106 protein-coding genes, 5 tRNA genes and 1 pseudogene (1 of these 112 running past the window's edge) are annotated in these 115,343 nt (G+C 52.4%); 62 read left to right on the top strand and 50 right to left on the bottom strand.

What is annotated here, in order from left to right; genetic code table 11:
* Positions 1-688, top strand: a pseudogene (locus ACJHX7_RS12610) (adhesion domain-containing protein); it begins 7,388 nt to the left of the window's first position.
* A 53-nt stretch (positions 689-741) separates the two neighbouring features.
* Here the strand turns inward: ACJHX7_RS12610 and xseA are convergent.
* Positions 742-2,109, bottom strand: a complete 1,368-nt coding sequence (xseA, locus tag ACJHX7_RS12605; protein ID WP_032171774.1) for an exodeoxyribonuclease VII large subunit — start codon at positions 2,107-2,109, stop codon at positions 742-744.
* A 161-nt stretch (positions 2,110-2,270) separates the two neighbouring features.
* On the opposite strand from xseA, the gene guaB reads away from it, so the two are divergent.
* The gene (gene guaB, locus ACJHX7_RS12600; RefSeq protein ID WP_001299507.1) at positions 2,271-3,737 is read left to right on the top strand and encodes an IMP dehydrogenase; all 1,467 of its coding nucleotides are present in this window, start codon (positions 2,271-2,273) and stop codon (positions 3,735-3,737) included.
* 68 nt (positions 3,738-3,805) lie between these two features.
* Complete coding sequence (gene guaA / locus ACJHX7_RS12595) at positions 3,806-5,383, top strand: glutamine-hydrolyzing GMP synthase (RefSeq protein ID WP_000138270.1); 1,578 nt, start codon at positions 3,806-3,808, stop codon at positions 5,381-5,383.
* A 92-nt stretch (positions 5,384-5,475) separates the two neighbouring features.
* Here the strand turns inward: guaA and ACJHX7_RS12590 are convergent, their stop codons facing one another.
* The 3 genes from ACJHX7_RS12590 to ACJHX7_RS12580 all read right to left on the bottom strand — a co-directional run bounded on the left by ACJHX7_RS12590 (position 5,476) and on the right by ACJHX7_RS12580 (position 7,051).
* Complete coding sequence (locus ACJHX7_RS12590; protein WP_000755173.1) at positions 5,476-6,015, bottom strand: DUF5384 family protein; 540 nt, start codon at positions 6,013-6,015, stop codon at positions 5,476-5,478.
* A gap of 15 nt (positions 6,016-6,030) precedes the next feature.
* Positions 6,031-6,549, bottom strand: a complete 519-nt coding sequence (locus tag ACJHX7_RS12585) for a glycine zipper 2TM domain-containing protein (protein ID WP_001295476.1) — start codon at positions 6,547-6,549, stop codon at positions 6,031-6,033.
* A 310-nt stretch (positions 6,550-6,859) separates the two neighbouring features.
* The gene (locus ACJHX7_RS12580; RefSeq protein WP_000076001.1) at positions 6,860-7,051 is read right to left on the bottom strand and encodes a YfgG family protein; all 192 of its coding nucleotides are present in this window, start codon (positions 7,049-7,051) and stop codon (positions 6,860-6,862) included.
* Positions 7,052-7,068: 17 nt separating this feature from the next.
* Between ACJHX7_RS12580 and ACJHX7_RS12575 the strand changes: the two genes are divergently transcribed.
* Positions 7,069-7,221 carry a hypothetical protein gene (locus ACJHX7_RS12575; RefSeq protein WP_000017552.1) on the top strand — a complete coding sequence of 51 codons (153 nt, stop codon included), beginning with the start codon at positions 7,069-7,071 and terminating at the stop codon, positions 7,219-7,221.
* Between the two features lie 181 nt (positions 7,222-7,402).
* Positions 7,403-9,646, top strand: a complete 2,244-nt coding sequence (pdeF, locus tag ACJHX7_RS12570) for a cyclic-guanylate-specific phosphodiesterase PdeF (RefSeq protein ID WP_094029969.1) — start codon at positions 7,403-7,405, stop codon at positions 9,644-9,646.
* 38 nt (positions 9,647-9,684) lie between these two features.
* Here pdeF and ppx read toward each other — a convergent pair whose 3' ends face one another.
* From ppx to purM, 4 genes are all read right to left on the bottom strand, one after another.
* Positions 9,685-11,226: an exopolyphosphatase gene (ppx, locus tag ACJHX7_RS12565; RefSeq protein ID WP_001121363.1), complete on the bottom strand. Its 1,542-nt coding sequence runs from the start codon at positions 11,224-11,226 to the stop codon at positions 9,685-9,687.
* A gap of 4 nt (positions 11,227-11,230) precedes the next feature.
* Positions 11,231-13,297: a polyphosphate kinase 1 gene (gene ppk1 / locus ACJHX7_RS12560; protein WP_000529576.1), complete on the bottom strand. Its 2,067-nt coding sequence runs from the start codon at positions 13,295-13,297 to the stop codon at positions 11,231-11,233.
* 171 nt (positions 13,298-13,468) lie between these two features.
* Positions 13,469-14,107, bottom strand: a complete 639-nt coding sequence (purN, locus tag ACJHX7_RS12555; RefSeq protein ID WP_075862041.1) for a phosphoribosylglycinamide formyltransferase — start codon at positions 14,105-14,107, stop codon at positions 13,469-13,471.
* On the bottom strand, positions 14,107-15,144 hold the full coding sequence (gene purM, locus ACJHX7_RS12550) for a phosphoribosylformylglycinamidine cyclo-ligase (RefSeq protein ID WP_001295474.1): 1,038 nt from the start codon (positions 15,142-15,144) through the stop codon (positions 14,107-14,109). Before purM ends, purN begins: the two co-directional genes overlap by 1 nt.
* 324 nt (positions 15,145-15,468) lie before the next feature.
* Between purM and upp the strand changes: the two genes are divergently transcribed.
* From upp to ACJHX7_RS12535, 3 genes are all read left to right on the top strand, one after another.
* The gene (gene upp, locus ACJHX7_RS12545; protein ID WP_001295473.1) at positions 15,469-16,095 is read left to right on the top strand and encodes a uracil phosphoribosyltransferase; all 627 of its coding nucleotides are present in this window, start codon (positions 15,469-15,471) and stop codon (positions 16,093-16,095) included.
* An 85-nt stretch (positions 16,096-16,180) separates the two neighbouring features.
* The gene (gene uraA / locus ACJHX7_RS12540) at positions 16,181-17,470 is read left to right on the top strand and encodes a uracil permease (RefSeq protein WP_000198327.1); all 1,290 of its coding nucleotides are present in this window, start codon (positions 16,181-16,183) and stop codon (positions 17,468-17,470) included.
* 94 nt (positions 17,471-17,564) lie between these two features.
* Positions 17,565-18,266: a DnaA inactivator Hda gene (locus ACJHX7_RS12535; protein WP_001307333.1), complete on the top strand. Its 702-nt coding sequence runs from the start codon at positions 17,565-17,567 to the stop codon at positions 18,264-18,266.
* 105 nt (positions 18,267-18,371) lie between these two features.
* Here the strand turns inward: ACJHX7_RS12535 and arsC are convergent, their stop codons facing one another.
* Both arsC and bepA read right to left on the bottom strand, forming a co-directional pair.
* On the bottom strand, positions 18,372-18,731 hold the full coding sequence (gene arsC, locus ACJHX7_RS12530; RefSeq protein ID WP_094029970.1) for an arsenate reductase (glutaredoxin): 360 nt from the start codon (positions 18,729-18,731) through the stop codon (positions 18,372-18,374).
* 20 nt (positions 18,732-18,751) lie between these two features.
* The gene (bepA, locus tag ACJHX7_RS12525) at positions 18,752-20,215 is read right to left on the bottom strand and encodes a beta-barrel assembly-enhancing protease (protein ID WP_094029971.1); all 1,464 of its coding nucleotides are present in this window, start codon (positions 20,213-20,215) and stop codon (positions 18,752-18,754) included.
* Positions 20,216-20,427: 212 nt separating this feature from the next.
* On the opposite strand from bepA, the gene ACJHX7_RS12520 reads away from it, so the two are divergent.
* Positions 20,428-21,489 carry an AI-2E family transporter gene (locus ACJHX7_RS12520; RefSeq protein WP_000892044.1) on the top strand — a complete coding sequence of 354 codons (1,062 nt, stop codon included), beginning with the start codon at positions 20,428-20,430 and terminating at the stop codon, positions 21,487-21,489.
* Between the two features lie 36 nt (positions 21,490-21,525).
* Here the strand turns inward: ACJHX7_RS12520 and focB are convergent, their stop codons facing one another.
* The 14 genes from focB to ACJHX7_RS12450 form a co-directional block, all read right to left on the bottom strand.
* Complete coding sequence (gene focB, locus ACJHX7_RS12515) at positions 21,526-22,374, bottom strand: formate transporter FocB (RefSeq protein ID WP_001244756.1); 849 nt, start codon at positions 22,372-22,374, stop codon at positions 21,526-21,528.
* Between the two features lie 21 nt (positions 22,375-22,395).
* Complete coding sequence (gene hyfR, locus ACJHX7_RS12510; protein ID WP_094029972.1) at positions 22,396-24,408, bottom strand: DNA-binding transcriptional regulator HyfR; 2,013 nt, start codon at positions 24,406-24,408, stop codon at positions 22,396-22,398.
* 29 nt (positions 24,409-24,437) lie between these two features.
* Positions 24,438-24,851 (bottom strand): hydrogenase 4 assembly chaperone HyfJ, encoded by a 414-nt coding sequence (gene hyfJ, locus ACJHX7_RS12505; RefSeq protein ID WP_094029973.1) that lies wholly within the window; start codon positions 24,849-24,851, stop codon positions 24,438-24,440.
* Positions 24,844-25,602 (bottom strand): hydrogenase 4 catalytic subunit HyfI, encoded by a 759-nt coding sequence (gene hyfI, locus ACJHX7_RS12500; RefSeq protein WP_000075547.1) that lies wholly within the window; start codon positions 25,600-25,602, stop codon positions 24,844-24,846. The genes hyfJ and hyfI overlap by 8 nt, the downstream gene beginning before the upstream one ends.
* 2 nt (positions 25,603-25,604) lie before the next feature.
* A complete protein-coding gene (hyfH, locus tag ACJHX7_RS12495; protein WP_094029974.1) occupies positions 25,605-26,144 on the bottom strand; it encodes a hydrogenase 4 subunit H in 540 nt (179 codons plus the stop codon).
* Between the two features lie 9 nt (positions 26,145-26,153).
* Positions 26,154-27,869, bottom strand: a complete 1,716-nt coding sequence (gene hyfG, locus ACJHX7_RS12490) for a hydrogenase 4 catalytic subunit HyfG (protein ID WP_001102312.1) — start codon at positions 27,867-27,869, stop codon at positions 26,154-26,156.
* Entirely contained in the window at positions 27,859-29,439 is a 1,581-nt protein-coding gene (hyfF, locus tag ACJHX7_RS12485) for a hydrogenase 4 subunit F (RefSeq protein WP_077516465.1), read from the bottom strand. Before hyfF ends, hyfG begins: the two co-directional genes overlap by 11 nt.
* A gap of 4 nt (positions 29,440-29,443) precedes the next feature.
* On the bottom strand, positions 29,444-30,094 hold the full coding sequence (hyfE, locus tag ACJHX7_RS12480; RefSeq protein ID WP_000148001.1) for a hydrogenase 4 membrane subunit: 651 nt from the start codon (positions 30,092-30,094) through the stop codon (positions 29,444-29,446).
* Between the two features lie 11 nt (positions 30,095-30,105).
* Positions 30,106-31,545 (bottom strand): hydrogenase 4 subunit HyfD, encoded by a 1,440-nt coding sequence (gene hyfD / locus ACJHX7_RS12475; RefSeq protein WP_410231624.1) that lies wholly within the window; start codon positions 31,543-31,545, stop codon positions 30,106-30,108.
* 16 nt (positions 31,546-31,561) lie between these two features.
* Positions 31,562-32,509, bottom strand: coding sequence for a hydrogenase 4 subunit HyfC (hyfC, locus tag ACJHX7_RS12470; protein ID WP_001361594.1), 948 nt, complete (start codon positions 32,507-32,509; stop codon positions 31,562-31,564).
* A gap of 10 nt (positions 32,510-32,519) precedes the next feature.
* The gene (hyfB, locus tag ACJHX7_RS12465; protein WP_094029975.1) at positions 32,520-34,538 is read right to left on the bottom strand and encodes a hydrogenase 4 subunit B; all 2,019 of its coding nucleotides are present in this window, start codon (positions 34,536-34,538) and stop codon (positions 32,520-32,522) included.
* Positions 34,538-35,155 (bottom strand): hydrogenase 4 subunit HyfA, encoded by a 618-nt coding sequence (gene hyfA / locus ACJHX7_RS12460; protein WP_094029976.1) that lies wholly within the window; start codon positions 35,153-35,155, stop codon positions 34,538-34,540. The genes hyfB and hyfA overlap by 1 nt, the downstream gene beginning before the upstream one ends.
* A 252-nt stretch (positions 35,156-35,407) precedes the next feature.
* A complete protein-coding gene (bcp, locus tag ACJHX7_RS12455) occupies positions 35,408-35,878 on the bottom strand; it encodes a thioredoxin-dependent thiol peroxidase (RefSeq protein WP_001068682.1) in 471 nt (156 codons plus the stop codon).
* A complete protein-coding gene (locus ACJHX7_RS12450; RefSeq protein WP_000176187.1) occupies positions 35,878-36,450 on the bottom strand; it encodes a glycine cleavage system transcriptional repressor in 573 nt (190 codons plus the stop codon). The genes bcp and ACJHX7_RS12450 overlap by 1 nt, the downstream gene beginning before the upstream one ends.
* 145 nt (positions 36,451-36,595) lie before the next feature.
* Between ACJHX7_RS12450 and dapA the strand changes: the two genes are divergently transcribed.
* The 6 genes from dapA to ypfH all read left to right on the top strand — a co-directional run bounded on the left by dapA (position 36,596) and on the right by ypfH (position 43,284).
* A complete protein-coding gene (dapA, locus tag ACJHX7_RS12445) occupies positions 36,596-37,474 on the top strand; it encodes a 4-hydroxy-tetrahydrodipicolinate synthase (RefSeq protein ID WP_001295469.1) in 879 nt (292 codons plus the stop codon).
* Between the two features lie 16 nt (positions 37,475-37,490).
* Positions 37,491-38,525, top strand: coding sequence for an outer membrane protein assembly factor BamC (gene bamC, locus ACJHX7_RS12440; RefSeq protein WP_075862032.1), 1,035 nt, complete (start codon positions 37,491-37,493; stop codon positions 38,523-38,525).
* A 212-nt stretch (positions 38,526-38,737) separates the two neighbouring features.
* A complete protein-coding gene (purC, locus tag ACJHX7_RS12435; protein ID WP_001295467.1) occupies positions 38,738-39,451 on the top strand; it encodes a phosphoribosylaminoimidazolesuccinocarboxamide synthase in 714 nt (237 codons plus the stop codon).
* 167 nt (positions 39,452-39,618) lie between these two features.
* A complete protein-coding gene (locus ACJHX7_RS12430) occupies positions 39,619-40,482 on the top strand; it encodes a neutral zinc metallopeptidase (protein WP_001267498.1) in 864 nt (287 codons plus the stop codon).
* A gap of 14 nt (positions 40,483-40,496) precedes the next feature.
* Complete coding sequence (gene tmcA / locus ACJHX7_RS12425; protein WP_094029977.1) at positions 40,497-42,512, top strand: tRNA cytosine(34) acetyltransferase TmcA; 2,016 nt, start codon at positions 40,497-40,499, stop codon at positions 42,510-42,512.
* A gap of 73 nt (positions 42,513-42,585) precedes the next feature.
* Complete coding sequence (gene ypfH, locus ACJHX7_RS12420) at positions 42,586-43,284, top strand: esterase (RefSeq protein ID WP_000679827.1); 699 nt, start codon at positions 42,586-42,588, stop codon at positions 43,282-43,284.
* An 80-nt stretch (positions 43,285-43,364) separates the two neighbouring features.
* Here the strand turns inward: ypfH and ACJHX7_RS12415 are convergent, their stop codons facing one another.
* The 3 genes from ACJHX7_RS12415 to ACJHX7_RS12405 are packed head-to-tail and all read right to left on the bottom strand — an operon-like array spanning position 43,365 to position 45,080.
* The gene (locus ACJHX7_RS12415; RefSeq protein ID WP_000383836.1) at positions 43,365-43,565 is read right to left on the bottom strand and encodes a YpfN family protein; all 201 of its coding nucleotides are present in this window, start codon (positions 43,563-43,565) and stop codon (positions 43,365-43,367) included.
* A gap of 27 nt (positions 43,566-43,592) precedes the next feature.
* Positions 43,593-44,720 carry a succinyl-diaminopimelate desuccinylase gene (dapE, locus tag ACJHX7_RS12410; RefSeq protein WP_001277801.1) on the bottom strand — a complete coding sequence of 376 codons (1,128 nt, stop codon included), beginning with the start codon at positions 44,718-44,720 and terminating at the stop codon, positions 43,593-43,595.
* A gap of 3 nt (positions 44,721-44,723) precedes the next feature.
* The gene (locus ACJHX7_RS12405) at positions 44,724-45,080 is read right to left on the bottom strand and encodes an ArsC family reductase (protein WP_000258253.1); all 357 of its coding nucleotides are present in this window, start codon (positions 45,078-45,080) and stop codon (positions 44,724-44,726) included.
* A 380-nt stretch (positions 45,081-45,460) separates the two neighbouring features.
* On the opposite strand from ACJHX7_RS12405, the gene ypfM reads away from it, so the two are divergent.
* On the top strand, positions 45,461-45,520 hold the full coding sequence (ypfM, locus tag ACJHX7_RS12400) for a protein YpfM (protein ID WP_001386977.1): 60 nt from the start codon (positions 45,461-45,463) through the stop codon (positions 45,518-45,520).
* 98 nt (positions 45,521-45,618) lie between these two features.
* On the opposite strand, the gene acrD is transcribed toward ypfM, so the two are convergent.
* Both acrD and narQ read right to left on the bottom strand, forming a co-directional pair.
* Positions 45,619-48,732 carry a multidrug efflux RND transporter permease AcrD gene (gene acrD / locus ACJHX7_RS12395; RefSeq protein ID WP_094029978.1) on the bottom strand — a complete coding sequence of 1,038 codons (3,114 nt, stop codon included), beginning with the start codon at positions 48,730-48,732 and terminating at the stop codon, positions 45,619-45,621.
* 163 nt (positions 48,733-48,895) lie between these two features.
* Positions 48,896-50,596: a nitrate/nitrite two-component system sensor histidine kinase NarQ gene (narQ, locus tag ACJHX7_RS12390; protein WP_094029979.1), complete on the bottom strand. Its 1,701-nt coding sequence runs from the start codon at positions 50,594-50,596 to the stop codon at positions 48,896-48,898.
* 205 nt (positions 50,597-50,801) lie between these two features.
* Here narQ and aegA point away from each other — a divergent pair, with 205 nt between their 5' ends.
* The 3 genes from aegA (at position 50,802) to ACJHX7_RS12375 (ending at position 54,593) form a co-directional block, all read left to right on the top strand.
* Positions 50,802-52,781 (top strand): formate-dependent uric acid utilization protein AegA, encoded by a 1,980-nt coding sequence (gene aegA, locus ACJHX7_RS12385; RefSeq protein ID WP_063815031.1) that lies wholly within the window; start codon positions 50,802-50,804, stop codon positions 52,779-52,781.
* A gap of 67 nt (positions 52,782-52,848) precedes the next feature.
* Positions 52,849-53,424: a GDP-mannose pyrophosphatase NudK gene (nudK, locus tag ACJHX7_RS12380; protein ID WP_001330582.1), complete on the top strand. Its 576-nt coding sequence runs from the start codon at positions 52,849-52,851 to the stop codon at positions 53,422-53,424.
* Positions 53,425-53,549: 125 nt separating this feature from the next.
* Positions 53,550-54,593: a DUF1176 domain-containing protein gene (locus ACJHX7_RS12375; protein WP_094029980.1), complete on the top strand. Its 1,044-nt coding sequence runs from the start codon at positions 53,550-53,552 to the stop codon at positions 54,591-54,593.
* A 102-nt stretch (positions 54,594-54,695) separates the two neighbouring features.
* On the opposite strand, the gene tkt is transcribed toward ACJHX7_RS12375, so the two are convergent.
* Positions 54,696-56,699 carry a transketolase gene (gene tkt / locus ACJHX7_RS12370; RefSeq protein WP_062891354.1) on the bottom strand — a complete coding sequence of 668 codons (2,004 nt, stop codon included), beginning with the start codon at positions 56,697-56,699 and terminating at the stop codon, positions 54,696-54,698.
* A gap of 19 nt (positions 56,700-56,718) precedes the next feature.
* A complete protein-coding gene (gene tal, locus ACJHX7_RS12365; protein WP_001003709.1) occupies positions 56,719-57,669 on the bottom strand; it encodes a transaldolase in 951 nt (316 codons plus the stop codon).
* 288 nt (positions 57,670-57,957) lie between these two features.
* Here tal and maeB point away from each other — a divergent pair, with 288 nt between their 5' ends.
* From maeB to eutR, 18 genes are all read left to right on the top strand, one after another.
* Complete coding sequence (maeB, locus tag ACJHX7_RS12360; protein ID WP_000342643.1) at positions 57,958-60,237, top strand: NADP-dependent oxaloacetate-decarboxylating malate dehydrogenase; 2,280 nt, start codon at positions 57,958-57,960, stop codon at positions 60,235-60,237.
* Positions 60,238-60,529: 292 nt separating this feature from the next.
* Complete coding sequence (eutS, locus tag ACJHX7_RS12355; RefSeq protein ID WP_000356956.1) at positions 60,530-60,865, top strand: ethanolamine utilization microcompartment protein EutS; 336 nt, start codon at positions 60,530-60,532, stop codon at positions 60,863-60,865.
* A gap of 12 nt (positions 60,866-60,877) precedes the next feature.
* Positions 60,878-61,357 (top strand): ethanolamine utilization acetate kinase EutP, encoded by a 480-nt coding sequence (gene eutP, locus ACJHX7_RS12350; protein ID WP_000820789.1) that lies wholly within the window; start codon positions 60,878-60,880, stop codon positions 61,355-61,357.
* Positions 61,332-62,033, top strand: coding sequence for an ethanolamine utilization acetate kinase EutQ (gene eutQ, locus ACJHX7_RS12345; RefSeq protein WP_000733921.1), 702 nt, complete (start codon positions 61,332-61,334; stop codon positions 62,031-62,033). The genes eutP and eutQ overlap by 26 nt, the downstream gene beginning before the upstream one ends.
* Entirely contained in the window at positions 62,030-62,833 is an 804-nt protein-coding gene (gene eutT, locus ACJHX7_RS12340) for an ethanolamine utilization cob(I)yrinic acid a,c-diamide adenosyltransferase EutT (protein WP_022645958.1), read from the top strand. Before eutQ ends, eutT begins: the two co-directional genes overlap by 4 nt.
* On the top strand, positions 62,830-63,846 hold the full coding sequence (pta, locus tag ACJHX7_RS12335; protein WP_000584522.1) for a phosphate acetyltransferase: 1,017 nt from the start codon (positions 62,830-62,832) through the stop codon (positions 63,844-63,846). The genes eutT and pta overlap by 4 nt, the downstream gene beginning before the upstream one ends.
* Before the next feature lie 38 nt (positions 63,847-63,884).
* On the top strand, positions 63,885-64,178 hold the full coding sequence (gene eutM, locus ACJHX7_RS12330; RefSeq protein WP_000387713.1) for an ethanolamine utilization microcompartment protein EutM: 294 nt from the start codon (positions 63,885-63,887) through the stop codon (positions 64,176-64,178).
* Positions 64,179-64,284: 106 nt separating this feature from the next.
* Positions 64,285-64,572 carry an ethanolamine utilization microcompartment protein EutN gene (eutN, locus tag ACJHX7_RS12325; RefSeq protein WP_000762196.1) on the top strand — a complete coding sequence of 96 codons (288 nt, stop codon included), beginning with the start codon at positions 64,285-64,287 and terminating at the stop codon, positions 64,570-64,572.
* A gap of 11 nt (positions 64,573-64,583) precedes the next feature.
* Positions 64,584-65,987 carry an aldehyde dehydrogenase family protein gene (locus tag ACJHX7_RS12320; RefSeq protein WP_094029982.1) on the top strand — a complete coding sequence of 468 codons (1,404 nt, stop codon included), beginning with the start codon at positions 64,584-64,586 and terminating at the stop codon, positions 65,985-65,987.
* Positions 65,988-65,997: 10 nt separating this feature from the next.
* Positions 65,998-66,834, top strand: coding sequence for an ethanolamine utilization protein EutJ (gene eutJ / locus ACJHX7_RS12315; RefSeq protein ID WP_000929729.1), 837 nt, complete (start codon positions 65,998-66,000; stop codon positions 66,832-66,834).
* A complete protein-coding gene (eutG, locus tag ACJHX7_RS12310; protein ID WP_077516455.1) occupies positions 66,824-68,011 on the top strand; it encodes an ethanolamine utilization ethanol dehydrogenase EutG in 1,188 nt (395 codons plus the stop codon). The genes eutJ and eutG overlap by 11 nt, the downstream gene beginning before the upstream one ends.
* Before the next feature lie 169 nt (positions 68,012-68,180).
* The gene (gene eutH / locus ACJHX7_RS12305) at positions 68,181-69,407 is read left to right on the top strand and encodes an ethanolamine utilization protein EutH (protein WP_000512385.1); all 1,227 of its coding nucleotides are present in this window, start codon (positions 68,181-68,183) and stop codon (positions 69,405-69,407) included.
* Complete coding sequence (eutA, locus tag ACJHX7_RS12300; RefSeq protein ID WP_032171741.1) at positions 69,404-70,807, top strand: ethanolamine ammonia-lyase reactivating factor EutA; 1,404 nt, start codon at positions 69,404-69,406, stop codon at positions 70,805-70,807. The genes eutH and eutA overlap by 4 nt, the downstream gene beginning before the upstream one ends.
* Positions 70,808-70,818: 11 nt before the next feature.
* The gene (gene eutB / locus ACJHX7_RS12295; RefSeq protein ID WP_000769961.1) at positions 70,819-72,180 is read left to right on the top strand and encodes an ethanolamine ammonia-lyase subunit alpha; all 1,362 of its coding nucleotides are present in this window, start codon (positions 70,819-70,821) and stop codon (positions 72,178-72,180) included.
* A 20-nt stretch (positions 72,181-72,200) separates the two neighbouring features.
* A complete protein-coding gene (eutC, locus tag ACJHX7_RS12290) occupies positions 72,201-73,088 on the top strand; it encodes an ethanolamine ammonia-lyase subunit beta (protein ID WP_094029983.1) in 888 nt (295 codons plus the stop codon).
* A gap of 9 nt (positions 73,089-73,097) precedes the next feature.
* On the top strand, positions 73,098-73,757 hold the full coding sequence (eutL, locus tag ACJHX7_RS12285; protein ID WP_001111038.1) for an ethanolamine utilization microcompartment protein EutL: 660 nt from the start codon (positions 73,098-73,100) through the stop codon (positions 73,755-73,757).
* A 12-nt stretch (positions 73,758-73,769) separates the two neighbouring features.
* Positions 73,770-74,270 (top strand): ethanolamine utilization microcompartment protein EutK, encoded by a 501-nt coding sequence (eutK, locus tag ACJHX7_RS12280; RefSeq protein ID WP_001295463.1) that lies wholly within the window; start codon positions 73,770-73,772, stop codon positions 74,268-74,270.
* Positions 74,271-74,315: 45 nt separating this feature from the next.
* Complete coding sequence (eutR, locus tag ACJHX7_RS12275) at positions 74,316-75,368, top strand: HTH-type transcriptional regulator EutR (protein WP_000753715.1); 1,053 nt, start codon at positions 74,316-74,318, stop codon at positions 75,366-75,368.
* Between the two features lie 5 nt (positions 75,369-75,373).
* Here the strand turns inward: eutR and hemF are convergent, their stop codons facing one another.
* Positions 75,374-76,273, bottom strand: coding sequence for an oxygen-dependent coproporphyrinogen oxidase (gene hemF, locus ACJHX7_RS12270; protein WP_094029984.1), 900 nt, complete (start codon positions 76,271-76,273; stop codon positions 75,374-75,376).
* Between the two features lie 3 nt (positions 76,274-76,276).
* Positions 76,277-77,146 (bottom strand): N-acetylmuramoyl-L-alanine amidase AmiA, encoded by an 870-nt coding sequence (gene amiA, locus ACJHX7_RS12265; protein ID WP_000102892.1) that lies wholly within the window; start codon positions 77,144-77,146, stop codon positions 76,277-76,279.
* 213 nt (positions 77,147-77,359) lie between these two features.
* On the opposite strand from amiA, the gene ACJHX7_RS12260 reads away from it, so the two are divergent.
* From ACJHX7_RS12260 to yfeX, 4 genes are all read left to right on the top strand, one after another.
* On the top strand, positions 77,360-77,785 hold the full coding sequence (locus tag ACJHX7_RS12260; protein WP_000406000.1) for a GNAT family acetyltransferase: 426 nt from the start codon (positions 77,360-77,362) through the stop codon (positions 77,783-77,785).
* The gene (locus tag ACJHX7_RS12255) at positions 77,772-78,221 is read left to right on the top strand and encodes a DUF2919 domain-containing protein (RefSeq protein WP_001296281.1); all 450 of its coding nucleotides are present in this window, start codon (positions 77,772-77,774) and stop codon (positions 78,219-78,221) included. Before ACJHX7_RS12260 ends, ACJHX7_RS12255 begins: the two co-directional genes overlap by 14 nt.
* A 60-nt stretch (positions 78,222-78,281) precedes the next feature.
* Entirely contained in the window at positions 78,282-78,857 is a 576-nt protein-coding gene (locus tag ACJHX7_RS12250; protein WP_000838948.1) for an RpoE-regulated lipoprotein, read from the top strand.
* A 95-nt stretch (positions 78,858-78,952) separates the two neighbouring features.
* A complete protein-coding gene (yfeX, locus tag ACJHX7_RS12245) occupies positions 78,953-79,852 on the top strand; it encodes a porphyrinogen peroxidase (RefSeq protein WP_000084590.1) in 900 nt (299 codons plus the stop codon).
* 57 nt (positions 79,853-79,909) lie between these two features.
* On the opposite strand, the gene pbp4b is transcribed toward yfeX, so the two are convergent.
* The 3 genes from pbp4b to murQ are packed head-to-tail and all read right to left on the bottom strand — an operon-like array spanning position 79,910 to position 83,543.
* Positions 79,910-81,214 (bottom strand): penicillin binding protein PBP4B, encoded by a 1,305-nt coding sequence (gene pbp4b / locus ACJHX7_RS12240; RefSeq protein ID WP_094029985.1) that lies wholly within the window; start codon positions 81,212-81,214, stop codon positions 79,910-79,912.
* Between the two features lie 4 nt (positions 81,215-81,218).
* Positions 81,219-82,643 carry a PTS N-acetylmuramic acid transporter subunit IIBC gene (gene murP, locus ACJHX7_RS12235; RefSeq protein WP_094029986.1) on the bottom strand — a complete coding sequence of 475 codons (1,425 nt, stop codon included), beginning with the start codon at positions 82,641-82,643 and terminating at the stop codon, positions 81,219-81,221.
* 3 nt (positions 82,644-82,646) lie between these two features.
* Positions 82,647-83,543: an N-acetylmuramic acid 6-phosphate etherase gene (gene murQ / locus ACJHX7_RS12230; protein WP_001175613.1), complete on the bottom strand. Its 897-nt coding sequence runs from the start codon at positions 83,541-83,543 to the stop codon at positions 82,647-82,649.
* Positions 83,544-83,706: 163 nt separating this feature from the next.
* Between murQ and murR the strand changes: the two genes are divergently transcribed.
* From murR to cysM, 7 genes are all read left to right on the top strand, one after another.
* Positions 83,707-84,564: an HTH-type transcriptional regulator MurR gene (gene murR / locus ACJHX7_RS12225; RefSeq protein WP_000966459.1), complete on the top strand. Its 858-nt coding sequence runs from the start codon at positions 83,707-83,709 to the stop codon at positions 84,562-84,564.
* 128 nt (positions 84,565-84,692) lie between these two features.
* Positions 84,693-85,484: an SDR family oxidoreductase UcpA gene (gene ucpA / locus ACJHX7_RS12220; RefSeq protein WP_000517443.1), complete on the top strand. Its 792-nt coding sequence runs from the start codon at positions 84,693-84,695 to the stop codon at positions 85,482-85,484.
* Between the two features lie 157 nt (positions 85,485-85,641).
* Positions 85,642-86,658, top strand: a complete 1,017-nt coding sequence (gene cysP, locus ACJHX7_RS12215; RefSeq protein ID WP_000290223.1) for a thiosulfate/sulfate ABC transporter substrate-binding protein CysP — start codon at positions 85,642-85,644, stop codon at positions 86,656-86,658.
* Complete coding sequence (cysT, locus tag ACJHX7_RS12210; RefSeq protein WP_000458420.1) at positions 86,658-87,491, top strand: sulfate/thiosulfate ABC transporter permease CysT; 834 nt, start codon at positions 86,658-86,660, stop codon at positions 87,489-87,491. Before cysP ends, cysT begins: the two co-directional genes overlap by 1 nt.
* Positions 87,491-88,366 carry a sulfate/thiosulfate ABC transporter permease CysW gene (cysW, locus tag ACJHX7_RS12205; RefSeq protein ID WP_000852686.1) on the top strand — a complete coding sequence of 292 codons (876 nt, stop codon included), beginning with the start codon at positions 87,491-87,493 and terminating at the stop codon, positions 88,364-88,366. The genes cysT and cysW overlap by 1 nt, the downstream gene beginning before the upstream one ends.
* Positions 88,356-89,453 (top strand): sulfate/thiosulfate ABC transporter ATP-binding protein CysA, encoded by a 1,098-nt coding sequence (gene cysA / locus ACJHX7_RS12200; protein ID WP_000021031.1) that lies wholly within the window; start codon positions 88,356-88,358, stop codon positions 89,451-89,453. The genes cysW and cysA overlap by 11 nt, the downstream gene beginning before the upstream one ends.
* A gap of 133 nt (positions 89,454-89,586) precedes the next feature.
* Entirely contained in the window at positions 89,587-90,498 is a 912-nt protein-coding gene (gene cysM, locus ACJHX7_RS12195; protein ID WP_075862024.1) for a cysteine synthase B, read from the top strand.
* 2 nt (positions 90,499-90,500) lie between these two features.
* Here the strand turns inward: cysM and ACJHX7_RS12190 are convergent, their stop codons facing one another.
* A complete protein-coding gene (locus ACJHX7_RS12190; RefSeq protein WP_000719965.1) occupies positions 90,501-90,869 on the bottom strand; it encodes a YfeK family protein in 369 nt (122 codons plus the stop codon).
* Positions 90,870-90,973: 104 nt separating this feature from the next.
* Between ACJHX7_RS12190 and pdxK the strand changes: the two genes are divergently transcribed.
* Positions 90,974-91,825, top strand: a complete 852-nt coding sequence (gene pdxK / locus ACJHX7_RS12185; protein ID WP_094029987.1) for a pyridoxine/pyridoxal/pyridoxamine kinase — start codon at positions 90,974-90,976, stop codon at positions 91,823-91,825.
* 42 nt (positions 91,826-91,867) lie between these two features.
* On the opposite strand, the gene crr is transcribed toward pdxK, so the two are convergent.
* The 5 genes from crr to cysZ form a co-directional block, all read right to left on the bottom strand.
* A complete protein-coding gene (gene crr, locus ACJHX7_RS12180) occupies positions 91,868-92,377 on the bottom strand; it encodes a PTS glucose transporter subunit IIA (RefSeq protein WP_000522247.1) in 510 nt (169 codons plus the stop codon).
* Between the two features lie 40 nt (positions 92,378-92,417).
* Entirely contained in the window at positions 92,418-94,145 is a 1,728-nt protein-coding gene (gene ptsI / locus ACJHX7_RS12175; protein WP_000623136.1) for a phosphoenolpyruvate-protein phosphotransferase PtsI, read from the bottom strand.
* Between the two features lie 44 nt (positions 94,146-94,189).
* Positions 94,190-94,447 carry a phosphocarrier protein Hpr gene (ptsH, locus tag ACJHX7_RS12170; protein ID WP_000487600.1) on the bottom strand — a complete coding sequence of 86 codons (258 nt, stop codon included), beginning with the start codon at positions 94,445-94,447 and terminating at the stop codon, positions 94,190-94,192.
* A 383-nt stretch (positions 94,448-94,830) separates the two neighbouring features.
* Positions 94,831-95,802, bottom strand: a complete 972-nt coding sequence (gene cysK, locus ACJHX7_RS12165; protein WP_000034402.1) for a cysteine synthase A — start codon at positions 95,800-95,802, stop codon at positions 94,831-94,833.
* A gap of 184 nt (positions 95,803-95,986) precedes the next feature.
* On the bottom strand, positions 95,987-96,748 hold the full coding sequence (gene cysZ / locus ACJHX7_RS12160) for a sulfate transporter CysZ (protein WP_000254839.1): 762 nt from the start codon (positions 96,746-96,748) through the stop codon (positions 95,987-95,989).
* A gap of 229 nt (positions 96,749-96,977) precedes the next feature.
* On the opposite strand from cysZ, the gene zipA reads away from it, so the two are divergent.
* The 3 genes from zipA (at position 96,978) to ACJHX7_RS12145 (ending at position 100,282) form a co-directional block, all read left to right on the top strand.
* Positions 96,978-97,976 carry a cell division protein ZipA gene (gene zipA, locus ACJHX7_RS12155; protein WP_001317975.1) on the top strand — a complete coding sequence of 333 codons (999 nt, stop codon included), beginning with the start codon at positions 96,978-96,980 and terminating at the stop codon, positions 97,974-97,976.
* A gap of 70 nt (positions 97,977-98,046) precedes the next feature.
* On the top strand, positions 98,047-100,062 hold the full coding sequence (gene ligA / locus ACJHX7_RS12150) for an NAD-dependent DNA ligase LigA (RefSeq protein WP_410231622.1): 2,016 nt from the start codon (positions 98,047-98,049) through the stop codon (positions 100,060-100,062).
* Between the two features lies 1 nt (position 100,063).
* Positions 100,064-100,282, top strand: a complete 219-nt coding sequence (locus ACJHX7_RS12145) for a DUF3820 family protein (RefSeq protein ID WP_000410202.1) — start codon at positions 100,064-100,066, stop codon at positions 100,280-100,282.
* On the opposite strand, the gene ACJHX7_RS12140 is transcribed toward ACJHX7_RS12145, so the two are convergent.
* Positions 100,279-101,277, bottom strand: coding sequence for a bile acid:sodium symporter family protein (locus ACJHX7_RS12140; RefSeq protein WP_000765604.1), 999 nt, complete (start codon positions 101,275-101,277; stop codon positions 100,279-100,281). The two genes, ACJHX7_RS12145 and ACJHX7_RS12140, sit on opposite strands and share 4 nt — an antisense overlap.
* An 89-nt stretch (positions 101,278-101,366) precedes the next feature.
* Between ACJHX7_RS12140 and ACJHX7_RS12135 the strand changes: the two genes are divergently transcribed.
* Positions 101,367-102,293: a LysR family transcriptional regulator gene (locus tag ACJHX7_RS12135; protein WP_094029988.1), complete on the top strand. Its 927-nt coding sequence runs from the start codon at positions 101,367-101,369 to the stop codon at positions 102,291-102,293.
* 37 nt (positions 102,294-102,330) lie between these two features.
* Here the strand turns inward: ACJHX7_RS12135 and ACJHX7_RS12130 are convergent, their stop codons facing one another.
* Positions 102,331-103,095: an outer membrane protein OmpK gene (locus ACJHX7_RS12130; protein WP_000716372.1), complete on the bottom strand. Its 765-nt coding sequence runs from the start codon at positions 103,093-103,095 to the stop codon at positions 102,331-102,333.
* Between the two features lie 248 nt (positions 103,096-103,343).
* On the opposite strand from ACJHX7_RS12130, the gene xapA reads away from it, so the two are divergent.
* The 4 genes from xapA to xapR are packed head-to-tail and all read left to right on the top strand — an operon-like array spanning position 103,344 to position 106,630.
* On the top strand, positions 103,344-104,177 hold the full coding sequence (gene xapA / locus ACJHX7_RS12125; protein WP_000283878.1) for a xanthosine phosphorylase: 834 nt from the start codon (positions 103,344-103,346) through the stop codon (positions 104,175-104,177).
* Positions 104,178-104,237: 60 nt separating this feature from the next.
* Positions 104,238-105,494: a xanthosine/proton symporter XapB gene (gene xapB / locus ACJHX7_RS12120; protein WP_000020390.1), complete on the top strand. Its 1,257-nt coding sequence runs from the start codon at positions 104,238-104,240 to the stop codon at positions 105,492-105,494.
* A 52-nt stretch (positions 105,495-105,546) separates the two neighbouring features.
* On the top strand, positions 105,547-105,705 hold the full coding sequence (locus tag ACJHX7_RS12115) for a DUF1427 family protein (RefSeq protein WP_000651752.1): 159 nt from the start codon (positions 105,547-105,549) through the stop codon (positions 105,703-105,705).
* Positions 105,706-105,745: 40 nt separating this feature from the next.
* The gene (gene xapR / locus ACJHX7_RS12110; RefSeq protein WP_000442954.1) at positions 105,746-106,630 is read left to right on the top strand and encodes a DNA-binding transcriptional regulator XapR; all 885 of its coding nucleotides are present in this window, start codon (positions 105,746-105,748) and stop codon (positions 106,628-106,630) included.
* 110 nt (positions 106,631-106,740) lie between these two features.
* Here the strand turns inward: xapR and ACJHX7_RS12105 are convergent.
* From ACJHX7_RS12105 to ACJHX7_RS12095, 3 genes are all read right to left on the bottom strand, one after another.
* Positions 106,741-106,816: transfer RNA gene (locus ACJHX7_RS12105), tRNA-Lys, on the bottom strand.
* A 4-nt stretch (positions 106,817-106,820) separates the two neighbouring features.
* A tRNA-Val gene (locus tag ACJHX7_RS12100) sits at positions 106,821-106,896 on the bottom strand.
* A 44-nt stretch (positions 106,897-106,940) separates the two neighbouring features.
* A tRNA-Val gene (locus ACJHX7_RS12095) sits at positions 106,941-107,016 on the bottom strand.
* A gap of 258 nt (positions 107,017-107,274) precedes the next feature.
* On the opposite strand from ACJHX7_RS12095, the gene gltX reads away from it, so the two are divergent.
* Positions 107,275-108,690, top strand: coding sequence for a glutamate--tRNA ligase (gltX, locus tag ACJHX7_RS12090; RefSeq protein ID WP_094030579.1), 1,416 nt, complete (start codon positions 107,275-107,277; stop codon positions 108,688-108,690).
* 52 nt (positions 108,691-108,742) lie between these two features.
* Here the strand turns inward: gltX and ACJHX7_RS12085 are convergent, their stop codons facing one another.
* On the bottom strand, positions 108,743-109,135 hold the full coding sequence (locus tag ACJHX7_RS12085; RefSeq protein WP_094030578.1) for a MerR family transcriptional regulator: 393 nt from the start codon (positions 109,133-109,135) through the stop codon (positions 108,743-108,745).
* A 1-nt stretch (position 109,136) separates the two neighbouring features.
* On the bottom strand, positions 109,137-109,496 hold the full coding sequence (locus tag ACJHX7_RS12080; protein WP_122988723.1) for a YfeC-like transcriptional regulator: 360 nt from the start codon (positions 109,494-109,496) through the stop codon (positions 109,137-109,139).
* Positions 109,497-109,716: 220 nt separating this feature from the next.
* On the opposite strand from ACJHX7_RS12080, the gene ACJHX7_RS12075 reads away from it, so the two are divergent.
* The 3 genes from ACJHX7_RS12075 (at position 109,717) to ACJHX7_RS12065 (ending at position 112,304) form a co-directional block, all read left to right on the top strand.
* Positions 109,717-109,792 (top strand) — tRNA-Ala (locus ACJHX7_RS12075).
* 39 nt (positions 109,793-109,831) lie between these two features.
* Positions 109,832-109,907 (top strand) — tRNA-Ala (locus ACJHX7_RS12070).
* 207 nt (positions 109,908-110,114) lie between these two features.
* Positions 110,115-112,304, top strand: a complete 2,190-nt coding sequence (locus ACJHX7_RS12065; RefSeq protein WP_094030577.1) for a sensor domain-containing phosphodiesterase — start codon at positions 110,115-110,117, stop codon at positions 112,302-112,304.
* Positions 112,305-112,353: 49 nt separating this feature from the next.
* On the opposite strand, the gene nupC is transcribed toward ACJHX7_RS12065, so the two are convergent.
* Entirely contained in the window at positions 112,354-113,556 is a 1,203-nt protein-coding gene (gene nupC / locus ACJHX7_RS12060; protein WP_000376337.1) for a nucleoside permease NupC, read from the bottom strand.
* 335 nt (positions 113,557-113,891) lie between these two features.
* On the opposite strand from nupC, the gene ACJHX7_RS12055 reads away from it, so the two are divergent.
* Positions 113,892-115,130 carry an Nramp family divalent metal transporter gene (locus ACJHX7_RS12055; protein ID WP_000186369.1) on the top strand — a complete coding sequence of 413 codons (1,239 nt, stop codon included), beginning with the start codon at positions 113,892-113,894 and terminating at the stop codon, positions 115,128-115,130.
* The last annotated feature ends 213 nt before the right edge of the window (positions 115,131-115,343 follow it).

Here is a 115,343-nt window from a genome sequence, read left to right as displayed (position 1 = left end):
CCTAAAACGCGGTGAGGCCGTGCCGCGTAACAGCGGGGCGACGCTGTATGGCGATGTGGATGCGATGGACGATTTGACTGTGCAACCTTCATCCGGTGCGGCAGTCACGTTGGCTGACAGTGGAAATACCATCGACGGAGTCACGGGAGCGGACGGTACGGCAAGCTTTACCGTTCGTCAGGATAATACGCCAGGATATAAAACGCCGTTGACGGTGACGCTGACGGATAACGCCACCATAACGGCGACGCTGGACACGATTTTCACCGTGCCGACCAGCCCGAATGTCGCTACGGCGTATTTCTGGGGTCATATGGCGGATACCGCCACGGTAAGCGGCAAGACGTTGCATCGCCCGCTATTAAAATCGGAGTTGCCGTCAGGCGCTACCGCAGCAGCCTCGCCTGATGTGAATAATGAAACCTGGGCGCTGGCGCATGTTATGGATTCCTCTAAATGGGATGTCGCGCAGCAGTGTGGCAGTATGAATAACGTGCCGAGCAGTGCCGAATTACAAACATTACACTCCGGCTTTAGCACATTGGGATGGCCGTCCTCGATAAGCTTCCCGTATTTATCTACTGATAAGGCTGGGTCGTTCTATTGTGGTGTTGATGAAGGCTCTGGCAGTCTCAACTGTGGCATTCAGCCTGCGAAAACGCCGGGGTTTGCAACCTGCTTCCAGTAACTTTGTCCACCTTGTCAATATGAGGTTCTGAAAGCCTGATACGCAACGCGCTATCAGGCTTTTTTACGTGGCTTGCGGCTTTTCGTCACAGCACTCACTTCACTGATCACTACGCCATCGCCCAGTCGAGTGGTCAGTGTCTCACCCACTTTCACCTGCTTAACCTGTTTTAACACCGTGCCATCAGCGGCGCTGGTAACGCTATAACCGCGAGCGAGTGTGGACAGTGGACTCACCGCTTCGAGATGCGTTACTGCATTACCGAAACGTTCACGCGTGGCGCTAAGCTGTGCGCGCAGGGTTTCTGCTAAACGATATTCCAGTTGCTGAATGCGCGTTTGCGCGCGATGAATCTTCGGCTGTGGATTTTGCTGATTCAGCCGCTGTGTTAATCGCTGCTGCTGTTGCCCGGCACGCTTAAGCTGATTTTCCAGCGCAAAGCTCATCCGTTTTTGCAGGCGTTCAAGCATGGTTTGTTGGCGTGCCAGCCGGAGCTGTGGATGCTGCTGCTGCAAGCGATGATGGATCTGCGTAAAACGACGCGTGCGGTTGGCGAGATAATAATCCATCGCCATCTCCAGCCGTTGACGGGCCGATTGCACCTGGCGCAGTAATTCTTGCTGATTGCGGCTCACTACTTCAGCGGCGGCAGACGGCGTTGGCGCACGCAGATCAGCAACAAAGTCGGCAATCGTCACATCCGTCTCATGCCCGACGGCGCTGACCACCGGAATGCGACTGGCAAAGATCGCCCGCGCTACACGTTCGTCGTTAAAACTCCACAAATCTTCCAGCGAACCGCCGCCGCGCCCGACGATCAGCACATCACATTCGTTACGCTGATTCGCCAGTTCAATGGCGCGAACAATTTGCCCTGGCGCGTCATCACCCTGAACGGCGGTGGGGTAGATGATCACCGGCAAAGACGGATCGCGACGTTTTAACACATGCAAAATATCATGTAGCGCAGCACCGGTTTTTGAGGTGATCACACCGACGCAGTGCGCGGGGGAGGGAAGCGGTTTCTTTAACTGCTGATCGAACAAACCTTCAGCCTGCAATTTCGCTTTAAGCTGTTCGTATTTTTGTTGCAGCAACCCTTCACCGGCAGGCTGCATACTCTCGACGATAATCTGATAATCGCCGCGCGGTTCATAGAGTGTAATATTGGCGCGCACTAAAACTTGTTGTCCGTGCTGCGGGCGAAAGGTCACCCGACGGTTGCTGTTGCGGAACATCGCACAGCGCACCTGGGCGGTGTCGTCTTTGAGCGTAAAATACCAGTGACCGGAAGCTGGTTGTGTGAAATTAGAGATTTCGCCGCTGATCCACACCTGTCCCATCTCATGCTCAAGCAGCAGACGAACCGTTTGATTCAGGCGACTAACGGTAAAAATTGCAGGGGATTGAGAAGGTAACATGTGAGCGAGATCAAATTCTAAATCAGCAGGTTATTCAGTCGATAGTAACCCGCCCTCCGGGGATAGCAAGCATTTTTTGCAAAAAGGGGTAGATGCAATCGGTTACGCTCTGTATAATGCCGCGGCAATATTTATTAACCACTCTGGTCGAGATATTGCCCATGCTACGTATCGCTAAAGAAGCTCTGACGTTTGACGACGTTCTCCTCGTTCCTGCTCATTCTACCGTTCTGCCGAATACTGCTGACCTCAGCACCCAGCTGACGAAAACTATTCGTCTGAATATCCCTATGCTTTCCGCAGCAATGGATACCGTAACGGAAGCGCGCCTGGCTATTGCTCTGGCTCAGGAAGGCGGTATCGGCTTTATCCACAAAAACATGTCCATTGAACGCCAGGCAGAAGAAGTTCGCCGTGTGAAAAAACACGAATCTGGCGTGGTAACTGATCCGCAGACCGTGCTGCCGACAACCACCCTGCGTGAAGTGAAAGAACTGACCGAGCGTAACGGCTTTGCGGGCTACCCGGTGGTTACCGAAGAAAACGAACTGGTCGGCATCATCACCGGTCGTGACGTGCGTTTTGTGACCGATCTGAATCAACCGGTTAGCGTTTACATGACGCCGAAAGAGCGTCTGGTAACCGTGCGTGAAGGCGAAGCCCGTGAAGTGGTGCTGGCAAAAATGCACGAAAAACGCGTTGAAAAGGCGCTGGTGGTTGATGACGAATTCCACCTGATCGGCATGATCACCGTGAAAGACTTCCAGAAAGCGGAACGTAAACCGAACGCCTGTAAAGACGAGCAAGGCCGTCTGCGTGTTGGTGCAGCGGTTGGTGCTGGCGCTGGTAACGAAGAGCGTGTCGACGCGCTGGTTGCTGCAGGCGTTGACGTTCTGCTGATCGACTCCTCTCACGGTCACTCTGAAGGCGTTCTGCAGCGTATCCGTGAAACTCGTGCTAAATATCCGGATCTGCAAATCATCGGCGGCAACGTGGCAACAGCTGCGGGGGCACGCGCTCTGGCAGAAGCTGGTTGCAGCGCGGTTAAAGTCGGTATCGGCCCTGGCTCTATCTGTACGACGCGTATCGTGACTGGCGTAGGTGTTCCGCAGATCACCGCCGTTGCTGATGCAGTAGAAGCCCTGGAAGGCACCGGTATTCCGGTTATCGCTGACGGTGGTATTCGTTTCTCTGGCGATATCGCCAAAGCTATCGCTGCTGGTGCAAGCGCGGTGATGGTAGGTTCCATGCTGGCGGGTACTGAAGAATCCCCAGGTGAAATCGAGCTCTACCAGGGCCGTTCTTACAAGTCTTACCGTGGGATGGGCTCTCTGGGCGCGATGTCCAAAGGTTCTTCTGACCGTTACTTCCAGAGCGACAACGCTGCCGACAAACTGGTGCCGGAAGGTATCGAAGGTCGCGTGGCCTATAAAGGTCGCCTGAAAGAGATCATTCACCAGCAGATGGGCGGCCTGCGCTCCTGTATGGGCCTGACCGGCTGTGGTACTATCGACGAACTGCGTACTAAAGCGGAGTTTGTACGTATCAGCGGTGCGGGCATTCAGGAAAGCCACGTTCACGACGTGACCATTACTAAAGAGTCCCCGAACTACCGTCTGGGCTCCTGATTCTCTTCGCCCGACTTCATGTCGGGCGATTTATATTATCTGTTTCACTTGCCTCGGAATAAGCGTCAATGACGGAAAACATTCATAAGCATCGCATCCTCATTCTGGACTTCGGTTCTCAGTACACCCAACTGGTTGCGCGCCGCGTGCGTGAACTGGGTGTTTACTGCGAACTGTGGGCGTGGGATGTGACAGAAGCACAAATTCGTGACTTCAATCCAAGCGGCATTATTCTTTCCGGCGGCCCGGAAAGCACCACCGAAGAAAACAGCCCGCGTGCGCCGCAGTATGTCTTTGAAGCAGGCGTACCGGTATTCGGCGTTTGCTATGGTATGCAGACCATGGCAATGCAGTTGGGTGGTCATGTTGAAGCCTCTAACGAACGTGAATTTGGCTATGCGCAGGTTGAAGTCGTAAACGACAGCGCACTGGTTCGCGGTATCGAAGATGCTCTGACAGCAGACGGTAAACCTCTGCTCGATGTCTGGATGAGCCACGGCGATAAAGTTACCGCTATCCCGTCCGACTTCATCACCGTAGCCAGCACCGAAAGCTGCCCGTTCGCCATCATGGCTAACGAAGAAAAACGCTTCTATGGCGTACAGTTCCACCCGGAAGTGACTCACACTCGCCAGGGTATGCGCATGCTGGAGCGTTTTGTGCGTGATATCTGTCAGTGCGAAGCCCTGTGGACGCCGGCGAAAATTATCGACGATGCTGTAGCCCGTATCCGCGAGCAGGTAGGCGACGATAAAGTCATCCTCGGCCTCTCTGGTGGCGTGGATTCCTCCGTAACCGCAATGCTGTTGCACCGCGCTATCGGTAAAAACCTGACTTGCGTATTCGTCGACAACGGCCTGCTGCGTCTCAACGAAGCAGAGCAGGTTCTGGATATGTTTGGCGATCACTTTGGTCTGAACATTGTTCACGTACCGGCAGAAGATCGCTTCCTGTCAGCGCTGGCTGGCGAAAACGATCCGGAAGCAAAACGTAAAATCATCGGTCGCGTTTTCGTTGAAGTATTCGATGAAGAAGCACTGAAACTGGAAGACGTGAAGTGGCTGGCGCAGGGCACTATCTACCCTGACGTTATCGAATCTGCTGCTTCTGCAACCGGTAAAGCACATGTCATCAAATCTCACCACAACGTGGGCGGCCTGCCGAAAGAGATGAAGATGGGCCTGGTTGAACCGCTGAAAGAGCTGTTCAAAGACGAAGTGCGTAAGATTGGTCTGGAGCTGGGCCTGCCGTACGACATGCTGTACCGTCACCCGTTCCCGGGACCAGGCCTTGGCGTTCGTGTTCTGGGTGAAGTAAAGAAAGAGTACTGTGACCTGCTGCGCCGTGCTGACGCCATCTTTATTGAAGAACTGCGTAAAGCGGACCTGTACGACAAAGTCAGCCAGGCGTTCACCGTCTTCCTGCCAGTACGTTCCGTTGGCGTAATGGGCGATGGTCGTAAGTATGACTGGGTTGTCTCTCTGCGTGCTGTCGAAACCATCGACTTTATGACCGCACACTGGGCGCATCTGCCGTACGATTTCCTCGGTCGCGTTTCCAACCGCATTATCAATGAAGTGAACGGTATTTCCCGCGTGGTGTATGACATCAGCGGCAAGCCGCCAGCTACCATTGAGTGGGAATGATTTGACCCTGCACTATGAATGAACAAAACCCTCTGTTACTACAGAGGGTTTTTTATCTTCAAGAATTATAGGCTTGAAGTTACTTACATCGATTAATTAAACCAGCTGTCCGATTTGTTCTCTTCTGCTTTGCCCACGCTTTTCATCAGATCGCGACCGCCTTCAGTCATATTTCTGTTTGCGTCAGCTTCAGATTGCACCACATCGGTTTGCGCAGCTTTGTGCTTCAGTTCCTGATCGATAAATTCGTTTTCTCGCTTAACGCGGGCTTCTTCTTTCGCCAGCGCCAGTTTTTGTTTCTGAATCTCTAAGCTGCGTAGCTCATCTTCATAACTTTGATCGCGTTTTTTGTCCGCAGAGGCTTCGGCGTCCAGTTTATCCTGACGAGCTTTCTTATTTGCCGCTGCCGTTGCCGCTCTTTTGTTAGCGGCGGCCTGGGCGTTTGCGCGACGTTGCTTCTCTTGCTGGATTTCCCTGTTGCGCTCCGCGACCCATTCGTCATGCTGCCTTTGCTCTTCATTTTTACCTTGCTGTTCCGCTTCTGCGACAGCAGAGAGTTGATCCTGCAATGATGAGGCGATAGCCGGATAGCTTAAGGAGGCTAAGATGGCGCAAAGAAAAACTTTCTTCATGACTCCTCCTGATCATTAGCTCTTTTCAGGACATTTGGTATTTGGCTGAATACGCGTTTCGTTATACGTCGTGGTAATAACAACGGCTAAACCTGTCGTAAACTGGCACTCTTTACCCACCTGGGTGGAGGTATACACTTTGGTGCCTTCCTTATACGTTAGAGAAACACCTTCCACTAAGGTTTTATCATTCACCATAGAACCCGCTGCCGCGCCAACAGCTCCGCCGCCAACTGCACCTGCCGTCGTTCCGGAATTGCTGCCAGACCCCACGTTGTGGCCGATTACACCGCCAGCGACTGCACCAATAAGCGCGCCGAAGGCTTGTGCGTTTCGTTTATTTTGGGAGTTGTCTACGGCAACTTTTGCGGGAAGAATGGAAATAATATTAACGGTTTTAGTTTCTTGTTTGGTATTCAGTTGATCGGTTTGATAAACATCGGCGGCATGATCATCAGCATTTGACTGGCATCCTGCCAGAGTGAATGACGCTAACATTGCCACAGGCAGAAGACATTTTTTAAATTTCATCACTATTCCTTGTTATACACATTACGAAAAATAAGACATTTAAGATCATCAAAAGAGGAAAGTAAATGTATTGCGTATAAAGGAATAGATTAAATTTATTAAAATTCATGTGGAAAATAATTTATAAAAATACATCATTAAAACATATGTATTAATTTTATATTTATTTCGCAGCCAAACAGGATAAACATCAGTCAGGACAAAGACGTAAAATTTAAGATGAAAGAATATCTGCCGCTTTGATAATCCCAAAGAGCAAAAGCATCCGACAGCGAGGTGCCGTTATGTCCTGTGAAAGTGGAGAAGGTAACCGCTAACGTTGTACCGGTGATTCGACGGAGAGTGTGGATTGCTGAGCTTCTTTTTTGCTCTGATGGTGCTGCCATGCACCGACGGACGAGTAGATAAAACGGCCAAAGAAGAAGATAAAGCTGATGAGCAGTACGATACGGGTCATGCGACTGTTAAATCGGTGTCGTTTTCGCATACTGGTTGCCTGACTCACAAAAGGTTCCTTGAAGTATGTCCCACGCTGTGGACGGTACTTACATTAAGGCACAACAGGACAAAATGGTCAATTCTTCGTTATGTAAAAAAGCGTCAGTGGATACATATTTTAATGTTATGGAAGTTAATTTAATTATTTACAATGATGATGTAATAATGATGAATTAACATGATAAACGTAATAATTCATTAATCAGGGTTATTTTGTTTGATATATATCAATTGGAACTTTCATATGACACTTAGAATCAATGCTCTCTATAGTGATGAATAATCATCATTCGAAGTCAGGTGGGATGCCTGTCTGAATACACCTCCTTCAGGATGTGGGGGATTCTGCTGAGCATCTATGAAACTGAATGCAACTTATATAAAAATACGTGATAAATGGTGGGGGCTTCCGCTGTTCCTGCCTTCTTTAATCTTGCCCATTTTCGGCCACATCAATACTTTCGCGCATATTTCTTCCGGTGAGGTTTTTCTCTTTTATCTGCCTCTGGCACTGATGATCAGCATGATGATGTTTTTCAGCTGGGCGGCATTGCCAGGGATCGCCTTAGGGATTTTTGTCCGCAAATATGCAGAGCTGGGTTTCTACGAAACGCTCTCATTAACGGCTAATTTTATTATCATTATCATTCTCTGTTGGGGCGGTTACAGGGTCTTTACTCCCCGGCGTAACAACGTTTCACATGGTGATACCCGTTTAATTTCCCAGCGTATATTCTGGCAGATTGTGTTTCCTGCAACGCTGTTTCTGATACTTTTCCAGTTTGCTGCGTTTGTAGGATTACTGGCGAGCAGAGAAAATCTGGTCGGCGTCATGCCTTTTAACCTCGGGACCTTAATCAATTATCAGGCCTTACTGGTGGGCAATCTGATTGGTGTCCCGCTGTGCTACTTCATCATTCGTGTAGTGCGAAATCCGTTTTATTTACGCAGTTATTATTCGCAATTAAAACAGCAGGTTGATGTCAAAGTCACCAAAAAAGAGTTCGCACTCTGGCTACTGGCATTAGGTGCTTTACTGCTGCTGTTATGCATGCCGTTAAATGAAAAAAGCACAATTTTTAGCACCAACTATACCTTGTCATTATTGCTGCCCCTGATGATGTGGGGAGCGATGCGCTATGGTTATAAGCTGATTTCGCTGCTCTGGGCGGTCGTGTTGATGATCAGCATCCACAGCTATCAAAATTACATTCCCATTTATCCTGGCTATACCACGCAGCTGACCATAACCTCCTCCAGTTATCTGGTATTCTCTTTTATTGTCAATTATATGGCTGTACTGGCAACCCGTCAGAGAGCGGTAGTCAGACGCATTCAGCGGCTTGCGTATGTGGACCCGGTGGTTCATCTGCCAAATGTTCGCGCCCTGAATCGCGCGTTGCGTGATGCCCCCTGGTCTGCGCTTTGTTATTTACGCATCCCTGGCATGGAAATGCTGGTTAAGAACTATGGCATCATGCTACGGATTCAATACAAGCAAAAACTTTCTCACTGGCTGTCACCCTTGCTGGAACCGGGTGAAGATGTTTATCAGCTTTCGGGTAACGATCTCGCGCTGCGACTGAATACAGAATCGCACCAGGAGCGCATTACCGCACTGGATAGCCATCTCAAGCAATTTCGTTTCTTTTGGGATGGAATGCCGATGCAACCGCAGATTGGCGTCAGTTACTGCTATGTGCGCTCGCCAGTGAATCATATCTACCTGCTGCTGGGAGAGCTAAATACGGTCGCCGAACTTTCCATCGTGACCAACGCCCCGGAAAATATGCAGCGTCGCGGAGCAATGTATTTGCAACGCGAATTGAAAGATAAAGTCGCGATGATGAATCGGCTACAGCAGGCGCTGGAACACAACCATTTTTTCCTGATGGCCCAGCCGATTACCGGTATGCGTGGTGATGTCTACCATGAAATTCTTCTGCGCATGAAAGGTGATAATGATGAACTGATCAGCCCCGACAGCTTCTTGCCGGTCGCGCACGAATTTGGTTTATCGTCGAGTATCGACATGTGGGTCATTGAGCATACGCTGCAATTTATGGCTGAAAACAGAGCGAAGATGCCCGCTCACCGTTTTGCGATTAATCTGTCGCCAACCTCGGTATGTCAGGCGCGTTTTCCTGTTGAAGTCAGTCAACTGCTGGCTAAATATCAGATTGAAGCGTGGCAACTTATTTTTGAAGTCACCGAAAGTAATGCTCTGACAAATGTTAAGCAGGCGCAAATCACCTTGCAGCATCTTCAGGAATTAGGCTGCCAGATTGCGATTGATGATTTCGGCACCGGCTATGCCAGCTATGCGCGGCTTAAAAATGTGAATGCCGATTTGCTTAAAATTGACGGCAGTTTTATCCGCAATATTGTGTCAAATAGTCTGGATTATCAGATAGTGGCGTCGATTTGCCACCTGGCGCGAATGAAGAAAATGCGGGTAGTGGCAGAGTACGTTGAAAACGAAGAGATCCGCGAGGCGGTGTTCTCTTTGGGGATCGATTATATGCAGGGTTATCTTATTGGTAAGCCGCAACCGTTAATTGATACGCTGAATGAAATCGAACCCATTCGCGAAAGTGCCTGAATAATGCGGGCCGACATTTCTCGTCGGCCCGCAAAGCATTAAGCGGCGATTTCTGGGGTACTTTCTTCTTCAATTTTCAACCGCCAGCCAGCCACGCCTTCCCAGTATTCTTGCTCCTTTTCCAGATCAAGCAGTACCAGCGCATTCTGACTAAACCAGTCATGCGGGAAACGCAGTGTCCAGTGACTGTCATCGGTAATCAGCGTCAATGTTGGCGGTGTGGTGGTTGCCTGACGTTGATTATTGAGTAATACGCCAAGGCGCAATAGCTGAATCAGTGGCAGAAACTGTTTCTTCTTAAACAAGGTAAAGCGCGGCAGATCGTCGAGCTTAATCGCTTTACGGTGATAGCGCACCAGCGTCGCCATCATCAACTGCTGTTCCTGATTAAAACCCGGCAAGTCGCTGTTTTGCAGAATATAAGCGGAGTGGCGATGCAAACCGCTGTGGTTGATATTCAACCCGACCTCATGCAGCATGGCGGCCCATCGCAGTAGCGCCTCCAGTTGCGGATGCGCCAGCTTCGGTTGCTGTTCCCGCCACTGTTCGTACATTTGCATAGTGGTATCCAGCACCCGTCGGGCCTGTTCGCTGTCGATGTGATACTGGTTGGCGAGGCTGCTGGCGGTGCGACTACGCACATCCTGATGACGGAAACGTCCTTCCATTTCATACAGTACGCCTTCGCGTAACGCCCCGTCAGAAAGGCGCAGTTCACGGATGGCTAAAGCATCAAACACACCGCATAAAATCGCCAGTCCAGGAACGAAGACTGTTTTCCGCTCTTCGGAAAGACCCGGTAAACTCAGCGATGCGAAATTACGGTGACGTAAAACTTCTTTTACCAGTTTTTCCAGACGTTCCGGGGTAATTATCCCGTCTTTCTCGCCCATTTCCATTAACACTTCATGGGCTGCTTTTATGGTACCGGAAGCGCCCATTGCCACGTTCCAGCCCTGAATACGGAATTGCCAGGTTAACGTTTCCAGTTTTTGTGCTGCCGCCATACGAGCGCGCTGGAAATTCTCTTTATTGATGACCCCGCCAGGGAAATAAAGCTGGGCAAAGCTGACACAACCCATCCGGCGGCTTTCAACGAGAATAGGTTCGAAATTTTCACCAATCACCAGTTCCGTAGATCCGCCGCCAATATCAATAACCAGTTTGCGACCTTTCTCCGGTTGGGTATGTTCCACGCCCATAAAAATCAGACGGGCTTCTTCATTACCGGAAATAATTTCAATCGGGTAGGGAATGACCTTTTCCGCGCGTTTCAGAAAGTCAGTGGCGTTCAGCGCCTGACGCAGTGTATGGGTGCCAACTATACAGACGCTGGCAGGAGAAAACCCTTGTAGCCGTTCGGCAAACAGCGACAGACAGTTTAAACCGCGCGTCATTGCTTCTTCACTCAACATATTATCTGGCCCCAGGCCGTCCGCCAGATGCACCCGCTGTTTCAGGCGGCCAATAATCTGCATGGCACCATCTACCACACGGGCTATGACCATGTGAAAACTGTTTGAACCAAGATCGACCGCAGCAAACTCCTGCGGACGAGGGGATTTATCGTGTATTGGCATAGGGTTATTCAGGTTGTTCGAGTGATTTGATGTAGTCGTAAATCGCCAACTGCGCCCGTACTTTGCGGCGATTGCCGCGGGGAACGTAGCGATTACTGAGTTCTTTATCGATATAACGTGCTTTGACTGTATCGCTGAATAATATGTCGATGATGTCCAGCACCCGCTGCTTCAGGCGCGGATCGAGCAGCGGTGTCGCCACTTCAATACGATAATCAATATTGCGCGTCATCCAGTCGGCGGAAGAAAGGTAGACCTTTTTATCGCCGCCATTTTCAAAAATATAAACCCGGTCATGTTCAAGGTAACGGTCAACAATACTGATGGCACGAATGTTGTCGCTAATGCCTTCCAGATTGGGGATCAGCGAACACATGCCGCGAACCAGCAGATTAACCGGTACGCCGGAGCTGGAGGCCGCATACAGACGATCAACCAGGCCTTTATCGACAAGGTTATTTAGCTTCAGGGTGATACCGCTGGGCAGCCCTTGCTGCGCGTTGGCGATTTCGCGGTCCACCATTTCATACAACAGGCGGCGGGAGTTTTGCGGCGACACCATTAAATAATCAAATGTCACCGGACGGTATGGGTTTTCAATAAAGTTGAACACCCGCCGTACTTCGTTGGTGATGCGCGCATCGGCGGTCAGCAACGAATAGTCAGTATAAAGACGCGCGGTTTTTTCGTTAAAATTTCCGGTCCCGATGTGTGCGTAACGCACCACTTCACCATTTTCTTTACGTGAAATCAGGAACAGTTTGGCGTGAATTTTCAGCCCCGGCGCAGAGAAGATAACGTGCACGCCTGCTTCGGTCAGGCGCTTCGCCCAGTGAATGTTGGCTTCTTCGTCGAAACGCGCCTGTAACTCAACCACCACGGTGACTTTCTTACCGTTGTGTGCGGCGTGGATCATCGAGTCGATGATGCGTGAATCTTTCGCCACGCGGTAAATGTTAATTTTAATCGCCAGTACGCTCGGGTCGAACGAAGCCTGACGCAGCAGTTCCAGCACATGCTCAAAGGTATGATAAGGATAATAGAGCAACACATCGCGTTCGCGAATGGCATCAAAACCATTGCGGAACTGGGCTTTATCAAACCAAATGTGGCGTAAACGCGGCAGTGGTTTGTTCACCAGATTGGCTTTGCCGACATTGGGGAAATTAATAAAGTCTTTAAAATTATGATAACGACCGCCGGGGACGATGGAGTCGTAGCGGGAAATAGTCAGTTTTTCGCGTAACACTTCAACTAGCGCATTGGGCATATCGCGCTGATAAACAAAACGCACCGGCTCAGCAGTTAAACGCTGCTTGAGACTGGAAGACATCAACTCCATCAGGCTGGCTTCCATCTCATGCACTAAATCGTATTCGGCATCGCGGGTCATCTTCATTGAATAGGCATTCAGCGCGTCATAATCAAAGAAGCCTTTGAAAATATCATCAAGGCAGTAACGCAGAATGTTATCCAGAAGAATCATCGGCTTGCGTCGACGCGGCGCTTCTGGCGGTAAATTCACAAAGCGCGGCACTTTATCTGATGGGATCTCCAGCAGCGCGTAACGGATGGTATCGCCACGGATAATTTCCACCGCCAGATAGGTGTAATCATCTTTCAGGAACTGCACTAAATCAGTGTCAGGATTGATTAAAATCGGCGTAATGTGCTGACGCAGATACTGCTTAAAATAATGACGCAGCCAGTTTTGTTGATTGACGGAGAGCTGGCGTTCATTAATCAGGAAGATCTGGTTGCGCGCCATCTCCAGCAACAACTCGTTGTAGAGGCCGTCGAATTCCTGATCGGCTTTCAGTACCCGGGACTGAATTTTGCCCAGTAAATGGCGGGAATGAGAGTTGGAGCCTTGTTCTTCGCTAATAATGATGCGTCGCTTCAGTTCAGCGAAGCGGACTTTATAGAACTCATCAAGGTTATTGGAATAGATCCCCAGGAAACGCATCCTTTCAATCAGCGGGTTAGATTTGTCCGCCGCTTCCTGAAGCACGCGTTCATTGAACGATAACCAACTGAGCTCTTTTTCGATGTATAGCTTTTCCTGACCCATTACCACTTTTACTCCGTTTTATTCACGGGACACTGCCTGGATATTATGGCGAGCAATATTGGCAGATGTCCAACTATGCCAGAAAAGGGGGAAAAAAACTGCTGGAGCTTGCGATTTACAGGTGAATTGAAAAACGCCAGCGGCAGAGCTGGCGCTTTAACTACGGGGGCATTACTCGTCGGCAGCGTAACCCTGCGGCGGCAGACGTTGACCATCCAGCCACGCGGCGTTTTCGTGCATTTTCAGACGACCATCGGCAAACCAGCTAATCACCAGTGGATAAATAGCGTGTTCCTGGGTTTGCACGCGGGCGGTGATGTCATCTTCCGTATCACCAGCAAATACCGGGACTTTCGCCTGTAAAATAACCGGGCCACCGTCCAGTTCATCGGTGACGAAATGCACCGATGTACCGTGCTCCTCATCGCCATTTTCCAGCGCCTGACGATGGGTGTGTAATCCGGGATATTTCGGCAGCAGAGAAGGGTGAATGTTCAGCAAACGCCCGGCATAATGGGAGACAAACGCCGGGCTGAGAATGCGCATAAAACCAGCCAGCACGACCACATCGGGTGCGTACATGTCGATTTCATGAATCAACTCCCGGTCATAGGCTTCACGACTGTCAAACGCGCTGGTGATGAGCGTATGTGTTGCAATACCCGCCTGGCGGGCGCGTTCAAGGCCGAACGCGTCGGCCTTATTGCTGAAAACTGCCCGTACGGTGCCTTTAATTTTGTTGGTTTTGCAGGCGTCAATAATTGCCTGCAAATTACTTCCGCTGCCGGAAATAAGCACCACAATATTCATTATTCGATAACCACGCGTTGTTCGGAATCAGAGGCTTTGATGATACCGATTTTCCACGCGTTTTCACCGTTGGCATTGAGCAGGGCGAGGGCTTTGTCCACTTCCGGAGCAGGAAGGGCAATAATCATCCCGACGCCGCAGTTGAAGGTGCGATACATTTCATGGCGCTCAACGTTACCTGCCGTTTGCAGCCAGTTGAACACTTCCGGCCACTGCCAGGAAGATTCATCAATCACTGCCTGGGTATTATCTGGCAATACGCGCGGAATGTTTTCCCAGAAGCCGCCGCCGGTCAGGTGCGCAATGGCATGCACATCGACCTTTTCAATCAACTCCAGCACTGACTTCACGTAAATGCGGGTCGGTGCCAGCAGATGATCGGCTAATGGCTTACCATCAAGTTCGGTGGTTTGCGGATCACAACCGCTGACTTCAAGAATTTTGCGCACCAGCGAATAGCCGTTCGAGTGCGGACCGCTGGAGCCGAGTGCAATCAGCACATCGCCGTCGCTGACTTTAGATCCGTCAATGATTTCTGATTTTTCTACCACGCCAACGCAGAAACCAGCGACATCGTAATCTTCACCGTGATACATCCCCGGCATTTCTGCCGTTTCGCCACCCACCAGTGAACAGCCCGATTGCAGACAACCTTCCGCGATGCCGCTGATCACCGCTGAAGCGGTATCAACATCCAGTTTTCCGGTTGCGTAATAGTCGAGGAAAAACAGCGGTTCCGCACCTTGCACCACCAGGTCATTAACGCACATGGCGACCAGATCAATACCAATGGTGTCGTGACGTTTTAAGTCCATCGCCAGACGCAGCTTGGTACCTACGCCGTCAGTGCCGGAAACCAGCACAGGTTCACGATATTTTTGCGGCAATGCACACAGCGCACCGAAGCCGCCCAGACCGCCCATCACTTCCGGACGACGCGTTTTCTTCACTACGCCTTTGATTCTTCCAACCAGAGCATTACCCGCGTCAATATCAACACCGGCATCTTTGTAGCTAAGAGAGGTTTTATCGGTCACTGCTTGGGTCCCCACGCGTTACTTGCGGTAGAAAAATAAAATTCGGCGCAATTCTAACAGGGAAAGCAAACGTTTGCGAGACTGCTTTACACAACCTTTTTGCACGTCTTTTCCCCAGGCGCGCGGCGAAAGAATACTTGTACCAGGGCAAAGGATCGTTTTCGGATGGAATAATCTTCTTCCATAACCATTTGAATACAAAATAACTTTATCTCAAACCGTTATCATTTTGACTAAAGTCAACGAAAATAATATTGCCGCCTTGAAGAAAGGAGGTATAATCCGTCGATTTTTTTTGTGGCTGCCCCTCAAAGGAGAAAGAGTATGAAGATCGTGGAAGTCAAACACCCACTCGTCAAACACAAGCTGGGACTGATGCGTGAGCAAGATATCAGCACCAAGCGCTTTCGCGAACTCGCTTCCGAAGTGGGTAGCCTGCTGACTTACGAAGCGACCGCCGACCTCGAAACGGAAAAAGTCACTATCGAAGGCTGGAACGGCCCGGTAGAAATCGACCAGATCAAAGGTAAGAAAATTACCGTTGTGCCAATTCTGCGTGCGGGTCTGGGGATGATGGACGGTGTGCTGGAAAACGTTCCGAGCGCGCGCATCAGCGTCGTCGGTATGTACCGTAATGAAGAAACGCTGGAGCCGGTACCGTACTTCCAGAAACTGGTTTCTAACATCGATGAGCGTATGGCGCTGATCGTTGACCCAATGCTGGCAACCGGTGGTTCCGTTATCGCGACCATCGACCTGCTGAAAAAAGCGGGCTGCAGCAGCATCAAAGTTCTGGTGCTGGTAGCTGCGCCAGAAGGTATCGCTGCGCTGGAAAAAGCGCACCCGGACGTCGAACTGTATACTGCATCGATTGACCAGGGACTGAACGAGCACGGATACATTATTCCGGGCCTCGGCGATGCCGGTGACAAAATCTTTGGTACGAAATAAAGAATAAAAATAATTAAAGCCGACTTTAAGAGTCGGCTTTTTTTTGAGTAAAGCGCCTATAACACATAATACAGAGGATAATACTATGACGCGCCGTGCTATCGGGGTGAGTGAAAGACCGCCACTTTTACAGACAATCCCGCTTAGTTTGCAACATTTGTTCGCCATGTTTGGTGCAACCGTCCTGGTGCCCGTCTTATTTCATATTAACCCGGCGACTGTACTGTTATTTAACGGTATAGGAACGCTGCTGTATCTCTTCATCTGTAAAGGGAAAATCCCGGCTTATCTTGGTTCCAGCTTTGCCTTTATTTCACCGGTATTGTTACTGTTGCCGTTAGGGTATGAAGTCGCGCTGGGCGGCTTTATTATGTGCGGCGTGCTGTTCTGCCTGGTTTCTTTTATCGTGAAGAAAGCGGGGACCGGCTGGCTGGACGTGCTGTTTCCACCTGCGGCAATGGGCGCAATCGTTGCCGTCATCGGTCTGGAGCTGGCGGGCGTAGCTGCCGGTATGGCAGGTTTACTCCCGGCTGAAGGGCAAACGCCAGACTCCAAAACCATCATCATCTCCATTACCACCCTGGCGGTCACGGTTTTAGGTTCCGTGCTGTTTCGTGGTTTTCTGGCAATTATCCCGATTTTAATTGGCGTGCTGGTGGGCTACGCGCTCTCTTTCGCAATGGGAATTGTCGATACCACGCCGATTATTAATGCTCACTGGTTTGCGCTGCCAACTCTCTATACGCCGCGCTTCGAGTGGTTTGCCATTCTGACTATTCTGCCAGCGGCGTTAGTGGTTATTGCCGAACACGTAGGGCACCTGGTCGTAACGGCTAATATCGTCAAAAAAGATCTGCTGCGCGATCCAGGTCTGCACCGTTCGATGTTTGCTAACGGCTTGTCGACCGTGATCTCCGGCTTCTTTGGCTCCACGCCAAATACTACCTACGGGGAAAACATTGGCGTGATGGCGATCACCCGTGTTTACAGTACCTGGGTTATCGGCGGGGCGGCGATTTTCGCTATCCTGCTTTCCTGCGTCGGTAAACTGGCTGCTGCTATCCAGATGATCCCATTGCCGGTGATGGGCGGCGTTTCGCTGCTGCTTTATGGTGTCATCGGTGCTTCCGGTATTCGTGTTTTGATCGAATCGAAAGTGGATTACAACAAAGCACAGAACCTGATCCTGACTTCCGTGATTTTGATCATCGGTGTCAGTGGCGCGAAGGTAAACATCGGCGCGGCGGAGCTGAAAGGTATGGCGCTGGCGACCATCGTCGGTATCGGCTTAAGTTTGATCTTCAAACTGATTAGTATGCTGCGCCCTGAAGAAGTGGTGCTGGACGCAGAAGACGCGGATATAACAGACAAATAATGTACCGACCGGGCAGTGTTGCTGCCCGGTTCAAACATCATGGGATTCTGTGGTAAACTTCTCGCGATTTTGTGAAATCCTGGTTGAGGTATCTCTGAACACACCGGCACAGCTCTCTTTGCCACTTTATCTTCCTGACGACGAAACCTTTGCAAGTTTCTGGCCGGGGGATAACTCCTCTTTACTGGCCGCGCTGCAAAACGTGCTGCGTCAGGAACATAGCGGTTACATCTATCTCTGGGCACGCGAAGGCGCGGGGCGCAGCCATCTGCTGCACGCGGCTTGCGCGGAATTGTCGCAGCGTGGCGATGCGGTGGGCTATGTCCCGCTGGATAAACGCACCTGGTTTGTTCCGGAAGTGCTCGACGGTATGGAGCATTTGTCGCTGGTCTGTATCGACAACATTGAGTGTATTGCAGGCGATGAGTTGTGGGAGATGGCGATTTTCGATCTCTACAATCGAATTCTGGAATCGGGCAAAACACGATTGTTGATCACCGGCGATCGTCCGCCGCGGCAGTTGAATCTGGGATTACCGGATCTCGCGTCGCGTCTCGACTGGGGGCAGATCTACAAATTGCAGCCACTTTCTGATGAAGATAAGTTGCAGGCGCTACAGTTACGCGCGCGTTTGCGTGGTTTTGAACTGCCGGAAGATGTGGGGCGTTTCTTGCTGAAGCGGCTCGACAGAGAAATGCGCACGTTATTTATGACGCTGGATCAGTTGGATCGTGCGTCGATTACCGCGCAACGTAAGCTGACCATTCCGTTTGTGAAAGAAATTCTGAAGTTGTAGACAAGACGTTTATTGTCGGAAATGCACCCATAGTATTCGTCGGCCGGATAAGACGCGGCAAGCGTCGCATCCGGCAATGTGCTTCAACTAGCGATGGAGCACTTCTTAACCCACGATTTCCAGTACCTGCTCCGGTGGACGACCAATCCGCGCTTTGCCATTCGCGACCACAATCGGGCGCTCCATTAGCTTTGGATTATCCACCATTACCTGAATCAGCGCCCCTTCGCTAAGCGAACTGTCAGCCAGGTTCAGTTCTTTATAAAGATCCTCTTTCTGGCGCATCAATTCACGAGCGCTATTCATTCCCAGCATTTTCAGCAAATCACGCAGCGTTGCCGCATCGGCGGGTGTCTGAAGGTAGAGCACCACTTCTGGCTCCACGCCGTTTTCTTTCAGCAGGTTCAGCGTTTCCCGGCTCTTTGAACAGCGTGGGTTATGGTAGATTTTTACCTGTTTGGTCATTGTTCTTCCTTTAATGCGAATTACATCTTGGTATAAGGCTTAAAGCGTTCCTGCAGCTGGCGCAACTGGTCGATGCGCGCATCGTAACGCGCTTGTTGCAGGCTGCCTAATTTCACCTGCGAACTGGCGCTACTCAACAAGGAAATGGCCTGATCGAGTCGCCCGGCGAGCGCATAACCTTCTGCTCGCGCAGCCAGTTCCTGATCGCGGTTATTTAGCGCGGCTTCCGCCTGTGCCAGTAAATCCCAGCCGTTGCTGTCATCTTTATTATTAAAAGTGTAGCGATTCAGAATATTGGCCGCTTCTTGTGGTTGACCGCCTTGCAGATAAGCGTTCGCCAGGTTGAGCTGCAACACCGGATTGGTGCGCAAATCACGGGCATTTTTCAGGCGATTGATTGCCTCATTGGCTTTGTTTTGCCCAAGATCGATATCGGTAGCCAGATCGAGATACCATGCGTTACCAGGTTCTGCCGCCAGTAACGGTTGCAGCGTTTTACGCGCCTCATCGTATTTATTGGCTTCCATCGCCTGTAGAGCACGACCATATTGCGCCGCTCGTTGCTGACGAACGTTTCCTTTCGCCCATTCATCCAGCAAATCACTGGTGAGCTGGTTACGTCCGGAATTATACATCCCCAGTGTGCGCACTTTTGCCAGATAGAAATCTTCTGACGATTGCACCACCATCGGGCGCATCTGATTGGCACGGTTACGGGCATCAGCCAGACGGCTTTCCGGTAGTGGGTGAGTGAGCAGAATTTCTGGTGGGCGCGAGGAGTAACGCGCCTGATCGAGTAATTTTTCGAGGAAGGTCGGCATCGCCTGCGGATCGAATCCCGAGCGTTGCAGCACCTGAATACCAATGCGGTCCGCTTCCTGTTCATTTTGCTGGGTGAAACTGATCATCCCCTGGCGCGTTCCCGCCAGTGTACCGGTCAGCGCCGCCATCCCCGCCTGCGGACTGGCCATCGCCAGTAAAATAGAACCTAACGCGCCGACCCAGGTCAGCGGCGCGCTGCGCTGCTGATCTTCCATCGCTCGCGCCAGGTGACGTTGGGTGACGTGGGAGATTTCGTGCGCCATAACTGAAGCCAGTTGACTTTCGTTATCGGAATAACGGAACAGGGCAGAGTGCAGCACCACGTTGCCGCCAAAGAAAGCAAAGGCGTTAATTTCGTCGTTGTTGATCAGAAAGAAATGAAACGGTGTCTTAACCGAATTGGCATGCGAAACCAGACGCATCCCCAGCGAATTAATATATTGCGTTAACAGCGGGTCATTAATTAACGGCGCGCTGCCGCGTAGCTGGCGGACATAATAGTCGCCCATCTGCATTTCCTGGCCAATGGAAAGCGTGCTTCCTGCGGAGGTTCCCATATCCGGCAAGGTGTCTGCGCTGTTGGCAAACGCCGGGGCTACCTGACCAATGGTCATAGCAGCAATGAGGGTTGCAACCAGGTTTTTTTTCAACTGCCTGAACATAACCTCTATCCTGTATTTCTGAAGATAGTCATTTGACCGATACTGTGAAATATCGTTCCCACCGCGCCGCCTTTGAGTGTAACGGCGAAGATTAGCCCACTCAAATGACTTTTCAGTTTCCTGAATCCGTCATAAAAAGCGAAGTCTTTTTTGTGACATTTCGATACAATTGCGGATCGCAATCCCGCTCTTGAGGTTCAGGGAAGGTCTTTATGCTCGAAATGTTGATGCAATGGTATCGCCGCCGTTTTAGCGACCCGGAAGCGATTGCCTTGCTGGTTATTTTAGTTGCCGGATTTGGCATTATCTTTTTCTTTAGTGGCCTGCTTGCTCCGTTGCTGGTGGCTATTGTGCTGGCCTATTTGCTGGAATGGCCAACTGTGCGCCTGCAATCTATTGGCTGCTCCCGCCGCTGGGCGACGTCGATTGTATTGGTGGTTTTCGTCGGTATATTGCTACTGATGGCGTTCGTGGTACTGCCTATCGCCTGGCAACAGGGCATCTACTTAATCCGCGATATGCCGGGGATGCTCAATAAGCTTTCTGACTTTGCCGCCACGTTGCCGCGCCGCTATCCGGCGTTAATGGACGCGGGCATTATTGATGCAATGGCCGAAAATATGCGCAGTCGGATGCTGACCATGGGCGATTCGGTGGTGAAAATTTCCCTCGCCTCGCTGGTCGGTTTGCTGACCATAGCCGTCTATCTGGTGCTGGTACCATTGATGGTCTTCTTCCTGCTGAAAGACAAAGAGCAGATGCTGAACGCCGTTCGTCGGGTGCTGCCGCGTAACCGTGGGCTGGCAGGACAGGTGTGGAAGGAGATGAATCAACAAATCACCAACTATATCCGCGGCAAAGTGCTGGAGATGATCGTGGTGGGGATCGCCACCTGGCTGGGGTTCTTACTCTTCGGGCTGAACTATTCGCTGCTGCTGGCGGTGCTGGTCGGCTTCTCGGTACTTATTCCATACATTGGCGCATTTGTGGTGACCATTCCGGTGGTTGGCGTGGCGCTATTCCAGTTTGGTGCTGGCACGGAATTCTGGAGCTGCTTCGCGGTGTATCTGATCATTCAGGCGCTGGACGGCAACCTGTTAGTACCTGTGTTGTTCTCCGAAGCGGTTAACCTGCATCCGCTGGTCATTATTTTATCAGTAGTGATCTTCGGTGGTTTGTGGGGATTCTGGGGCGTATTCTTCGCCATTCCGTTGGCGACGCTGATCAAAGCCGTGATTCACGCCTGGCCCGATGGGCAAATCGCGCAAGAATAATCTTCAGCCCGACGAACTGTTTCGCCGGGCTGATTTTTAGGGTTCCTGACGTAAATAAATAGCCCGATAACAAATACTCACCAGCACTGCACCGCCGATAATATTACCCAGCATCACCGGGAGCAGATTGGCGGTAATAAAATGGCTGACCGTCAGTGCCGGGAAATGGTCTGCGCTACTGTGCGCCAGTTGCCAGAAGGAGGTCGGGGCGAAATGGCGAATGGCAATGGCGAACGGAATCACAAACAAATTGGCGATACAGTGCTCAAAACCACTGGCGACAAACAGGGTGATGGGCAAAATCATGGCGACGATTTTGTCGCATAATGAACGTCCGCAATAACTCATCCACAGCGCCAGACAAACCATCACATTGCACATAATGCCGAGGCTGACTGATTCAGTAAATGTATGATGCATTTTGCCCTCGGCGCAGTGTAAAACCGCGACTCCCCACATCGCGTTTTCACTCATCACCAGCCCGGAAAACCAAATTAACAAACTGAAACAGGCAATACCTGCCAGATTACCGCAGGCCACCAGAAGTGCATTAATCAGCCATGTTCGCCAGCTAATAACGCCCCGACTTTTTGCCATCACCGTCATTACCGACGAGGTGAACAGGCTGGTGCCGCAAACCGCCAGCAAAATAAAGCCGAGTGTAAAGCAAAGGCCTCCCACCAGATGGGTTAATGCCTGTGAAGACGGGGCATCGGCGATAACGGTAAGGTAAAAAGTAAATCCGATCGCCATAAACACACCTGCGGACATCGCCATTAAAAAGACCGACACTTTGCTGCGGGCAATTTTATGGGCGGCAATCCGTTCAGCGATTGCCGCTTTTCTGGCGCTCAACTGCAAGTCGAAAGAGAGTTTGTTTCTCATGCATACTCCTGCAAAAACAGATTACAACACCTCGCGAACCGAGATCCCCAGCCGCTGCATTCGTGACAGCAGCGTGGTGCGCTTCATCCCTAATCGCGTCGCCGCGCCACGGGGCCCGGCAACAATGCCATTGGTTTCTCGCAATACCTGAACAATGCGCTGACGTTCTTCTTCGTCATTCTCTGGCGTCGTCGGGTGCAGCAACTGCGCCATTGAACTGCGAAGCGCTGAATCTTCATTTAGCGTCGGCAGTAAACGGCTTTGTCGGACATTAAGATGTAAATTCAGACTGTTACCGCGAGTCAGTAGTACCGCTCGCTCAATCACGTTTTCCAGCTCGCGCACGTTGCCCGGCCAGTCCCACGACATCAACTGGCGTAGCGCCTCGGTCGGGATGGCGTCAATTGCGCGATTCATATGGCGCGCCATTTTTTGCGTGAAATGCTTTGCTAAAAGAGGGATATCTTCCGGACGGTCGCGCAGTGGCGGCAGTTCCAGTGGGAAGACATTCAGGCGATAAAAGAGATCGCTGCGAAACTGGCGATCTTCAACCATTTGCCACAAATCACGGTTGGTGGCGGCAATGACTCTGACATTTACCGGGATCGTTCTACTCCCGCCGAGACGCTCAATCTCCCGTTCCTGCAATACGCGCAGCAGTTTAGGCTGAAGTTCTAACGGCAGATCGCCAATTTCATCGAGAAACAACGTGCCGCCATCGGCAATTTCAAAACGACCACGATGGGTATTAATCGCACCAGTAAATGCCCCTTTGTCATGACCGAATAACTCACTTTCCAGAAGACTGGCGGGGATGGCAGCGCAGTTGATTTTGACCAGTGGCTTGTCGCGTCGTGGGCTAAGTTGATGGATCGCTCTGGCGATCACCTCTTTGCCGGTTCCGGTTTCACCACAAATCAACACCGTACTGTCGCTCTTCGCCACAATATCTACCTGCTGGAGCAGGTCTTCCATTGCCTGGCTTTGATAGATAATGTCACCGACGCCCAGATTCGAAAGGAGCTGCTCGCTAAGCTGGTGGTTTTCTTGCTGCAAGCTTTCCTGCAAATCGGTCATGCTGCGCCAGGCATCGGCATTGCCAACGGCAATAGCGATGCGATCGGCAATATGTTGTAGTAGCTGGCAGTTTTCCTCACTAAAGAGAGTGGAAGAGGTATGCGCCAGCAACAATGCACCCGGTGTATGGTTGCCAAAGGTGAGCGGTATAAGGAGCGCAGATTCGCAGCCGTTAGATGCAAGTAAGTGTAATAACGGGTCGCGTTGCCAGAGAAACAGATCGTCTGCACGGTGCGTCAAGGTCGGTTGTCGGGTTTGTAGCGTTTGTGTCAGCAATACACTTTCGCCAGGCATACAGCGTGGCAGACACGCACAATGTGAGGCAGAAAGATCGCTGCACCACAGGCTGAACTTCTCGTTCTTTCGATGATCGCCCAGTACCATACTGACTGAAGCCAGACCGAAAAAATGATGGATCTCACGAGCGACGTCAGCGATCAGATCGTCGAGATCAAGATGTGACAACACTGCATTAGTGATATCCACCAGTACCCGATGATGATCGCGATCTTTCTCCAGCAAACGCAGCGCCACCTGCTGTTCTTCATCATTGAGCCATGATTGCAGAACCGGAGTGATTATGTGTGCCAGCCAGTTAAACAGTGTGCAATCCTGGGGAGTAAAACGACTGCCGTGGGTGCGAATAAAGCGTAGCTCCGCCATTCCACTACTGCCGAGAAGGACGGCGTGGCGCGAATAATCGACCATCTCACTCTGATACTCTGTTGTTGCCGTCACATCGCTGCCATCATCATGGTAGCGGTAATAGAAGTTGCTTTTGAGAACATGCAGTTCAATAAGTTGTACCGGGCTGAACGGCGGCGGCAGCGGGATGAAGGCGCGTAATAAAGACGCCTTGCCGTGTTTCTGCGCTAACCGCTCCGCGAGCATTCCGTTTACCGCTTCAATTGTTATTCCTTGCGGCGGGGCAAACATCGCCTCGTCTGACATAGCCATCAACAGTCCTTATTAATGAGAAATCCTTCTCACGCAATTTTTCTGGCCATCAGATAGATGGCCGGTTCCTGCACAATTTCATCCAACAGATGAATGAATTGAATGCTACGCGCCTGCCACGCCGACGTCGCGTCATCTGCCAGTGGCGCGAATGCCCGGGTCAACAGGGCGGTGTGGCTGGCGTCAATAACAATCTCACCAAAGGTCATCACCCCCAGCATCTTACGTCGGGCTTGCTCCTCTTCGACCTGTGCAAGCCAATCTTCGTATTCCGTCTGTGGGCAGCAGAAGGCGACATTCAGACAATCAATCACGCCAACGTGATGACCGATAGCCAACGAGTAATACATTACCTGGGAGCTGTGTTCCGGCATCTCGTCGCTACTGGCGATAAATTTTTTTCGCAGCGTCCAGAAAACAATTTCCCCGCACTCCTCAGCCATGTAACCCCCGGAGAACGCGAAAGAGTTGCTGAACGATACTATTGAGACGCGGATCGTCGGCTTCGCGCAACCAGGTGTTAACCCGATTTCCTGTAGGATCGTCGCTTAAATGGCGCAGGAGTCGATCGCAAATTTCTCGCCCTTGACGATAGCCCGCCAACCGCCTCGCTTCTCGCTCAATGGCGATACGCTGTGATGGCGGGATCTGCGGCCACAGCGGTTGCATGGTCACCCCGGTGGGATCGCGATAATCCACCGCGTGAATCTTCTGTTGCAGCAAACCGAGCGCCACGGCGAAACCGTGAATGGTGGCGGCCGGTGTTGGCGGGCAGCCGGGGATCCAAACATCAATGGGGACAATGGTGTCGCTACCGCCCCAGACGCTGTAAAGATCGTGGAAAATACCGCCGCCGACACCGCACGCGCCGTAGGAAACACAAATTTTATGATCGGGGGCAGATTCATACGCCCGAAGTGCAGGCATACGCATCGCCCGGGTGACTGCGCCAGTAAATAACAAAATATCGGCGTGACGCGGTGATGAAACAACCTTAATGCCAAAACGTTCTGCGTCGAATACTGGTGTGATGGCGGCAAAAATTTCGATTTCGCAGGCGTTGCAGCCGCCGCAATCGACGCGATAAACGTAGGCCGAGCGACGGATATCCTGTAGCAAATGCTGCTTCATCTTTTGCGTTTGCTCGTCCAGCGTAATGGGCTGGCTGACATGTTGCGTAAGCACTGGACTCATAGCTACTCCTTAGCCACCAGCGGTTCATCTGTGTCGTCGTTGATCAGCGTCGCGCGTTGTTTGCATTCCGGGCAGACGCTCGCTTGCGCCCGTAACATTTCGCGGTTTTGTGGTGCATTTTGTTGCTGTGCCAACAGTTCTGCAGCCAGTGCGACGGTTTTTTGCGGGGCAAACGGGCGTTCGCAACGGCTGCAACGTTGTAGATGGAACGTCGCGCGGGTATAGAGATCGGCTTTATTGGTGACGGTCAGTTCAAAGTTATTGGTAAGCTGAATGGCTCTGGTCGGGCACACTTCTTCACAACGTCCGCAGTAAATACAACGCCCCAGATAGAGCTGCCAGGTGCGCGTATTTTGCTGGTCGTCGGTCTGGATAGTCAGCGCATTTGCCGGACAAGCACAGGCGCAGGCACCGCAGGCAATACATTGGCTGGGCATCAGGTCCGGTTTCCCGCGAAAGCCTGGGCTGACCTCCAGTGGCGCGAAGGGATATTTCACCGTCGCGGTTCCGGCGCGCATAATAGTTTTCAGTAACTTCAGCATTTTCTGTCCTTACTTCAGCGGCGAACGGTTACGATCAATGCCGTAGCGTTCGATCTCTTTATACGGCACGGTTTTTGACTGGCGCTTGCGCACATCAACCAGCGTCACACGGTCGGTACAGGAGTAACAGGGATCAAGGCTACCGATAATCAGCGGTGCGTCAGAAACGGTATTGCCGCGCAGCATGTAACGCAGCACTGGCCAGTTGGCGTAGGTGGCGGCACGACAGCGCCAGCGGAACAATTTTTGGTTATCACCGAGCATGCTCCAGTGCACGTCTTCACCGCGTGGCGCTTCAACAAAGCCCAGCGCGAATGCGTGAGGTTTATAGCTAAAGCCTTCGGTCAGCAGTGGGGTATCCGGCATGTTGTCGAGGGCAAATTCCAGCATTGCCAGCGAATCAAACGTCTCTTTGACACGGACCATCACGCGGGAGAAGACATCGCCGCCGGTAAAGGTAAACAGCGTTTTGGGAATATTGCCGTAGTCGGCGTAGGGGTGATCAAAGCGCAAATCACGGGCAAAGCCACTGCCGCGGATCAGCGGCCCTACGGGGCTATAATCACGGGCGATTTGTCGGTCGAGAATGCCAATGCCCTGAGTGCGTTGTTCCATATTCGGCGTGGCAAGCAGCATCTCTACCAGCTCCGACACGTCGGCGCGCATCTCGCGCACCAGTTTCAGCGTTTGCAGACGTTGCTCTTTGAGAATATCGCGGCGAACACCACCAATCAGATTCAGACCGTAGGTTTTACGCGACCCGGTCAGCAATTCCGCCATCGTCATCGACTTTTCCCGCACGCGGAAAAATTGCATAAAGCCGGTATCAAAACCAACAAAATGGCAGGAGAGGCCAAGGTTGAGCAAATGACTATGCAGCCGTTCGACTTCCAGCAGAATCGAGCGAATAGTATGCGCTCGTTGCGGCACCTCAATCCCCAGTGCATTTTCAACCGAGTTGGTATAGGCCACACTGTGGGCAAAACCGCAAATCCCACACACGCGGTCCGACAAGAAGGTCACTTCGTTGTAGCCCATCCGCGTTTCTGCCAGTTTCTCCATGCCGCGATGGACATAAAACAGGCGGTAATCAGCATCGACAATTTGCTCGCCATCCACAAACAAGCGGAAGTGACCTGGTTCATCGGAGGTGATATGCAGCGGGCCGACAGGGATCACCCGCGCATCGCTGTTGCCCTCGTTGATAAACGGATACGTTTCGGTATCAGTCGTCGGTTCTGGGCGCAGTCGATAATCCATCGCGTCTTTGCGCAGCGGATGCATATCTTCCGGCCAGTCATCGGGCAACACCAGCCGACGCTGATCCGGCAGGCCAACCGGAATCAGCCCGTACATATCGCGAATTTCTCGCTCGCCCCAGACCGCGGCAGGGACGCGCGGTGTGACTGACGGAAACTCCCGACTGTCGGCATCGACCAGTGCCTTCACCACGATCCAGCATTTTTCGGCCCCTTCCATAGAAAGGGCATAATAAACCGCGTAATGACCGTTAAGTGTCCGCTCGTCGTTGCCAAACAGGACTGGAAGCCAGCCATCATGTTGATAATAAAGATAATGCACAACGTCAGGCAGCAGATTGATTTTCACCGTAATGGTGACCTGTTCAGGCGTTTGTCGCTCTTCATCCAGCACCGCGCCGGGGAACTGCGTTTTCAGGGCGGCGAGAATCGCTTCGCCACGATTTGACGATGAATTAACGTTCACTGTGTTTCTCCGAAACAGATGCGGTGCCTGAAGGCAAAAAATCATGCCAGGTGCTACGTTGTGCAGGCAGGTCGTGCGTCCCTGAGAGGACTATAGTGGAAGCGCCTGCCAGGATCCTGATGACAGGTTGTGGAATATGCGTTCCCATCGCCAGCATCATGACCAGCAGAATCACCATTGGCGAGGTGGTCAACCAGCCAAGTTCACCCCGGTTAACGGCCTGCGGCGGTTTCGCCATTAACACCCGCGCAGCCATCCGTACCAGGCCCGCCAGCACCAGCGTTAACAGCAATAACAGCAGGACGATAAGCAGCAGATGATTACGCGCCAGCCCTGCGGTAACGGTCATAAATTCGCTAAGAAAAATGTTGAAGGGCGGCATCCCGGCCAGCGCCAGCGCACCGCCGCCAAACAGCACGGCGGTAAATGGCATGATTTTGAGCATTCCGCAGACGACGTTGAGATCGCGCGTGCCGTACTTGAGCAGTACATTGCCGGAACCGCAGAACAGCAGCGTTTTTGCCAGACTGTGGTTTAAGGTGTGCAGCAGCGCGGCAAAAATTCCCAGCGGCCCGCCAATGCCTAGCGCCACCGCGACCAGTCCCATGTTCTCCACGCTGGAGTACGCCAGCAGACGCTTAATGTCCCGCTGTACCAGAATGAAAAATGCCGCCACGGCAACCGACAACATGCCGAAGATGAGCAACAACCGGTTGGGGAAATCGCTGCCGATGGCCTGGCAAATAATGATGTAATAGCGAATCAGCACCAACAGCGCGCAGTTCAGCAATACGGCGGAGAGCAGGGCGCTGACCGGACTCGGCGCTTCACTGTGAGCATCCGGCAGCCAGGCGTGCATGGGAAATAGCCCGGTTTTGGTGCCAAAGCCAATTAGCACAAACACAAAGGCCAACAGCATTAATGTTGGGTCAAGCAAGGACGATTGCTTAAGAACCTCGCTCCAGAATATCGCCATTTCTGCCTGCGGCATAACGCTGGCGGCGTTGGCGTATACCAGCACGGTACCGAACAGACCAAAAGCGACACCAACAGTACAAATAATGATGTACTTCCATGCAGCTTCCAGCGATGAACGCTGACCGTAAATGCCTACCAGAAACGCCGAGCTTAAGGTGGTGGCTTCGATCGCCGCCCACATCACAATCAGGTTATTGCTGGTAACAACCAGCAGCATGGTGAACAAAAACAGATGGAAGAAACCGTAGTAATCGCACAGCGTAACGGGTGAAAGCTCGCCGTGTGCCACTTCATGACGCATGTAGCCAATCGAGTAAACACCGGTGAGAAAGCCAATCACACCAAGAATGGCGAGGAACAAACCGCCCAGACCATCAATATGAAGCCACAGTCCCGCAGCGAATATTTCTCCCGCATCAGCGGCAGTTTGGACCACCCACAGTGTCAGAATCAGCAGCAGTGTGATCCCTAAGCTATGTAGTACTGTCACCGTGCGAGTCGCAGAGTGTCCCCATTTCCGGCAGGCAAAACAGAGCAGCGAAAAAAGCAGCGGCGTGAGCAGGAGTAAAGCGAACATCACAGAATAACTCATCTCATTATCCCTTCAGCGCGGTCAAGTTGTTCACGTCCAGCGTGCCGTGGGTACGCCATATTTTTCTTGCCAGTAACACCATCACAATGACGGCGAAGATGGCGTCGGTAGCGATACCAATTTCCACCAGTTCCGGTGCACGCCAGGCAAGAAGCGCCAGCACCAGATGGGAGCCGTTTTCCATCAGGCAGTAACCAAAAATTTGCCGCAGGATATTGCGCTGGCTGACAATGCACAGCAGGCCAAGCAGAAAATGACCTAACGCCACCGCCAGCGCCGGTTTCAGCCCGGTAGCCATCGGTAGCTTCACGGGCTGAACGACAAATGCGCAAAGCAGGACAATTAATGCCGCGAGCAATGCCATCATAGCCGGACCGAATAACGCTTTTTCCGGGATGTTCTGGGGAATATTTCGTGCAGCGTAAATCATGATTAACGGTACCAGCAGCACTTTGGTGATAAAGGCGCTGGCGGACCAGATCAGCAGTTGCTCTGCGACGAACAGGCACGAGAGGGTGGCGAAAATAGACACCAGCACCAGCGACTGGCAGGCGTAAAATCCGCATGACAGGCGATAGCTTTTGACGCTAATCACAAACAGCGATGTCAGCATCATCAGTCCCGCCAGATTATTTACGATCATAGAACCGGTCATTCATCATCTCCTTACTGCAACCAGGTCGCGGCGATTACGCTGGAAATCAGCGACATCACAATCAGTACAATCAACACCAGGCGCATTGATCCTGGCAGCGGTGCGGCATCGGCGACGGCCTCGCTCGGTTTGCCAGGCACGACGCGACCAAACCAGCGAATAAACCAGGCGAAACTGGCGACCGATTCAAACATCAGCAGAATCATGGCGGGCAGCAGGATCCAGTACTCCACTGACAACGAAAAACCGGCGGCAAACAGCGGGAATTTACTGAAGAAGCCGTTGAACGGCGGTACGCCAGTAATCGCCAGCGCGGCTACGCAGAAACCCACGCCTGGCAACGGCAGGGTGTGCAATACGCCACGCAGACGCGGCAACAAGCGCGTGCCGCAGCTGTAACTCAGCGCACCTGCTACAAGGAAAAATAGGCTTTTAGCGAACGCGTTGTTGACGATGTAGGCGATGCTGCCCTCCAGCGCCAGCCGCGAGCCGAAGATGGAGAGCGACAAGCCGAAAAACATCCAGCCAAGTTGAGTGATGGTCGACCAGGCCAGCAACCGCTTCATATCCTGCTGTGGCAAATACATCAGGAAGCCGTAAAGAATGGTGACCAGTGCCATGACCATGCCAACGCCGCCAATCACATGCGGGATATTGCCGCCGTCGATAATGGCGCGGGCAAAAATGTAAACGCCCACTTTCACCATCGATGCGGCGTGGAGATAGGCGCTGATCGGTGTTGGCGCTTCCATTGCATCCGGTAGCCACGCTTGCATCGGTAGCTGGGCCGATTTTCCCCACGCGGCAAACAGGATGCCGCCATAAACCAGATAACGTGCGTCGCCGTGTAACTCGCTCATCGCGCTAAGCGCAAACGTTCCGGTCTGCAAAAACAGCGTGGCGGCGGCAAGATACAACCCCAGCGAACCGATATGAGTGATAAGTAACGCTTTTAGTGCTGAACGCTGCGCTTTATCGCTCTGGTAATAACTGATCAACGCCCAGGAGCAGCCGCCCGTAATTTCAAAAAACAACAACTGACCGAGCAGCGTCGAGGAGAGTACCAGTCCCGCCATCGCGCCGATAAACACCAGTAAAAATGCGTAATAACGATTCGTGCCGTTATGCGGGTGTTCGCGATTTTTATCCGTCAGATAACCCGTGGAGTAGATCGTGACCAGCAAACCGAGGAACACCACCACAAACAGAATCAGCGTACTCACGCGATCAATGACCAGGCCAAACAACGCCACATCCCCCACGTTGACCAACGTCAACGTGACGGCAACTTTATCGGCCTGATAAAACGCGGAGATCAGCGACAACATGCACAGCGTGGTCAGCGCGGCGAACAAAATCCCCCATTCGGCGGCCCGACGTTGTGGCGAAAACGAAACGACCAGTGCGCCGATAAAAGGCAGCAATAACGTCGTCAGAGCAAGATTTTCCATATTCCGTCAGTGCTCCTTACAGACCGGTTAACCAGAAGACCCAGGCAAGCGCAGCAAGGCTGAAGCCAAGCCAGGTCACATGGTGAATGAGTAAAAAACGCCCGCGTGCCAGCGTGTTTTCTGCGATAGAGGCCAGAACAAAAATCAGCAAAACCTTGAGCAGCGTAACGACAAGTGAAGTCAGCAGGCAGGTGAGAGAAAGCTCTTGCGCGCGCCCAAAGGGCAGAAACAGGGCCACAAACAGTGATGCCATCACGACCTGTTTCAGCCCCAGCCCCAACTTCGCCAGCGCCAGCCCGGCACCGGAATATTCGGTCAGCGGGCCTTCCTGTAATTCCTGTTCTGCTTCAGCAACATCAAAGGGAATTTTTCCCATCTCAATGAAGCAGGCAAAACCACAGGCCAGTAACGCCAGTACGGTGGTTAGCGGCGAGTTCCAGCCCGTCGCCAGCGTCTTGCTGATCATCTCGATATGCGTGGAATCCGCTATCAGCGCCAATACCAGCAGTGAGAGAATGAGCATGGGTTCGACCAGAATGCCGAGCGTTAACTCGCGACTGGCACCGATTCCCGCAAAGGGGCTTCCGGTATCCAGCCCGGAAAGAGCAAAGAAAAAACGAAATAGGGCAAGAAGATAGATAAGGGTGATCAGATCGCCGCCGCCCGCAAAAGGGGAAACAGTAATAAATAGTGGTAGGGCCATCGCCAGCACCAGCATGCTGCTGATTAATACCCACGGCATCAGGCGGAACATCAGACCTGAAGATGTCGGCGCAACTTCCTGGCGTTTAAACAGTTTGTGGATATCGCGATAATCCTGCCAGATCCCCGGTCCGCGACGGGAGTGCATACGCGCGCGTATCTGCCGGGAAATCCCCGTAAAAAGCGGGGTTAGCGCCAGCAGAATCACGGCCTGTGCTAACGCAAAAATGATCAGATATCCGTCGCAAAGAGTTTGTCTCATGGTGATTTCCTTAGACGGCAATAGCGATTAGCAGCACAACCAGTGCGGCGACCACATACAGGCAATAGAGACGAAAGTCGCCGCTTTGCAGATGCTGTATTTCTTTGGCCAGCCGTTGGGTGGCGCTCACGATGGGGCGGATCACCCGCTCATCCCAGAAGGGTTCTGTGCTCTGAGCCCTGGCGGTGACGTGCGCAAGACCTTTGTTCAGCCTCAGCGTAGGGTCGAGCTGTTGTCGTAGACGAAATAGCGCACAAAAGACCACACGCAGCGGCTGCATCACGCCATTGCCTGACGGGGCCATCGCATTATCCCAGCCGTAGCCGCATGCCCAGGCATCTCCTGTGCGACGAAACGCTGCGCGGCGCGAACGACACCACAGCCAGTAAAGGCCAGGCAGCAAAGGCATCGCCAGTAGTAACAGCAACAGTAATGAGGGAGTGACCCGTGTATGAAACGTGCCGGGTACAAGTGCTATTCCGCTGGCGACAGTGACGGGAGGGGTATTGGTAAACGCATGGGCAATGTGCATTATCTTCGGTGCCAGCCAACTGGCACTAAGCGCAATGAATACGCAGAGTGCCGCGAGCAGTAGCATGGCGACGATCATCGTATTTGGCACGTCCTGTGCCTCTTCAGCGTGTGTACTGCGCGGCGCACCACAGAAAGTAATGCCGTACATTTTGACGAAGCACATTACTGCCAGCCCACCAGTGACTGCCAGCATCACCATAGCAATAGGACCCGCAAGTTGTAGCGCTACGGCTTCCACACGACTTAGTGAGAACAGCGACTGCCAGGTGTACCATTCGCTGATAAAACCATTCAGCGGAGGAATGGCTGATATCGCGAGGCAACCAATCAGGCATGCTGCGGCTGTCCACGGCATCCGTTTCGCCAGTGCCCCCATTTTTTCCATGTCGTGGGTATGCAAACGCGAAATAATTGCGCCCGCGCCGAGAAACAGCAGCCCTTTGAACAGCGCATGGTTGAGCAGATGAAACAGCGCGCCGAGCAGTCCAACAACGGTGAGCAGCGGGTCGTGCAGTGACAGACCGACCATCGCCACACCGACCGCCAGCAAAATAATGCCGACATTTTCGACGGTACTCCAGGCCAGCAGCCGTTTGATATCCTGTTCCGCCAGCGCATACAGCACGCCCAGGAGCGCGGAGATTGCGCCGAACGCCATCACCAGAATGCCCCACCACAGCGGCAAACCCGTTTGCGCCAGCAGATCCATCGCTACTTTCAGGATGCCGAAAATACCGATTTTGACCATTACGCCAGACATCAACGCCGAAGCGTGCGATGGTGCGGCAGGGTGAGCGCGTGGCAACCAGCTGTGCAACGGCATCATCCCGGCTTTCGCGCCAAAACCGAAGAAGGCCAGCAGGAACACCGCCGACGCCAGCCCCGGAGAAAGTGAAAGCGTGCGGAAACTGGCAAAATCGAGGCTGCCGCTTTCGCGCCCCATCAGCAAGAAGGCGATCATAATCAGCACCGATCCGGCGTGGGCGATAAAAAAGTAGAGCATGCCAGCGTTGATCGACGTTTTATCCTGCTTGGCAATGACCAGAAACCAGGAAGACAGCGACATCATTTCAAACAGCACGATGAACCAAAAAGCGTTGTCCATCACCAGCAGGGCAACCATCGATGCGATGAAAATATTCATAAAGAAGCCCATCGCCGCCGCGCCTTTACCCTCGTATTCGCGCATATAAGTCAATGAATAGAGCGAACAAACCACCACCAGCAAGGAGATAACCAGCACCATAAATGCCGAGAGGCTATCCATTCGCAGGGTTAAATCGGCAAATTCAAAAGGTGTGGCAAAACGGGCGACTAAAGTTACGCCTGCATGTAATTGCGTAATTCCGCTGATGATGCCAATCACGCCGCCCACCAGCGATGTGATGCCGGAAAGCTTAATAGCCAGTCTGTCCAGACCGAGTAAAAACAGCGAAGCCAGACTGGCAAACAGATAGGGGATCAGCGACCAGGTTAATAATTGCAGGGCATCCATTAGCGTTGCTCCTGAGTGAGGGAAAGGGGATTCTCCCCGCCATTGGCAAACCAGCTTGCGGCAAGGCGCTGTTTTTCTTTCATCTGACGTTGCAGGCTATCGTCGGTGATCAGCCGTAACGCCTGATTCGGACAAGCGCGAACGCAGGCCGGACCTTCTGGCAAGAAATCACACAGGTCGCATTTCACCGCGACGGTCTGGACACCCGGTTCCCAGCGCAGCAAAGCATGTTGGGTCGACACGTTTTCTTCGCCGTCTTTGAGTGAGCCCTCAGCCTGAAAAACATATTGCGCAGGGGCATTCACCGGACGGCTTCCTGAAGCGCTGATTGCGCCAAATGGGCAGACCACGGCGCAAAGCTTGCAACCAATACAAAGGCTTTCGTTGAGTTGGATCGCATCATCCCTCTGGGAGATGGCATTGACCGGGCAGACCTGCAGGCAAGGGGCTTCCTCACAGTGATGACACACGACAGGGGCAGTGAGTGTTGACGTCTTCGCCAGGGCCAGGCGCGGGTGTTGCTGTAAACCTTGCGTTTTATGCACGTCCGAACAGGCAGCGAGACAGGTATTACATCCTGTACACCACAGTGGTTCGGCCACCACAAAGCGGTTCATGTCGGCTCCTTGAAAATGATATGAAACATTGCATTTCATATTGCATAAAGGATGCCAGTCTGATTAATTTAATATATTCAATGAGTTATGTGTTAACTGGATTCTGAACGGTACAAAAATGATGGTCATTAACGTTCAGCAATAAATAGATTCGACACCCGTGTCGCAGGGGAAAGCGAGAATGTGATCTTGATCACGAGAAGTGAGGTGTGCTGACCGCAAGCGCAGCCAGCACGGAATGGAGCAAAGTAATCAGGCGTGTTCTTTCAGCCAGTTCAGCACAACGTCGTGGTGATTGCTGGTTTTGAAATCGTCAAAAACATGTTCGATTTTGCCATCAGCGTCAATCAGGAAGCTGATGCGATGAATACCATCGTAGGTTTTGCCCATGAAGGACTTTTCACCCCAGACGCCGAATTGTTCGCACACCTGGTGGTCCTCATCAGACAGGAGCGTAAAGTTAAGCAGCTCTTTTTCCGCAAAACGGGAGAGTTTTTCGGGTTTATCGGTGCTGATACCCAGCACATCAACGCCCGCTTTTTTCAACTCATCCATGTTATCGCGTAAGCCGCAGGCCTGTACGGTACAGCCGGGGGTCATGGCTTTCGGGTAGAAATAAACCAGAACACGCTGTCCCTGGAAGTCGGTCAAATTAACTTGTTCTCCGTCTTGATCCGGCAAGCTAAATTTCGGTGCGATATCACCGGCTTTCAGTGGATTCATTACTTAACTCCATCCTGTTCATCATGTTGGGAATAATTGACGACGTTAATACTGCCTTGTGCATTGAGTTCTGTACATAGGGCTTTGAACGCTTGCTCAATATTTGCTGCGTCCGCAGATGCGGGGCTGTGGGCGGTTATCTGAATATGCAACTGCGCAGCCCGTTCATTTTCAGCAGGTTGCGTGCGTGACACCAGCTCCGCAATGTTCATATGATGCGCGTCGAAAAGTGCTGTGAAGCGTTCAATTAAATGCGGGGAGTCTGCCACATCGACCTGAACCCAGACAGATGCTGGCATTGGCGGACGCGGACGCGCCGTCGTGCGCTTCATCACGATTAAAAGATCCAGTTCGGCACCTTTCAACGGTAACGTTGATTCAATCAGAGTAATGGCATTCCATGAACCGGAAAGCAGCATGATAAACGTGAACTCTTCTCCCAGCATCGCCAGGCGACTGTCTTCAATATTACAGCCGCAACTACTGACATGACGGGTGATGGTGTTCACTATTCCAGGGCGATCGGCACCCAACGCAGTGATCACCAGATAATGTTGCGATGACAGTGTCAAACTGGTTATTCCTTCAAGGGGTGAGTTGTTCTTAAGGAAAGCATAAAAAAAACATGCATACAACAATCAGAACGGTTCTGTCTGCTTGCTTTTAATGCCATACCAAACGTACCATTGAGACACTTGTTTGCACAGAGGATGGCCCATGTTCACGGGAAGTATTGTCGCGATTGTTACTCCGATGGATGAAAAAGGTAATGTCTGTCGGGCTAGCTTGAAAAAACTGATTGATTATCATGTCGCCAGCGGTACTTCGGCGATCGTTTCTGTTGGCACCACTGGCGAGTCCGCTACCTTAAATCATGACGAACATGCTGATGTGGTGATGATGACGCTGGAGCTGGCTGACGGGCGCATTCCGGTGATTGCCGGGACCGGTGCTAACGCTACTGCGGAAGCCATTAGCCTGACGCAGCGCTTCAATGACAGCGGTATCGTCGGCTGCCTGACGGTAACCCCTTACTACAATCGTCCGTCGCAAGAAGGTTTGTATCAGCATTTCAAAGCCATCGCTGAACATACTGACCTGCCGCAAATTCTGTATAATGTGCCGTCCCGTACTGGCTGCGATCTGCTCCCGGAAACGGTGGGCCGTCTGGCGAAAGTAAAAAATATTATCGGAATCAAAGAGGCAACAGGGAACTTAACGCGTGTAAACCAGATCAAAGAGCTGGTTTCAGATGATTTTGTTCTGCTGAGCGGCGATGATGCGAGCGCGCTGGACTTCATGCAATTAGGCGGTCATGGGGTTATTTCCGTTACGGCTAACGTCGCAGCGCGTGATATGGCCCAGATGTGCAAACTGGCAGCAGAAGGGCATTTTGCCGAGGCACGCGTTATTAATCAGCGTCTGATGCCATTACACAACAAACTATTTGTCGAACCCAATCCAATCCCGGTGAAATGGGCATGTAAGGAACTGGGTCTTGTGGCGACCGATACGCTGCGCCTGCCAATGACACCTATCACCGACAGTGGTCGTGAGACGGTCAGAGCGGCGCTTAAGCATGCCGGTTTGCTGTAAAGTTTAGGGAGATTTGATGGCTTACTCTGTTCAAAAGTCGCGCCTGGCAAAGGTTGCGGGTGTTTCGCTTGTTTTATTACTCGCTGCCTGTAGTTCTGACTCACGCTATAAGCGTCAGGTCAGTGGTGATGAAGCCTACCTGGAAGCGGCACCGCTTGCGGAGCTTCATGCCCCGGCTGGAATGATTTTGCCGGTGACCTCCGGTGATTATGCAATCCCGGTGACCAACGGTAGTGGTGCTGTCGGTAAGGCGCTGGACATTCGTCCACCAGCCCAGCCGCTGGCACTGGTTTCTGGCGCGCGTACCCAGTTCACGGGCGATACCGCTTCATTGCTGGTGGAAAATGGTCGTGGCAATACTCTGTGGCCGCAGGTGGTTAGCGTGCTGCAGGCGAAAAACTACACCATCACCCAACGTGATGATGCTGGTCAGACACTGACCACCGATTGGGTACAATGGAACCGTCTGGACGAAGACGAGCAGTATCGTGGTCGTTATCAAATCTCTGTTAAGCCGCAGGGTTATCAGCAGGCGGTTACGGTTAAACTGCTGAACCTGGAACAGGCGGGCAAACCGGTTGCAGACGCGGCTTCCATGCAGCGTTACAGCACGGAGATGATGAACGTTATTTCCGCCGGTCTGGATAAATCTGCCACTGACGCCGCGAACGCTGCGCAAAATCGTGCCTCCACCACTATGGACGTACAAAGTGCAGCTGATGACACCGGTTTACCAATGCTGGTCGTACGCGGGCCGTTCAATGTGGTTTGGCAACGTCTGCCAGCTGCGCTGGAAAAAGTGGGCATGAAAGTGACCGACAGCACCCGTTCGCAGGGCAACATGGCCGTAACTTACAAGCCGCTGTCTGACAGCGAATGGCACGAACTGGGCGCGAGCGATCCAGGTCTGGCATCCGGTGACTATAAACTGCAGGTTGGCGATTTAGATAACCGCAGCAGCCTACAGTTCATCGATCCGAAAGGTCATACTCTGACTCAGAGTCAGAATGACGCGCTGGTATCTGTCTTCCAGGCTGCGTTTAGCAAGTAAAAATACAGGGCTGGAGTCATCCGGCCCTTTTTTCTGATATGATACGCAAACGTGTGCGTCGGCAGAAAAACGCGATTTTAGCGGTAATTCGCACGAAATTTGTTTGTCGGACGTAGGTCGGATAAGGCGTTCACGCCGCATCCGACAAAACATCCGGCACACCAGACAGCAATAGATTTTAAAACGTTAATTCACACCCAGGAGTGATAAAGATGCAAAAGCAAGCTGAGTTGTATCGTGGTAAAGCGAAAACCGTATACAGCACGGAAAACCCGGACCTGTTGGTGCTCGAATTCCGCAATGATACGTCAGCAGGGGATGGCGCGCGCATTGAGCAGTTTGATCGCAAAGGTATGGTGAACAACAAGTTCAACTACTTCATTATGAGCAAACTGGCTGAAGCGGGTATCCCGACTCAAATGGAGCGTCTGCTCTCCGATACCGAATGTCTGGTGAAAAAGCTGGATATGGTGCCGGTTGAGTGTGTCGTGCGTAACCGTGCTGCTGGCTCTCTGGTGAAACGTCTTGGAATCGAAGAAGGTATTGAGCTGAACCCGCCACTGTTCGATCTGTTCCTGAAAAACGACGCCATGCACGATCCGATGGTCAACGAATCTTACTGCGAAACCTTTGGCTGGGTGAGCAAAGAGAACCTGGCGCGTATGAAAGAGCTGACCTACAAAGCGAACGACGTGCTGAAAAAACTGTTCGATGATGCTGGTCTCATTCTGGTCGACTTCAAGCTGGAGTTTGGTCTGTACAAAGGTGAAGTGGTACTGGGCGATGAGTTCTCCCCGGACGGCAGCCGCTTGTGGGACAAAGAAACGCTGGAGAAAATGGACAAAGACCGTTTCCGCCAGAGCCTCGGTGGCCTGATCGAGGCCTATGAAGCCGTCGCCCGCCGCCTGGGTGTACAGCTGGACTGATTTTTCTGTTCATCATCTTGCCGTGCAGCTGGCACGGCAAGACAACCGCTCTCATAAGATGAGTATTGAACGCTCATTCCTCCGCCATTTCATCCCGCTTTCCTGTGGTAATCTTCCTCTGAACCACCTACGATCATTTCTATAATGAATATATTGTTGAGGTATCTATGCGTTGGCAAGGGCGACGTGAAAGTGACAATGTTGAAGACAGGCGCAATAGCTCCGGCGGTCCGTCAATGGGCGGTCCAGGTTTTCGCCTGCCAAGCGGTAAAGGCGGGCTGATTTTACTGATAGTCGTGCTGGTTGCAGGCTACTATGGCGTTGATTTAACCGGGTTGATGACCGGACAGCCGGTTTCCCAACAGCAATCAACACGGTCAATTAGTCCTAATGAAGACGAAGCCGCAAAATTCACTTCGGTGATTTTGGCAACCACGGAAGACACCTGGGGACAGCAATTCGAGAAGATGGGTAAAACCTATCAGCAACCGAAGCTGGTCATGTACCGTGGAATGACGCGCACCGGCTGCGGGGCGGGCCAATCCATTATGGGACCGTTCTATTGCCCGGCGGATGGCACGGTTTATATCGATCTCTCCTTCTATGATGACATGAAAGACAAACTTGGCGCGGATGGCGATTTTGCCCAGGGGTACGTTATCGCCCATGAAGTCGGTCATCATGTGCAGAAACTGTTAGGCATCGAGCCGAAAGTTCGTCAACTGCAACAAAACGCGACGCAGGCGGAAGTGAACCGCTTATCTGTGCGTATGGAACTCCAGGCCGACTGTTTTGCCGGTGTCTGGGGGCATAGTATGCAGCAGCAAGGTGTTCTGGAAACCGGCGATCTGGAAGAGGCGCTGAACGCGGCGCAGGCCATCGGCGATGACCGTTTACAACAGCAAAGTCAGGGGCGAGTAGTACCAGACAGTTTCACACATGGCACTTCTCAGCAACGCTACAGCTGGTTTAAACGTGGTTTCGACAGCGGCGATCCGGCACAATGCAATACTTTTGGTAAAAGCATTTAATTTCCGGGGCAGGGATGGCTGAACTGACTGCGCTTTACACATTAACAGCGCAAATGAAACGTGAAGGGATCCGCCGCTTGCTGGTGTTGAGCGGGGAAGAGGGTTGGTGTTTTGATCATGCGCTTAAGTTGCGTGATGCCTTACCTGGCGACTGGCTGTGGATTTCGCCGCAGCCAGATGCTGAAAACCACTGTTCTCCCTCGGCACTACAAACTTTACTTGGGCGCGAGTTCCGGCATGCGGTATTCGACGCCCGCCACGGCTTTGATGCCGCTGCCTTTGCGGCACTTAGCGGAACGTTGAAAGCGGGAAGCTGGCTGGTTTTGTTACTCCCTGTATGGGAAGAGTGGGAAAACCAACCTGATGCCGACTCGCTGCGATGGAGTGATTGCCCTGACCCTATTGCGACGCCGCATTTTGTCCAGCATCTCAAACGCGTACTTACGGCGAATAACGACGCTATCCTCTGGCGGCAGAACCAGCCGTTCACGTTGGCGCATTTTACTCCCCGTACTGACTGGCACCCCGCGACCGGCGCACCACAGCCAGAACAACAGCAACTCTTACAGCAGCTACTGACCATGCCATTGGGCGTGGCGGTGGTAACGGCTGCGCGTGGGCGCGGTAAATCGGCGCTGGCAGGGCAACTCATTTCTCGTATTGCGGGCAGTGCGATTGTCACCGCGCCCGCAAAAGCGGCAACGTATGTACTGGCACAATTTGCGGGCGAGAAGTTTCGCTTTATTGCGCCGGATGCCTTGTTAGCCAGCGATGAGCAAGCCGACTGGCTGGTGGTCGATGAAGCCGCAGCCATACCTGCGCCGTTGTTGCATCAACTGGTATCGCGTTTTCCTCGAACGTTGTTAACCACTACGGTGCAGGGCTACGAAGGCACGGGACGTGGTTTTTTGCTGAAATTTTGCGCTCGCTTTCCGCATTTACACCGTTTTGAACTGCAACAGCCGATCCGCTGGGCACAGGGATGCCCGCTGGAAAAAATGGTTAGTGAGGCACTGGTTTTTGACGATGAAAACTTCACCCACACACCACAAGGCAATATCGTCATTTCCGCATTTGAACAGACGTTATGGCGAAGCGAGCCACAAACGCCGTTAAAGGTTTATCAATTATTGTCTGGTGCGCACTACCGGACTTCGCCGCTGGATTTACGCCGCATGATGGATGCACCAGGGCAACATTTTTTACAGGCGGCTGGCGAAAACGCGATTGCCGGGGCGCTGTGGCTGGTGGATGAGGGCGGATTATCTCAAGAACTCAGTCAGGCGGTATGGGCAGGTTTTCGTCGCCCGCGGGGTAATCTGGTGGCCCAGTCGCTGGCGGCGCACGGCAGCAATCCACTGGCGGCGACATTGCGCGGAAGGCGGGTTAGCCGGATAGCAGTTCATCCGGCTCGTCAGCGGGAAGGCACAGGTCAGCAACTGATTGCTGGTGCTTTGCAATATACGCATGACCTCGACTATCTTTCGGTGAGTTTTGGTTACACCGGGGAATTATGGCGTTTCTGGCAACGCTGCGGTTTTGTGCTGGTGCGAATGGGTAATCATCGTGAAGCCAGCAGCGGTTGCTATACGGCGATGGCGCTGTTACCGATGAGTGATGCGGGTAAACAGCTGGCTGAACGTGAGCATTACCGTTTACGTCGCGATGCGCAAGCTCTCGCAAAGTGGAATGGCGAAACGCTCCCTGTTGATCCACTAAACGATATCGTGCTTTCTGCCGACGACTGGCTTGAACTGGCCGGTTTTGCTTTCGCTCATCGTCCGCTATTAACGTCGTTAGGTTGCTTAATGCGTCTGTTACAAACCAGCGAAATGGCATTACCGGCGCTGCGTGGGCGTTTACAGAAAAACGCCAGCGACGCGCAGTTATGTACCACACTTAAACTTTCAGGCCGTAAGCTGTTACTGGTCCGTCAGCGGGAAGAGGCCGCGCAGGCGCTATACGCACTTGATGATGTTCGCACTGAGCGTTTGCGCGATCGCATAACGCAATGGCAATTTTTTCACTGACTCCTTCAATTTTCTCCCATGGTCATTGTGAGTCAGCGGCGTAAAATTAATGACATCAGTTAAGGAGTTCGCCATGAAACATGACCATTTTGTTGTTCAAAGCCCGGATAAACCTGCGCAACAGTTGTTACTGCTTTTCCACGGTGTCGGGGATAACCCGGTGGCAATGGGGGAAATAGGTAGCTGGTTTGCGCCGCTATTTCCTGATGCGCTGGTGGTGAGTGTCGGAGGCGCGGAGCCGAGCGGTAATCCGGCGGGGCGTCAGTGGTTTTCGGTGCAGGGTATTACGGAAGATAATCGCCAGGCGCGTGTGGATGCCATCATGCCGACGTTTATTGAGACGGTGCGCTACTGGCAGAAACAGAGCGGAGTAGGGGCTACCGCCACGGCGTTAATCGGTTTCTCTCAAGGCGCGATTATGGCGCTGGAGAGCATTAAAGCCGAACCGGGCCTTGCCTCACGCGTCATTGCCTTTAACGGACGCTATGCGAGCCTGCCGGAAACTGCGTCTACAGCCACGACAATTCACCTGATTCATGGCGGTGAAGATCCGGTTATCGATCTGGCGCATGCGGTTGCGGCGCAGGAAGCGTTAATCAGTGCCGGTGGTGACGTGACGCTGGATATCGTGGAGGATTTAGGCCATGCGATCGACAATCGCAGTATGCAATTTGCTCTGGATCACTTGCGTTATACCATTCCGAAACATTATTTCGACGAAGCGCTAAGCGGCGGTAAGCCTGGCGATGATGATGTGATTGAAATGATGTAATAATAGCCGGGTAGGTCTGATAAGACTGTATCAGGCATCATGGCCGGATGCGGCGTTAACGCCTTATCCGGCCACTTAGCTTACTTCTTCGGTTGATCCTTTTTCGGCCAGTCGTCGTCATCGTCCCACTTATCGTTGAAATCACGATGCGGGGGAAGCTCCGGCTTGTTGGCGAGAAATTTCTTATGGTCGACGCGCTTGAGATCTTTAATCACGTTCAGCAGGACGCCTACCAAAAAGACAATCACCAGAATCCACCAATATTTAGCCAGCCAGTCCATGCTTATTTCCTCTTGCAGAACCACTCATCAGGCGACGAGCTGTTCCATGATACGTTGATACATACGGGCAAGTAGCTGCAGGTCGGCAGCGTTCACACATTCATTAATTTTATGAATAGTGGCATTGACCGGCCCGAGTTCCACCACCTGCGCCCCCATGCGGGCAATAAAGCGCCCGTCGGACGTTCCGCCTGTGGTCAGTAGCTGCGGTTTAATTTCATTATAGTGCTCAACCGCGTTAACGACCGCATCCACCAGTTTACCGCGCGCGGTCAAAAATGGCTGCCCGGAAAGCCACCAATCCACCGTATAGCGCAGTTGATGTTTTTCAAGCAGGGCAAGTACCTGCGCTTTGATCATCTCATCCGTCAGTTCGGTGCTGAAGCGGAAGTTAAACTGCACAAACAGTTCACCCGGAATAACGTTGTTACTGCCCGTTCCCGCCTGAATATTGGCAATCTGCATACTGGTCGCCGGGAAGAATTCATTGCCCTGATCCCACTCAATAGCCACTAATTCATTAAGGAAAGGTGCTGCGCGATGTACCGGATTGTCAGCCAGATGTGGGTAGGCAACATGCCCCTGCACGCCATGAATGGTGAGGTTGCAGGTTAACGATCCGCGACGACCATTTTTCACCACATCACCAACCACTTCGATACTCGACGGTTCGCCAACCAGACAGTAATCGAGACGCTCATTACGCGCCATTAACGCTTCGACGACTTTTACCGTACCGTTGTGGGCACTAGCTTCTTCATCAGAGGTGATCAGAAATGCCAGTCGCCCCGTATGGTTGGGATGTTGTGCGACAAAGCGTTCTGCCGCTACCACCATCGCCGCCAGCGAGCCTTTCATATCTGCCGCACCGCGCCCGAATAACATGCCGTCACGAATGGTTGGTTCAAACGGCGGATTGATCCAACGGTCGGCGTCGCCAGGCGGCACCACGTCGGTATGCCCGGCAAAGGCTAACGTTTCACCCTGCCCACGCCATGCCCAAAAATTCTGCGTATCGGCAAAGTCCATGCGTTCAACGGTAAAACCGATCGCCTGCAAACGTTCAATCAACAAAGCCTGGCATCCTGCGTCATCAGGACTCAGGGAAGGGCGGCGAATAAGCTGTTGTGTCAGCTCAATAACCGGGCACGACATAGACTACACCTCATGGAAAAATTGCTGATAACTGGATTCACTGAAACCCAGCAGCATAGGCTTACCAGGCGCGCAGAGCAATGGACGTTTGATAATTGCAGGCATTTCAGTCATTAATGTCGCCGCAGAGGCCGCATCGGTGATTTTATTGCGGGTGGTTTCGTCCAGTTTACGCCAGGTTGTACCACGGGTGTTGAGTAACGCTTCCCAGCCTAATTCGTTGATAAAACCGTTCAATAATTCGCTGTCCAATCCATCGACGCGGTAATCATGAAAGCGATAGTCGATGTTATTGGCTTCCAGCCAACGGCGAGCCTTTTTAATGGTGTCACAATTTTTGATGCCGTAAAGTGTAACCATAATGAATCCTTTTTCGATTTATGAGAATAAATACTCATTTAAGGGTGAAAACATTTTGCCTGCAAATGATCATTAGGAAATATAACATTATCGAAGTATTCAAATTAACAACTATTAAATAACATTAAACATTTTTAACGTAAACATTAAGAATATTCATCTTGTTATCTGTCTGTATTTTAACCAGAATTAAATCAGTATTAGATGCCGTATGAATATCTCGAAATGTTGCTGTGTATCACATACAAATTATCACCGCAGGACCATAGTATTTACATAAGGTTTGTCCCCCGGAGGTAGTCATCGCAGCAATCGAGTAAATTAGCTTCACCACGGTATATTGTTTCCGTAGAATACCCATAATTATAAGAGAGGTTGTTATGATTGAACGTGAACTGGGGAACTGGAAAGACTTTATCGAAGTTATGCTTCGTAAGTAATTCCTGAGACAAAGTACAAACAGCAAGAACCCGCTGAGCAGGTTCTTAATCGGAAAATTGAAAAAGGCGACACATTAGCATGTCGCCTTTTTTATTGCTTATTCCGGGCGCGGCTTCAGCGGGAAGCGGCGGCGCACCAGCACAAAGAACAGCGGCACGAAGTAAATAGCCAGAATAGTGGCCGAAATCATCCCGCCCATTACGCCAGTACCCACCGCATGCTGACCACCGGAACCGGCACCCGTGCTGGTTGCCATTGGCAATACGCCGAAGATAAATGCCAGCGAAGTCATCAGAATCGGGCGTAAACGCTGACGGCAGGCGTGGAGCGTCGCTTCAAACAGGTCGTGGCCTTTTTGGTTCATCTCGTTAGCAAACTCGACGATCAGGATGGCGTTTTTCGCCGATAAACCAATGACCGTTAACAGGCCCACCTGGAAGTAAACGTCGTTTTCCAGCCCGCGCATCCAGGTTGCCAGCAGCGCGCCGATAACCCCCAGCGGCACGACCAGCATTACCGAGAACGGCACCGACCAGCTTTCATACAACGCCGCAAGACACAGGAATACCACCAGCAAGGAAATGGCGTACAGCGCCGGAGCCTGCGCGCCGGAAAGCCGCTCCTGATACGACATCGCCGTCCACTCCAGACCAAAGCCGTTTGGCAACTGCTTCACTAACGATTCCATAATATCCATCGCCGTACCGGTACTGACTCCTGGTGCGGCTTCCCCAACAATCTCAACCGCAGAATATCCGTTATAGCGTTCCAGACGCGGCGAGCCTGTCTCCCAGCGTGAGGTCGCGAAAGCAGAGAAGGGCACCATGCCGCCATCTTTATTTCGGACATACCAGAGATTGATGTCATCTGGCAGCATGCGATACGGCGCAGCTGCCTGCACATAGACTTTCTTCACGCGACCGCGATCCATAAAGTCATTCACATAGCTCGAACCCCAGGCGGTTTGCAGTGTGTCGTTAATATCGTCGATAGCAACGCCCAGCGCCTGAGCTTTACGCTGGTCGATATCAATCTGCAACTGCGGACTGTCGTCGAGGCCGTTATGGCGCACACGGGTTAGCTCCGGGTTTTCCGCCGCCAGCGCCAGCAACTGGTTACGTGCTGCCATCAGCGCATCGTGACCCGCTCCAGCGTGGTCCTGCAACTCCATATCAAAACCCGCAGAACTGCCAAGACCGCTAATTGCTGGCGGGCTGCTGGCGATAACGCGAGCTTCTTTAATCTTGTTAAACGCCTTCGTTGCACGTTCGATAATGGCAAACGAGGTGCCGGTCTTACTGTCGCGTTCGCTCCAGTCTTTCAGGCGGATAAACATTCGCGCCACGTTTTGCCCGTTACCCCCAGGGCCAGAACCCACGGTGGCAAACACCGACATGATGTTGTCTTTTTCATGGGTGAAGTAATATTTCTCGATTTGCTCAACGACTTTCAGGGTCTGTTGCTGGGTTGAACCGCTGGGCAACTGTACCGAGGTAGTAAACATGCCCCGGTCTTCCAGTGGCAAGAACGACGTCGGCAAACGCAGGAACAGGAACACCATGCCGCCAAGCAGCAGGACATAAATCACAATCCAGCGCAGGCTACGGTGGAGAATTTTCGCCACCCCTTTTTCGTAGCGTTCGGCGTTGCGGTTAAACATCTGGTTAAACCAGGCAAAAAAGCCTTTTTGCCCGTGATGCTCACCTTTTTTCAGTGGCTTAAGTAGCGTGGCACACAGAGCCGGAGTGAGGATCATCGCTACCAGTACTGACAGCACCATCGCTGCAACAATGGTAATAGAGAACTGGCGATAGATGGCACCGGTGGTGCCGCCGAAGAAGGCCATTGGTACAAATACCGCCGAAAGCACCATCGCAATCCCGACCAGTGCCCCCTGGATCTGCCCCATCGATTTACGTGTGGCTTCGCGAGGAGTGAGTCCTTCCTCACTCATAATACGTTCGACGTTTTCCACCACCACGATGGCATCATCCACCAGCAGACCGATCGCCAGCACCATCGCGAACATGGTTAAGGTGTTGACACTGTAACCGAAGGCGTAAAGCACGGAGAAGGTTCCCATCAACACCACCGGCACGGCGATAGTGGGTATCAGCGTGGCGCGGAAGTTTTGCAGGAACAGATACATAACGAGGAAAACCAGGGCGATAGCTTCCAGAAGCGTTTTCACCACGTCTTCAATGGAGGCTTTAACAAACGAGGTGGTTTCATACGCCACCTTGTATTCCAGTCCGTGTGGAAAATACTGCGCCAGCTCGTCGAGACGATTGAGCACCAGCTCCGCTGTCGCCATTTCGTTCGCGCCGGAGGCCAGTTTTACCCCCAGCCCGGAGGCTGGCTTACCATTGAAGCGGCTAAGATAATCGTATTTTTCCGCCCCCATTTCGATGGTGGCGACATCGCCCAGCCTTACCTCTGAGCCGTCCTGATTCACCCGCAAGGTGATATCGCGGAACTGTTCTGGTGTTTGCAGCAGTGACTGGGCGTTAATGGTGGCGTTGAGCGCCTGCTTATCGACGGAAGGCGTACCACCAAGTTGCCCAACCGCAATCTGCGCGTTCTGTGACTCAATGGCATCAGTGACATCTTTAGCCGTCATCTGGAAACTGTTGAGTTTCGCCGGGTCCAGCCAGATACGCATGGAATATTGCGAACCATAGGCATCGATATCCCCGACGCCATTCACGCGGCTTAACGGATCCTGAATATTACTGGCAACGTAATCGGCAATATCTTGTTTATCCATCGAACCATCGGTAGAGACGAAGGCAATGGTCAGAATGTTGGTATCGCCGGTTTTACGCACCGTCACGCCCTGATTTTGCACCGCCTGCGGTAACTTTCGCATGGCTGATTGCAGCTGGTTTTGTACTTGCTGCACGGCTTCGTCCGGATCGGTGCCTGCTTTAAAACTTAAAGTGACAGATGCCTGGCCGGTGCCACTGCTCTGAGACGACATATACATGAGATTATCGAGGCCGGTCATATTTTGCTCGATAACCTGGGTCACGGTGTTTTCCAGCGTCTGGGCCGATGCGCCGGGATAGTTAGCGGTCACTCGCACATTCGGTGGCGCGAGATCGGGGTATTGTTCAACGGGCAATGAAAAAATCGCCAGGGTACCTGTCAGACACAACAGGATTGCCAGCACCCAGGCAAAAATGGGGCGATCAATAAAGAAATTCGCCATTAAAAGAGGACCTCGTGTTTCTGCGTATCGTTGTAGGCATGACTTGCTTCACTGTAGCGGCAAGGTACGAGCCAATCGTGGAGAAAAAAAGGAGTTAATGTAAATTATCATGCCCTTTTATACTGAACCTTAAGTGCCACTATTCTTTGGTCAATAAGAGGCATTACATCAGCTGACTTTCCTCACCCTCCGCAGAGCGAAAGCTAATACTCACTAACGTGCCGCCGCCGGAAGGTTGCGAAAAAGTCAGCGTCCCACTCAATCTTTCCGCGCGTTCGCGCATGATATTCAGACCATAATGGCCTTCGGGTTCTTTCGGTTCACCGATACCAATCCCGTTGTCGCGAATATAGACTGTGTGATTGCCATCCGGCGCGGTGACGCAGCTAACGGCGATTTCGCTGGCGTTGGCGTGCTTCATCGCATTCAGCACCGCTTCGCGAATAATTTGCAACAAATGCACCTGCATTTGCGCATCCAGCGCCAGGGTTGGCAGACGGCAGTCGAGGGTCAGTTTGGCGCTGGTTTGATTTTGTAACGTATCCAGCATTTCCCTCAACGCGGAGGGGAGATCCGCCTGCTGTAGCGTCAGGCGGAAAGTAGTCAACAGCTCGCGTAACTGCCGATAAGCATCATTCAACGCCTGGGAAAAATCGGCCATGATACTTTGTGCGGTGGCGTTATCTTCCGGTATCGAACGCTTCAGTAACGTCAACTGGATACGTAAGTAAGAAAGTACCTGAGCCAGCGAGTCGTGCAATTCGCGGGCGATGGTCGCACGTTCTTCCATCAACAATAACTGCTGAAAATGCTTCTGCGCCTGATTAAAGTACAAACCGCGTCCCAGCATCGACGAAACGCTGTTAAGCAGCGGTTCTGATGATGAAACGTGACTATTTTGCCAGTGCAGTTCGCCGTAAACCGTCTCTTGCATTGTCACCGGTAAAATCTGCATCGGCAATTCCGGGTTTGGCTGCCCTTCGCTAATCCGCCAGTTGTCACCGACATTTAACTCCAGATATTCAGCCGCTTCATTGTCGCGAACAATCTGCAAAATATGGCGGAAACAATGCACATCAATCTGGCTGGTGTTTAGCGCCTGCGAACACTGATACAACACCTCCAGACGACGCTTGGCCTCGTGGAGATCGCGGGTCTTTTCTTCTACTGACGCCTCCAGCGAACGGTACAATTTATGCAGCTCGCTCGACATCTGGTTAAAGGTTTTTGCAAGCAGGCCAAGCTCATTCGGCAGGCTGGTATCCAGCGGCGGCGAGTCGAACTGCCCGTGTTCAATACGCTGACTGGCGGTAACCAGCTGATTCAGCGGGGCAACCACCTGATGGCGTATGCGGCGCAAAGTAAAAAAGACCAGCGTGAAAATACCGATGCCGCCAGCCAGGGAAATCGCCACCACCAGCAGCATTTTGCGTTCAGCGTAGTGCTGTAAAGCCAGCACGAACAGGTCTATCTGATTAACATAATTATTAATATTGGCCTGATACCACGGCAAATCGCCCTTGCTGAGCCGATTATTCATCTCCAGCCAGTTGGCATTCAGATGCGCATAGCGGGTTTTTACTGCCTCTGGCACATACCAGACGTTGAGATTGGTTAATACCGGTGAATGCAGTGCCTGCTGAAATAACTGGCGATGTGCATTGAGTTGTGGACTGCCACTTTGCAAATCGTAGCCCAGGCGGTAACTCTGCATACGCAGCGATCCGGCAATATTGATAGCCTCAGCGTCGCGTAAACTGCTCGCCAGCGTTAGCAGAGCGATACCCGTGGAAAGAATCGACAGCAGCACAATGTAAAAAAAGGCCCGGGCCAGACTGGCCGAGACGGGTCGTTTAACAATCACACGCGTCTTCTCCACAAAAAATCATTAATGTTCCAGTTCGCTGAAACGCAATTTAGTCAGTGATGGGATTATTTGATCTGCCACAGTTTATAGCGAAATAGTGACTTATTCTGGGCACATGAACATTGCCGATTCCCCTGTAAGTCGGGTAATAACAACACTCATATAAAGAATAAGGTTTTTACAACCAAAAAAGAAGGTCGTTATGAATCGTTTTATTATGGCCAACAGTCAGCAATGTCTGGGTTGTCATGCTTGTGAAATCGCCTGTGTCATGGCTCACAATGACGAGCAACATGTCCTGAGCCAACGCCATTTTCATCCCCGAATTACGGTTATCAAACATCAGCAGCAACGTAGTGCAGTGACCTGTCACCATTGTGAAGATGCGCCCTGCGCCCGTAGCTGCCCTAATGGCGCAATCAGCCACGTTGATGACAGCATTCAGGTCAATCAGCAAAAGTGTATTGGCTGTAAATCCTGCGTGGTGGCCTGTCCATTTGGTACGATGCAAATCGTCCTGACACCCGTTGCGGCTGGCAAAGTTAAAGCCACGGCGCATAAATGCGACCTTTGTGCAGGGCGCGAAAACGGTCCTGCCTGTGTCGAGAATTGCCCGGCAGACGCGCTGCAACTGGTCACTGATGCCGCACTCTCCGGCATAGCGAAATCCCGCCGCTTGCGCACAGCACGTCAGGAACATCAACCGTGGCATGCCAGTACCGCGGCACAAGAAATGCCGGTAATGAGTAAAGTCGAGCAAATGCAGGCAACGCCCGCGCGTGGCGAGCCGGACAAACTGGCGATTGAAGCGCGCAAAACCGGTTTTGATGAAATTTATCTGCCATTCCGTGCCGATCAGGCACAACGGGAAGCCTCGCGCTGCCTTAAGTGCGGCGAGCACAGCGTTTGTGAATGGACCTGCCCGCTGCATAACCATATACCGCAGTGGATTGAACTGGTGAAAGCCGGAAACATCGACGCCGCCGTCGAGCTTTCTCACCAGACCAACACCCTGCCGGAAATTACCGGACGCGTTTGCCCGCAAGACCGTTTGTGTGAAGGTGCCTGTACTATTCGCGATGAGCACGGCGCAGTAACTATCGGCAACATTGAACGCTACATTTCAGATCAGGCGTTGGCGAAAGGTTGGCGTCCTGACTTAAGTCATGTCACCAAAGTGGACAAGCGGGTGGCGATTATCGGTGCAGGTCCGGCAGGGCTGGCCTGTGCGGATGTTCTGACCCGCAATGGCGTAGAGGTGACGGTGTACGATCGCCATCCAGAAATCGGTGGCTTGCTCACTTTCGGCATTCCTTCTTTCAAACTGGATAAATCCCTGCTGGCACGCCGTCGGGAAATCTTCAGCGCGATGGGGATTCACTTCGAACTCAATTGTGAAGTGGGTAAAGATGTCTCTTTGGATTCGCTTTTGGAACAATACGACGCGGTCTTCGTTGGCGTAGGCACTTACCGTTCCATGAAAGCGGGTTTACCCAATGAAGATGCGCCGGGCGTTTATGACGCCCTGCCGTTCCTCATCGCCAACACTAAACAGGTGATGGGACTCGAAGAGCTACCGGAAGAGCCGTTTATCAATACCGCCGGACTCAACGTCGTGGTACTGGGCGGCGGCGACACCGCGATGGACTGTGTGCGTACCGCACTGCGCCACGGCGCGAGTAACGTCACCTGCGCTTATCGTCGTGATGAAGCTAACATGCCAGGCTCGAAGAAAGAGGTGAAGAACGCCCGCGAAGAGGGGGCCAACTTCGAATTTAACGTCCAGCCGGTGGCGCTTGAGCTGAATGAGCAAGGTCACGTTTGCGGAATTCGTTTCCTGCGTACGAGTCTTGGCGAGCCGGATGCCCAGGGGCGTCGGCGTCCAGTGCCGGTGGAAGGCAGTGAATTTGTCATGCCAGCCGACGCGGTGATTATGGCGTTTGGCTTCAATCCACACGGGATGCCGTGGCTGGAGTCGCACGGTGTAACGGTAGACAAATGGGGCCGCATCATCGCGGATGTGGAAAGCCAGTACCGTTACCAGACCACCAATCCGAAAATCTTCGCCGGTGGTGACGCCGTGCGTGGTGCGGATCTGGTGGTTACCGCAATGGCAGAAGGACGTCATGCGGCACAGGGGATTATTGACTGGCTGGGGGTAAAATCAGTCAAATCTCACTGATAGCCTGCGCAGACAAACCCGACTTCACAGCGTAAGATAATTGTTCATTTCGCGCTGTGGAGTCGGTATGACGCAACAAATCACCCTCATTAAAGACAAAATTCTCTCCGATAACTATTTCACCCTGCACAACATTACTTACGATCTCACGCGCAAAGATGGCGAAGTTATCCGTCATAAACGTGAAGTTTACGATCGCGGTAATGGTGCGACGATCCTCCTGTACAACGCGAAGAAAAAGACCGTGGTTCTGATTCGTCAGTTCCGTGTCGCTACCTGGGTTAATGGCAATGAAAGCGGGCAGCTGATTGAAACCTGCGCCGGGCTGCTGGATAACGACGAACCGGAAGTGTGCATTCGCAAAGAAGCAATTGAAGAGACGGGCTATGAAGTGGGCGAAGTGCGCAAATTATTTGAACTGTATATGTCGCCTGGCGGTGTGACTGAGCTAATCCACTTTTTTATCGCCGAATACAGTGACAGCCAGCGCGCTAACGCCGGTGGTGGTGTCGAAGATGAAGATATTGAAGTGCTTGAGCTGCCGTTCAGCCAGGCGCTGGAGATGATCAAAACCGGCGAGATACGTGACGGTAAGACGGTGTTATTGCTTAACTATTTGCAAACGTCACATTTAATGGACTGAAAAATAACAATAATATTTCGTTGTTTATTATTGGCTCAATCCGACAAATCCGATTGAGCCGCGCTACCTGCGCAACGAAGATACGACTTGTGCTGTTTGTTTGAACTTCTGGGGTCGTACCGTCCATGCGCTATCGCATTTTCCTTCTCTTTTTTTTCGCTTTGTTGCCGACGTCTTTGGTGTGGGCGGCACCAGCGCAACGGGCGTTTTCCGACTGGCAGGTCACCTGTAATAACCAAAACTTCTGCGTGGCACGTAATACGGGCGATCATAATGGACTGGTGATGACCCTGAGCCGCAGCGCCGGGGCGCATACCGATGCCGTTTTACGTATTGAGCGCGGCGGGTTGAAGTCGCCGGATGCGTCTGAAGGGGAGATAGCGCCACGGCTGCTGTTAGATGGTGAGCCGTTGGCGTTAAGTGGTGACAGGTGGCGGATTTCACCATGGTTACTAGTAACCGATGATACGGCAACTATCACCGCGTTTTTGCAGCTGATTCAGGAAGGGAAGGCAATCACCTTACGCGATGGCAATCAGACCATTTCTCTGAATGGCTTAAAAGCGGCGTTGTTGTTTATTGATGCTCAGCAAAAGCGCGTTGGCAGTGAAACCGCGTGGATAAAGAAAGGGGACGAACCGCCGCTCAGCGTACCGCCTGCGCCTGCGCTGAAAGAGGTCGCGGTGGTTAACCCAACGCCGACGCCACTCTCACTCGAAGAACGCAACGATTTGCTGGATTATGGAAACTGGCGGATGAATGGTCTGCGCTGCTCGCTTGATCCGTTACGTCGTGAGGTGAATGTCACTGCGCTGACCGATGATAAAGCACTGATGATGATTAGCTGTGAGGCAGGGGCCTATAACACCATTGATTTGGCATGGATTGTGTCGCGTAAAAAGCCGCTAGCCTCGCGCCCGGTTCGGTTGCGTTTGCCGTTCAACAACGGTCAGGAGACGAATGAACTGGAACTGATGAACGCAACATTTGATGAGAAATCGCGTGAACTGGTGACCTTAGCGAAAGGGCGCGGATTAAGCGATTGTGGCATTCAGGCGCGTTGGCGCTTTGACGGTCAGCGTTTTCGCCTGGTGCGTTACGCCGCAGAACCCACCTGCGATAACTGGCATGGGCCAGACGCCTGGCCCACGTTGTGGATCACCCGTTAAACAAAATCGCAGATGCGGCCCTAAAAAGCGCACAGACTGTCCCCTCGCCCCTCTGGGGAGAGGGTTAGGGTGAGGGGAACATACAGCATCCGGCGATCACCATCAGGCACCTTTCACTCCCAGCACCTTATGCGCTTTTGCCACAATATTCTCGGCGGTAAAGCCAAAGAACGGGAACAGCTTATCCGCCGGAGCAGATTCCCCGTAACCCGTCATCCCGACAATTGCCCCTTTCAGACCAACATACTTGTACCAGTAATCGGCAATACCTGCTTCCACCGCCACGCGAGCCGCAACGTTAGAAGGCAACACCGACTCCCGATATTCCTCATCCTGGGCATCGAAAATATCGGTCGAGGGCAGGGAAACTACGCGTACATTGCGACCTTCTCCCGCTAATTTCTCTGCCGCTTGCAGGGTGATTTCCATCTCTGAACCGGTGGCAATCAAAATAATATCTGGCTTACCGCCGCTGTCTTTCAGTACATAACCGCCACGAGCAATCTCTTTAACCTGATCCGGCGTACGTTCCACCTGGGCCAGATTCTGCCTGGAGAGGATCAGTGCCGTCGGTCCGTTGTGGCGCTCAACCGCCAGCTTCCAGCCCACCGCTGCTTCCACCTGATCGCACGGTCGCCAGGTGCTGAAATTTGGCGTTAAGCGCAGACTGGCCAGTTGCTCAACAGCCTGGTGCGTAGGACCATCTTCGCCCAGGCCAATTGAGTCGTGGGTATAAACCATAATCTGCCGCGCTTTCATCAGTGCCGCCATCCGCGCGGCGTTACGGGTGTATTCAACAAACATCAGGAACGTCGCGGTATACGGCACAAAGCCGCCGTGGTGCGCAATGCCGTTGGCGATAGCGGTCATGCCAAATTCCCGCACCCCGTAGTGAATGTAGTTGCCCGCCGGATCCTCCTTCAGCGACACAGAACCTTTCCAGATGGTCAGGTTGCTGGGAGCCAGATCCGCCGAACCGCCGAGCAGCTCCGGTAGCATAGGCCCGTAAGCGTTAAGCGTATTTTGCGAAGCCTTACGGGTAGCGATTTTCGCCGGATTCGCCTGCAACTCATTGATATATTTCTGAGTCGTTTTCTCCCAGTCCTTCGGTAAACCACCGCTCATCCGACGGGTAAACTCTTCTGCCAGTTGCGGATGAGCCTTTTTATAGGCGGCAAACTTCTCATTCCAGCTCTGCTGCGCTTTTTCGCCTTTTTCGCGGGCATCCCAGGCGTGATAAATCTCTTTAGGGATCTCAAATGGCGGATGGTGCCAGCCCAGTTTTTGCCGTGCCAATGCCACTTCTTCTTCACCCAGCGGTGCGCCGTGCGCCTCTTCCTTACCTGCTTTATTCGGCGAACCAAAGCCAATCACCGTACGGCAGATAATCAGCGACGGCTTATCTTTCACGCTTTGCGCTTCAAGGATCGCTTCCTTCACCGCCTGTGGATCGTGACCGTCGATCTCGTGGATCACATGCCAGTGATAGGCTTCAAAACGTTTTGCTGTATCGTCGGTAAACCAGCCTTCGGTTTCACCGTCGATGGAAATACCGTTGTGATCGTAAAAACCAATCAGCTTGCCCAGTCCCAGCGTGCCCGCCAGCGAACAGACTTCGTGGGAAATACCTTCCATCAGGCAGCCGTCGCCCATAAACACATAGGTGAAGTGATCGACAATTTCATGATCTGGCTGGTTAAACTGCGCCGCCAGCGTACGCTCTGCTATCGCCAGCCCGACGGCGTTCGCCAAACCTTGTCCAAGTGGACCGGTGGTGGTTTCAACACCAGGCGTATAGCCGATTTCCGGGTGGCCTGGGGTTTTCGAATGCAACTGACGAAAGTTCTTCAGCTCTTCCAGCGGCAGGTCGTAACCGGTCAGATGCAGCAAACTGTAGAGCAGCATCGACGCGTGACCGTTGGAAAGAATAAAGCGGTCGCGATCATACCAGGTTGGGTCGGTAGGATTATGTTTAAGAAAATCGTTCCACAGCACTTCGGCAATATCAGCCATGCCCATCGGCGCGCCGGGATGACCAGAATTGGCTTTTTGTACCGCATCCATACTGAGTGCGCGAATCGCATTGGCAAGGTCTTTTCGGGACATATAACACTCCGAGGCTGGTTTATAGTTTGGCGGCAAGAAGATCTTCCAGTTTGCGTTGATCAACGGCGAACAGACGAATGCCTTCAGACAGTTTTTCTACCGCCATCGCATCCTGATTATGCTCCCAACGGAACTCCGCTTCGCTCATGGGAGCTGGGCGTGGGAACGTCTGAGAAGGTGGGATTAATTTACGTACCACTGGCGAAACTTTTTCCTGCAGCTCCTTCAGCAAATTCGGTGCGATAGTCAGTCGATCGCAGCCGGTTAAGGCGAGGATTTGTTCGGTGCGACGGAAGCTCGCGCCCATCACAATGGTTTCATAGTGGTGTTGCTTATAGTAGTCGTAGATATTGCGTACTGATTTAACGCCTGGATCTTCTTCCACCACATACGGGTCCATCGGCTTGCGTGCCTGATACCAGTCATAAATACGCCCGACAAACGGCGAAATCAGAAAAACGCCTGCTTCTGCACAGGCCCGCGCCTGTGCAAAAGAAAACAGCAGCGTCAGGTTGCAGTTAATACCTTCTTTTTCCAGCTCTTCTGCCGCGCGAATTCCTTCCCAGGTTGAAGCCAGCTTGATCAAAATGCGTGATTTCTCAACGCCTTGTTGCTGATACAAGTCCACCAGATGGCGGGCCTTTTCAATACTCTTTTCTTTATCAAAAGAGAGGCGTGCATCAACTTCTGTTGACACGCGACCGGGTACGATTTTGAGAATTTCAGCACCGAAATTGACCGCCAGTTTGTCACACGCTGCGACCACCTGTTGTTCCTGGGTCTTGCCATTTTTTTTACCCCAGGCGATAGCATCGTCTATTAAATGCTCATATTGTGATAATCCGGCAGCCTTGAGTAACAGCGAAGGATTGGTGGTGGCATCCTGGGGATGATAATGGCGAATGGACTCAATATCGCCGCTGTCTGCCACGACAGTGGTGAACTGTTTGATGCCGTCTAACTCGTTCATAGGAAATACTCCTTGAAAAGTAAAGTGTTAGATGAGTGCGTTAATTCACACTTCTGAGAAATTTCGCTAAACGCATCAAAAAAGCATAGCAGACAGGCATGGTATTGCTGGATTAAGCAGGTAACATCAGTGTTATAGGATTATTACCAAAACATTATATTAATGGTGAGAGTTTGGACTTGCTCAAAGTCTGTAGACTCCGGCAGGGTAATAATGTGCGCCACGTTGTGGGCAGGGGCTGTTGCCCACACACTTTATTTGTGAACGTTACGTGAAAGGAACAACCAAATGGATGACCAGTTAAAACAAAGTGCACTTGATTTCCATGAATTTCCAGTTCCAGGGAAAATCCAGGTTTCTCCAACCAAGCCTCTGGCAACGCAGCGCGATCTGGCGCTGGCCTACTCACCAGGCGTTGCCGCACCTTGTCTTGAAATCGAAAAAGACCCGTTAAAAGCCTACAAATATACCGCGCGTGGTAACCTGGTGGCGGTGATCTCTAACGGTACGGCGGTGCTGGGGTTAGGCAACATTGGCGCGCTGGCAGGCAAACCGGTGATGGAAGGCAAGGGCGTTCTGTTTAAGAAATTCGCCGGGATTGATGTATTTGACATTGAAGTTGATGAACTCGACCCGGACAAATTTATTGAAGTCGTCGCCGCGCTTGAACCGACCTTCGGCGGCATCAACCTCGAAGACATTAAAGCGCCAGAATGTTTCTATATTGAACAGAAACTGCGCGAGCGGATGAATATTCCAGTATTCCACGACGATCAGCACGGCACGGCAATTATCAGCACTGCCGCCATCCTCAACGGCTTGCGCGTGGTGGAGAAAAACATCTCCGACGTGCGGATGGTGGTTTCCGGCGCGGGTGCAGCAGCAATTGCCTGTATGAACCTGCTGGTGGCGCTGGGGCTGCAAAAACATAACATCGTGGTTTGTGATTCAAAAGGCGTTATCTATCAGGGCCGTGAGCCAAATATGGCGGAAACCAAAGCCGCATATGCGGTGGTGGATGACGGCAAACGTACCCTCGATGATGTGATTGAAGGTGCGGATATTTTCCTCGGCTGTTCCGGCCCGAAAGTGCTGACCCAGGAAATGGTTAAGAAAATGGCTCGTGCGCCGATGATCCTGGCGCTGGCGAATCCGGAACCAGAAATTCTGCCGCCGCTGGCGAAAGAAGTGCGTCCGGATGCCATCATCTGTACCGGCCGTTCCGACTACCCGAACCAGGTTAATAACGTGCTTTGCTTCCCGTTCATCTTCCGTGGCGCGTTGGACGTTGGTGCAACTGCCATCAACGAGGAAATGAAACTGGCGGCGGTACGCGCGATTGCAGAACTGGCCCATGCGGAACAGAGCGAAGTCGTTGCTTCGGCGTATGGCGATCAAGATCTGAGCTTCGGCCCGGAATACATCATTCCAAAACCGTTTGATCCGCGTTTGATCGTTAAGATCGCTCCTGCGGTCGCTAAAGCCGCGATGGAGTCGGGCGTGGCGACGCGTCCGATTGCTGATTTCGACGTCTACATCGACAAGCTGACGGAGTTCGTTTACAAAACCAACCTGTTTATGAAGCCGATTTTCTCCCAGGCTCGCAAAGCGCCGAAGCGCGTCGTTCTGCCGGAAGGGGAAGAGGCGCGCGTTCTGCATGCCACTCAGGAACTGGTAACGCTGGGGCTGGCGAAACCGATCCTTATCGGTCGTCCGAACGTGATCGAAATGCGCATTCAGAAACTGGGCTTGCAGATCAAGGCGGGCGTTGATTTTGAGATCGTCAATAACGAATCCGATCCGCGCTTTAAAGAGTACTGGACCGAATACTTCCAGATCATGAAGCGTCGCGGTGTCACTCAGGAGCAGGCGCAGCGTGCGCTGATCAGTAACCCGACAGTGATCGGCGCGATCATGGTTCAGCGTGGCGAAGCCGATGCAATGATTTGCGGTACGGTGGGCGATTATCATGAACACTTTAGCGTGGTGAAAAATGTCTTTGGTTATCGCGATGGCGTTCACACCGCAGGTGCAATGAACGCGCTGCTGTTGCCGAGTGGTAACACCTTTATTGCCGATACCTACGTCAATGATGAGCCTGATGCAGAAGAGCTGGCGGAGATCACCTTGATGGCGGCAGAAACTGTTCGTCGTTTTGGTATTGAACCGCGTGTGGCTCTGTTGTCGCACTCCAACTTTGGTTCTTCTGACTGCCCGTCGTCGAGCAAAATGCGTCAGGCGCTGGAACTGGTCAGGGAACGTGCGCCAGAACTGATGATTGATGGTGAAATGCACGGCGATGCAGCGCTGGTGGAAGCGATTCGCAACGACCGTATGCCGGACAGCCCTTTGAAAGGTTCCGCTAATATTCTGGTGATGCCGAACATGGAAGCTGCCCGCATTAGTTACAACTTACTGCGCGTTTCCAGCTCGGAAGGTGTGACTGTCGGTCCGGTGCTGATGGGCGTGGCGAAGCCGGTTCACGTGTTAACGCCGATCGCATCGGTACGTCGTATCGTCAACATGGTGGCGCTGGCCGTGGTTGAAGCGCAAACCCAACCGCTGTAATTCTTTTTTAACTCTCACGCTTACCCTGAATATTCAGGGTAAGCGGTTTAGCTGCAATATATTAGTAAAGTTTATTACTGAGTTTGCGAATAATAAAAAAAGCAGTATATAAAATATCTCGATATTATTTTATTTATATTCATGCGTTGCATATGAAAGTTTATGCACCACAGCAAATATCTCTCCATTCTTAGTGATCTACTTCACCTTTTAAACGCGCTTGCCGAATTTTGTTATTTACTCTGACGAAAAATTGTCACGATACACGAAAGTTTTTCACAGGCGGCGACTCATGGATAAAGAACGCATCATTCAGGAATTTGTGCCCGGTAAACAGGTCACACTGGCGCATCTCATCGCGCATCCCGGCGAGGAACTGGCGAAGAAAATCGGCGTTCCGGATGCGGGCGCAATCGGCATTATGACGCTAACTCCCGGAGAAACGGCGATGATCGCCGGTGATTTAGCGTTGAAAGCCGCCGATGTGCATATCGGTTTTCTCGACCGTTTTAGCGGCGCGCTGGTGATTTATGGCTCGGTGGGCGCAGTAGAAGAAGCGTTATCACAAACCGTCAGTGGTTTAGGACGCTTATTAAATTATACGCTTTGTGAAATGACCAAAAGTTAATACGAGGCATTCATGAAACGAATTGCGTTTGTGGGTACCGTCGGGGCAGGAAAAACAACGTTATTTAATGCGTTGCAGGGGAATTATACCCTCGCAAGAAAAACACAGGCCGTGGAATTTAATGATAATGGCGATATTGATACGCCGGGTGAATATTTTAGCCATCCCCGCTGGTATCACGCCTTAATTACCACGCTACAGGATGTGGACATGCTGATCTATGTCCACGGCGCGAATGACCCGGAAAGTCGGTTGCCTGCCGGGTTGCTGGATATTGGCGTCAGCAAACGGCAAATCGCCGTCATCAGTAAAACGGACATGCCAGATGCTGACGTCGCCGCAACGCGAAAGTTATTGCTTGAGACGGGCTTCGAAGAGCCGATTTTCGAGCTAAACAGCCACGACCCGCAAAGCGTGCAGCAACTGGTGGATTATCTGGCATCTCTCACCAAACAGGAGGAAGCAGGTGAAAAAACTCATCACAGCGAATGATATTCGTGAAGCACACGCGCGCGGCGAACAGGCAATGTCCGTGGTTCTGCGCGCCAGCATTATTACCCCGGAAGCCCGTGAAGTGGCGGATCTGTTGGGTTTTACCATCACCGAATGTGATGAATCGACTGCGGTAACGACGTCCGTTCCCGCCAGCGTGCCAGCCGATAAAACCGAAAGCCAGCGCATCCGCGAAACCATCATCGCCCAGCTACCGGAAGGCCAGTTTACCGAAAGCCTGGTCGCGCAACTGATGGAAAAAGTGATGAAGGAAAAACAGTCACTGGAGCAGGGTGCAATGCAGCCGAGTTTCAAATCGGTGACCGGCAAAGGCGGCATCAAAGTGATTGATGGCAGCAGCGTCAAGTTTGGTCGTTTCGATGGCGCGGAACCGCACTGCGTAGGCTTGACTGATCTCGTGACCGGAGACGACGGCAGCAGTATGGCCGCTGGTTTCATGCAGTGGGAGAACGCCTTCTTTCCGTGGACCCTGAACTACGACGAAATCGACATGGTGCTGGAAGGGGAGCTGCATGTTCGCCACGAAGGCGAAACTATGATCGCCAAAGCGGGCGATGTGATGTTTATCCCGAAAGGCTCCAGTATCGAATTTGGTACGACATCCAGCGTGAAATTCCTGTATGTCGCCTGGCCGGCTAACTGGCAATCCCTATGAAAGATTTCATCACCGAAGCATGGCTAAGAGCGAACCATACGCTCAGCGAAGGCGCAGAGATCCATCTCCCTGCGGACAGTCGCCTGACGCCCTCTGCCCGGGAGTTACTGGAAAGCCGCCATCTGCGCATCAAGTTTATTGACGAGCAGGGCCGCCTGTTTGTTGACGATGAACAGCAGCAGCCGCAGCCCGTTCACGGGCTTACCAGTAGCGATGAACATCCGCAGGCGTGCTGCGAACTGTGCCGCCAGCCGGTGGCAAAAAAGCCGGATACGCTGACTCACCTGTCGGCGGAAAAAATGGTTGCCAAAAGCGATCCGCGCCTGGCTTTTCGCGCGGTTCTCGACAGCACCATTGCGCTGGCAGTGTGGCTGCAAATTGAACTGGCGGAACCGTGGCAGCCGTGGCTGGCGGATATCCGTTCGCGTCTTGGCAACATTATGCGTGCCGATGCGCTGGGGGAACCGCTGGCCTGCCAGGCGATTGTCGGGCTTTCTGACGAAGATCTGCATCGGCTTTCTCACCAGCCGCTGCGTTATCTCGACCACGATCATCTGGTGCCGGAAGCCAGCCACGGGCGCGATGCGGCGTTGCTAAATCTGCTACGCACCAAAGTGCGGGAAACCGAAACCGTAGCGGCGCAGGTCTTTATCACCCGCAGCTTTGAAGTATTACGCCCGGACATTTTGCAGGCGCTGAACCGCCTTTCGAGCACGGTCTACGTGATGATGATCCTGAGCGTAGCGAAACAACCGCTAACGGTGAAGCAGATCCAACAACGACTGGGGGAAACGCAATGATTATTAAACGTTGTCGTGAACTGGCGTTGCGAGCGCCCGCCAGAGTAGTTTTTCCGGATGCGTTAGATCAACGTGTGCTGAAAGCTGCGCAATATTTACATCAACAAGGTCTGGCAACGCCCATTCTGGTCGCCAATCCGTTTGAACTTCGTCAGTTTGCGCTCAGTCATGGCGTGGCGATGGACGGGCTACAGGTGATTGATCCGCATGGCAACCTCGCAATGCGGGAAGAATTTGCTCATCGCTGGCTGGCCCGCGCGGGCGAAAAAACGCCGCCGGATGCGCTGGAAAAACTTACCGATCCGCTGATGTTCGCCGCCGCAATGGTCAGCGCCGGCAAAGCGGATGTCTGTATCGCGGGCAACCTCTCTTCCACGGCGAATGTGCTGCGTGCCGGATTACGCATTATCGGCTTGCAGCCAGGCTGTAAAACGCTCTCATCCATTTTCCTGATGCTGCCACAGTACAGCGGTCCGGCGCTGGGTTTTGCCGATTGCAGCGTGGTGCCACAGCCGACGGCGGCGCAGTTGGCGGATATCGCGCTTGCCAGCGCCGAAACCTGGCGCGCCATCACCGGAGAAGAGCCGCGCGTGGCGATGTTGTCGTTTTCCAGTAACGGCAGCGCCCGTCACCCCTGCGTTGCCAACGTCCAGCAGGCGACAGAAATCGTCCGTGAGCGCGCACCAAAGCTGGTAGTCGATGGCGAGTTGCAGTTTGACGCCGCCTTCGTGCCGGAAGTGGCGGCGCAAAAAGCGCCTGCCAGCCCGCTACAAGGTAAGGCCAATGTGATGGTTTTTCCGTCGCTGGAGGCAGGAAATATTGGCTACAAAATCGCACAACGACTTGGCGGATATCGTGCCGTCGGGCCATTGATACAAGGACTTGCCGCGCCGATGCACGATCTCTCTCGTGGTTGTAGCGTGCAGGAAATTATCGAACTGGCGCTGGTGGCAGCTGTGCCGCGTCAGACAGAAGTGAACCGCGAAAGCAGTTTACAAACACTGGTTGAATGAACGGTCCCGTTCTGGACCCTGATAAAGAGGAAAGCACAATGGAAGCATTAGGAATGATCGAAACCCGGGGCCTGGTTGCACTGATTGAGGCTTCTGACGCGATGGTTAAAGCTGCGCGCGTCAAGCTGGTTGGTGTTAAGCAGATTGGCGGCGGCCTGTGTACTGCCATGGTTCGTGGTGATGTTGCAGCCTGTAAAGCCGCGACCGACGCAGGTGCTGCAGCGGCACAGCGTATCGGCGAGCTGGTATCTGTACACGTTATCCCGCGTCCGCACGGCGACCTGGAAGAAGTCTTCCCGATCGGCCTGAAAGGCGATAGCAGCAACCTGTAATCACCCTGTGTGACGTCGATTCGGGCGTCACGCTCTCTCCTTTTTCATTTTACCTTCTGCGGAGGGTAGGGGGAGCTTTTACCTGAAATACGCCACGGAGGCGGGTATGAAACTGGCAGTCGTCACTGGACAAATTGTTTGTACCGTACGCCATCACGGACTGGCGCATGACAAATTGCTGATGGTGGAAATGATTGATCCACAAGGTAATCCTGACGGGCAATGCGCCGTCGCCATCGACAATATTGGCGCGGGAACCGGGGAGTGGGTGTTGCTGGTGAGTGGCAGTTCCGCCCGCCAGGCGCATAAAAGCGAAACGTCACCGGTCGATCTGTGCGTGATTGGCATCGTCGATGAGGTGGTGTCTGGCGGTCAGGTCATTTTCCACAAATAAGGCAGAACATCATGAATCAACAGGATATTGAACAGGTGGTGAAAGCGGTACTGCTGAAAATGCAAAGCAGTGACACGCCGCCCGCCGCCGTTCATGAGATGGGCGTTTTCGCGTCCCTGGATGACGCCGTTGCGGCAGCCAAAGTCGCCCTGCAAGGGTTAAAAAGCGTGGCAATGCGCCAGTTAGCCATTGCTGCCATTCGTGAAGCAGGCGAAAAACACGCCAGAGATTTAGCGGAACTTGCCGTCAGTGAAACCGGCATGGGGCGCGTTGAAGATAAATTTGCCAAAAACGTCGCTCAGGCGCGCGGCACACCAGGCGTTGAGTGCCTCTCTCCGCAAGTGCTGACTGGCGACAACGGCCTGACTTTAATTGAAAACGCACCCTGGGGCGTAGTGGCTTCGGTGACGCCTTCCACTAACCCGGCGGCAACCGTCATTAATAACGCCATCAGCCTGATTGCCGCGGGCAACAGCGTCATTTTTGCCCCGCATCCGGCGGCGAAAAAAGTCTCCCAGCGGGCGATCACGCTGCTCAACCAGGCGATTGTTGCCGCAGGCGGGCCGGAAAACTTACTGGTTACTGTGGCCAATCCGGATATCGAAACCGCTCAACGTTTGTTCAAGTTTCCGGGCATCGGCCTGCTGGTGGTGACCGGCGGCGAAGCGGTAGTAGAAGCGGCGCGTAAACACACCAATAAACGTCTGATTGCCGCAGGCGCTGGCAACCCGCCGGTAGTGGTGGATGAAACCGCCGACCTCGCCCGTGCTGCTCAGTCCATCGTCAAAGGCGCGTCTTTCGATAACAACATCATTTGTGCCGACGAAAAGGTACTGATTGTTGTGGATAGCGTAGCCGATGAACTGATGCGTCTGATGGAAGGCCAGCACGCGGTGAAACTGACCGCAGAGCAGGCGCAGCAGCTGCAATCGGTGTTGCTGAAAAATATCGACGAGTGCGGAAAAGGCACCGTCAGCCGTGACTGGGTTGGTCGCGATGCGGCGAAAATCGCGGCGGCAATCGGCCTTAAAGTTCCGGAACAAACGCGACTGCTGTTTGTAGAAACCACCGCAGAACATCCGTTTGCTGTGACTGAACTGATGATGCCGGTGCTGCCCGTCGTGCGCGTCGCCAACGTGGCGGATGCCATTGCGCTGGCGGTGAAACTGGAAGGCGGTTGCCACCACACGGCGGCAATGCACTCGCGCAACATCGAAAACATGAACCAGATGGCGAACGCCATTGATACCAGCATTTTCGTTAAGAACGGACCGTGCATTGCCGGGCTGGGGCTGGGCGGGGAAGGCTGGACCACGATGACCATCACCACGCCAACCGGTGAAGGGGTAACCAGCGCGCGGACGTTTGTCCGTCTGCGTCGCTGTGTATTAGTCGATGCGTTTCGCATTGTTTAAGGAGTAACAGATGGCGCACGACGAACAATGGCTCACCCCACGTCTGCAAACGGCGGCAACGCTGTGTAACCAGACGCCCGCCGCGACGGAATCTCCGCTGTGGCTGGGGGTGGATCTGGGCACCTGCGATGTGGTGTCGATGGTTGTCGACCGCGACGGTCAGCCGGTGGCGGTATGCCTCGACTGGGCTGATGTGGTCCGCGACGGCATCGTCTGGGATTTCTTCGGTGCGGTCACCATTGTTCGTCGCCATCTCGACACCCTCGAGCAGCAATTCGGTCGCCGTTTTAGCCATGCGGCGACCTCTTTTCCTCCAGGTACGGACCCGCGTATTTCCATCAACGTGCTGGAATCTGCCGGACTGGAAGTGAGCCATGTACTGGATGAGCCAACCGCAGTCGCGGATCTGCTGCAACTGGACAACGCCGGTGTAGTGGATATCGGCGGTGGCACTACTGGTATTGCCATCGTGAAAAAGGGCAAGGTGACGTACTCGGCGGATGAAGCGACCGGCGGACATCACATCTCTCTGACTCTCGCCGGAAATCGTCGTATTTCGCTGGAAGAGGCAGAGCAGTACAAGCGCGGTCACGGTGAAGAGATTTGGCCCGCGGTGAAACCGGTGTACGAAAAAATGGCGGACATTGTCGCCCGGCATATTGAAGGGCAGGGCATTACGGATTTATGGCTGGCGGGCGGCTCTTGTATGCAACCGGGCGTGGCGGAACTGTTTCGCAAACAATTTCCGGCGTTACAGGTGCATTTACCGCAGCACAGTTTGTTTATGACCCCGCTGGCGATCGCCAGTAGCGGGCGAGAGAAAGCGGAGGGGCTATATGCAAAATGAATTGCAGACCGCGCTCTTTCAGGCGTTCGATACCCTGAATCTGCAACGGGTAAAAACATTTAGCGTTCCACCGGTGACGCTTTGCGGTCCGGGCGCGGTGAGCAGTTGTGGGCAGCAAGCGCAAACGCGTGGGCTGAAACATCTGTTCGTGATGGCAGACAGCTTTTTGCATCAGGCAGGGATGACCGCCGGGCTGACACGTAGCCTGGCCGTTAAAGGTATCGCCATGACGCTCTGGCCATGTCCGGTGGGCGAACCATGCATCACCGACGTGTGTGCAGCCGTGGCGCAGTTGCGTGAATCAGGCTGTGACGGGGTGATTGCGTTTGGCGGCGGCTCGGTGCTGGATGCAGCAAAAGCCGTGGCGTTGCTGGTGACGAACCCGGATAGCACGCTGGCAGAGATGTCAGAAACCAGCGTTCTGCAACCGCGCCTGCCGTTGATTGCCATTCCGACTACCGCCGGAACCGGCTCTGAAACCACCAACGTAACGGTGATTATCGATGCGGTGAGCGGGCGTAAGCAGGTGTTAGCCCATGCCTCGCTGATGCCGGATGTGGCGATTCTCGACGCCGCATTGACCGAAGGTGTGCCGTCGCATGTCACGGCGATGACTGGCATTGATGCGTTAACCCATGCCATTGAAGCGTACAGCGCGCTGAACGCCACACCGTTTACCGACAGTCTGGCGATTGGTGCCATTGCGATGATTGGCAAATCGCTGCCGAAAGCGGTGGGCTACGGTCACGACCTTGCCGCCCGCGAGAGCATGTTGCTGGCTTCATGTATGGCGGGAATGGCGTTTTCCAGTGCGGGGCTTGGGTTGTGCCACGCGATGGCGCATCAGCCAGGGGCGGCGCTGCATATTCCGCACGGTCTGGCGAACGCTATGTTGCTGCCAACGGTGATGGAATTTAACCGGATGGTTTGTCGTGATCGGTTTAGTCAGATTGGCCGGGCACTGCGAACTAAAAAATCCGACGATCGTGACGCTATTAACGCGGTAAGTGAGTTGATTGCGGAGGTCGGGATCAACAAGCGGCTGGCAGACGTGGGCGCAACCACCGGACATTACGGCGCATGGGCGCAGGCCGCGCTGGAAGATATTTGTCTGCGCAGCAACCCGCGTACCGCCAGCCTGGAGCAGATTATTGGTCTGTATGCTGCGGCGCAATAAAAGTGTACGGACAGTCCCCTCGCCCCTTTGGGGAGAGGGTTAGGGTGAGGGGAACAGAGTCGCGCCGGTGCAAACAATTACCCTCACCCCGGCCCCTCGGCTTCCAGAGTGAGGGAAAAACCCACTTTCAGCATTGGCAATAAATAACAACTAACAGGGAGTAAAGGCGATGGGAATTAACGAAATCATCATGTACATCATGATGTTCTTTATGCTGATAGCTGCCGTAGACAGGATCCTGTCGCAGTTCGGCGGTTCTGCTCGTTTCCTCGGTAAGTTCGGTAAAAGTATCGAAGGATCCGGCGGTCAGTTCGAAGAAGGCTTTATGGCAATGGGCGCTCTGGGCCTGGCTATGGTCGGTATGACCGCGCTGGCACCGGTACTGGCCCACGTACTCGGGCCGGTGATTATCCCGGTTTACGAAATGCTCGGCGCAAACCCGTCAATGTTCGCCGGAACACTGCTGGCGTGCGATATGGGCGGCTTCTTCCTCGCCAAAGAGCTGGCGGGTGGTGACGTAGCAGCGTGGCTATACTCTGGGTTAATTCTCGGGTCGATGATGGGGCCAACGATTGTGTTTTCCATTCCGGTGGCGCTCGGCATTATCGAACCTTCAGACCGTCGTTATCTGGCGCTCGGCGTGCTGGCGGGCATAGTGACCATTCCGATTGGCTGTATCGCTGGTGGTCTGGTAGCGATGTACTCCGGTGTGCAGATCAACGGCCAGCCTGTGGAATTCACCTTTGCGCTGATCCTGATGAACATGATCCCGGTACTTATCGTTGCGGTGCTGGTGGCGCTGGGGCTGAAATTCATCCCGGAAAAAATGATCAACGGCTTCCAGATCTTCGCCAAATTCCTCGTTGCATTGATCACCCTCGGTCTTGCTGCCGCGGTAGTGAAATTCCTCCTTGGCTGGGAACTGATCCCCGGTCTTGATCCGATCTTTATGGCCCCTGGCGATAAACCCGGTGAAGTGATGCGCGCCATTGAAGTTATCGGTTCTATCTCCTGCGTGCTGTTAGGGGCGTATCCGATGGTACTGCTGCTGACCCGCTGGTTTGAAAAACCGCTGATGAGCGTCGGTAAAGTGCTGAATATGAACAACATCGCGGCAGCTGGCATGGTGGCAACGCTTGCCAACAACATCCCGATGTTTGGCATGATGAAGCAGATGGATACCCGCGGCAAAGTCATCAACTGTGCCTTCGCCGTTTCCGCTGCTTTCGCCCTGGGCGACCATTTAGGCTTCGCGGCTGCCAACATGAACGCCATGATCTTCCCGATGATTGTCGGCAAGCTGATCGGCGGCGTCACGGCGATTGGCGTGGCGATGATGCTGGTACCTAAAGAAGACGCGAGCGCGGCTAAAACCGAAGCGGAGGCGCAATCGTGAACACTCGCCAGCTACTGAGCGTCGGTATCGATATCGGCACCACCACCACCCAGGTGATTTTCTCCCACCTGGAGCTGGTTAACCGTGCGGCGGTGTCGCAGGTGCCGCGCTACGAATTCATCAAACGCGAAATTAGCTGGCAAAGCCCGGTGTTCTTTACCCCTGTCGATAAACAGGGTGGTTTAAAAGAAGCGGAACTGAAAACCTTAATCCTCGAGCAATATCAGGCTGCGGGCATTGCGCCGGAAAGCGTTGATTCTGGTGCCATCATCATCACCGGTGAAAGCGCGAAAACCCGCAACGCTCGCCCGGCGGTGATGACGCTCTCCCGGTCGCTGGGCGATTTTGTCGTCGCCAGCGCTGGACCGCATCTCGAATCCGTGATCGCCGGTCACGGTGCCGGGGCGCAAACCCTTTCTGAACAACGGCTGTGTCGGGTCCTGAATATCGATATCGGCGGTGGCACCGCGAACTACGCCCTGTTCGATGCCGGAAAAATCAGCGGCACCGCCTGCCTCAATGTCGGCGGTCGCCTGCTGGAAACCGACAGCCAGGGGCGCGTGGTTTACGCTCATAAACCGGGGCAGATGATTGTGGATGAGTGCTTCGGTGCAGGCACCGAAGCCCGTTCGCTGACCGGCGCGCAGCTGGTGCAGGTTACCCGGCGGATGGCAGAGCTGATTGTCGAAGTGATTGACGGAACGCTTTCGCCGCTCGCGCAGGCATTGATGCAAACCGGTTTGCTGCCCGTAGGTGTTACGCCCGAAATCATTACGCTTTCTGGCGGCGTTGGCGAATGTTATCGCCACCAGCCCGCCGACCCGTTCTGTTTTGCCGATATTGGCCCGCTTCTGGCAACGGCGCTGCATGACCATCCGCGCCTGCGTGAGATGAACGTGCAGTTTCCGGCGCAAACCGTGCGCGCCACGGTGATTGGCGCGGGTGCACATACCCTTTCGCTCTCTGGCAGCACAATCTGGCTGGAGGGCGTACAACTGCCGCTGCGCAACTTGCCGGTGGCGATCCCAATTGATGAAAAGGATCTGGTGAGTGCCTGGCAACAGGCGCTGATTCAGCTGGATCTTGATCCTAAAACTGACGCGTACGTGCTGGCGCTTCCCGCCTCGCTGCCTGTGCGTTACGCCGCGGTACTGACGGTCATCAACGCGTTGGTCGATTTCGTCGCGCGTTTTCCGAATCCGCATCCCCTGCTGGTGGTGGCCGGGCAGGACTTTGGTAAAGCTCTGGGCATGTTGTTGCGCCCACAGCTACAACAACTCCCGTTGGCAGTCATTGACGAAGTGATTGTCCGCGCGGGGGACTATATCGACATTGGTACGCCTCTTTTTGGCGGATCGGTTGTGCCGGTGACGGTGAAATCACTCGCATTTCCTTCCTGAGGGAACGACTTATGAAACTAAAGACCACATTGTTCGGCAATGTATATCAGTTTAAGGATGTAAAAGAGGTGCTGGCTAAAGCCAACGAACTGCGTTCGGGGGATGTGCTGGCGGGCGTTGCTGCGGCAAGCTCACAGGAGCGCGTGGCGGCAAAGCAGGTGTTGTCGGAAATGACCGTAGCGGACATCCGCAATAATCCGGTGATTGCCTATGAAGATGACTGCGTGACGCGGCTGATTCAGGACGATGTTAACGAAACGGCCTACAACCAGATTAAAAACTGGAGCATCAGCGAACTGCGTGAGTATGTGCTGAGCGATGAAACCAGCGTGGACGACATTGCCTTTACCCGCAAAGGGCTGACCTCGGAAGTGGTAGCGGCGGTAGCGAAGATTTGCTCCAACGCGGACCTGATCTACGGCGCGAAGAAAATGCCGGTGATCAAAAAGGCCAATACCACCATCGGTATTCCGGGCACCTTTAGCGCCCGCTTGCAGCCAAACGATACCCGTGACGATGTGCAAAGTATCGCCGCGCAAATCTACGAAGGGCTTTCCTTCGGGGTGGGCGATGCGGTGATCGGCGTTAACCCGGTGACTGACGACGTGGAAAACTTAAGCCGCGTGTTGGATACCATCTATGGCGTGATCGACAAATTCAACATCCCAACTCAGGGCTGCGTACTGGCGCACGTCACCACCCAGATCGAAGCGATTCGTCGCGGCGCACCGGGCGGGCTGATTTTCCAGAGTATTTGCGGCAGCGAAAAAGGGCTGAAAGAGTTTGGCGTGGAGCTGGCGATGCTCGACGAAGCGCGCGCAGTGGGTGCAGAGTTTAACCGTATCGCCGGGGAAAACTGCCTCTACTTCGAAACCGGACAAGGTTCGGCGCTGTCCGCTGGCGCTAACTTCGGCGCTGACCAGGTGACGATGGAAGCGCGTAACTATGGGCTGGCGCGTCATTACGATCCGTTTATCGTCAACACCGTGGTCGGTTTTATTGGGCCGGAGTATCTCTACAACGACCGCCAGATTATCCGTGCGGGCTTAGAAGATCACTTTATGGGCAAGCTGAGTGGCATCTCTATGGGCTGTGACTGCTGCTACACCAACCACGCTGACGCTGACCAGAACCTCAACGAAAACCTGATGATCCTGCTCGCCACCGCAGGCTGTAACTACATCATGGGGATGCCGCTGGGTGATGACATCATGCTCAACTACCAGACTACGGCCTTCCACGACACCGCCACTGTGCGTCAGTTACTCAACCTGCGCCCGTCACCGGAGTTTGAACGCTGGCTGGAAAGCATGGGCATTATGGCAAACGGTCGCCTGACCAAACGGGCGGGCGATCCGTCACTGTTCTTCTGATGACGCGGAGATAACACATCATGGATCAAAAACAGATTGAAGAAATTGTACGCAGCGTGATGGCGTCAATGGGACAAGCGGCCACCGCGCCGTCAGAAGCAAAGTGCGCCACCACCACCTGTGCGGCACCGGTGACCTCGGAAAGCTGCGCGCTGGATTTAGGTTCTGCGGAAGCAAAAGCGTGGATTGGTGTTGAAAACCCGCATCGCGCAGACGTATTAACAGAACTGCGTCGCAGCACCGTGGCCCGCGTTTGTACCGGTCGTGCCGGTCCGCGTCCGCGTACCCAGGCGTTGCTGCGTTTCCTGGCCGATCACTCTCGTTCGAAAGATACTGTACTGAAAGAAGTGCCGGAAGAGTGGGTGAAAGCGCAGGGCTTGCTGGAAGTCCGCTCTGAAATTAGCGACAAAAATCTCTACCTGACTCGTCCGGATATGGGCCGCCGCCTGTGTGCAGAAGCTGTTGAAGCGCTGAAAGCGCAGTGTGTTGCCAATCCGGACGTGCAGGTCGTTATTTCTGATGGCCTGTCAACTGATGCGATCACCGTGAACTACGAAGAGATCCTGCCACCGCTGATGGCGGGCCTGAAACAGGCCGGGCTGAAAGTCGGTACGCCATTCTTTGTTCGTTATGGTCGCGTGAAGATTGAAGATCAGATCGGTGAGATCCTCGGCGCGAAAGTGGTGATCCTGCTGGTGGGGGAACGCCCGGGATTAGGGCAGTCAGAAAGCCTCTCCTGCTACGCCGTTTACTCGCCGCGTATTGCAACCACCGTTGAGGCCGATCGTACCTGTATCTCTAACATTCACCAGGGCGGCACGCCGCCGGTTGAAGCCGCAGCCGTCATTGTGGATTTGGCGAAACGTATGCTGGAGCAGAAAGCATCCGGCATCAACATGACCCGATAAGGAGGCATCATGCCAGCTTTAGATTTGATTCGACCGTCGGTAACCGCCATGCGGGTGATTGCCTCCGTTAACGCCGAATTTGCACGTGAACTGAAATTGCCGCCGCATATTCGTAGCCTCGGGCTGATTTCTGCTGATTCAGATGACGTCACCTACATTGCGGCTGACGAAGCGACCAAGCAGGCGATGGTCGAAGTGGTATATGGTCGCTCGCTGTATGCGGGCGCTGCACACGGCCCGTCACCGACTGCCGGTGAGGTGCTGATTATGCTTGGTGGGCCAAACCCGGCGGAAGTGCGTGCAGGTCTGGATGCGATGGTTGCGCATATTGAAAATGGCGCTGCTTTCCAGTGGGCTAATGACGCAGAAAATACAGCCTTCCTGGCACATGTCGTTTCGCGTACCGGTTCTTATCTCTCATCAACCGCCGGGATCACGCTTGGCGATCCGATGGCGTATCTGGTGGCACCGCCGCTGGAAGCGACCTACGGCATTGATGCAGCGTTGAAATCTGCCGACGTGCAGCTGGTGACCTATGTCCCGCCACCGTCTGAAACCAACTACTCGGCAGCATTTTTAACCGGTAGCCAGGCCGCGTGTAAAGCAGCCTGTAACGCCTTTACCGATGCAGTGCTGGAAATCGCGCGTAATCCAATCCAGCGTGCGTAACGGAGGTTGCCGATGATCAATGCACTGGGATTGCTGGAAGTGGACGGCATGGTCGCCGCGATAGATGCAGCTGATGCCATGCTCAAAGCAGCTAACGTTCGTCTGCTCAGTCACGAAGTGCTTGACCCTGGTCGCCTAACGCTGGTGGTGGAAGGCGATCTGGCGGCGTGTCGTGCGGCGCTGGACGCAGGTTGTGCTGCCGCGATGCGTACCGGGCGTGTCATCAGCCGCAAGGAGATCGGTCGGCCAGACGATGACACCCAGTGGCTGGTTACTGGCTTTAACCGCCAGCCGAAGCAACCCGTAAAGGAACCCGACGCGCCAGTTATCGTCGCGGAATCTGCTGACGAGTTGTTGGCGCTGTTAACATCAGTACGTCAGGGAATGACGGCAGGAGAAGTGGCTGCCCACTTTGGCTGGCCGCTGGAAAAAGCCAGAAATGCGCTCGAACAGCTCTTTTCTGCCGGGACGTTACGTAAACGCAGTAGTCGTTACCGTCTCAAGCCCCATTAACCTGTCGGAGGTGCCGGGTGTCCTACAACACCCGGCATTAACATCATGAAAAAGACCCGTACAGCCAATTTGCACCATCTTTATCATGAACCCTTACCCGAAAACCTGAAGCTCACGCCGAAGGTCGAAGTGGATAATGTTCATCAACGACAGACAACGGATGTCTATGAACATGCTTTGACAATTACCGCCTGGCAGCAGATTTACGATCAGCTGCATCCGGGCAAGTTTCATGGTGAATTTACGGAAATTCTACTCGATGATATTCAGGTTTTTCGTGAATACACTGGTCTGGCGCTGCGTCAGTCGTGCCTGGTCTGGCCGAATTCGTTCTGGTTTGGCATTCCGGCGACGCGCGGTGAGCAGGGATTTATCGGTTCGCAATGTCTGGGAAGCGCAGAAATAGCGACGCGCCCTGGTGGAACCGAGTTTGAATTAAGTACGCCGGATGATTACACGATCCTTGGCGTAGTGCTTTCTGAAGATGTCATCACCCGTCAGGCTAACTTTTTGCATAATCCGGATCGGGTATTACATATGCTGCGTAGCCAGTCGGCGCTGGAAGTGAAAGAGCAGCATAAAGCCGCGCTGTGGGGCTTTGTCCAACAGGCGCTGGCGACGTTTTGCGAGAACCCGGAAAATCTCCATCAGCCTGCAGTGCGAAAAGTGCTGGGGGATAACTTGCTAATGGCGATGGGGGCGATGCTGGAAGAAGCGCAGCCAATGGTGACGGCAGAAAGCATCAGTCATCAGAGTTACCGTCGATTGCTTTCCCGCGCCCGTGAATATGTGCTGGAAAACATGTCCGAACCGGTAACGGTGTTGGAGTTGTGCAATCAATTGCACGTCAGCCGCCGCACGCTACAAAACGCATTTCACGCCATTTTGGGCATTGGTCCGAACGCGTGGCTGAAACGTATTCGCCTGAACGCCGTGCGCCGCGAATTGATAAGTCCGTGGTCACAAAGCACAACGGTAAAAGACGCCGCCATGCAGTGGGGATTCTGGCATCTTGGGCAATTTGCCACGGATTATCAGCAACTGTTTGCCGAGAAGCCGTCACTGACGCTGCATCAGCGGATGCGGGAATGGGGGTGAGGGAGTTACACCCAATCCCTGACCTTAATAAACTCACTTAACGCCGCTTCCGGGCTGCCTGCTTCTGGCTGATAATCATACTCCCAGCGTACCAGTGGCGGCATTGACATCAGGATAGACTCGGTGCGCCCGCCGGTTTGCAGGCCAAACAGTGTGCCACGATCCCAGACCAGATTGAACTCGACATAACGACCGCGACGATATAACTGGAAATTGCGCTCGCGCTCGCCGTAGGCCATCGTTTTACGTCGCTCTACAATTGGTAAATAAGCGTTGGTGTAGCCTTTGCCTACCGCCTGCATAAAGGCAAAACAGTGGTCGAAGTCTGGCGTGTTCAGGTCATCAAAGAACAGGCCGCCAATGCCGCGTTGTTCGTTGCGATGTTTGAGGTAGAAGTATTCGTCGCACCACTTTTTGTAACGGGGATAAACGTCTTCGCCAAATGGCAGGCACAGGTCACGGGCGGTGCGGTGCCAGTGAATGGCGTCTTCTTCAAAACCATAGAAAGGGGTTAAATCGAAGCCGCCACCAAACCACCAGACTGGCTCTGCACCCGGTTTTTCGGCAATAAAAAAGCGCACATTCGCGTGGCTGGTGGGGACATACGGATTATGCGGATGCACTACCAGTGAAACGCCCATCGCCTCGAAACTGCGTCCGGCAAGTTCCGGGCGATGAGCGGTGGCGGAAGCGGGCATGGCGTCGCCGTGAACGTGAGAAAAGTTAACGCCCGCTTGTTCGAAAACACCACCATTACGCAACACCCGACTACGCCCACCGCCGCCAGCTTCACGTTGCCAGCTATCTTCGACAAACTCTGCGCCATCGACGGCGGTCAGTTGTTGACAAATTGTATCCTGAAGGTTGAGCAGGAACTGTTTAACCTGGTGTGCGTCGGGTTTCATCACTTACCGCTTTCTCGAGTGTGCTTTCTGGTTGTCAAACCAGTGGAAATAACTGATCACGCCTTCGGCAATCGCTGTGGCGATTTTCTGGCGAAACGCCGCCGTGCCTAACAGCCGCTCTTCTTCCGGGTTGGTGATAAACGAGGTTTCCACCAGCACCGACGGAACCGACGGCGATTTCAACACTACAAACGCGGCTTGTTCGGTGTTGCGGCTGTGCAGTTTATGCACCGGCTTAATCTTTTTCAGAATATGCGAGCCGAGCGTCAGGCTGTTTTTAATAGTATCGGTTTGCACCAGATCAAACAGCACTTGCTGCAATAGGTGATCCTTGTCAGTCGCCTTTTTACCGGCAACTTCATCAGCACGGTTTTCGCGTTCAGACAGGTATTTCGCCATTGCGCTACTAGCACCGCGGTTAGAGAGGGCAAATACCGAAGCACCGGCAGCTTTCGGGTTGGTAAAGCCATCGGCATGAATTGACATAAACAGATCTGCGCCATGTTTATGGGCGATTTCAACGCGATCGTATAGTGGGATAAACGTATCGCCAGAACGCGTTAAACGCGCATCAATGCCATGATTACGCAAAATGGAACGGACGTTTTTAGCAATCGCCAGCACCACATGTTTTTCTTTCGAACCGTTGCGTCCGATCGCTCCGGTATCAATCCCGCCGTGGCCTGGATCGAGAACAACGACACGTTTGCCGCCAGATTTTTTGGCTTTCGGCTTGCTGTGTCCGTTGCTGGTTTTTAAAGGTTCGTCTTTGGCGATGGCTTGCGACATTCCTGACAACGTCAGGGCAGCCAAACCGGCTTTCAGCACCTGGCGGCGCGAAGTGAGTGTTTTTAGTGGTTTAAAAGTGCTCATACGGCCTGAGTTGTAATAATAAAGTTCCAGATGTTATATCGTATCGCGTAATCCGTTACGACCGTTTGCTGTTGAGAATTGTTTTACTTTTCATTTCAATAGTTGACAACTCCCCATTATGCCACTTTTTCAACCGATTTTCGTCAGATATTGGCTAATTCGACCGTTCACGCCATAATCAGCCTTTTAACCCGCAAAAAGGTAACGAATACCATGGAGATACGCGTATTTCGCCAGGAAGATTTCGAAGAGGTCATCACCCTTTGGGAGCGTTGCGACTTGCTGCGTCCGTGGAACGATCCGGAAATGGACATCGAGCGTAAGATGAACCATGACGTCAGTTTGTTTCTGGTCGCTGAGGTAAACGGTGAAGTGGTCGGAACGGTGATGGGCGGTTATGACGGGCATCGCGGGTCTGCTTATTATCTTGGCGTGCATCCAGAGTTTCGTGGGCGTGGGATTGCTAATGCGTTGCTTAATCGGTTGGAGAAAAAGCTGATTGCTCGCGGCTGCCCGAAAATTCAGATCAACGTGCCGGAAGATAACGACATGGTGCTCGGAATGTATGAACGCCTGGGATATGAACACGCCGACGTGCTGAGTCTGGGTAAGCGTTTGATTGAAGATGAAGAGTACTGAGTTTCATCCTGTCCATTATGATGCGCACGGTCGCCTGCGTTTACCCTTGCTCTTCTGGCTTGTGCTATTGCTTCAGGCGCGAACCTGGGTGCTGTTTGTCATTGCCGGTGCGTCGCGCGAGCAGGGTACTGCGCTGCTGAATCTGTTTTATCCCGATCACGATAATTTCTGGCTGGGGTTGATTCCCGGTATTCCGGCGGTGCTGGCATTTTTGCTGAGTGGTCGGCGGGCTTCATTTCCCCGTATCTGGCATGTGCTCTATTTTCTGTTGCTGTTGGCGCAAGTGGTTTTACTTTGTTGGCAACCGTGGCTGTGGCTGAACGGTGAATCCGTTAGCGGTATCGGTCTGGCGCTGGTAGTGGCGGATATCGTGGCGTTAATCTGGCTGCTGACCAATCGACGTTTACGCGCTTGTTTTAATGAAGAAAAAGAATAACGGCACTTTTTGGTGAATTTGCACTCCAAGCAACGTTATTGAATAACCAAAGGAAGTGACATGAAATCGCTGCGTTTAATGTTATGCGCTATGCCGTTGATGCTGACCGGCTGTTCCACGATGTCGTCAGTTAACTGGTCGGCCGCTAACCCGTGGAACTGGTTTGGATCATCCACCAAAGTGAGCGAGCAGGGCGTGGGTGAATTAACGGCGTCCACACCACTGCAAGAACAAGCCATTGCTGATGCGCTTGATGGCGATTATCGCCTGCGCAGCGGAATGAAAACCGCGAACGGCAACGTGGTGCGCTTTTTTGAAGTGATGAAAGGCGACAACGTGGCGATGGTGATTAACGGTGATCAAGGCACGATCAGCCGCATTGATGTGCTGGATAGCGATATTCCTGCTGACACCGGTGTTAAAATCGGTACACCGTTTAGTGACCTTTACAGCAAAGCATTTGGCAATTGCCAAAAGGCCGACAGTGATGATAATCGTGCCGTCGAATGTAAAGCCGAAGGCAGTCAACATATTAGCTACCAGTTCAGCGGGGAATGGAGTGGCCCTGAAGGGTTAATGCCTTCGGACGATACCCTGAAAAACTGGAAAGTCAGTAAAATTATCTGGCGGCGTTAATTTGCGTCTGAACAAACCGCCGCCGCGAAAAAACACGTAAAATAGCGCCCAACAATGCCACGGATTGCGTGGCATTATTATTTTCAGGAGGAACAATGTCTCAGGTTCAGAGTGGCATTTTGCCAGAACATTGCCGCGCGGCGATTTGGATCGAAGCCAACGTGAAAGGGGAAGTTGACGCCCTGCGTGCGGCCAGTAAAACATTTGCCGACAAACTGGCAACTTTTGAAGCGAAATTCCCGGACGCGCATCTTGGTGCGGTGGTTGCCTTTGGTAACAATACCTGGCGCGCTCTGAGCGGCGGCGTTGGGGCCGAAGAGCTGAAAGATTTTCCGGGCTACGGTAAAGGTCTTGCGCCGACGACCCAGTTCGATGTGTTGATCCACATTCTTTCTCTGCGTCACGACGTGAACTTCTCTGTCGCTCAGGCGGCGATGGAAGCCTTTGGTGACTGCATTGAAGTGAAAGAAGAGATCCACGGCTTCCGTTGGGTTGAAGAGCGTGACCTGAGCGGCTTTGTTGACGGTACAGAAAACCCGGCGGGTGAAGAGACGCGCCGCGAAGTGGCTGTTATCAAAGACGGCGTGGATGCGGGTGGCAGCTATGTGTTTGTGCAGCGTTGGGAGCACAACCTGAAGCAGCTCAATCGGATGAGCGTTCACGATCAAGAGATGATGATCGGGCGCACCAAAGAGGCCAACGAAGAGATTGACGGCGACGAACGTCCGGAAACCTCTCACCTGACCCGCGTTGATCTGAAAGAAGATGGCAAAGGGCTGAAGATTGTTCGTCAGAGCCTGCCGTACGGCACCGCCAGTGGCACTCACGGTCTGTACTTCTGCGCCTACTGCGCGCGTCTGCATAACATTGAGCAGCAACTGCTGAGCATGTTTGGCGATACCGATGGTAAGCGTGATGCGATGTTGCGTTTCACCAAACCGGTAACCGGCGGCTATTACTTTGCGCCGTCGCTGGACAAGTTGATGGCGTTGTAAGCGTTTCTGATTCATTGATTAAAGGCCAGGCAGTAACATTACTGACTGGCCTTTTTATTACTTCTGCTTCAACGCCGCATATACCTGATCAACAACCCAACCATAAGTTGCAATCGGCAACTGACCGCTTTCGAACATATTGGGATTCTTTTGCGGATCGGCTACTGGCGAATGCGGCTTATTGCTTAACATCACAATCGCCATATGATTCACCGGATCGATAACGGTCACCGTCCCTGTCCAGCCAGTGTGACCGTAGGTTTGCGGGCTTGCCAGCGTGCCAAACGTCGGCGTCATGGTGGCATTACCATTCACGCGCCAGCCAAGGCCAAAAGTGGCATCTTCCTTAGAGCTGGTGGTGAACATCTTCACCGTTTCCGCACTGAACAGCTGCACATCACCATAGCCACCGCCGTTCAGCATCGTTTGCATTAACACCGCAATATCGCCGGTATTGGAAAACAAACCTGCGTGCCCGGAAACACCGCCCATCGAATAAAAGGCTTTTTCATCGTGCACCTGACCCCAGAGAGTGGAGGTGCGGATATTCGGGAAATGGATCACGCCATCGCGGGTATTGCCGTTCAGTTCCGTGGCGGCAATTTGCTGTGGTTTAAAGCCTTTCAGCAGCGGATTAAATACCGTGTGCGTCAGGCCGAGCGGGCGATAAATCGACTCTTCAACATAGCGGTCAAGTGGCTGACCGGTAACCGACTCGACGATAAATCCAAGCAGCATATAATCGACATCGCTGTAGATATGCTTGCTGCCGGGCTGATACTCCAGCGGCGTGCGCTTGATCATCTCCAGCGTCTGGCCTTTATCCTGGGAATATAACGCGCCCGCGACCGCTTTATTCGGGTATTGCGGATCTGCCGGGAAACCGCCGCTGTGATGCAGCAGATCAGAAATCCGCAACGTGTTTTTGCCTTTAATGGTGTCATTTGGGTTATCGGCAAATCCCGGAATATATTTCGCAATCCGATCGTCAGGATGCAGTTTGCCTTCGCTCATCAGCTTTTGCAGCGCGAAGTTAGTGGCGTACATCTTGGTGTTTGAGGCCAGATCATACAGCGTCCCGGTGGTGGCTTTTACAGGCTGCGCCATTAACGCGCTGCCATCGTACTTTTTCGCCGCGCCCCAGGCTTTGCGATAAACAATCTGATTATCTTTTATAATCAGCAGGTTTACGCCGGGATAACCGGCATCAACTTGCTGGCTTATCCAGCGATCCATCTGATTAAGCCGTTCGACGTTAAACCCTGCTTTCTCTGGCGAACTTTCTGTCAGAACAGGGTATTTTGCGGCGCTGACGCTACAGCTGACAGCCAGCAGAGAAAGATAGAGCATTGTCCGTTTCATATTATCAGTCCAGATTGACGTTACGGCAGCCAAAGAGCGTGGTGAAAATAAACCCGCAAACCCATGCCACCAGAATCCCGCCTGCATAAACCGCCATTGCCGGAAGGATGCCTTGCGCGGAAGTCATCAGCGGCAGCGCCACCAGACCAGACGGCCCGAATGCGCTGTTTAAGCCCATCGGCAGACCCCACCAGGCTATCAGTCCGATAAACAAACCGCCCGCCGCGCCGCCTAAGCAAGCGGTAACAAACGGTTTCATGCGGGGCAGGGTGACGCCGTAAATCAGCGGTTCGCCAACGCCCAGCAGACCAGGAATAATCGCCCCGCGGACCTGACTGCGTAATGCGCTATGCGGTTGCGCCCGCCAGTAGAGCGCCAGCGCTGCGCCCACCTGGCCCGCGCCTGCCATTGAAAGGATGGGAAATAAGCTGTTGAATCCCTGGCTGTCCATTAACGCCAGGTAAACAGGAATAAAGCCCTGATGTACGCCAAATACCACGGCGATCAGGAACAGCCCGGCTAAAACCGCACAACCGAGCGGATTACTGTTCAGGTGCATAAACAGCCACGACATACCTTCGAATAACCAGCCACCCAGCGGCATAATGATCAGGTAGGCCAGCGTAGCGGTGAGCAGCAGGGTGATTAACGAGGTCAGCAGCATGTCGAGATCGTCGGGCATAAAGCGGCGCACCATGCCTTCGATGCGGGCGCAGGCCCACGCGGCAATCAACACGCCGATAATATTGCCGCGCGGATCGATGGGCAGACCAAAGAAATCGTGAAATCCGGCGTAGTAACCCGTGGTTGCAGCTGGGTTATAACCGAGCAAAAAGAGCGCGGCGATAATTGCGCCATTTACGCCCGTGCCGCCGAATGCCTGGGCCGCGTTATAGCCCACCAGAATCACCAGGAAGGTGAACAGGCCTTTGCTGAACACCTTCATAAAATTCAGCGCATCGGGTAGTGTTCCCTGAGCATCTGCCGGAACGTGCATCACCGTGGCAATTAACGTCGCTATTCCCAGCAACAGACCAGCGGCAATAAAACCGGGGATCAGCGGCGTGAAGATGGTGGCGAATTTGGCGAGAAATTGTTGCACGCCGGAGGTTTGTTTGGCTTTTAACTGACGTTTATTCTGAGCGGCGATTTCTGCGGCATCTTGTACCGGGGCTTCTCCCAGCAGTTCGCTCATCGCTTTTGCGGCACGATGCGCTTTACCTGGTCCAAAAACGACCTGTACCTGATCGCTGGTCAAAATAACGCCCTTCACGCCTTCCAGCGTTTTGATATTGGGATCAACCAGTGAACTGTCATGTACACCCAGACGCAGGCGCGTCATACAGTTACCACAACTGGCGATATTTCCCGGTCCACCGACCCGGGTAAGAATGGTGTTCAGAAGTTCACTGCTGATCTCTTTGGCCATGGGTTATTCCTTGTCTAAAACCTGACGAATAAAGCCGCCGTGTTGATCCAGGCGTTTTTTTGCTTCTGCGGCATCGAGATTTTTCAGCACCATCACAATGGCCGTTTTACAGTTGCGCTCGCAGGCAATTAACGCTGTTTCCGCTTGTTCGGCATTACATCCGGTGGCGTTTTTAACGATATTGACCTGGCGCACATGCAGTTTTTCGTTGGTGGCGACCACATCGACCATCAGGTTGCCGAACACTTTGCCGGATTTAATCATCAGCCCGGTGGAGAGCATATTGAGCACCAGTTTCTGCGCTGTGCCTGCTTTCATTCGCGAAGAACCGGTAACCACTTCGGCACCTACAATCGGTGTAATGGCAAACTCAGCGGTGGTGGAAACGGCGCTCCCCGGATTACAGGAAATTCCCACTGTACGGCAGCCGAGTTGGCGCGCGTATTCCAGCCCGGCAATCACATACGGTGTGCGTCCGCTGGCCGCAATACCAACCACCACATCCTGCGCGGTTAAGCCGATATTTTTCAGATCATTAACACCACCTTCCCGGCTATCTTCCGCGCCTTCCACCGCGTGCTGAATGGCATATTCGCCGCCAGCAATCAAACCAACCACCAGACCTGGTTTCACGCCGTAGGTCGGCGGACATTCGCTGGCATCCAGAATCCCCAGACGACCTGATGTTCCCGCACCGAGATAAATCAGACGCCCGCCGCCGCTTACCTGGGCGTGGATAACATCGATTGCCGCGGCGATATCCGGCAGTACGCGCTCAACGGCAAGCGGCACGGTTTTATCTTCATCGTTGATAATCCGGCACATTTCCAGCGTTGATACGCGGTCAATTTCAGCAGAGGCGGCATTCGAGCCTTCAGTAATCATCTTTTCAAGTTGCATCGGTGGTGACCTTACTATTTACGATCAAATAATTGCAGATGTATGGAATCATATATCCCGAATTGACAGACTTAAAGGAATCATTGAGTCTACACTCGCAGAGTGTGAAGAGCGTCATAAGAACTTAAGCGGAATTTTTGCTGCCAGCCCAGGAGAGTGGAAGATGTTGTACCTGACGAAAATACGCAATGCGGAAAGTGAATTTACCGGGAACGAGCAAAAAATTGCTGACTTTCTGCGGGCCAACGTGAGTGAGCTGAAATCCGTCTCTTCGCGCAAGATGGCGAAACAGCTCGGCATCAGCCAGTCGAGTATTGTGAAGTTTGCCCAGAAGCTCGGCGCGCAAGGATTTACTGAATTGCGTATGGCGTTAATTGGCGAATACAGTGCCAGCCGGGAGAAAACGAATGCCACGGCGCTGCACCTGCACAGTTCGATTACCAGTGATGATTCGCTGGAAGTGATTGCCCGTAAACTGAATCGCGAAAAAGAGCAGGCGCTGGAGCAAACCTGCGCATTGTTTGACTACGCGCGGCTGCAAAAAATCATTGAGGTCATCAGTAAAGCACCGTTTATCCAGATAACGGGCCTGGGCGGGTCGGCGCTGGTGGGGCGCGATCTGTCGTTCAAACTGATGAAAATTGGTTATCGCGTGGCCTGTGAGGCCGACACCCACGTACAAGCCACCGTTTCTCAGGCGCTAAAAAAAGGCGATGTACAAATCGCTATCTCTTACAGTGGCAGTAAAAAAGAGATTGTCTTGTGCGCCGAGGCAGCGCGAAAGCAGGGGGCGACGGTGATTGCCATTACCTCATTAACCGATTCCCCGCTGCGGCGGCTGGCGCATTACACCCTCGATACCGTTTCTGGCGAAACCGAATGGCGCAGCTCGTCGATGTCCACCCGCACGGCGCAAAATTCTGTTACCGATTTACTGTTTGTTGGCCTTGTGCAACTCAATGATGTGGAGTCATTGAAAATGATTGAGCGCAGCAGTGAGCTAACGCAACGCCTGAAATGATGCATAAAGCAGCGACTGGATTGAGATTTTCCTGAATTAGTGAGCTGATCCGCAGCAATATTTTGTTTATCCTGTATTTTCAGAGGGAATGGAGTGTAACGCTCTGTATTAACAAGGAGAGCATTAAAATGGGTAAACTCACGGGCAAGACAGCACTGATTACGGGCGCATTGCAGGGAATTGGCGAAGGAATTGCCAGAACTTTTGCGCGTCATGGCGCAAACCTAATCTTGCTGGATATCTCCCCTGAGATCGAAAAGCTGGCGGACGAACTGTGTGGTCGTGGTCATCGCTGTACGGCGGTTGTCGCCGATGTGCGTGACCCGGCGTCGGTCGCCGCAGCTATCAAGCGTGCGAAGGAAAAAGAAGGGCGCATTGATATCCTGGTGAATAACGCAGGCGTTTGTCGTCTGGGAAGTTTCCTCGATATGAGCGATGAAGATCGCGATTTCCATATTGATATCAATATAAAAGGCGTATGGAACGTCACGAAGGCGGTGTTGCCGGAGATGATTGCCCGCAAAGATGGTCGCATTGTGATGATGTCTTCAGTCACTGGCGATATGGTGGCCGATCCGGGTGAAACGGCGTATGCCTTAACGAAAGCGGCGATTGTTGGCCTGACTAAATCGCTGGCGGTGGAGTACGCGCAGTCTGGTATTCGCGTTAACGCCATCTGCCCCGGATACGTTCGCACGCCAATGGCGGAAAGCATTGCCCGCCAGTCGAACCCGGAAGATCCAGAATCGGTGCTGACTGAAATGGCGAAAGCAATCCCGATGCGTCGCCTCGCCGATCCGCTGGAAGTCGGCGAACTGGCGGCCTTCCTCGCATCGGATGAATCCAGCTATTTAACCGGTACACAGAATGTGATTGATGGCGGCAGCACACTGCCGGAGACGGTTAGCGTCGGCATCTGATTCACCTCTGTTTCCTCCCTGCATTTGTGGGGAGGATTTCGTCTTATTCCCTTTTCAACTTCCAAATCACCAAACGGTATATAAAACCGTTACTCCTTTCACGTCCGTTATAAATATGATGGCTATTAGAAAGTCGTTAAATTTATAAGGGTGCGCAATGGCCGTTAACTTACTGAAAAAGAACTCACTCGCGCTGGTCGCTTCTCTGCTGCTGGCGGGCCATGTACAGGCAACGGAACTGCTGAACAGTTCTTATGACGTCTCCCGCGAGCTGTTTGCCGCCCTGAACCCGCCGTTTGAACAGCAATGGGCCAAAGATAACGGCGGCGACAAACTGACGATTAAACAATCTCATGCCGGGTCATCAAAACAGGCGCTGGCGATTTTACAGGGCTTAAAAGCGGACGTTGTCACTTATAACCAGGTGACCGATGTGCAGATCCTGCATGATAAAGGCAAGCTGATCCCGGCTGACTGGCAGTCGCGCCTGCCGAATAACAGCTCGCCGTTTTACTCCACCATGGGCTTCCTGGTGCGTAAGGGCAACCCGAAGAATATCCATGACTGGAACGATCTGGTGCGCTCCGACGTGAAGCTGATTTTCCCGAACCCAAAAACCTCCGGTAACGCGCGTTATACCTATCTGGCGGCATGGGGCGCAGCGGATAAAGCTGACGGTGGCGACAAAGCCAAAACCGAACAGTTTATGACCCAGTTCCTGAAAAACGTTGAAGTGTTCGATACTGGCGGTCGTGGCGCGACCACCACTTTTGCCGAGCGCGGCCTGGGCGATGTGCTGATCAGCTTCGAGTCGGAAGTGAACAACATCCGCAAACAGTATGAAGCGCAGGGCTTTGAAGTGGTGATTCCGAAAACCAATATTCTGGCGGAATTCCCGGTGGCGTGGGTCGATAAAAACGTGCAGGCCAACGGTACGGAAAAAGCAGCAAAAGCTTACCTGAACTGGCTCTACAGCCCGCAGGCGCAAACCATCATCACCGACTATTACTACCGCGTAAATAACCCGGAGGTGATGGACAAACTGAAAGACAAATTCCCGCAGACCGAACTGTTCCGCGTGGAAGACAAATTTGGCTCCTGGCCGGAAGTGATGAAAACCCACTTCACCAGCGGCGGCGAGTTAGACAAGCTGTTAGCGGCGGGGCGTAACTGATGTTTGCAGTTTCATCAAGACGCGTGCTGCCGGGCTTTACCTTAAGCCTCGGCACCAGTCTGCTGTTTGTGTGCCTGATTTTGCTGCTGCCGCTCTCCGCGCTGGTGATGCAGCTCTCTGAGATGAGCTGGGCGCAGTACTGGGAGGTGATCACCAACCCGCAGGTGGTCGCAGCCTATAAAGTGACGCTGCTGTCGGCGTTTGTCGCGTCGATTTTTAACGGCGTTTTCGGTCTGCTGATGGCGTGGATCTTAACCCGCTATCGCTTTCCGGGCCGCACGCTGCTTGATGCGCTGATGGATTTACCCTTTGCGCTGCCAACGGCAGTCGCCGGTTTAACGCTGGCTTCGCTCTTTTCCGTGAACGGTTTTTACGGTGAATGGCTGGCGAAGTTTGATATCAAAGTCACCTATACCTGGCTGGGGATCGCGGTGGCGATGGCCTTTACCAGCATTCCGTTTGTGGTGCGTACCGTGCAGCCGGTGCTGGAAGAGTTAGGCCCGGAATATGAAGAAGCGGCGGAAACGCTTGGTGCAACGCGCTGGCAGAGTTTCTGCAAAGTGGTGCTGCCGGAACTTTCTCCGGCGCTGGTGGCGGGCGTGGCGCTGTCGTTTACCCGTAGTCTTGGTGAATTTGGCGCGGTGATTTTCATCGCCGGGAACATTGCCTGGAAGACGGAAGTGACGTCGCTGATGATTTTTGTTCGCTTACAGGAGTTTGATTACCCGGCGGCGAGCGCGATTGCTTCGGTGATCCTCGCGGCATCCCTGCTGCTGCTGTTCTCAATTAACACTCTGCAAAGTCGCTTTGGTCGGCGTGTGGTAGGTCATTAATGGCGGAAGTGACACAATTGAAGCGTTATGACGCGCGCCCGATTAACTGGGGCAAATGGTTTCTGATTGGCATCGGGATGCTGGTTTCGGCGTTCATCCTGCTGGTGCCGATGATTTACATCTTCGTGCAGGCGTTCAGCAAAGGGCTGATGCCGGTTTTACAGAATCTGGCCGATCCGGACATGCTGCACGCCATCTGGCTGACGGTGATGATTGCGCTGATTGCCGTGCCGGTGAACCTGGTGTTCGGCATTCTGCTGGCCTGGCTGGTGACGCGCTTTAACTTCCCCGGACGCCAGTTGCTGCTGACGCTGCTGGACATTCCGTTTGCCGTGTCGCCGGTGGTTGCCGGTCTGGTGTATCTGCTGTTTTACGGCTCTAACGGCCCGCTCGGTGGCTGGCTGGATGAGCATAACCTGCAAATTATGTTCTCCTGGCCGGGAATGGTGCTGGTCACCATCTTCGTGACCTGTCCGTTTGTGGTGCGCGAGCTGGTGCCGGTAATGTTAAGCCAGGGCAGCCAGGAAGACGAAGCAGCGATTTTGCTGGGCGCATCTGGCTGGCAGATGTTCCGTCGCGTCACGCTGCCGAACATCCGCTGGGCGCTGCTTTATGGCGTGGTGCTGACCAACGCCCGCGCGATTGGCGAGTTTGGTGCGGTGTCGGTAGTTTCCGGCTCGATTCGCGGCGAAACACTTTCGCTGCCGTTACAGATTGAATTGCTGGAGCAGGACTACAACACCGTCGGCTCCTTTACCGCTGCCGCGTTGTTGACGCTGATGGCGATTATCACCCTGTTTTTAAAGAGTATGTTGCAGTGGCGTCTGGAGAATCAGGAAAAACGCGCGCAGCAGGAGGAACATCATGAGCATTGAGATTGCCAATATTAAGAAGTCTTTTGGTCGCACCCAGGTGCTGAACGATATCTCACTGGATATTCCTTCTGGTCAGATGGTCGCATTGCTGGGGCCGTCCGGTTCCGGGAAAACCACGCTGCTGCGGATTATCGCCGGGCTGGAGCATCAAACCAGCGGGCATATTCGCTTCCACGGCACCGACGTCAGCCGCCTGCATGCGCGCGATCGTAAAGTCGGTTTCGTGTTTCAGCATTACGCGCTGTTCCGCCATATGACGGTGTTCGACAATATCGCTTTCGGCCTGACGGTGCTGCCGCGTCGCGAGCGCCCGAATGCCGCAGCTATCAAAGCGAAAGTGACAAAATTGCTGGAGATGGTGCAGCTTGCCCATCTGGCAGACCGCTATCCTGCGCAGCTTTCCGGCGGCCAGAAACAGCGTGTGGCGCTGGCGCGCGCGCTTGCCGTAGAACCGCAAATTCTGCTGCTTGATGAACCGTTTGGCGCGCTGGATGCGCAGGTGCGTAAAGAGTTGCGTCGCTGGCTGCGTCAGTTACATGAAGAGCTGAAATTCACCAGCGTGTTTGTGACCCATGACCAGGAAGAAGCGACCGAAGTAGCCGATCGTGTAGTGGTGATGAGCCAGGGCAATATCGAGCAGGCTGATGCACCGGACCAGGTATGGCGCGAACCAGCGACCCGTTTTGTACTCGAATTTATGGGCGAAGTTAACCGCCTGCAGGGAACCATTCGCGGCGGGCAGTTCCATGTTGGCGCACATCGCTGGCCGCTGGGCTATACACCTGCGTATCAGGGGCCAGTGGATCTCTTCCTGCGTCCGTGGGAAGTGGATATCAGCCGCCGTACCAGCCTCGATTCGCCGCTGCCGGTACAGGTACTGGAAGCCAGCCCGAAAGGCCACTACACCCAATTAGTCGTGCAGCCGCTGGGGTGGTACAACGAAGCACTGACGGTCGTGATGCACGGCGACGACGCCCCGCAACGTGGCGAGCGTTTATTCGTTGGTCTGCAACATGCGCGGCTGTATAACGGCGACGAGCGTATTGAAACCCGCGATGAGGAACTTGCTCTCGCACAAAGCGCCTGATAGGTTGAGTGGATGTTAAACGCCCGGAGGCGCTTCCCGCGATCCGGGCTTTTTAATGGCAAGGTTTGTAACCTGTAGGCCTGATAAGACGCGCAAGCGTCGCATCAGGCAACACCACGTATGGACAGAGATCGTGAGTACATTAGAACAAACAATAGGCAATACGCCTCTGGTGAAGTTGCAGCGAATGGGGCCGGATAACGGCAGTGAAGTGTGGTTAAAACTGGAAGGCAATAACCCGGCGGGATCGGTAAAAGACCGTGCAGCGCTTTCGATGATTGTCGAGGCGGAAAAGCGCGGCGAGATTAAACCGGGTGATGTGTTGATCGAAGCCACCAGTGGTAACACCGGCATTGCGCTGGCGATGATTGCCGCGCTTAAAGGCTATCGCATGAAATTGCTGATGCCCGACAACATGAGCCAGGAACGCCGTGCGGCAATGCGTGCCTACGGTGCGGAACTGGTTCTGGTCACCAAAGAGCAGGGCATGGAAGGTGCGCGCGATCTGGCGCTGGAGATGGCCAATCGTGGTGAAGGAAAGCTGCTCGATCAGTTCAATAATCCCGATAACCCTTACGCCCATTACACCACTACCGGACCGGAAATCTGGCAGCAAACCGGCGGGCGCATTACCCATTTTGTCTCCAGCATGGGAACAACCGGCACTATCACCGGCGTGTCACGCTTTATGCGCGAACAATCCAAACCGGTGACGATTGTTGGCCTGCAGCCGGAAGAAGGCAGCAGTATTCCAGGCATTCGCCGCTGGCCTGCGGAATATCTGCCGGGGATTTTCAACGCTTCTCTGGTGGATGAGGTGCTGGATATTCATCAGCGCGATGCGGAAAACACTATGCGCGAACTGGCGGCGCGGGAAGGGATTTTCTGTGGCGTTAGCTCCGGCGGCGCGGTTGCCGGAGCACTGCGAGTGGCAAAAGCTAACCCTGGCGCGGTGGTGGTGGCGATCATCTGCGATCGTGGCGATCGCTACCTTTCTACCGGGGTGTTTGGGGAAGAGCATTTTAGCCAGGGGGCGGGGATTTAAGATTATTGCGCAGGCACCGTTTTATCCGTCTGCGCAATTAACGCATGTAAAAAAGGCTGTGCGTTCTCATCGCTCTTACCGGGCATCTTCACGATATACGGCTTCCCGGTAATCGATGACGACGAGGCCACCTTGTCAATAAACTGCTCGGCTGTATCAATGCGATTACGGGTATTGCCCAGCTTCAGTCGCAGATGAGAAACCGCTTCATCGCAGGTATGTTCATCACCGTTACGCACAAATATTAAATCCTTTTTCTGTGCTAATCCCTCCAGCATAGCGTTGATACGGGCTTCTTCATGGGCAGTTAACTTCGCATAAGCGGGGAGTGTCATTAGCAGCGTAACGACCAGACAAATGATTTTCTTCACTGAATTACCTTATCCTTGTTTTGTAATAGCCGATTTGACTGCCAGAATCAGGTAAAGTTTCGGTTGGAATACGATGAGGATCATCGGCAAGGAGAAAAAATTAAATGAGTAGTTTGTTGTTGTTTAACGATAAGAGCAGGGCACTGCAGGCGGATATCGTTGCCGTGCAGTCGCAGGTAGTGTACGGCAGCGTAGGCAACAGCATTGCGGTGCCTGCTATCAAACAGAACGGCCTGAATGTCTTTGCCGTGCCGACGGTATTGCTGAGCAATACGCCGCATTATGACACTTTCTACGGTGGTGCGATTCCGGATGAATGGTTTAGCGGTTATTTGCGTGCGCTTCAGGAGCGTGATGCGCTGCGCCAGCTGCGCGCTGTCACCACGGGCTATATGGGAACGGCATCGCAAATCAAAATCCTTGCCGAGTGGCTGACTGCGCTACGCAAAGATCATCCTGACCTATTGATCATGGTCGATCCGGTGATTGGCGATATTGATAGCGGAATTTATGTCAAACCTGACCTTCCCGAGGCGTATCGACAATATTTACTGCCGCTGGCGCAGGGAATTACCCCCAATATCTTTGAGCTGGAAATCCTGACCGGTAAAAATTGCCGCGATCTCGACAGTGTCATTGCTGCCGCAAAAAGTCTGCTTTCAGACACATTAAAATGGGTGGTGGTTACCAGCGCCTCCGGTAACGAAGAAAATCAGGAGATGCAGGTGGTGGTGGTGAGTGCCGACAGCGTGAATGTCATTTCCCATTCACGGGTAAAAACCGATCTGAAAGGGACTGGCGACCTGTTTTGTGCTCAGCTTATCAGTGGTTTGCTGAAAGGGAAGGCGTTAAACGATGCGGTGCACCGCGCGGGGTTGCGCGTACTGGAAGTGATGCGCTATACCCAGCAGCATGAGAGCGATGAATTGATTTTGCCGCCGCTGGCGGAAGCATAAAAAAATGGCGCCGATGGGCGCCATTTTTCACTGTGGCAAGAATTACTTCTTGATGCGGATAACCGGGGTTTCACCCACGGTTACGCTACCGGACAGTTTGATCAGTTCTTTGATTTCGTCCATGTTGGAGATAACAACCGGAGTCAGGGTAGACTTGGCTTTCTCTTCCAGCAGCGGCAGATCGAATTCAATCACGGTATCGCCAACTTTCACGCGCTGACCTTCTTCAGCAATACGCTTGAAGCCTTCGCCTTTCAGTTCAACGGTGTCGATACCGAAGTGGACGAACAGTTCAACGCCGCTATCAGATTCGATAGAGAACGCGTGGTTGGTTTCAAAGATTTTACCAATGGTGCCGTCTACAGGCGCGACCATTTTGTTACCCGTTGGTTTGATAGCAATGCCATCACCAACGATTTTTTCCGCAAAAACGACATCCGGCACGTCTTCGATATTGACGATCTCGCCAGAGAGCGGAGCAATGATCTCAATAGTTCCGGTATCCTTCTTGTCGTCGGAAACCAGAGATTTCAGTTTATCGAACAAACCCATGATCTTCTCCTAAGCAGTAAATTGGGCCGCATCTCGTGGATTAGCAGATTGTTTTTTCTTCAATGAACTTGTTAACCAGCGTCATTAACTCGTCCGTTGTCGGTTGAGCAAGAGCCTGCTCTGCTAACACCTTCGCATCTTCGAAGTTCGTGTTACGGATAATCTTCTTAATGCGCGGGATAGAAATGGCGCTCATAGAGAATTCGTCCAGACCCATCCCCAGCAACAGAAGTGTAGCACGTTCATCGCCAGCAAGCTCACCACACATGCCAGTCCATTTGCCTTCAGCATGAGAAGCATCAATAACTTGCTTGATCAAGTTCAGCACGGACGGTGACATTGGCTGGTAAAGGTGTGAAATCATATCATTACCACGGTCAACTGCCAGAGTGTACTGCGTTAAATCATTGGTGCCGATACTAAAGAAATCAACTTCTTTGGCTAAATGACGTGCAATTGTTGCGGCAGCCGGTGTTTCCACCATTACGCCGATTTCAATTGACTCGTCAAACGCTTTACCTTCGTCGCGCAGTTCCTGTTTGTAGATTTCGATCTCTTTGCGCAGTGCACGCACTTCTTCAACAGAGATGATCATCGGGAACATGATGCGCAATTTACCGAAAGCCGAGGCACGCAGGATAGCGCGGAGCTGATCGCGCAGGATCTCTTTACGATCCATCGCGATACGGATAGCGCGCCAGCCGAGGAACGGGTTCTCTTCTTTCGGGAAGTTCATGTATGGCAGCTCTTTGTCGCCGCCGATGTCCATGGTACGAACGATAACCGCCTGCGAGCCACACGCTTCAGCCACTGCTTTGTAAGCAGCAAACTGTTCTTCTTCAGTGGGCAGCGCGTCGCGGTCCATGAACAGGAACTCAGTACGATACAGACCAACGCCTTCAGCGCCGTTACGCTCTGCACCTTCAACGTCACGAACCGTACCAATGTTAGCGCACACTTCTACCTGGTGACCGTCCAGCGTAATAGCTGGCAGATCTTTCAGTTTAGCAAGCTCTGCTTTTTCAGAAGCCACTTGCTCCTGAACAGCGCGCATTTTATCAATAACTTCGTTGGTTGGATTGACGTAAACCTGATTATTTACGGCATCCAGAATCAGATAGTCGTCATTTTTCACCTGAGAGGTGACGCTACCGGTACCCACGATAGCAGGCAGTTCCAGAGAACGCGCCATGATAGAGGTGTGGGAAGTACGGCCACCCGCGTCGGTGATGAAACCCAGCACCTTCTTCAGGTTCAGCTGTGCGGTTTCGGACGGCGTCAGGTCAGCGGCAACCAGAATGACTTCATCCTGAATGGCGCTCAGGTCGATAATCTTCAGGCCCAGGATGTTGCGCAGCAGGCGCTTACCGATATCACGTACGTCAGCCGCACGTTCTTTCAGGTATTCATCATCCAGCTCTTCCAGGGCAGAAGCCTGACCTTCGATAACTTCATGAGCAGCTGCGTCAGCTGTCATGTGCTTATCTTTAATCAGGGCTATGATTTCCTGCTCCAGCTCCTCATCTTCGAGCAGCATAATATGCCCTTCAAAGATGGCTTCTTTTTCTTCACCGAACGTTTCACCAGCTTTCGTTTTGATCGTTTCCAGCTGGGCTGATGCCTTGGCACGACCGCTCAGAAAACGTTCAACTTCCTGATCAACCTGGTCGGCAGAAATTTTTTTCCGGTCAATGACAATTTCGTCTTCTTTCAGAAGCAGAGCTTTACCGAAAGCGATACCCGGGGATGCTAAAATGCCTGAAATCATAACCCTACCTTACTTGTGACTGATTTTTAAAAGAACCCGGGAAATTACTCGAGTTCCGCCATCAGTTTAACCAGATGTTCAACCGCTTTCTGCTCGTCTTCGCCTTCTGCGGAGATAGTCACAACGGTACCTTGAGTCAGGCCCAGAGTCTGCAGTTTAAACAGGCTTTTCGCGCTGGCGCTTTTGCCGTTGGAAGTCACAGTAATTTCAGAAGTGAAGCCCTTAGCTTCTTTTACAAACTGGGCAGCAGGGCGGGTGTGCAGACCGTTCGGAGCGGTAATGGTAACTTCTTGCTGGAACATTGTATTTCCCCAACTTATAGGTTTAGTGTTGTGGAACTAAAGTCTAGCCTGGCGGTTCGACTTTAGCCTGTATTGTTAGCGCCAGTTTTTAACAGACGCGACGCACGAAGAGCGCAATACAGTCCATTGCTGGCGGGTGTTGACCGCTGACGTTTCGTACGTCATTAAACATTATGCCGCTAAAGGAAGAATTGAACCAAATCATAAAATCGATTCAGCTTTGGCTTTTCCTGTAACGATTAATTTCGCGCATCAAAATAATTAGTCTGGTTAAATACCAGTTCCGACAGGCTGAATCAATGCCAGGAGGGGCGAAAGTTTGAAGCAGGCCACAAAAAAGCACCTGAAAAGGTGCTTTTTTACGCATTTTTAACAAGCTGGCATTACTGTTGCAGTTCTTTCTCAGTGAAGAGATCGGCAAACAATGCGGTGCTTAAATAACGCTCACCCGATGATGGTAGAATAACCACAATATTCTTGTTGGTAAAGCTTTCATCTTCTTGTAGTTTCAACGCCGCGGCAACAGCTGCTCCAGAAGAGATACCAGCAAGAATACCTTCTTCTTCCATCAGACGACGTGCGGTAGAAATGGCTTCTTCATTGGTGATGCCAATGACTTTGTCGACCAGCTTGAGATCGAGGTTAGCCGGGATAAAACCAGCGCCAATACCCTGAATTTTATGCGGGCCAGGTTTAATCTCTTCACCTGCCAGCGCCTGGGCGATAACTGGAGAATCGGTTGGCTCAACGGCGACAGAGATAAGATCGGTCTTGCCTTTGGTGCCTTTAATGTAGCGGCTGACGCCAGTCAGCGTACCGCCAGTCCCAACGCCAGCAATAAATACATCAACCTGACCGTCGGTATCTTCCCAGATCTCCGGACCGGTGGTTTTTTCGTGAATTTCAGGGTTTGCCGGATTGCTGAATTGTTGCAGCAGCAGGTATTTCTCTGGATTGCTGGCGACAATTTCTTCTGCTTTTTGGATTGCGCCTTTCATGCCTTTAGCACCTTCGGTCAGCACCAGGTTTGCACCTAACGCTTTCAGCAGCTTGCGGCGTTCAATACTCATGGTTTCTGGCATGGTCAGGGTAAGTTTGTAACCGCGAGCGGCAGCGACATAGGCCAGTGCAATCCCGGTATTACCGCTGGTTGGTTCAACCAGTTCAACGCCTGGTTTCAGCACGCCGCGCTTTTCGGCATCCCAAATCATGTTGGCACCGATACGGCACTTAACGCTGAAGCTGGGGTTACGAGATTCCACCTTCGCCAGAATGCGTCCGTTACCGATGCGATTCAGGCGAACCAGCGGCGTGTGACCGATAGTCAGCGAGTTATCTTCAAAAATCTTACTCATGGCCTGTCCTTAACTGTATGAAATTGGGATACAACAGGTAGCATACCCGCTCAGAGAATATGCGGAAGTAAGGATTTAGCATATCTATATGCAGAAGGGAAATAATGACATGCAAGATGGAATAAGGGGCGGCATAAGCCACCCCTGTTTCACACAAGCGGTTTACAAAATAACCGGTAGATTGTTACCGCCACATGGCGTGTTTATCGCGATAGCAATCGACCCACATCGCCGTCGCACCACAAACGGCAACGGGCATGATGAACAGATTAAGCAACGGGATCATCGTAAACAGGCTGGTTAAAGCACCAAACTGCATATTGGTGATTTTGCGTGTGCGCAGGGCGGTGCGCATCTCTTTAAACGGCACTTTGTGGTTATCGAAGGGGTAATCGCAATACTGGATGGCTAACATCCAGGCGCTAAACAGGAACCATAGTACCGGCGCGACGGTTTGCCCAATACCAGGGATGAAGTAAAGAATTAGCAATACAATTGCGCGCGGCAGATACCAGGCAAATTTTTGCCATTCGCGTTTCATGATTCGCGGCACATCTTTCATGATACCGAAAATCCCGGTATCTGGCGGTGTAGCGCCAGTCAATCGTGCTTCCAGTTGTTCAGCCAATAAACCATTGAACGGAGCGGCAATCCAGTTAGCAATCGTTGAGAAGAAATAGCCAAACACTAACAGCACAGAGATGACAGCCAGAGGCCACAACAGATAGCTCAGCCATTGTAACCAGTCCGGAACATAACTCATGAGCGTCGGGATCCAGACATCGAGCTGCGTAAATAGCCACCAGAATGCGCCCCCCATCAACAAAATATTGACCAGCAGCGGTAAAATAACGAAACGCCGAATCCCAGGTTGCGAGACGAGCTTCCAGCCTTGCGCAAAATAGTAAAAACCGCTGCGTGGGGCAGATGTGAATGATGAAACCATAATCAGGATGAGCTCCTTTTGACCAATCCCAGGAAAATTCTGCGTATTTTACCGGGTAATTGCGCAATGGACAGTTAGGATATGTTCGAAAAAACAGCAAAAAGCACGATTTCATCTATCTTTGTGCTGTGAAAGTTAATAGTGCACTTGCACTTGAGGTAATCGGCAAATACTCTTAGTGAGTAAATGTTTGCCGTGGTGGCAAGGTGTTAGAACAACAGAGAATATAATGATGCAGGATTTGCGTCTGATATTAATCATTGTTGGCGCGATCGCCATAATCGCTTTACTGGTACATGGTTTCTGGACCAGCCGTAAAGAACGATCTTCTATGTTCCGCGATCGGCCATTAAAACGAATGAAGTCAAAACGTGACGACGATTCTTATGACGAGGATGTCGAAGATGATGAGGGCGTTGGTGAGGTTCGAGTTCACCGCGTGAATCATGCCCCGGCTAACGCCCAGGAGCATGAGGCTGCTCGTCCGTCGCCGCAACACCAGTACCAACCGCCTTATGCGTCTGCGCAGCCGCGTCAACCGGTCCAGCAGCCGCCTGAAGCTCAGGTACCGCCGCAACATGCTCCGCGTCCAGCGCAGCCGGTGCAGCAACCCGTGCAGCAGCCTGCCTATCAGCCGCAGCCTGAACAGCCGTTGCAGCAGCCAGTTTCGCCACAGGTCGCATCAGCGCCGCAGCCAGTGCATTCAGCACCGCAACCGGCACAACAGGCTTTCCAGCCTGCAGAGCCTGTAGCGGCACCACAGCCTGAGCCTGTAGCGGAACCGGCTCCAGTTATGGATAAACCGAAGCGCAAAGAAGCGGTGATTATCATGAACGTCGCGGCGCATCACGGTAGCGAGTTAAACGGTGAACTGCTTCTTAACAGCATTCAACAAGCGGGCTTCATTTTTGGCGATATGAATATTTACCATCGTCATCTTAGCCCGGATGGCAGCGGCCCGGCGTTATTTAGCCTGGCGAATATGGTGAAACCGGGAACCTTTGATCCTGAAATGAAGGATTTCACTACTCCGGGTGTCACTATCTTTATGCAGGTACCGTCTTACGGTGACGAGCTGCAGAACTTCAAGCTGATGCTGCAATCTGCGCAGCATATTGCCGATGAAGTGGGCGGTGTAGTGCTTGACGATCAGCGCCGTATGATGACTCCGCAGAAATTGCGCGAGTACCAGGACATCATCCGCGAAGTCAAAGACGCCAACGCCTGATACACTTAAGGCAAATTAACTCCTTTTCGAACCCCCGCTTGTCGGGGGTTTTTAGCATTGATGGTGCGATATGGAATCAATCGAACAACAACTGACAGAACTGCGAACGACGCTTCGCCATCATGAATATCTTTATCATGTGATGGATGCGCCGGAAATTCCCGACGCGGAATACGACAGGTTGATGCGCGAACTGCGCGAGCTGGAAACCAAACATCCAGAACTGATTACGCCTGATTCGCCTACCCAACGTGTAGGTGCTGCGCCGCTGGCGGCTTTCAGCCAGATCCGCCATGAAGTGCCAATGCTGTCGCTGGATAACGTTTTTGATGAAGAAAGCTTTCTTGCCTTCAACAAACGAGTGCAGGACCGTCTGAAAAGCAACGAGAAAGTCACCTGGTGCTGTGAGCTGAAGCTGGATGGTCTTGCCGTCAGTATTCTGTATGAAAATGGTGTTTTAGTCAGTGCCGCGACCCGTGGCGATGGCACCACCGGGGAAGATATCACGTCTAATGTGCGTACTATTCGCGCCATTCCGCTGAAGCTACACGGAGAGAATATCCCGGCGCGTCTGGAAGTGCGTGGTGAAGTGTTCCTGCCGCAGGCGGGGTTCGAAAAGATTAACGAAGATGCGCGACGCACGGGCGGGAAAGTGTTTGCTAACCCACGTAATGCGGCAGCTGGTTCACTGCGTCAGCTTGATCCGCGTATTACAGCGAAGCGACCGCTCACTTTTTTCTGCTACGGCGTTGGTGTTCTGGAAGGTGGCGAGCTGCCGGATACTCATCTTGGCCGCTTACTGCAATTTAAAAAGTGGGGGGTGCCGGTCAGCGATCGGGTAACGCTTTGTGAATCGGCGGAAGAAGTGCTGGCGTTCTATCACAAAGTGGAAGAAGACCGCCCGACGCTGGGCTTTGATATCGACGGCGTGGTGATTAAAGTCAACTCACTGGCACAGCAGGAGCAGCTTGGCTTTGTCGCGCGTGCCCCGCGCTGGGCGGTAGCGTTTAAATTCCCGGCGCAGGAACAGATGACCTTTGTGCGTGACGTCGAGTTTCAGGTTGGGCGTACTGGCGCGATTACGCCTGTTGCGCGTCTGGAACCTGTCCATGTTGCTGGCGTGCTGGTGAGTAACGCAACCTTACACAATGCGGATGAAATCGAACGTCTTGGTTTACGCATTGGCGATAAAGTGGTGATTCGCCGCGCTGGCGACGTGATCCCGCAGGTGGTTAACGTCGTGCTTTCTGAACGCCCGGAAGATACCCGTGAGGTTGTATTCCCGACGCATTGTCCGGTATGTGGTTCTGACGTTGAGCGTGTGGAAGGTGAAGCGGTTGCCCGCTGTACCGGTGGCCTGATTTGCGGTGCGCAGCGTAAAGAGTCGCTGAAACACTTTGTTTCCCGCCGTGCGATGGATGTTGACGGAATGGGCGACAAAATCATCGATCAGCTGGTTGAAAAAGAATATGTCCACACTCCGGCGGATCTGTTCAAACTCACCGCAGGCAAACTGACCGGACTGGAGCGTATGGGGCCAAAATCGGCACAAAACGTGGTTAACGCGCTGGAAAAAGCGAAAGAAACCACCTTTGCTCGCTTCCTCTATGCACTTGGCATCCGTGAAGTCGGCGAGGCCACCGCAGCAGGTCTGGCGGCATATTTCGGCACGCTGGAAGCGCTGGAAGCCGCTTCGATTGAAGAGCTGCAAAAGGTACCTGATGTTGGTATTGTCGTTGCCTCCCACGTTCACAACTTCTTTGCCGAAGAAAGCAACCGCAATGTCATCAGCGCGCTGTTGGCGGAAGGTGTTCACTGGCCTGAGCCGATCGTTATCAATGCGGAAGAGATTGACAGTCCGTTTGCTGGTAAAACCGTGGTGCTTACGGGCAGCTTAAGCCAGATGTCGCGTGATGACGCTAAAGCTCGACTGGTCGAACTGGGGGCGAAAGTCGCGGGCAGCGTGTCGAAGAAAACCGATCTGGTGATAGCGGGTGAAGCTGCAGGATCTAAACTGGCGAAGGCGCAGGAACTGGGCATTGAAGTCATCGACGAAGCGGAAATGCTGCGTTTGCTGGGTAGCTGAGATGGAAAAAGAGCAGCTGATTGAAATAGCCAATACGATAATGCCGTTTGGCAAATACAAAGGGCGTCGCTTAATCGACCTGCCGGAGGAGTATCTTCTGTGGTTTGCCCGCAAAGATGAGTTCCCGGCAGGGAAGCTCGGTGAGCTAATGCAAATCACGCTGCTGATTAAAACCGAGGGGCTGACGCAACTGGTCCAGCCCCTGAAACGCACACTTTAAGCTTTATCGGCGCTGCTTTCCTGCTGCGCCTGTAACTGTTCGGTCTGGCGTTTGTATCGACGCGCCAGCACCGCACAGACCATCAATTGGATCTGATGGAAAATCATCAGAGGCAGCACCATCATACCGATCACCGATGTGGGGAAAAGAATGTTTGCCATCGGGATGCCATTTGCCAGACTCTTTTTCGAACCACAAAAGACGATAGTAATTTCATCTGCCTTATTGAAGCCCAGTCGGCGTGCCATAAAGACGTTAACTACAATCACGATAGCCAGAAGAACGCAACTGACCACCACGATAAACAGCAATGATCCCCAGCCAACTTTGTGCCAGATACCGTTAACGACGGCTTCGCTGAATGCCGTATAAACCACCAACAGAATGGACGTCTGGTCAGTTTTCGCAATCCATTTTTTATTACGCGACACCCAGTCACCAATCCACGGCCGGGAAAGATGCCCCAACACAAATGGCAGCAACAGTTGCAGCATAATTTTACCGACCTGCTCAAGGCTCCCCCCTGCACCGTGAACATTCATCACCAGACCAACCAGCAATGGTGAAAGGAAAATCCCCAGCAGGCTGGATGCTGACGCAGAACAAACCGCCGCCGCGACGTTACCGCCCGCCATTGACGTGAAGGCGATTGCAGACTGCACGGTAGCAGGAAGAATGCACAAGTAGAGAAAACCGGAATAGAGCATCGGGTCGACATTTACCGGTTTCCACCAGGCAAACAGCACGCCCAAAATTGGGAACAGCACGAAGGTGCTACACATCACCCATAAATGCAGTCGCCAATGACCACCGCCTGCAATAATGGCTTCTCGCGATAACTTCGCGCCGTGCATAAAGAACAGCAGAGCAATGGCTGCGGTAGTCAGATTTTCAAAGAAGGGAACGAAATCGCCCCTGGCCGGAAAGAAAGAGGCCAGCAACACCACCGTGATCAGGGTTAAGGTGAAAGGATCGAGGATACGAAAAAGTTTCATAAAGACTCCAGATGATCGATGGTTCTATTGTGCTTCTTCCAGTTTGAGAAATAAAATTGATTTATTGCATCCATTCATGAAGAAAACAGATGAATTATTCTTTAAAACAATTAAAGGTTTTCGTCACAGTAGCGCAGGAGAAAAGTTTTAGTCGTGCAGGAGAGCGTATCGGCCTGAGCCAGTCGGCAGTGAGTCACAGTGTGAAGGAGCTGGAAAATCATACTGGTGTTCGCCTGCTGGACAGAACCACGCGTGAAGTGGTGCTTACAGATGCAGGGCAGCAGTTGGCTTTGCGTCTTGAGCGACTGCTGGATGAACTTAACAGCACGTTGCGCGATACCGGGCGTATGGGGCAACAACTGAGCGGAAAAGTTCGGGTCGCTGCCAGCCAGACCATTTCCGCGCATCTTATTCCGCAATGCATTGCTGAAAGCCATCGCCGCTATCCAGATATTCAGTTTGTCCTGCACGATCGTCCGCAGCAGTGGGTGATGGAAAGTATTCGCCAGGGAGATGTCGATTTTGGCATCGTCATCGATCCAGGCCCAGTGAGCGATCTGCAATGTGAAGCGATTCTTTCCGAGCCTTTCTTCTTGCTTTGCCATCGCGATAGCGCTTTGGCCGCGGAAGATTATGTCCCCTGGCAGGCATTACAGGGAGCGAAATTGGTGTTGCAGGATTACGCGTCAGGCAGCCGACCGCTGATTGACGCAGCTCTGGCGCGCAATGGTATTCAGGCGAATATTGTGCAGGAGATTGGACATCCGGCGACGCTGTTCCCGATGGTAGCCGCAGACATCGGCATCAGTATTCTTCCCGCACTGGCGCTACCATTGCCTGAAGGTAGCCCGCTGGTGGTAAAGCGCATTACGCCGGTGGTGGAACGCCAGTTGATGCTGGTGCGCAGGAAGAACCGTTCACTTTCCACCGCCGCACAAGCGTTATGGGACGTGGTACGAGGCCAGGGCCGTGCGCTAATGGCTGGGCGGGAAGGGGATCCGCTGTATCAGATATAGAGCTATTCATACTGCCGGGAGCCCCGGCAGTAATCAATCAGAAATTAAATTTGATGGAGTAGATTATTGCATCCTGGTAAAAATCTTCGCCCAGTTTGTCATCCGCATAACGATACTGAATCCCTGTGGTGATGTGTGAAGTTGCATTCCACCAAAGTGCGACGGCACCGTTCAGACCTTCTTTGCCGCCATTACCTGCCGCGTAGGTGGCATCACGATCAAACTCGTACTCGTTCCAGTTGGTGAGGGTGAATTTCTCACTGCCCAGCATAAAGCTGTAACCTGCAACCCAACCGGCGACATAACCGTTATCGCCGGTATAATAGGTTTGGTCTGTATAGCGTTTTGCAAAGAACGGTTTGAACCACCAACCGCTGCCGGTGAAATTGTAGCCGATCCCGTAAAGGAACATATCGTCATGGAAATTCACACGATTCGCAGAACCGTAGGTGCCATACGCATGCAAGTAGAGATTAAATCCGGTGTCACCCAGGTAAATACGGTTGGTATTTTTAAATGTGTAACGCTGCTCGCTACCCGGTTTATCATGACGATTATTATAAAAGTTTTCCCAGTCGAAGAACCCGTACATTTCTCCCCAACTAAAGTTAGCGCCGCCTTCCAGTTCCAGATATCCAAAATCATCTTTGTGTGATTTGGTCGACGATTTCTCAGTGGTTCTGCTAGTCCAGTCAAGATAATGAATACCTATATCAGCAAAACCGCCTTTAAATTCTGCATGGGATACTGCTGGTATCGCCAATACAGAAGAGAGTGTCAGAGTAAAAAGATGTTTTTTCATAGCATAATTCCCTATGCTGATCGTTATTAGTTGATTGCTTAATAAAAAGGTTGATTAAAAGCGGCATATTGTTAATGCAAGGGAAAGGAGAGTACCAATACAGTTTTTTCAGTCTATTAATAGTGAAAAAATATAAATATATTGATATCGAATAACTATCGGATACATGAAAAAAGTGTATTGGTATGAGTTAGGGCAATCTCGTTATAAAAAGGCGTTAGATTCCACCCTACAAAAAAAGGATATATATGTATCAGGCTCAGTTTTCTCATAACCCACTGTATTGCGTAGATATTATCAAGACTTATAAACCTGATTTCACGCCACGAGTGGCCTTTATTTTAGGTTCCGGGCTGGGCGCGCTGGCCGATCAGATTGAGAACGCGGTCGCAATTTCCTACGAAAAGCTGCCTGGGTTCCCGGTAAGTACCGTACACGGTCATGCGGGTGAGCTGGTGCTGGGTTATCTCCAGGGGGTGCCAGTGGCGTGCATGAAAGGTCGCGGACATTTCTACGAAGGTCGTGGGATGACCATCATGACGGATGCAATCCGTACCTTTAAGTTGCTGGGCTGCGAGTTGCTGTTCTGCACCAATGCGGCTGGCTCACTGCGTCCTGAAGTGGGGGCGGGCAGTCTGGTCGCATTGAAAGATCACATCAACACCATGCCGGGAACGCCGATGGTGGGTCTTAATGATGAACGTTTTGGTGAGCGCTTCTTCTCGCTGGCGAATGCCTACGATGCGGAATACCGCGCACTGTTACAAAAAGTGGCGAAAGAAGAGGGGTTCCCTCTGACGGAGGGCGTGTTCGTCTCATATCCGGGGCCGAATTTCGAGACTGCGGCGGAAATTCGCATGATGCAAATTATTGGTGGGGATGTTGTTGGTATGTCTGTGGTGCCTGAGGTTATTTCAGCTCGCCATTGCGAACTTAAAGTCGTTGCGGTCTCTGCGATTACCAACATGGCGGAAGGTCTGAGTGACGTGAAGCTTTCTCATGCCCAAACGCTGGCAGCAGCGGAACTCTCAAAGCAAAACTTTATTAATCTTATTTGCGGCTTTCTGCGCAAAATTGCCTGAGTAAAACAACAATAAACGGCCTCACTGAGTGAGGCCATATGATGCGACAAGGAAACGATTATGAGCATCGCTTTGCGCTTAAAGGTAATGTCCTTTTTGCAATATTTTATCTGGGGGAGCTGGCTGGTTACCCTCGGTTCTTACATGATTAATACCCTTCATTTCACCGGCGCTAATGTTGGCATGGTTTACAGTTCCAAAGGGATCGCCGCGATTATTATGCCGGGTATAATGGGGATCATCGCAGACAAATGGCTGCGTGCAGAACGTGCATACATGCTGTGTCACCTGGTGTGTGCGGGCGTACTTTTTTATGCGGCATCCGTAACTGATCCGGATATGATGTTTTGGGTGATGTTAGTCAATGCGATGGCGTTTATGCCGACTATTGCGTTATCGAACAGCGTCTCTTATTCCTGTCTTGCCCAGGCAGGGCTTGACCCGGTGACCGCTTTCCCGCCCATTCGCGTTTTTGGTACGGTGGGGTTCATTGTCGCCATGTGGGCAGTAAGCCTGCTGCATCTGGAATTGAGTAGTCTGCAACTGTATATCGCGTCCGGTGCGTCATTGCTGCTGTCGGCTTATGCGCTGACTTTGCCGAAGATTCCGGTTGCGGAGAAAAAAGCGACTACATCGCTTGCCAGCAAGCTGGGCCTGGATGCCTTCGTGCTGTTTAAAAATCCACGCATGGCTATCTTTTTCCTCTTCGCCATGATGCTGGGCGCGGTGCTGCAAATTACCAACGTTTTTGGCAACCCGTTCCTGCATGATTTTGCCCGTAATCCTGAGTTTGCTGATAGCTTCGTGGTGAAATACCCGTCCATTTTACTGTCAGTTTCACAGATGGCTGAAGTCGGTTTCATTCTGACGATACCGTTCTTTTTGAAGCGTTTCGGTATTAAAACCGTCATGCTGATGAGTATGGTGGCGTGGACGCTGCGCTTTGGCTTCTTTGCCTACGGCGACCCATCACCAACCGGGTTTATTTTGTTGCTGCTGTCGATGATTGTTTACGGTTGTGCATTCGATTTCTTCAATATTTCTGGTTCGGTCTTTGTCGAACAGGAAGTTGATTCCAGCATTCGTGCCAGCGCCCAGGGCCTTTTTATGACGATGGTAAATGGCGTCGGCGCATGGGTTGGCTCGATTCTGAGCGGTATGGCAGTGGATTACTTCTCGGTGGATGGCGTAAAAGATTGGCATACCATTTGGCTGATGTTTGCAGGGTATGCTCTTTTCCTCGCAGTGATATTTTTCTTTGGGTTTAAATATAACCATGACCCTGAAAAGATAACGCATCGTTCAGTTACACATTAAAAGGATTCGCAGCTCTGTTCCTTGGGGCTGCTTTTATGATAAAGGTTAATTAGTGAAAGATATTTTATTTTCTTCTGGCGTTGGTTTTGGCATTGGTGCTTTGTTTACAATCGTGCGATTACCTATTCCTGTTCCAAATGTATTGCCGGGTATATTATCCATCGTGTTTATGTATGTCGGATATCTGGTGGTGAAATACTTTATGCCATGATAATTTAATACGATATATTTTTTATATGGAGCACTTAATTATGGAACGCGTATATAGAACAGATCTTAAGTTGCTCCGTTATTTTCTTGCCGTAGCGGAAGAGTTGCATTTTGGTCGCGCAGCAGCGCGTTTAAATATGTCTCAGCCTCCGCTCAGTATTCATATTAAAGAGCTGGAAAATCAACTCGGCACGCAGCTTTTTATTCGCCATTCGCGCAGCGTCGTACTGACACACGCGGGCAAAATCTTGATGGAAGAATCGCGTCGATTGCTGGTGAATGCAAATAATGTATTGGCTCGGGTTGAACAAATAGGTCGGGGAGAAGCAGGGCGGATTGAACTCGGGGTTGTGGGAACGGCAATGTGGGGACGGATGCGCCCGGTTATGCGGCGATTCCTTAGAGAAAATCCTAACGTTGAAGTTCTGTTTCGCGAAAAGATGCCCGCGATGCAAATGGCCTTGCTGGAACGCCGCGAACTTGATGCCGGGATCTGGCGAATGGCGACAGAACCACCGACTGGTTTTACCAGCTTACGGTTGCATGAATCGGCGTTTCTGGTGGCGATGCCTGAAGAGCATCATCTCTCATCATTTTCCACCGTCCCGCTGGAAGCGCTACGTGACGAGTATTTCGTTACAATGCCGCCCGTGTACACTGACTGGGATTTTTTGCAGCGAGTTTGCCAGCAGGTGGGATTTTCACCGGTTGTTATTCGCGAAGTTAATGAACCGCAAACGGTACTCGCCATGGTCAGTATGGGTATTGGTATCACATTGATAGCGGACAGCTACGCGCAGATGAACTGGCCAGGTGTCATATTCCGTCCGCTCAAAGAACGCATCCCGGCAGACTTATATATTGTTTATGAAACGCAGCAGGTGACGCCCGCGCTGGTTAAACTGCTGGCGGCGTTGGCGCAGTAGATGAGAGGCACGGGAACTGCCGGACATAGTTGGTCTGATAAGCGAAGCGCATCAGGCAATTTCGCAAATTGCAGATAGCAAAAAAGCGCCTTTAGGGCGCTTTTTTACATTGGTGGGTCGTGCAGGATTCGAACCTGCGACCAATTGATTAAAAGTCAACTGCTCTACCAACTGAGCTAACGACCCGAAGTGGTGGGTGATGACGGGATCGAACCGCCGACCCCCTCCTTGTAAGGGAGGTGCTCTCCCAGCTGAGCTAATCACCCACTTCTCAATTTCTTGCTACACGGCGGAGACTACATAAAGTAGTTGGTGGGTGATGACGGGATCGAACCGCCGACCCCCTCCTTGTAAGGGAGGTGCTCTCCCAGCTGAGCTAATCACCCCCGCTGTGTGGAGTCGCATTATAGGGAGAGTTCAAAATGAGTCAACGCATTTTCTAAAGAAATTGTTCGTTCGTCGTAAATTTAAGCAAGATGATCGCAAAACAGACCGTGTTGCGCAATTTGTCAACGAAAACAATAATGCGTAAGGTTGCAACCCGAACTACATTGAGGAATCAGGCGGGAGTGATAGAATATCGCCCACTCAATTTTTCCAGGATTTGCCGGTTGTCGGCATCTTTCTAAACGTAAGGCCATTTCATGAAAATCAAAACTCGCTTCGCGCCAAGCCCAACAGGCTATCTGCACGTTGGCGGCGCGCGTACTGCTCTTTACTCCTGGCTTTTTGCACGTAACCACGGCGGTGAGTTCGTGCTGCGTATTGAAGACACCGATCTTGAGCGTTCCACGCCGGAAGCTATCGAAGCCATTATGGATGGCATGAACTGGCTGAGCCTGGAGTGGGATGAAGGTCCGTACTACCAGACCAAACGTTTTGATCGCTACAACGCGGTGATCGATCAGATGCTGGAAGAGGGCACAGCTTATAAATGTTATTGCTCTAAAGAGCGCCTGGAAGCGCTGCGCGAAGAGCAAATGGCGAAAGGTGAGAAGCCGCGTTATGACGGTCGCTGCCGCCACAGCCATGAGCATCATGCTGATGATGAACCGTGCGTTGTACGTTTTGCTAACCCGCAGGAAGGTTCTGTTGTTTTTGACGATCAGATCCGTGGCCCGATTGAGTTCAGCAACCAGGAGCTGGATGATCTGATTATCCGTCGTACCGATGGTTCCCCAACCTATAACTTCTGTGTGGTGGTTGATGACTGGGATATGGAAATCACCCATGTTATCCGTGGCGAAGACCATATCAACAACACGCCGCGCCAGATCAACATTCTTAAAGCCCTGAAAGCGCCGGTACCGGTTTACGCGCACGTTTCTATGATCAACGGCGATGACGGTAAAAAACTGTCCAAACGTCACGGGGCGGTCAGCGTAATGCAGTATCGTGATGACGGTTATCTGCCAGAAGCACTGCTGAACTATCTGGTGCGTCTGGGCTGGTCCCACGGCGATCAGGAAATCTTCACTCGTGAAGAGATGATCAAATACTTCACTCTGAATGCCGTCAGCAAATCTGCCAGTGCGTTCAACACCGACAAGCTGCTGTGGCTGAACCATCACTACATTAACGCGCTGCCGCCGGAGTATGTTGCTACTCACTTACAGTGGCACATTGAGCAGGAAAATATCGATACCCGTAACGGCCCGCAGCTGGCTGATCTGGTGAAACTACTGGGTGAACGCTGCAAGACGCTGAAAGAGATGGCACAGAGCTGCCGCTATTTCTACGAAGATTTTGCTGAGTTCGATGCCGACGCCGCGAAAAAACATCTGCGTCCGGTAGCGCGTCAGCCGCTGGAAGTGGTTCGTGACAAACTGGCCGCGATTACTGACTGGACCGCTGAAAACGTTCATCACGCTATTCAGGCGACGGCGGATGAGCTGGAAGTGGGTATGGGTAAAGTTGGTATGCCGCTGCGTGTCGCCGTAACCGGTGCGGGGCAGTCTCCGGCGCTGGATATTACCGTTCACGCAATCGGTAAGACCCGCAGTATCGAGCGTATCAACAAAGCGCTGGCTTTTATTGCTGAACGCGAAAATCAGCAGTAATTAGCGTATAAAAAGATAAACGGCAGGAGATAATATCCTGCCGTTTTTTTATTTATGCTGATTCGTCAATATCGAGACGGGCGAGGAAATTGCGAATTCCTTCACGTGACAAAAATTGCGCGACTTTTTCCTGCTCAATGTCAGTCATATTGTCTATCGCGTTGATGATTTGTCGATACGCCGGGGCGCGTGCTCCAGGAGCGTATTCAGCAATTCTCTCTTCAGCTTCCATCAACATTGGTGTGTTATGGAACGCAGGCGTGTTCTGAATAAACTCGCAAACCTGCGAATCGACCAGAATAAGTCTGGCACGACCGCCTTTCACGCCAGGAAATTTTTCCGTTTTCCAGCCTTTTTCTCTGATCCAACGGTTAACAGTTTGTTTAGCCACACCGAGGCATTCAGCCAGTTCTTCGGTGGTCATTTTATTGCGTAATCTTTTCATATTATTTGCTATCGCGAATCCCTAAGCGTTTTAACAATCCGATAATCCCTTCCCGCAGAAGCAAGGATGTAAACTGTTTTTGTTCAACTGGCGTCATCTCTTTCGCCAGTGTCACCAGCAACACTTCAAGCGGCGCATCACCAGACAGGGCAGGCGCTTCTCCCTGACCTTCTGGACGTTCAGCATTGCGAATATATTCACGAACCTGTTCATTGACGTGAACCAGTCGGGCTTTGCCACCCTGGACGCCAGGTTTTGGTGACGTTGTCCAGCCTTCCTTGCGTACCCATTTATTAATGGTCTGGCGGCTATAGCCGGTCAGTCTGGCAAGTTCATCTGGTGTCATCCTCTCCTTGAACATAACAATTCCCTGAATGTATGTGGGTCTATTAGTAGTTCATTTTATAACACCACTTTACAGGAAACCGTGACATGAATAACTACTGAATGCGAGCGGTTTTCCAAAATTGTTCATTTGCCTGATTTTTCAGCGATTGAAACTACACGTTGCAATTTGCCGTTGACACATTCGGGCGGAATTCATATGATGCCGCCCGTCAACTCGACAAGCTTTACGTGACGGGGCTATAGCTCAGCTGGGAGAGCGCTTGCATGGCATGCAAGAGGTCAGCGGTTCGATCCCGCTTAGCTCCACCAAATTTTGCACCCAACAAAATTGGTACGTAAACGCCTCGTGGGGCTATAGCTCAGCTGGGAGAGCGCTTGCATGGCATGCAAGAGGTCAGCGGTTCGATCCCGCTTAGCTCCACCAAATTTCAAACCCTCGCTGTAAAGCGGGGGTTTTTTGTCTCTGCTTTTTGCCGCTTTTGTAATACAGTCTACGTCCGGGTTAGCGCCGCCTGGTGAAAGCATCATTGGATGAAAAATCGGCAACAGGCTGGCCCCTGTTTGCTTCGCGATGCGAATAAACTTATTATTTGTGTGCCTGAAAACCCCGATCAGTGAGAGTAGTTTACTCATGTTTGTGGAGCATAACCTGATAAAAAATATCAAGATATTCACACTAGCGTTTACGCTCACCGTGGTACTTATTCAGCTATCCCGTTTAATTTCGCCACTTGCTGTTATCCATTCCAATTATATCTTTCTGGCGTGGATGCCACTGTGCGTAATGCTGTCAATCTTGTTTATCTTTGGCTGGCGCGGTGTCGTTCCCGTTTTATGCGGGATGTTTTGCACCAATCTGTGGAACTTTCATCTCTCTTTTTTACAGACCGCGGTCATGCTCGGCAGCCAGACGTTTGTTGTGTTGTGTGCCTGCGCAATATTACGCTGGCAGCTGGGGACGCGTTGGCGTTATGGATTGACCAGCCGATATGTCTGGCAACGTCTGTTCTGGCTTGGTTTGGTGGCGCCGATTGGCATCAAATGCAGCATGTATCTTGTGGGAAATTTCTTTGATTTTCCGCTAAAGATATCTACCTTTTTCGGCGATGCGGATGCCATTTTCACGGTCGTTGATTTGCTAAGCCTTTTCACCGCAGTGCTGATTTACAACATGCTTTTTTACTATCTCACCCGCATGATTGTAAGTCCCCACTTTGCACAGATATTGTGGCGTAGGGATATCGCTCCGTCGTTGAGCAAAGAGAAACGCGCATTTACCTTAAGCTGGCTGGCAGCTCTTAGCGTGCTGCTACTTCTGATGTGCACACCGTATGAAAATGACTTTATTGCCGGTTACCTGGTACCTGTTTTCTTTATCATCTTTACCCTCGGTGTCGGTAAGCTTCGCTATCCGTTTTTAAATCTCACCTGGGCTGTTTCAACGCTTTGCCTTCTGAATTACAACCAGAACTTTTTGCAAGGGGTACTAACCGAATATTCGCTGGCATTTATTCTCGCAGTACTGATTTCCTTTAGTGTTTGCCTGCTCTATATGGTGCGTATTTATCATCGTAGTGAATGGCTTAACCGCCGCTGGCATTTGCAGGCGCTGACCGATCCGTTAACGCTTCTACCCAACTTTCGTGCGTTGGAGCAAGCGCCGGAGCAAGAGGCGGGCAAGAGTTTTTGCTGCCTGCGCATTGATAATCTTGAGTTTATGAGTCGTCATTACGGCTTAATGATGCGCGTTCACTGTATCCGCTCAATTTACCGTACGCTGCTGCCGTTGATGCAGGAAAACGAAAAGTTGTATCAATTGCCGGGTAGTGAACTGCTGATAGTGCTGAGCGGGCCGGAAACGGAAGGGCGACTCCAGCATATGGTTAACATCCTGAATAGTCGGCAAATTCACTGGAACAATACCGGGCTGGATATGGGCTATGGTGCTGCCTGGGGGCGTTTTGATGGAAATCAGGAAACCCTGCAACCCTTGTTGGGGCAGTTAAGCTGGCTGGCGGAACAATCCTGCGCTCATCATCATGTGCTGGCGCTGGATAGCAGAGAGGAGATGGTTTCCGGGCAGACCACTAAACAGGTGCTATTGCTGAATACCATTCGTACTGCATTAGATCAGGGCGATTTGCTGCTCTACGCCCAGCCAATTCGCAACAAAGAGGGTGAAGGTTATGATGAGATCCTCGCGCGACTGAAATATGACGGCGGCATTATGACCCCGGATAAGTTTCTGCCCCTTATTGCTCAGTTTAACCTTAGCGCGCGTTTTGATTTGCAAGTGCTGGAATCCTTGTTGAAGTGGCTGGCAACACACCCTTGCGACAAAAAAGGTCCGCGCTTTTCAGTCAATTTAATGCCGCTCACGCTGCTGCAAAAAAATATCGCCGGGCGGATTATTCGTCTGTTTAAGCGTTATCACATCTCCCCGCAGGCGGTCATTCTTGAGATCACCGAGGAGCAGGCGTTTTCTAACGCAGAAAGCAGCATGTACAACATCGAGCAACTGCATAAGTTTGGTTTCCGGATTGCGATTGATGACTTTGGCACCGGCTATGCCAACTACGAACGGTTAAAGCGTTTGCAGGCTGATATCATCAAAATTGATGGTGTCTTTGTGAAAGATATCGTCACGAATACGCTGGATGCGATGATTGTGAGATCAATTACCGATCTGGCGAAAGCGAAGTCATTGAGTGTGGTCGCGGAGTTTGTCGAGACGCAACAGCAGCAGGCGCTATTGCATAAGCTCGGGGTGCAATATCTGCAAGGGTATTTGATTGGTCGCCCGCAGCCATTAGCTGATTAACAGGCGTAAAAAAACCGGGGAATTATCCCCGGCTTTTTTATGTATGGTTTTACAGCACCAGTGCTGCGATTGACGCAGACAGCACACTCACCAGGGTAGAGCCGTAAACCAGTTTCAGACCGAAGCGAGAAACCACGTTACCTTGTTCTTCATTCAGGCCTTTAACCGCACCCGCGATAATTCCGATTGAAGAGAAGTTAGCGAAGGAAACCAGGAACACAGAGATGATGCCTTCAGCACGCGGAGAGAGCGTGGAAGCAATTTTCTGCAGATCCATCATCGCAACGAACTCGTTAGAAACCAGTTTGGTCGCCATGATACTGCCCACTTGCAGTGCTTCACTGGAAGGAACACCCATCACCCATGCAATCGGATAGAAGATGTAGCCCAGGATGCCCTGGAAGGAGATGCTGTAGCCAAACCAGCCAGTCACGGTAGCAAACAGTGCGTTCAGCGCGGCGATCAGGGCGATAAAGCCAATCAGCATTGCGGCAACGATAATGGCAACTTTGAAACCTGCCAGAATGTATTCACCCAGCATTTCGAAGAAGCTCTGACCTTCGTGCAGGTTGGACATCTGAATATTTTCTTCACTGGCATCAACACGGTAAGGGTTGATCAGCGACAGCACGATAAAGGTGCTGAACATGTTCAGTACCAGCGCTGCAACGACGTATTTCGGCTCCAGCATGGTCATGTATGCACCAACGATGGACATCGACACGGTGGACATCGCCGTAGCTGCCATGGTGTACATACGATTGCGGGAGATTTTGCCGAGGATATCTTTATAGGCAATAAAGTTTTCAGACTGACCCAGAATCAGAGAGCTGACGGCGTTAAAGGATTCCAGTTTGCCCATGCCGTTGACTTTGGAGAGCAGGAAACCAATTGCGCGGATAATCACCGGCAACACGCGAATGTGCTGGAGAATACCGATCAGTGCAGAGATAAAGACGATTGGGCACAGCACTTTCAGGAAGAAGAATGCCAGGCCTTGATCATTCATGCTACCAAAGACGAAGTTAGTCCCTTCGTTGGCAAATCCGAGCAGTTTTTCGAACATTTCGGAGAAGCCTTTCACGAAGCCTAAACCAACGTCGGAGTTCAGGAAGAACCACGCCAGTAACACTTCGATAACAAGCAGTTGAATAACATAACGGATACGAATTTTTTTGCGGTCGCTGCTTACCAGCAGTGCGAGAATCGCAACAACGGCAAGTGCCAGTACAAAATGAAGGACGCGGTCCATATTTGCTCCAAATATGAGGCAGGTTAAATTTCCGTGCACATTCTATGTAACATGGTTAAGGAAAACGAGATCTGACACACACTATAATGACGTCCTGTGACAAGCTTCAAAAATAGTGAGCTGTCATACATTTCTGCTATGTTGTGTATGGAAGCTGAAAGTTATGTAAATGTGCTAACATTAAACATAATCACAACATTCAAGTCATCAATCTTTTCGTCGTCATAATTCTGGTCTATCAAAGAAATCACCACAACCCATTTAAATGAATTTGATAATCATTCTCGTTTGACATAGCATGAAACATAGCAAAGGCTATGTTTTAGAGGCACAAGATGACTAACTATCGCGTTGAGAGTAGCAGCGGACGGGCGGCGCGCAAGATGAGGCTCGCATTAATGGGACCTGCGTTCATTGCGGCGATTGGTTATATCGATCCTGGTAACTTTGCGACCAATATTCAGGCCGGGGCCAGCTTCGGCTATCAGCTACTGTGGGTTGTCGTTTGGGCCAACCTGATGGCGATGCTGATTCAGATACTGTCTGCCAAACTGGGGATTGCCACCGGTAAAAACCTGGCGGAGCAGATTCGCGATCACTATCCGCGTCCCGTAGTGTGGTTCTATTGGGTTCAGGCAGAAATCATTGCGATGGCAACCGACCTGGCAGAATTTATTGGTGCGGCGATCGGTTTTAAACTCATTCTGGGTGTTTCGCTGTTGCAGGGCGCGGTGCTGACGGGGATCGCGACTTTCCTGATTTTAATGCTGCAACGTCGAGGGCAAAAACCGCTGGAGAAAGTGATTGGCGGGTTACTGCTGTTTGTTGCTGCGGCTTACATTGTCGAGTTGATTTTCTCCCAGCCTAACCTGGCGCAACTGGGTAAAGGAATGGTAATCCCGAGTTTACCCACCTCGGAGGCAGTCTTCCTGGCGGCAGGTGTGTTGGGGGCGACGATTATGCCGCACGTGATTTATTTGCACTCTTCGCTGACTCAGCATTTACATGGTGGTTCGCGTCAACAACGTTATTCCGCCACCAAATGGGATGTGGCTATCGCCATGACGATTGCCGGTTTTGTCAATCTGGCGATGATGGCTACAGCTGCGGCGGCGTTCCACTTTTCCGGTCATACTGGCGTTGCCGATCTTGATGAGGCTTATCTGACGCTGCAACCGTTGTTAAGCCATGCTGCGGCAACGGTTTTTGGTTTAAGTCTGGTGGCTGCGGGGCTTTCGTCGACGGTGGTGGGGACACTGGCGGGGCAGGTAGTGATGCAGGGCTTCATTCGTTTTCATATCCCGCTGTGGGTGCGTCGCACTGTTACCATGTTGCCGTCATTTATTGTCATTCTGATGGGATTAGATCCGACACGGATTCTGGTTATGAGTCAGGTGCTGTTAAGTTTTGGTATCGCCCTGGCGCTGGTTCCACTGCTGATTTTCACCAGTGACAGCAAGTTGATGGGCGATCTGGTGAACAGCAAACGCGTAAAACAGACAGGCTGGGTGATTGTAGTGCTGGTCGTGGCGCTGAATATCTGGTTGTTGGTGGGGACGGCGCTGGGATTGTAGTTGAATGAGCGTCGCATCTGGCACTATTGGCGGATGCGGCGTAAACGCATTATCCGCCCTACGCGTTAAAGAGCCGGTTTGTAGGCCTGATAAGACGCGCTATGAACTGCACCCCAAATGTTGGACATAATCTGACATCTGAAGGTGCAGTTTATGAAACATTCATTTGAAGTAAAACTTGCCGCTGTAAATCATTACCTGGCTGGTCATGCA

Origin of the sequence: Escherichia sp. WS1451 (assembly GCF_046487365.1) — a bacterium.
Lineage (GTDB): Bacteria > Pseudomonadota > Gammaproteobacteria > Enterobacterales > Enterobacteriaceae > Escherichia > Escherichia coli.
The sequence above is the reverse complement of the archived record's forward strand: the minus strand, read 5'-3'. Positions and strand labels throughout refer to the sequence as shown.

Coding starts and splice junctions, on each gene's coding strand:
- xseA (WP_032171774.1), bottom strand. CDS start 2,109: ATGTTACCTTCTCAATCCCCTGCAATTTTTACCGTTAGTCGCCTGAAT.
- guaB (WP_001299507.1), top strand. CDS start 2,271: ATGCTACGTATCGCTAAAGAAGCTCTGACGTTTGACGACGTTCTCCTC.
- guaA (WP_000138270.1), top strand. CDS start 3,806: ATGACGGAAAACATTCATAAGCATCGCATCCTCATTCTGGACTTCGGT.
- ACJHX7_RS12590 (WP_000755173.1), bottom strand. CDS start 6,015: ATGAAGAAAGTTTTTCTTTGCGCCATCTTAGCCTCCTTAAGCTATCCG.
- ACJHX7_RS12575 (WP_000017552.1), top strand. CDS start 7,069: ATGTCCCACGCTGTGGACGGTACTTACATTAAGGCACAACAGGACAAA.
- pdeF (WP_094029969.1), top strand. CDS start 7,403: ATGAAACTGAATGCAACTTATATAAAAATACGTGATAAATGGTGGGGG.
- ppx (WP_001121363.1), bottom strand. CDS start 11,226: ATGCCAATACACGATAAATCCCCTCGTCCGCAGGAGTTTGCTGCGGTC.
- ppk1 (WP_000529576.1), bottom strand. CDS start 13,297: ATGGGTCAGGAAAAGCTATACATCGAAAAAGAGCTCAGTTGGTTATCG.
- purN (WP_075862041.1), bottom strand. CDS start 14,107: ATGAATATTGTGGTGCTTATTTCCGGCAGCGGAAGTAATTTGCAGGCA.
- upp (WP_001295473.1), top strand. CDS start 15,469: ATGAAGATCGTGGAAGTCAAACACCCACTCGTCAAACACAAGCTGGGA.
- uraA (WP_000198327.1), top strand. CDS start 16,181: ATGACGCGCCGTGCTATCGGGGTGAGTGAAAGACCGCCACTTTTACAG.
- arsC (WP_094029970.1), bottom strand. CDS start 18,731: ATGACCAAACAGGTAAAAATCTACCATAACCCACGCTGTTCAAAGAGC.
- bepA (WP_094029971.1), bottom strand. CDS start 20,215: ATGTTCAGGCAGTTGAAAAAAAACCTGGTTGCAACCCTCATTGCTGCT.
- ACJHX7_RS12520 (WP_000892044.1), top strand. CDS start 20,428: ATGCTCGAAATGTTGATGCAATGGTATCGCCGCCGTTTTAGCGACCCG.
- focB (WP_001244756.1), bottom strand. CDS start 22,374: ATGAGAAACAAACTCTCTTTCGACTTGCAGTTGAGCGCCAGAAAAGCG.
- hyfR (WP_094029972.1), bottom strand. CDS start 24,408: ATGGCTATGTCAGACGAGGCGATGTTTGCCCCGCCGCAAGGAATAACA.
- hyfJ (WP_094029973.1), bottom strand. CDS start 24,851: ATGGCTGAGGAGTGCGGGGAAATTGTTTTCTGGACGCTGCGAAAAAAA.
- hyfI (WP_000075547.1), bottom strand. CDS start 25,602: ATGAGTCCAGTGCTTACGCAACATGTCAGCCAGCCCATTACGCTGGAC.
- hyfH (WP_094029974.1), bottom strand. CDS start 26,144: ATGCTGAAGTTACTGAAAACTATTATGCGCGCCGGAACCGCGACGGTG.
- hyfF (WP_077516465.1), bottom strand. CDS start 29,439: ATGAGTTATTCTGTGATGTTCGCTTTACTCCTGCTCACGCCGCTGCTT.
- hyfE (WP_000148001.1), bottom strand. CDS start 30,094: ATGACCGGTTCTATGATCGTAAATAATCTGGCGGGACTGATGATGCTG.
- hyfD (WP_410231624.1), bottom strand. CDS start 31,545: ATGGAAAATCTTGCTCTGACGACGTTATTGCTGCCTTTTATCGGCGCA.
- hyfC (WP_001361594.1), bottom strand. CDS start 32,509: ATGAGACAAACTCTTTGCGACGGATATCTGATCATTTTTGCGTTAGCA.
- hyfB (WP_094029975.1), bottom strand. CDS start 34,538: ATGGATGCCCTGCAATTATTAACCTGGTCGCTGATCCCCTATCTGTTT.
- hyfA (WP_094029976.1), bottom strand. CDS start 35,155: ATGAACCGCTTTGTGGTGGCCGAACCACTGTGGTGTACAGGATGTAAT.
- bcp (WP_001068682.1), bottom strand. CDS start 35,878: ATGAATCCACTGAAAGCCGGTGATATCGCACCGAAATTTAGCTTGCCG.
- dapA (WP_001295469.1), top strand. CDS start 36,596: ATGTTCACGGGAAGTATTGTCGCGATTGTTACTCCGATGGATGAAAAA.
- bamC (WP_075862032.1), top strand. CDS start 37,491: ATGGCTTACTCTGTTCAAAAGTCGCGCCTGGCAAAGGTTGCGGGTGTT.
- purC (WP_001295467.1), top strand. CDS start 38,738: ATGCAAAAGCAAGCTGAGTTGTATCGTGGTAAAGCGAAAACCGTATAC.
- ACJHX7_RS12430 (WP_001267498.1), top strand. CDS start 39,619: ATGCGTTGGCAAGGGCGACGTGAAAGTGACAATGTTGAAGACAGGCGC.
- tmcA (WP_094029977.1), top strand. CDS start 40,497: ATGGCTGAACTGACTGCGCTTTACACATTAACAGCGCAAATGAAACGT.
- ypfH (WP_000679827.1), top strand. CDS start 42,586: ATGAAACATGACCATTTTGTTGTTCAAAGCCCGGATAAACCTGCGCAA.
- ACJHX7_RS12415 (WP_000383836.1), bottom strand. CDS start 43,565: ATGGACTGGCTGGCTAAATATTGGTGGATTCTGGTGATTGTCTTTTTG.
- dapE (WP_001277801.1), bottom strand. CDS start 44,720: ATGTCGTGCCCGGTTATTGAGCTGACACAACAGCTTATTCGCCGCCCT.
- ACJHX7_RS12405 (WP_000258253.1), bottom strand. CDS start 45,080: ATGGTTACACTTTACGGCATCAAAAATTGTGACACCATTAAAAAGGCT.
- acrD (WP_094029978.1), bottom strand. CDS start 48,732: ATGGCGAATTTCTTTATTGATCGCCCCATTTTTGCCTGGGTGCTGGCA.
- aegA (WP_063815031.1), top strand. CDS start 50,802: ATGAATCGTTTTATTATGGCCAACAGTCAGCAATGTCTGGGTTGTCAT.
- nudK (WP_001330582.1), top strand. CDS start 52,849: ATGACGCAACAAATCACCCTCATTAAAGACAAAATTCTCTCCGATAAC.
- ACJHX7_RS12375 (WP_094029980.1), top strand. CDS start 53,550: ATGCGCTATCGCATTTTCCTTCTCTTTTTTTTCGCTTTGTTGCCGACG.
- tkt (WP_062891354.1), bottom strand. CDS start 56,699: ATGTCCCGAAAAGACCTTGCCAATGCGATTCGCGCACTCAGTATGGAT.
- tal (WP_001003709.1), bottom strand. CDS start 57,669: ATGAACGAGTTAGACGGCATCAAACAGTTCACCACTGTCGTGGCAGAC.
- maeB (WP_000342643.1), top strand. CDS start 57,958: ATGGATGACCAGTTAAAACAAAGTGCACTTGATTTCCATGAATTTCCA.
- eutS (WP_000356956.1), top strand. CDS start 60,530: ATGGATAAAGAACGCATCATTCAGGAATTTGTGCCCGGTAAACAGGTC.
- eutP (WP_000820789.1), top strand. CDS start 60,878: ATGAAACGAATTGCGTTTGTGGGTACCGTCGGGGCAGGAAAAACAACG.
- eutT (WP_022645958.1), top strand. CDS start 62,030: ATGAAAGATTTCATCACCGAAGCATGGCTAAGAGCGAACCATACGCTC.
- pta (WP_000584522.1), top strand. CDS start 62,830: ATGATTATTAAACGTTGTCGTGAACTGGCGTTGCGAGCGCCCGCCAGA.
- eutM (WP_000387713.1), top strand. CDS start 63,885: ATGGAAGCATTAGGAATGATCGAAACCCGGGGCCTGGTTGCACTGATT.
- eutN (WP_000762196.1), top strand. CDS start 64,285: ATGAAACTGGCAGTCGTCACTGGACAAATTGTTTGTACCGTACGCCAT.
- ACJHX7_RS12320 (WP_094029982.1), top strand. CDS start 64,584: ATGAATCAACAGGATATTGAACAGGTGGTGAAAGCGGTACTGCTGAAA.
- eutJ (WP_000929729.1), top strand. CDS start 65,998: ATGGCGCACGACGAACAATGGCTCACCCCACGTCTGCAAACGGCGGCA.
- eutG (WP_077516455.1), top strand. CDS start 66,824: ATGCAAAATGAATTGCAGACCGCGCTCTTTCAGGCGTTCGATACCCTG.
- eutH (WP_000512385.1), top strand. CDS start 68,181: ATGGGAATTAACGAAATCATCATGTACATCATGATGTTCTTTATGCTG.
- eutB (WP_000769961.1), top strand. CDS start 70,819: ATGAAACTAAAGACCACATTGTTCGGCAATGTATATCAGTTTAAGGAT.
- eutC (WP_094029983.1), top strand. CDS start 72,201: ATGGATCAAAAACAGATTGAAGAAATTGTACGCAGCGTGATGGCGTCA.
- eutL (WP_001111038.1), top strand. CDS start 73,098: ATGCCAGCTTTAGATTTGATTCGACCGTCGGTAACCGCCATGCGGGTG.
- eutK (WP_001295463.1), top strand. CDS start 73,770: ATGATCAATGCACTGGGATTGCTGGAAGTGGACGGCATGGTCGCCGCG.
- eutR (WP_000753715.1), top strand. CDS start 74,316: ATGAAAAAGACCCGTACAGCCAATTTGCACCATCTTTATCATGAACCC.
- hemF (WP_094029984.1), bottom strand. CDS start 76,273: ATGAAACCCGACGCACACCAGGTTAAACAGTTCCTGCTCAACCTTCAG.
- amiA (WP_000102892.1), bottom strand. CDS start 77,146: ATGAGCACTTTTAAACCACTAAAAACACTCACTTCGCGCCGCCAGGTG.
- ACJHX7_RS12260 (WP_000406000.1), top strand. CDS start 77,360: ATGGAGATACGCGTATTTCGCCAGGAAGATTTCGAAGAGGTCATCACC.
- ACJHX7_RS12255 (WP_001296281.1), top strand. CDS start 77,772: ATGAAGAGTACTGAGTTTCATCCTGTCCATTATGATGCGCACGGTCGC.
- ACJHX7_RS12250 (WP_000838948.1), top strand. CDS start 78,282: ATGAAATCGCTGCGTTTAATGTTATGCGCTATGCCGTTGATGCTGACC.
- yfeX (WP_000084590.1), top strand. CDS start 78,953: ATGTCTCAGGTTCAGAGTGGCATTTTGCCAGAACATTGCCGCGCGGCG.
- pbp4b (WP_094029985.1), bottom strand. CDS start 81,214: ATGAAACGGACAATGCTCTATCTTTCTCTGCTGGCTGTCAGCTGTAGC.
- murP (WP_094029986.1), bottom strand. CDS start 82,643: ATGGCCAAAGAGATCAGCAGTGAACTTCTGAACACCATTCTTACCCGG.
- murQ (WP_001175613.1), bottom strand. CDS start 83,543: ATGCAACTTGAAAAGATGATTACTGAAGGCTCGAATGCCGCCTCTGCT.
- murR (WP_000966459.1), top strand. CDS start 83,707: ATGTTGTACCTGACGAAAATACGCAATGCGGAAAGTGAATTTACCGGG.
- ucpA (WP_000517443.1), top strand. CDS start 84,693: ATGGGTAAACTCACGGGCAAGACAGCACTGATTACGGGCGCATTGCAG.
- cysP (WP_000290223.1), top strand. CDS start 85,642: ATGGCCGTTAACTTACTGAAAAAGAACTCACTCGCGCTGGTCGCTTCT.
- cysT (WP_000458420.1), top strand. CDS start 86,658: ATGTTTGCAGTTTCATCAAGACGCGTGCTGCCGGGCTTTACCTTAAGC.
- cysW (WP_000852686.1), top strand. CDS start 87,491: ATGGCGGAAGTGACACAATTGAAGCGTTATGACGCGCGCCCGATTAAC.
- cysA (WP_000021031.1), top strand. CDS start 88,356: ATGAGCATTGAGATTGCCAATATTAAGAAGTCTTTTGGTCGCACCCAG.
- pdxK (WP_094029987.1), top strand. CDS start 90,974: ATGAGTAGTTTGTTGTTGTTTAACGATAAGAGCAGGGCACTGCAGGCG.
- crr (WP_000522247.1), bottom strand. CDS start 92,377: ATGGGTTTGTTCGATAAACTGAAATCTCTGGTTTCCGACGACAAGAAG.
- ptsI (WP_000623136.1), bottom strand. CDS start 94,145: ATGATTTCAGGCATTTTAGCATCCCCGGGTATCGCTTTCGGTAAAGCT.
- ptsH (WP_000487600.1), bottom strand. CDS start 94,447: ATGTTCCAGCAAGAAGTTACCATTACCGCTCCGAACGGTCTGCACACC.
- cysK (WP_000034402.1), bottom strand. CDS start 95,802: ATGAGTAAGATTTTTGAAGATAACTCGCTGACTATCGGTCACACGCCG.
- cysZ (WP_000254839.1), bottom strand. CDS start 96,748: ATGGTTTCATCATTCACATCTGCCCCACGCAGCGGTTTTTACTATTTT.
- zipA (WP_001317975.1), top strand. CDS start 96,978: ATGATGCAGGATTTGCGTCTGATATTAATCATTGTTGGCGCGATCGCC.
- ligA (WP_410231622.1), top strand. CDS start 98,047: ATGGAATCAATCGAACAACAACTGACAGAACTGCGAACGACGCTTCGC.
- ACJHX7_RS12145 (WP_000410202.1), top strand. CDS start 100,064: ATGGAAAAAGAGCAGCTGATTGAAATAGCCAATACGATAATGCCGTTT.
- ACJHX7_RS12140 (WP_000765604.1), bottom strand. CDS start 101,277: ATGAAACTTTTTCGTATCCTCGATCCTTTCACCTTAACCCTGATCACG.
- ACJHX7_RS12135 (WP_094029988.1), top strand. CDS start 101,367: ATGAATTATTCTTTAAAACAATTAAAGGTTTTCGTCACAGTAGCGCAG.
- ACJHX7_RS12130 (WP_000716372.1), bottom strand. CDS start 103,095: ATGAAAAAACATCTTTTTACTCTGACACTCTCTTCTGTATTGGCGATA.
- xapA (WP_000283878.1), top strand. CDS start 103,344: ATGTATCAGGCTCAGTTTTCTCATAACCCACTGTATTGCGTAGATATT.
- xapB (WP_000020390.1), top strand. CDS start 104,238: ATGAGCATCGCTTTGCGCTTAAAGGTAATGTCCTTTTTGCAATATTTT.
- xapR (WP_000442954.1), top strand. CDS start 105,746: ATGGAACGCGTATATAGAACAGATCTTAAGTTGCTCCGTTATTTTCTT.
- gltX (WP_094030579.1), top strand. CDS start 107,275: ATGAAAATCAAAACTCGCTTCGCGCCAAGCCCAACAGGCTATCTGCAC.
- ACJHX7_RS12085 (WP_094030578.1), bottom strand. CDS start 109,135: ATGAAAAGATTACGCAATAAAATGACCACCGAAGAACTGGCTGAATGC.
- ACJHX7_RS12080 (WP_122988723.1), bottom strand. CDS start 109,496: ATGTTCAAGGAGAGGATGACACCAGATGAACTTGCCAGACTGACCGGC.
- ACJHX7_RS12065 (WP_094030577.1), top strand. CDS start 110,115: ATGTTTGTGGAGCATAACCTGATAAAAAATATCAAGATATTCACACTA.
- nupC (WP_000376337.1), bottom strand. CDS start 113,556: ATGGACCGCGTCCTTCATTTTGTACTGGCACTTGCCGTTGTTGCGATT.
- ACJHX7_RS12055 (WP_000186369.1), top strand. CDS start 113,892: ATGACTAACTATCGCGTTGAGAGTAGCAGCGGACGGGCGGCGCGCAAG.